Annotated in this window: 106 protein-coding genes, 3 tRNA genes and 1 riboswitch; of the genes, 70 read left to right on the top strand and 39 right to left on the bottom strand. The window is 38.1% G+C overall.

The features are described from left to right. Window positions 1-108: 108 nt before the first annotated feature. Both NU09_RS16740 and NU09_RS16735 read right to left on the bottom strand, forming a co-directional pair. Entirely contained in the window at window positions 109-882 is a 774-nt protein-coding gene (locus tag NU09_RS16740; RefSeq protein WP_129752461.1) for a hypothetical protein, read from the bottom strand. Window positions 883-1,443: 561 nt separating this feature from the next. Beyond that, window positions 1,444-2,067 (bottom strand): hypothetical protein, encoded by a 624-nt coding sequence (locus NU09_RS16735; RefSeq protein ID WP_129752460.1) that lies wholly within the window; start codon window positions 2,065-2,067, stop codon window positions 1,444-1,446. Window positions 2,068-2,279: 212 nt separating this feature from the next. Here NU09_RS16735 and NU09_RS16730 point away from each other — a divergent pair, with 212 nt between their 5' ends. Further along, window positions 2,280-4,259 (top strand): trehalase family glycosidase, encoded by a 1,980-nt coding sequence (locus NU09_RS16730; RefSeq protein WP_129752459.1) that lies wholly within the window; start codon window positions 2,280-2,282, stop codon window positions 4,257-4,259. 11 nt (window positions 4,260-4,270) lie between these two features. On the opposite strand, the gene NU09_RS16725 is transcribed toward NU09_RS16730, so the two are convergent. Further along, window positions 4,271-4,729, bottom strand: coding sequence for a hypothetical protein (locus NU09_RS16725; protein ID WP_129752458.1), 459 nt, complete (start codon window positions 4,727-4,729; stop codon window positions 4,271-4,273). Window positions 4,730-4,841: 112 nt separating this feature from the next. On the opposite strand from NU09_RS16725, the gene NU09_RS16720 reads away from it, so the two are divergent. After that, on the top strand, window positions 4,842-5,348 hold the full coding sequence (locus NU09_RS16720) for a hypothetical protein (RefSeq protein ID WP_129752457.1): 507 nt from the start codon (window positions 4,842-4,844) through the stop codon (window positions 5,346-5,348). Between the two features lie 169 nt (window positions 5,349-5,517). On the opposite strand, the gene NU09_RS16715 is transcribed toward NU09_RS16720, so the two are convergent. From NU09_RS16715 to NU09_RS16705, 3 genes are all read right to left on the bottom strand, one after another. Next, entirely contained in the window at window positions 5,518-5,826 is a 309-nt protein-coding gene (locus NU09_RS16715; protein WP_129752456.1) for a GIY-YIG nuclease family protein, read from the bottom strand. Between the two features lie 157 nt (window positions 5,827-5,983). Continuing rightward, a complete protein-coding gene (locus tag NU09_RS16710; RefSeq protein WP_129752455.1) occupies window positions 5,984-6,436 on the bottom strand; it encodes a hypothetical protein in 453 nt (150 codons plus the stop codon). Window positions 6,437-6,613: 177 nt separating this feature from the next. Next, window positions 6,614-7,072: a hypothetical protein gene (locus NU09_RS16705; protein WP_129752454.1), complete on the bottom strand. Its 459-nt coding sequence runs from the start codon at window positions 7,070-7,072 to the stop codon at window positions 6,614-6,616. A 204-nt stretch (window positions 7,073-7,276) separates the two neighbouring features. Here NU09_RS16705 and thrS point away from each other — a divergent pair, with 204 nt between their 5' ends. The 4 genes from thrS to rplT all read left to right on the top strand — a co-directional run bounded on the left by thrS (window position 7,277) and on the right by rplT (window position 10,581). Beyond that, window positions 7,277-9,223 carry a threonine--tRNA ligase gene (gene thrS, locus NU09_RS16700; RefSeq protein WP_129752453.1) on the top strand — a complete coding sequence of 649 codons (1,947 nt, stop codon included), beginning with the start codon at window positions 7,277-7,279 and terminating at the stop codon, window positions 9,221-9,223. Between the two features lie 29 nt (window positions 9,224-9,252). Beyond that, the gene (gene infC, locus NU09_RS16695; RefSeq protein ID WP_129752452.1) at window positions 9,253-9,801 is read left to right on the top strand and encodes a translation initiation factor IF-3; all 549 of its coding nucleotides are present in this window, start codon (window positions 9,253-9,255) and stop codon (window positions 9,799-9,801) included. A 136-nt stretch (window positions 9,802-9,937) separates the two neighbouring features. Then, window positions 9,938-10,135 carry a 50S ribosomal protein L35 gene (gene rpmI / locus NU09_RS16690; protein ID WP_129752451.1) on the top strand — a complete coding sequence of 66 codons (198 nt, stop codon included), beginning with the start codon at window positions 9,938-9,940 and terminating at the stop codon, window positions 10,133-10,135. Window positions 10,136-10,236: 101 nt separating this feature from the next. Continuing rightward, window positions 10,237-10,581: a 50S ribosomal protein L20 gene (gene rplT / locus NU09_RS16685; protein WP_129752450.1), complete on the top strand. Its 345-nt coding sequence runs from the start codon at window positions 10,237-10,239 to the stop codon at window positions 10,579-10,581. Between the two features lie 81 nt (window positions 10,582-10,662). Here the strand turns inward: rplT and NU09_RS16680 are convergent, their stop codons facing one another. From NU09_RS16680 to tgt, 7 genes are all read right to left on the bottom strand, one after another. Continuing rightward, window positions 10,663-11,928 (bottom strand): asparagine synthetase B, encoded by a 1,266-nt coding sequence (locus NU09_RS16680; RefSeq protein ID WP_129752449.1) that lies wholly within the window; start codon window positions 11,926-11,928, stop codon window positions 10,663-10,665. Between the two features lie 50 nt (window positions 11,929-11,978). Beyond that, complete coding sequence (locus NU09_RS16675) at window positions 11,979-12,338, bottom strand: TfoX/Sxy family protein (protein ID WP_129752448.1); 360 nt, start codon at window positions 12,336-12,338, stop codon at window positions 11,979-11,981. A gap of 256 nt (window positions 12,339-12,594) precedes the next feature. Beyond that, the gene (dnaB, locus tag NU09_RS16670) at window positions 12,595-14,151 is read right to left on the bottom strand and encodes a replicative DNA helicase (RefSeq protein WP_129752447.1); all 1,557 of its coding nucleotides are present in this window, start codon (window positions 14,149-14,151) and stop codon (window positions 12,595-12,597) included. 154 nt (window positions 14,152-14,305) lie between these two features. Next, complete coding sequence (locus NU09_RS16665) at window positions 14,306-15,259, bottom strand: acetyl-CoA carboxylase carboxyltransferase subunit alpha (protein ID WP_129752446.1); 954 nt, start codon at window positions 15,257-15,259, stop codon at window positions 14,306-14,308. Window positions 15,260-15,326: 67 nt separating this feature from the next. Next, complete coding sequence (locus NU09_RS16660) at window positions 15,327-16,220, bottom strand: DMT family transporter (RefSeq protein ID WP_129752445.1); 894 nt, start codon at window positions 16,218-16,220, stop codon at window positions 15,327-15,329. Further along, window positions 16,207-17,283 carry an LptF/LptG family permease gene (locus NU09_RS16655; protein ID WP_129752444.1) on the bottom strand — a complete coding sequence of 359 codons (1,077 nt, stop codon included), beginning with the start codon at window positions 17,281-17,283 and terminating at the stop codon, window positions 16,207-16,209. The genes NU09_RS16660 and NU09_RS16655 overlap by 14 nt, the downstream gene beginning before the upstream one ends. Window positions 17,284-17,307: 24 nt before the next feature. Next, a complete protein-coding gene (gene tgt / locus NU09_RS16650) occupies window positions 17,308-18,438 on the bottom strand; it encodes a tRNA guanosine(34) transglycosylase Tgt (RefSeq protein ID WP_129752443.1) in 1,131 nt (376 codons plus the stop codon). 412 nt (window positions 18,439-18,850) lie between these two features. On the opposite strand from tgt, the gene NU09_RS16645 reads away from it, so the two are divergent. Further along, window positions 18,851-19,699 carry a transketolase gene (locus NU09_RS16645; protein WP_129752442.1) on the top strand — a complete coding sequence of 283 codons (849 nt, stop codon included), beginning with the start codon at window positions 18,851-18,853 and terminating at the stop codon, window positions 19,697-19,699. Between the two features lie 82 nt (window positions 19,700-19,781). Beyond that, entirely contained in the window at window positions 19,782-20,735 is a 954-nt protein-coding gene (locus NU09_RS16640; protein ID WP_129752441.1) for a transketolase family protein, read from the top strand. A 172-nt stretch (window positions 20,736-20,907) separates the two neighbouring features. On the opposite strand, the gene NU09_RS16635 is transcribed toward NU09_RS16640, so the two are convergent. Then, complete coding sequence (locus NU09_RS16635; protein WP_129752440.1) at window positions 20,908-21,810, bottom strand: FKBP-type peptidyl-prolyl cis-trans isomerase; 903 nt, start codon at window positions 21,808-21,810, stop codon at window positions 20,908-20,910. Between the two features lie 82 nt (window positions 21,811-21,892). On the opposite strand from NU09_RS16635, the gene NU09_RS16630 reads away from it, so the two are divergent. Next, a complete protein-coding gene (locus tag NU09_RS16630) occupies window positions 21,893-22,297 on the top strand; it encodes an RNA-binding S4 domain-containing protein (protein WP_129752439.1) in 405 nt (134 codons plus the stop codon). 59 nt (window positions 22,298-22,356) lie between these two features. Continuing rightward, on the top strand, window positions 22,357-22,851 hold the full coding sequence (locus NU09_RS16625; protein WP_129752438.1) for a phosphoribosyltransferase family protein: 495 nt from the start codon (window positions 22,357-22,359) through the stop codon (window positions 22,849-22,851). Here NU09_RS16625 and NU09_RS16620 read toward each other — a convergent pair. After that, on the bottom strand, window positions 22,848-23,363 hold the full coding sequence (locus NU09_RS16620; protein ID WP_129752437.1) for a shikimate kinase: 516 nt from the start codon (window positions 23,361-23,363) through the stop codon (window positions 22,848-22,850). The genes NU09_RS16625 and NU09_RS16620 overlap by 4 nt on opposite strands. Window positions 23,364-23,491: 128 nt before the next feature. On the opposite strand from NU09_RS16620, the gene NU09_RS16615 reads away from it, so the two are divergent. The 14 genes from NU09_RS16615 (at window position 23,492) to NU09_RS16550 (ending at window position 32,777) form a co-directional block, all read left to right on the top strand. After that, a tRNA-Lys gene (locus tag NU09_RS16615) sits at window positions 23,492-23,564 on the top strand. A gap of 37 nt (window positions 23,565-23,601) precedes the next feature. Next, window positions 23,602-23,674, top strand: a tRNA-Lys gene (locus NU09_RS16610). A 54-nt stretch (window positions 23,675-23,728) separates the two neighbouring features. Beyond that, window positions 23,729-23,810: transfer RNA gene (locus NU09_RS16605), tRNA-Leu, on the top strand. A 199-nt stretch (window positions 23,811-24,009) separates the two neighbouring features. Further along, a complete protein-coding gene (locus tag NU09_RS16600; protein ID WP_207209785.1) occupies window positions 24,010-25,008 on the top strand; it encodes an aldo/keto reductase in 999 nt (332 codons plus the stop codon). 69 nt (window positions 25,009-25,077) lie between these two features. Further along, window positions 25,078-25,974, top strand: coding sequence for a helix-turn-helix domain-containing protein (locus NU09_RS16595; protein ID WP_129752435.1), 897 nt, complete (start codon window positions 25,078-25,080; stop codon window positions 25,972-25,974). Between the two features lie 155 nt (window positions 25,975-26,129). Further along, the gene (locus NU09_RS16590) at window positions 26,130-26,978 is read left to right on the top strand and encodes a bifunctional helix-turn-helix domain-containing protein/methylated-DNA--[protein]-cysteine S-methyltransferase (RefSeq protein WP_129752434.1); all 849 of its coding nucleotides are present in this window, start codon (window positions 26,130-26,132) and stop codon (window positions 26,976-26,978) included. Window positions 26,979-26,989: 11 nt separating this feature from the next. Beyond that, window positions 26,990-27,703, top strand: coding sequence for a 2OG-Fe(II) oxygenase (locus tag NU09_RS16585; protein ID WP_129752433.1), 714 nt, complete (start codon window positions 26,990-26,992; stop codon window positions 27,701-27,703). Between the two features lie 2 nt (window positions 27,704-27,705). After that, the gene (locus tag NU09_RS16580; protein ID WP_129752432.1) at window positions 27,706-27,951 is read left to right on the top strand and encodes an Ada metal-binding domain-containing protein; all 246 of its coding nucleotides are present in this window, start codon (window positions 27,706-27,708) and stop codon (window positions 27,949-27,951) included. Next, complete coding sequence (locus NU09_RS16575; RefSeq protein ID WP_129752431.1) at window positions 27,938-28,546, top strand: alpha-ketoglutarate-dependent dioxygenase AlkB family protein; 609 nt, start codon at window positions 27,938-27,940, stop codon at window positions 28,544-28,546. Before NU09_RS16580 ends, NU09_RS16575 begins: the two co-directional genes overlap by 14 nt. A gap of 21 nt (window positions 28,547-28,567) precedes the next feature. Further along, window positions 28,568-28,990: a DUF1801 domain-containing protein gene (locus tag NU09_RS16570; RefSeq protein WP_129752430.1), complete on the top strand. Its 423-nt coding sequence runs from the start codon at window positions 28,568-28,570 to the stop codon at window positions 28,988-28,990. Between the two features lie 113 nt (window positions 28,991-29,103). Further along, window positions 29,104-29,862, top strand: coding sequence for an SDR family NAD(P)-dependent oxidoreductase (locus tag NU09_RS16565; RefSeq protein WP_129752429.1), 759 nt, complete (start codon window positions 29,104-29,106; stop codon window positions 29,860-29,862). Between the two features lie 32 nt (window positions 29,863-29,894). Then, window positions 29,895-30,812, top strand: coding sequence for a helix-turn-helix domain-containing protein (locus tag NU09_RS16560; RefSeq protein ID WP_129752428.1), 918 nt, complete (start codon window positions 29,895-29,897; stop codon window positions 30,810-30,812). 16 nt (window positions 30,813-30,828) lie between these two features. Then, complete coding sequence (locus tag NU09_RS16555; RefSeq protein WP_129752427.1) at window positions 30,829-31,584, top strand: helix-turn-helix domain-containing protein; 756 nt, start codon at window positions 30,829-30,831, stop codon at window positions 31,582-31,584. Window positions 31,585-31,613: 29 nt separating this feature from the next. Then, window positions 31,614-32,777, top strand: a complete 1,164-nt coding sequence (locus NU09_RS16550) for an FAD-dependent oxidoreductase (protein WP_129752426.1) — start codon at window positions 31,614-31,616, stop codon at window positions 32,775-32,777. Window positions 32,778-32,810: 33 nt separating this feature from the next. Here the strand turns inward: NU09_RS16550 and NU09_RS16545 are convergent, their stop codons facing one another. Continuing rightward, window positions 32,811-33,728 carry an SRPBCC family protein gene (locus tag NU09_RS16545; protein WP_129752425.1) on the bottom strand — a complete coding sequence of 306 codons (918 nt, stop codon included), beginning with the start codon at window positions 33,726-33,728 and terminating at the stop codon, window positions 32,811-32,813. A gap of 184 nt (window positions 33,729-33,912) precedes the next feature. On the opposite strand from NU09_RS16545, the gene NU09_RS16540 reads away from it, so the two are divergent. Beyond that, complete coding sequence (locus tag NU09_RS16540) at window positions 33,913-34,908, top strand: GlxA family transcriptional regulator (RefSeq protein WP_129752424.1); 996 nt, start codon at window positions 33,913-33,915, stop codon at window positions 34,906-34,908. 52 nt (window positions 34,909-34,960) lie between these two features. On the opposite strand, the gene katG is transcribed toward NU09_RS16540, so the two are convergent. Beyond that, the gene (katG, locus tag NU09_RS16535) at window positions 34,961-37,237 is read right to left on the bottom strand and encodes a catalase/peroxidase HPI (protein ID WP_129752423.1); all 2,277 of its coding nucleotides are present in this window, start codon (window positions 37,235-37,237) and stop codon (window positions 34,961-34,963) included. A 221-nt stretch (window positions 37,238-37,458) separates the two neighbouring features. Between katG and NU09_RS16530 the strand changes: the two genes are divergently transcribed. The 5 genes from NU09_RS16530 to NU09_RS16510 all read left to right on the top strand — a co-directional run bounded on the left by NU09_RS16530 (window position 37,459) and on the right by NU09_RS16510 (window position 42,825). Next, window positions 37,459-38,673, top strand: a complete 1,215-nt coding sequence (locus tag NU09_RS16530; protein WP_129752422.1) for a hypothetical protein — start codon at window positions 37,459-37,461, stop codon at window positions 38,671-38,673. Between the two features lie 408 nt (window positions 38,674-39,081). Then, the gene (locus NU09_RS16525) at window positions 39,082-39,981 is read left to right on the top strand and encodes a MerR family transcriptional regulator (RefSeq protein WP_129752421.1); all 900 of its coding nucleotides are present in this window, start codon (window positions 39,082-39,084) and stop codon (window positions 39,979-39,981) included. A 54-nt stretch (window positions 39,982-40,035) separates the two neighbouring features. After that, entirely contained in the window at window positions 40,036-41,547 is a 1,512-nt protein-coding gene (locus NU09_RS16520; RefSeq protein WP_129752420.1) for a phytoene desaturase family protein, read from the top strand. Beyond that, on the top strand, window positions 41,531-42,370 hold the full coding sequence (locus NU09_RS16515; protein WP_129752419.1) for a phytoene/squalene synthase family protein: 840 nt from the start codon (window positions 41,531-41,533) through the stop codon (window positions 42,368-42,370). The genes NU09_RS16520 and NU09_RS16515 overlap by 17 nt, the downstream gene beginning before the upstream one ends. Before the next feature lie 11 nt (window positions 42,371-42,381). Next, window positions 42,382-42,825 carry a sterol desaturase family protein gene (locus NU09_RS16510; RefSeq protein WP_129752418.1) on the top strand — a complete coding sequence of 148 codons (444 nt, stop codon included), beginning with the start codon at window positions 42,382-42,384 and terminating at the stop codon, window positions 42,823-42,825. A gap of 48 nt (window positions 42,826-42,873) precedes the next feature. On the opposite strand, the gene NU09_RS16505 is transcribed toward NU09_RS16510, so the two are convergent. The 5 genes from NU09_RS16505 to NU09_RS16485 are packed head-to-tail and all read right to left on the bottom strand — an operon-like array spanning window position 42,874 to window position 45,384. Then, a complete protein-coding gene (locus NU09_RS16505; RefSeq protein ID WP_129752417.1) occupies window positions 42,874-43,434 on the bottom strand; it encodes a DUF4252 domain-containing protein in 561 nt (186 codons plus the stop codon). 6 nt (window positions 43,435-43,440) lie between these two features. Then, window positions 43,441-43,968 carry a DUF4252 domain-containing protein gene (locus NU09_RS16500; RefSeq protein ID WP_129752416.1) on the bottom strand — a complete coding sequence of 176 codons (528 nt, stop codon included), beginning with the start codon at window positions 43,966-43,968 and terminating at the stop codon, window positions 43,441-43,443. 34 nt (window positions 43,969-44,002) lie between these two features. Continuing rightward, entirely contained in the window at window positions 44,003-44,449 is a 447-nt protein-coding gene (locus NU09_RS16495) for a DUF4252 domain-containing protein (protein ID WP_165357712.1), read from the bottom strand. 4 nt (window positions 44,450-44,453) lie between these two features. Further along, window positions 44,454-44,888 carry a hypothetical protein gene (locus NU09_RS16490; RefSeq protein WP_129752414.1) on the bottom strand — a complete coding sequence of 145 codons (435 nt, stop codon included), beginning with the start codon at window positions 44,886-44,888 and terminating at the stop codon, window positions 44,454-44,456. Next, window positions 44,869-45,384, bottom strand: coding sequence for an RNA polymerase sigma factor (locus NU09_RS16485; RefSeq protein WP_129752413.1), 516 nt, complete (start codon window positions 45,382-45,384; stop codon window positions 44,869-44,871). The genes NU09_RS16490 and NU09_RS16485 overlap by 20 nt, the downstream gene beginning before the upstream one ends. A 115-nt stretch (window positions 45,385-45,499) precedes the next feature. On the opposite strand from NU09_RS16485, the gene NU09_RS16480 reads away from it, so the two are divergent. Beyond that, a complete protein-coding gene (locus tag NU09_RS16480; RefSeq protein ID WP_129752412.1) occupies window positions 45,500-46,966 on the top strand; it encodes a S41 family peptidase in 1,467 nt (488 codons plus the stop codon). A 70-nt stretch (window positions 46,967-47,036) separates the two neighbouring features. Here NU09_RS16480 and NU09_RS16475 read toward each other — a convergent pair whose 3' ends face one another. Together NU09_RS16475 and NU09_RS16470 are read right to left on the bottom strand one after the other, a co-directional pair. Beyond that, a complete protein-coding gene (locus NU09_RS16475; RefSeq protein ID WP_129752411.1) occupies window positions 47,037-48,074 on the bottom strand; it encodes a YncE family protein in 1,038 nt (345 codons plus the stop codon). Window positions 48,075-48,088: 14 nt separating this feature from the next. Further along, complete coding sequence (locus tag NU09_RS16470; protein WP_129752410.1) at window positions 48,089-49,921, bottom strand: TonB-dependent receptor plug domain-containing protein; 1,833 nt, start codon at window positions 49,919-49,921, stop codon at window positions 48,089-48,091. 32 nt (window positions 49,922-49,953) lie between these two features. Further along, window positions 49,954-50,156: riboswitch (cobalamin riboswitch) on the bottom strand. A gap of 48 nt (window positions 50,157-50,204) precedes the next feature. On the opposite strand from NU09_RS16470, the gene NU09_RS16465 reads away from it, so the two are divergent. From NU09_RS16465 to NU09_RS16455, 3 genes are read left to right on the top strand one after another with little or no spacing between them, the layout of a single operon-like run. Further along, window positions 50,205-51,344 (top strand): ABC transporter substrate-binding protein, encoded by a 1,140-nt coding sequence (locus NU09_RS16465; RefSeq protein WP_129752409.1) that lies wholly within the window; start codon window positions 50,205-50,207, stop codon window positions 51,342-51,344. Between the two features lie 6 nt (window positions 51,345-51,350). Next, window positions 51,351-52,382, top strand: coding sequence for an iron ABC transporter permease (locus NU09_RS16460; RefSeq protein ID WP_129752408.1), 1,032 nt, complete (start codon window positions 51,351-51,353; stop codon window positions 52,380-52,382). Between the two features lie 11 nt (window positions 52,383-52,393). Then, on the top strand, window positions 52,394-53,173 hold the full coding sequence (locus NU09_RS16455) for an ABC transporter ATP-binding protein (RefSeq protein ID WP_129752407.1): 780 nt from the start codon (window positions 52,394-52,396) through the stop codon (window positions 53,171-53,173). Here the strand turns inward: NU09_RS16455 and NU09_RS16450 are convergent. After that, window positions 53,170-53,550, bottom strand: a complete 381-nt coding sequence (locus tag NU09_RS16450; RefSeq protein WP_129752406.1) for a hypothetical protein — start codon at window positions 53,548-53,550, stop codon at window positions 53,170-53,172. The two genes, NU09_RS16455 and NU09_RS16450, sit on opposite strands and share 4 nt — an antisense overlap. A gap of 156 nt (window positions 53,551-53,706) precedes the next feature. Between NU09_RS16450 and NU09_RS16445 the strand changes: the two genes are divergently transcribed. The 3 genes from NU09_RS16445 to NU09_RS16435 all read left to right on the top strand — a co-directional run bounded on the left by NU09_RS16445 (window position 53,707) and on the right by NU09_RS16435 (window position 54,964). Beyond that, entirely contained in the window at window positions 53,707-53,967 is a 261-nt protein-coding gene (locus NU09_RS16445) for a hypothetical protein (RefSeq protein ID WP_129752405.1), read from the top strand. 1 nt (window position 53,968) lies between these two features. After that, complete coding sequence (locus tag NU09_RS16440) at window positions 53,969-54,475, top strand: hypothetical protein (RefSeq protein WP_129752404.1); 507 nt, start codon at window positions 53,969-53,971, stop codon at window positions 54,473-54,475. Window positions 54,476-54,556: 81 nt separating this feature from the next. Further along, window positions 54,557-54,964: a hypothetical protein gene (locus NU09_RS16435; protein WP_129752403.1), complete on the top strand. Its 408-nt coding sequence runs from the start codon at window positions 54,557-54,559 to the stop codon at window positions 54,962-54,964. A gap of 27 nt (window positions 54,965-54,991) precedes the next feature. On the opposite strand, the gene NU09_RS16430 is transcribed toward NU09_RS16435, so the two are convergent. Then, on the bottom strand, window positions 54,992-55,534 hold the full coding sequence (locus NU09_RS16430; protein ID WP_129752402.1) for a YceI family protein: 543 nt from the start codon (window positions 55,532-55,534) through the stop codon (window positions 54,992-54,994). A gap of 304 nt (window positions 55,535-55,838) precedes the next feature. On the opposite strand from NU09_RS16430, the gene NU09_RS17125 reads away from it, so the two are divergent. After that, window positions 55,839-56,000: a hypothetical protein gene (locus tag NU09_RS17125; RefSeq protein WP_165357711.1), complete on the top strand. Its 162-nt coding sequence runs from the start codon at window positions 55,839-55,841 to the stop codon at window positions 55,998-56,000. A 6-nt stretch (window positions 56,001-56,006) separates the two neighbouring features. Continuing rightward, on the top strand, window positions 56,007-56,375 hold the full coding sequence (locus tag NU09_RS16425; protein ID WP_129752401.1) for a hypothetical protein: 369 nt from the start codon (window positions 56,007-56,009) through the stop codon (window positions 56,373-56,375). A gap of 83 nt (window positions 56,376-56,458) precedes the next feature. Here the strand turns inward: NU09_RS16425 and NU09_RS16420 are convergent, their stop codons facing one another. The 7 genes from NU09_RS16420 to NU09_RS16390 all read right to left on the bottom strand — a co-directional run bounded on the left by NU09_RS16420 (window position 56,459) and on the right by NU09_RS16390 (window position 60,963). Continuing rightward, entirely contained in the window at window positions 56,459-56,896 is a 438-nt protein-coding gene (locus tag NU09_RS16420) for a DUF6526 family protein (RefSeq protein ID WP_242501895.1), read from the bottom strand. Between the two features lie 2 nt (window positions 56,897-56,898). After that, window positions 56,899-57,519 (bottom strand): N-acetylmuramoyl-L-alanine amidase, encoded by a 621-nt coding sequence (locus NU09_RS16415; protein WP_129752400.1) that lies wholly within the window; start codon window positions 57,517-57,519, stop codon window positions 56,899-56,901. Between the two features lie 86 nt (window positions 57,520-57,605). After that, the gene (locus tag NU09_RS16410; protein ID WP_129752399.1) at window positions 57,606-58,166 is read right to left on the bottom strand and encodes a YdeI/OmpD-associated family protein; all 561 of its coding nucleotides are present in this window, start codon (window positions 58,164-58,166) and stop codon (window positions 57,606-57,608) included. 9 nt (window positions 58,167-58,175) lie between these two features. After that, a complete protein-coding gene (locus NU09_RS16405; RefSeq protein ID WP_129752398.1) occupies window positions 58,176-58,868 on the bottom strand; it encodes an HAD family hydrolase in 693 nt (230 codons plus the stop codon). Window positions 58,869-58,907: 39 nt separating this feature from the next. Beyond that, on the bottom strand, window positions 58,908-59,306 hold the full coding sequence (locus NU09_RS16400) for a GNAT family N-acetyltransferase (protein WP_129752397.1): 399 nt from the start codon (window positions 59,304-59,306) through the stop codon (window positions 58,908-58,910). Between the two features lie 16 nt (window positions 59,307-59,322). Next, the gene (locus NU09_RS16395; protein ID WP_165357710.1) at window positions 59,323-59,880 is read right to left on the bottom strand and encodes a putative glycolipid-binding domain-containing protein; all 558 of its coding nucleotides are present in this window, start codon (window positions 59,878-59,880) and stop codon (window positions 59,323-59,325) included. A gap of 90 nt (window positions 59,881-59,970) precedes the next feature. Then, on the bottom strand, window positions 59,971-60,963 hold the full coding sequence (locus tag NU09_RS16390) for a hypothetical protein (protein WP_129752395.1): 993 nt from the start codon (window positions 60,961-60,963) through the stop codon (window positions 59,971-59,973). Between the two features lie 195 nt (window positions 60,964-61,158). On the opposite strand from NU09_RS16390, the gene NU09_RS16385 reads away from it, so the two are divergent. Genes NU09_RS16385 through NU09_RS16370 form a run of 4 tightly spaced genes read left to right on the top strand, consistent with a single transcriptional unit; the run spans window position 61,159 to window position 65,798 of the window. Beyond that, window positions 61,159-61,782: a TetR/AcrR family transcriptional regulator gene (locus NU09_RS16385; protein ID WP_129752394.1), complete on the top strand. Its 624-nt coding sequence runs from the start codon at window positions 61,159-61,161 to the stop codon at window positions 61,780-61,782. Beyond that, a complete protein-coding gene (locus tag NU09_RS16380) occupies window positions 61,772-63,118 on the top strand; it encodes a TolC family protein (RefSeq protein ID WP_129752393.1) in 1,347 nt (448 codons plus the stop codon). Before NU09_RS16385 ends, NU09_RS16380 begins: the two co-directional genes overlap by 11 nt. A 9-nt stretch (window positions 63,119-63,127) precedes the next feature. Continuing rightward, window positions 63,128-64,207: an HlyD family secretion protein gene (locus NU09_RS16375; protein WP_129752392.1), complete on the top strand. Its 1,080-nt coding sequence runs from the start codon at window positions 63,128-63,130 to the stop codon at window positions 64,205-64,207. A gap of 1 nt (window position 64,208) precedes the next feature. Then, window positions 64,209-65,798 carry a DHA2 family efflux MFS transporter permease subunit gene (locus NU09_RS16370; protein ID WP_129752391.1) on the top strand — a complete coding sequence of 530 codons (1,590 nt, stop codon included), beginning with the start codon at window positions 64,209-64,211 and terminating at the stop codon, window positions 65,796-65,798. Between the two features lie 101 nt (window positions 65,799-65,899). On the opposite strand, the gene yaaA is transcribed toward NU09_RS16370, so the two are convergent. After that, window positions 65,900-66,658 carry a peroxide stress protein YaaA gene (gene yaaA, locus NU09_RS16365; RefSeq protein ID WP_129752390.1) on the bottom strand — a complete coding sequence of 253 codons (759 nt, stop codon included), beginning with the start codon at window positions 66,656-66,658 and terminating at the stop codon, window positions 65,900-65,902. Window positions 66,659-66,769: 111 nt separating this feature from the next. On the opposite strand from yaaA, the gene NU09_RS16360 reads away from it, so the two are divergent. The 8 genes from NU09_RS16360 to NU09_RS16325 all read left to right on the top strand — a co-directional run bounded on the left by NU09_RS16360 (window position 66,770) and on the right by NU09_RS16325 (window position 73,763). After that, window positions 66,770-67,675: an ABC transporter ATP-binding protein gene (locus NU09_RS16360; protein WP_129752389.1), complete on the top strand. Its 906-nt coding sequence runs from the start codon at window positions 66,770-66,772 to the stop codon at window positions 67,673-67,675. Window positions 67,676-67,702: 27 nt separating this feature from the next. Continuing rightward, window positions 67,703-69,913, top strand: coding sequence for a thioredoxin-like domain-containing protein (locus tag NU09_RS16355; RefSeq protein WP_129752388.1), 2,211 nt, complete (start codon window positions 67,703-67,705; stop codon window positions 69,911-69,913). 29 nt (window positions 69,914-69,942) lie between these two features. Next, a complete protein-coding gene (locus tag NU09_RS16350; protein WP_129752387.1) occupies window positions 69,943-70,413 on the top strand; it encodes a response regulator transcription factor in 471 nt (156 codons plus the stop codon). 123 nt (window positions 70,414-70,536) lie between these two features. Beyond that, window positions 70,537-71,082, top strand: a complete 546-nt coding sequence (locus tag NU09_RS16345) for a DUF4199 domain-containing protein (protein ID WP_129752386.1) — start codon at window positions 70,537-70,539, stop codon at window positions 71,080-71,082. Then, window positions 71,070-71,432, top strand: a complete 363-nt coding sequence (locus NU09_RS16340) for a VOC family protein (RefSeq protein ID WP_129752385.1) — start codon at window positions 71,070-71,072, stop codon at window positions 71,430-71,432. The genes NU09_RS16345 and NU09_RS16340 overlap by 13 nt, the downstream gene beginning before the upstream one ends. Window positions 71,433-71,610: 178 nt before the next feature. Further along, window positions 71,611-72,198, top strand: coding sequence for a Crp/Fnr family transcriptional regulator (locus NU09_RS16335; RefSeq protein ID WP_129752384.1), 588 nt, complete (start codon window positions 71,611-71,613; stop codon window positions 72,196-72,198). A gap of 103 nt (window positions 72,199-72,301) precedes the next feature. After that, window positions 72,302-73,177: a pirin family protein gene (locus NU09_RS16330; protein WP_129752383.1), complete on the top strand. Its 876-nt coding sequence runs from the start codon at window positions 72,302-72,304 to the stop codon at window positions 73,175-73,177. 55 nt (window positions 73,178-73,232) lie between these two features. Then, complete coding sequence (locus NU09_RS16325; RefSeq protein ID WP_129752382.1) at window positions 73,233-73,763, top strand: YceI family protein; 531 nt, start codon at window positions 73,233-73,235, stop codon at window positions 73,761-73,763. Between the two features lie 207 nt (window positions 73,764-73,970). Here the strand turns inward: NU09_RS16325 and NU09_RS16320 are convergent, their stop codons facing one another. Further along, on the bottom strand, window positions 73,971-75,011 hold the full coding sequence (locus tag NU09_RS16320) for an RluA family pseudouridine synthase (protein ID WP_129752381.1): 1,041 nt from the start codon (window positions 75,009-75,011) through the stop codon (window positions 73,971-73,973). 39 nt (window positions 75,012-75,050) lie between these two features. Next, window positions 75,051-75,641, bottom strand: a complete 591-nt coding sequence (locus NU09_RS16315) for a PASTA domain-containing protein (protein WP_129752380.1) — start codon at window positions 75,639-75,641, stop codon at window positions 75,051-75,053. A 104-nt stretch (window positions 75,642-75,745) separates the two neighbouring features. Between NU09_RS16315 and NU09_RS16310 the strand changes: the two genes are divergently transcribed. The 4 genes from NU09_RS16310 to NU09_RS16295 all read left to right on the top strand — a co-directional run bounded on the left by NU09_RS16310 (window position 75,746) and on the right by NU09_RS16295 (window position 79,701). Then, a complete protein-coding gene (locus tag NU09_RS16310; protein WP_129752379.1) occupies window positions 75,746-76,723 on the top strand; it encodes a D-alanine--D-alanine ligase in 978 nt (325 codons plus the stop codon). A gap of 5 nt (window positions 76,724-76,728) precedes the next feature. Beyond that, complete coding sequence (gene coaD / locus NU09_RS16305) at window positions 76,729-77,184, top strand: pantetheine-phosphate adenylyltransferase (protein ID WP_129752378.1); 456 nt, start codon at window positions 76,729-76,731, stop codon at window positions 77,182-77,184. A gap of 5 nt (window positions 77,185-77,189) precedes the next feature. Beyond that, entirely contained in the window at window positions 77,190-78,917 is a 1,728-nt protein-coding gene (locus NU09_RS16300; RefSeq protein WP_129752377.1) for a M14 family metallopeptidase, read from the top strand. A 79-nt stretch (window positions 78,918-78,996) separates the two neighbouring features. After that, window positions 78,997-79,701 (top strand): hypothetical protein, encoded by a 705-nt coding sequence (locus tag NU09_RS16295; RefSeq protein ID WP_129752376.1) that lies wholly within the window; start codon window positions 78,997-78,999, stop codon window positions 79,699-79,701. On the opposite strand, the gene NU09_RS16290 is transcribed toward NU09_RS16295, so the two are convergent. Next, window positions 79,688-80,296 carry an NUDIX hydrolase gene (locus NU09_RS16290; RefSeq protein WP_129752375.1) on the bottom strand — a complete coding sequence of 203 codons (609 nt, stop codon included), beginning with the start codon at window positions 80,294-80,296 and terminating at the stop codon, window positions 79,688-79,690. The two genes, NU09_RS16295 and NU09_RS16290, sit on opposite strands and share 14 nt — an antisense overlap. 7 nt (window positions 80,297-80,303) lie before the next feature. Between NU09_RS16290 and pyrE the strand changes: the two genes are divergently transcribed. The 5 genes from pyrE (at window position 80,304) to NU09_RS16265 (ending at window position 83,495) form a co-directional block, all read left to right on the top strand. Further along, window positions 80,304-80,945, top strand: a complete 642-nt coding sequence (gene pyrE, locus NU09_RS16285) for an orotate phosphoribosyltransferase (RefSeq protein WP_129752374.1) — start codon at window positions 80,304-80,306, stop codon at window positions 80,943-80,945. 22 nt (window positions 80,946-80,967) lie between these two features. Beyond that, window positions 80,968-81,360: an SRPBCC family protein gene (locus NU09_RS16280; RefSeq protein WP_129752373.1), complete on the top strand. Its 393-nt coding sequence runs from the start codon at window positions 80,968-80,970 to the stop codon at window positions 81,358-81,360. A gap of 91 nt (window positions 81,361-81,451) precedes the next feature. Further along, window positions 81,452-81,982 carry a hypothetical protein gene (locus NU09_RS16275; RefSeq protein WP_129752372.1) on the top strand — a complete coding sequence of 177 codons (531 nt, stop codon included), beginning with the start codon at window positions 81,452-81,454 and terminating at the stop codon, window positions 81,980-81,982. Continuing rightward, window positions 81,982-82,728: a metallophosphoesterase family protein gene (locus NU09_RS16270; RefSeq protein ID WP_129752371.1), complete on the top strand. Its 747-nt coding sequence runs from the start codon at window positions 81,982-81,984 to the stop codon at window positions 82,726-82,728. Before NU09_RS16275 ends, NU09_RS16270 begins: the two co-directional genes overlap by 1 nt. 65 nt (window positions 82,729-82,793) lie before the next feature. Continuing rightward, complete coding sequence (locus tag NU09_RS16265) at window positions 82,794-83,495, top strand: DUF4241 domain-containing protein (protein ID WP_129752370.1); 702 nt, start codon at window positions 82,794-82,796, stop codon at window positions 83,493-83,495. Here NU09_RS16265 and NU09_RS16260 read toward each other — a convergent pair. Further along, complete coding sequence (locus NU09_RS16260) at window positions 83,492-84,220, bottom strand: biotin--[acetyl-CoA-carboxylase] ligase (RefSeq protein ID WP_129752369.1); 729 nt, start codon at window positions 84,218-84,220, stop codon at window positions 83,492-83,494. The two genes, NU09_RS16265 and NU09_RS16260, sit on opposite strands and share 4 nt — an antisense overlap. Window positions 84,221-84,309: 89 nt before the next feature. Here NU09_RS16260 and rsfS point away from each other — a divergent pair, with 89 nt between their 5' ends. The 8 genes from rsfS to NU09_RS16220 all read left to right on the top strand — a co-directional run bounded on the left by rsfS (window position 84,310) and on the right by NU09_RS16220 (window position 91,032). Then, a complete protein-coding gene (gene rsfS, locus NU09_RS16255) occupies window positions 84,310-84,681 on the top strand; it encodes a ribosome silencing factor (RefSeq protein ID WP_129752368.1) in 372 nt (123 codons plus the stop codon). Window positions 84,682-84,694: 13 nt separating this feature from the next. After that, window positions 84,695-86,623 (top strand): ATP-dependent zinc metalloprotease FtsH, encoded by a 1,929-nt coding sequence (ftsH, locus tag NU09_RS16250; RefSeq protein ID WP_129752367.1) that lies wholly within the window; start codon window positions 84,695-84,697, stop codon window positions 86,621-86,623. Between the two features lie 107 nt (window positions 86,624-86,730). Continuing rightward, window positions 86,731-87,333: a lactate utilization protein B/C gene (locus NU09_RS16245; protein WP_129752366.1), complete on the top strand. Its 603-nt coding sequence runs from the start codon at window positions 86,731-86,733 to the stop codon at window positions 87,331-87,333. 2 nt (window positions 87,334-87,335) lie between these two features. Continuing rightward, a complete protein-coding gene (locus NU09_RS16240) occupies window positions 87,336-88,142 on the top strand; it encodes a phosphatidate cytidylyltransferase (protein ID WP_129752365.1) in 807 nt (268 codons plus the stop codon). Beyond that, entirely contained in the window at window positions 88,132-88,785 is a 654-nt protein-coding gene (locus NU09_RS16235; RefSeq protein WP_129752364.1) for a phosphatidylserine decarboxylase family protein, read from the top strand. Before NU09_RS16240 ends, NU09_RS16235 begins: the two co-directional genes overlap by 11 nt. After that, on the top strand, window positions 88,786-89,049 hold the full coding sequence (locus tag NU09_RS16230; protein ID WP_129752363.1) for an acyl-CoA-binding protein: 264 nt from the start codon (window positions 88,786-88,788) through the stop codon (window positions 89,047-89,049). It begins immediately after the preceding gene. A 10-nt stretch (window positions 89,050-89,059) separates the two neighbouring features. Further along, window positions 89,060-89,830, top strand: a complete 771-nt coding sequence (locus NU09_RS16225) for a superoxide dismutase (protein WP_129752362.1) — start codon at window positions 89,060-89,062, stop codon at window positions 89,828-89,830. A gap of 122 nt (window positions 89,831-89,952) precedes the next feature. After that, window positions 89,953-91,032 carry an RHS repeat domain-containing protein gene (locus tag NU09_RS16220; RefSeq protein WP_129752361.1) on the top strand — a complete coding sequence of 360 codons (1,080 nt, stop codon included), beginning with the start codon at window positions 89,953-89,955 and terminating at the stop codon, window positions 91,030-91,032. Between the two features lie 62 nt (window positions 91,033-91,094). On the opposite strand, the gene NU09_RS16215 is transcribed toward NU09_RS16220, so the two are convergent. Next, a complete protein-coding gene (locus NU09_RS16215) occupies window positions 91,095-93,725 on the bottom strand; it encodes a valine--tRNA ligase (RefSeq protein ID WP_129752360.1) in 2,631 nt (876 codons plus the stop codon). A 165-nt stretch (window positions 93,726-93,890) separates the two neighbouring features. On the opposite strand from NU09_RS16215, the gene NU09_RS16210 reads away from it, so the two are divergent. Continuing rightward, entirely contained in the window at window positions 93,891-94,319 is a 429-nt protein-coding gene (locus NU09_RS16210) for a DUF1573 domain-containing protein (protein WP_129752359.1), read from the top strand. Between the two features lie 161 nt (window positions 94,320-94,480). Beyond that, a complete protein-coding gene (locus tag NU09_RS16205) occupies window positions 94,481-95,671 on the top strand; it encodes a pyridoxal phosphate-dependent aminotransferase (RefSeq protein WP_129752358.1) in 1,191 nt (396 codons plus the stop codon). The last annotated feature ends 140 nt before the right edge of the window (window positions 95,672-95,811 follow it).

Below are 95,811 nucleotides of genomic sequence, written 5' to 3'. Positions count from 1 at the left end.
AGAGGGGAACCGCTTACTCACATCCTTAGATCCTTCCTTTGTAAGGATGACCACACCCAGGCGTGGCAGGCTTAATACACTACTCTATTATATATAGGGTAGTATTACTTAATTAGAATGTTCATCATAATAGCGTACTGCCAGGTATATATTTTCGAAACCAAGAAAACCTGATTTAAAATATTTCAGAACATCAGGTTTATCAGCAAATAATTTATTGAGTAGATCAAGCCAGTTTTCGTCCATTCGTAAAAGATGCATCTCTCTATCTTTTTCTATAAAATAACATGTTCCCTGATGACCTGTTGCATATCCGTAAAGTTTTACCTCCTTACCTTTATATAGTAACAGCAGCCAATCTTCTTTTGAATCCAATGTTTCCACTTTAGGCTTGTCCCTATACTCATATATATAGTGACCTGTTTTATACACCAAACCAGCTTCTCCCCTAAACTTTATTTTCTTCCCTTGTTTAGGGATAATATACCGGGAACCCAATATAGGTTCATATACATCTCCATATATAGTGTCGCTATTTTTTACAAAATAATCTCCCTGCACACTATCTAAGGAATCTTTTTTATACTTCAGTCCTGTATAAATACCATCTTTAGGTTCTTTATTAGTATTGACATAACCATTATATCGATAACCTTTTAATTTATCGGCCTCATATCTGATAAGTGATCCGTTGTCATCCATCTTTAAAAGATAGGTCTTAAACAACTCTTCTTTTACAGCTCCATATATAGTATCCCCGTCTTTTGTAATTATATAGTCTAAGAAGAAGCCATCTATATATCCGTTTGACTGCTGAGCGCGGGCTGCATTAAAAAAGAAAGAGAAAAAGATATATAAGAAGAATGCTTTACAGAAGGACATACAATTTATTTAATTGTTATTGATTTCTAAATATAGAATAAAGGTTTTGAATTACTCATATATATAATAGGACTAATCCAAAAAATGGAGATCAATGAAATAATCACGTGTATGCATATCATAATAAACCTCTATTTCCTTTTGCATATACAGTTTAATAAGCAGGGTTTCCTTATCAATAGCCAGATTACAACTTTTCAAAGTTTTTGTTGAGCCGTTAATTTTAACCTTTATCTCAATGACATTTGATGTCTTTTGGGTTGTTACTACACTATTAGGTGAATCCAAGAACGAATTGAGCACCTGTACACTACCTGAATTTGAAGCCGGTTTTGTGCTGTATCTTTTTTGGTGTTTACTTTACAATCATCAAAAGACACTGTTATTTTAACACCTTGCGCCATCAATCGATTTTCATATTCTGATTTCTGTAATTTTTCTAAACCCTGACTTTTGCGACGGTTTCTTTTCTCCCTAATAAAAAACATCAGGAAAGCGATTATTATAAACCATAGAATATAATCTCCTCCTGTACTACTTAAAGATAAAACAAACATATACTTATTTTTTTTCTCTAGCCTTTAATCTTTTTTCCTCATCATCATAATATGTTGAAGAATGCAATAAATCCTTTTTTACAAATATCTCATCACCTTCTATTACATAATCAGCTTTTAATTCTTCAAGAAAAAACTCAAATGCCTCCCAACATCCATTAGGAGGATTGCAAATAATAATTTCATCACATCTTGACCTTGTCCATCTATATATCAATTTATCACGATCTTCAATTTTTAAAGCTTCAAGAACCCTATCAAAATCATCCGTAATTAAATACCCTCTCCTATCCAGGTAATTAACAATATCCTGATAGGTATACTTAGTTTCCAATGTTTTATCACCTGTTGCCAAGTATTCTTCATGTTCTGCATATTCCATTAAAAAAGACACGGCATTACTCATAGAGAACTCATCTTTTATTACATCATATACTGCCGGCCCCGGAACGCCTACATAATAAAGCCCCAAAGTTTTCATCAATTCAAAATCCGAAGGCCTTATAAAGAAAAATATCTTAAGCTCACTTTTTATCTCTATAAAATCATTAATATAAAAATCAGCCCTGCTGCCTCCGCATTCTGAGATAAAAAACTCTTCAGCCCTTTTTATTAAAGTATCGTCCATTATTTTAAAATAAACTCAAATATAAAAAATAAACCCAAGTACATTTCCTCGGGTAAATCATCACACATGCTTTTCAGATTTAATAATTAACGGTATGTAAAATTTTTAATCCTGTAAATACATACTAATATTATGTTAAGCAATGTCTTACAATTTTATAAGCTGTAAGAATTTACTAATTTTAGGAATTCTCACTTTTAAATCATTTAAAAATGAGGCAAAACAATATAAAGACCTCCCGCAACTACTCCTTATATATAGGAGCTGCCCTTGCGGTTAGCACATTTGGTATATTTATGAGTTGCAACGATAAATTTGTTGAAAGCCAAACCGTATTTGACCTTCCTGTAGAGAAGACGATGCAGGAACTTTTAGCTGGTTATGATACCGATGGTGATAAGAAAATAACAAAAGACGACGCGCCTAACAAAGACTACTTTATGGTAAGTACTAAAGGCGACACCGTTATTATAAGGAACACCTATTATTTATCTAACCTTTTACAGGAGCTTGCCATTGCACACGAAAATGCGCAGGAAAGCGCCCTTATAACACTAAGGCAGATACAGGAACCTCCTGCCGAGCGCATTTCGCGCCGCATACGTACCCAGTTTTGGGACGACCTTACCCGAACAATAGACGAAAATGGCATTAACCGTATAACGGACGACGATAAAATGCATGACGAACGCAGGCGCATTTATGTTCCATATGATGATCATGTGGGGATTGCTTACTTTAAGAACCTACAGAAAAAAATGCCCAACCTTGATGTGGTGGTACTGCCAAAAGATATTACGGCAGAATATGTACAGTCCATTAATAACAATCCGGGGATATTAGCCTTAAAGATTGAGAATAATAAAGGAGTGCCCTTTGTTGTTCCCGGCGGAAGGTTTAACGAAATGTATGGCTGGGATAGCTATTTTGAAGGCATAGGCCTTATTATAGACCACAGGCTTGACCTGGCAAAAGGCATGGTAGATAACTTTTGCTACCAGATAGAGCATTACGGAAAGATTCTTAATGCCAATAGATCCTATTACTTAACGCGTACGCAACCGCCTTTTCTTTCCTCTTATATAAGAGAGGTGTATAGTGCCATGCACCCTAAAGACAAAAGATGGCTGGAAGAAAGCCTGCGTACAGCCATAAAAGAGTATGAAAATGTATGGATGCACAGTAAACGCTATACTCCCGAAACCGGACTTAACCGTTTTTATGCCGGAGGAATAGGCATACCTCCCGAAACAGAACCCGGACATTTTAAGGCGGTATTACAGGAATATGCCGATAAGTATAATATGTCGGTTTCAGAATTTGAAGAACAGTACAAGGCAGGCACTATAAAAGACAGCCTTTTGGACCGCTATTTTGTACATGACCGTACGCTGCGTGAAAGCGGCCACGACACCAGCTGGCGACTGGACAATATAGCCGCCGATTTGAATTGTGTTGATATTAATGCACTCCTATATAAATATGAGAAGGATTTTGAGTTTTTAATAGGCACCTATTTTAAGGATAGCTTTACCGTAAACGGAAAAACCTATACTTCGTCTTACTGGAGTGAAAAGGCAGAACACCGCAGGGAACTGATGCAAAAATACCTGTGGGATGAAGCTGCAGGCTGCTATTTTGATTACAACTTTAAAAAGAATGAAATTACCGATTATATGTCGGCGACAAATTTCTTCCCTTTATGGTCGGGGTTGTGCACTCCGGAACAGGCACGTAAAATGGTTCCGGTACTTATGAGCGAACTAAAAGCCAAAGGCGGTATTCTTGCTTCCTCTAAAGCTTCTCTGGAAAAATACAAAACCAACGATGTACAGCGACAGTGGGACTACCCTAACGGATGGGCTCCGCATCAAATGCTGCTTTGGAAAGGACTTATAAATTATGGTTATGAAAACGAGGCGCGTGAACTGATATACCGCTGGCTATGGACCATTACCCAAAACGCTGTGGACTACAACGGAACTATCCCTGAAAAATATGACGTGGTAAACACCACTCACAAAGTATATGCGGAGTATGGTAATGTAGGTACCGAATTTGCTTATATAACCAAGTCGGGGTTTGGGTGGATGAATGCGTCCTATCAGTATGGACTATCGCTGTTGCCACAGGAGTACATTCAAAAACTGGATAATCTTGAAAATCCGGATGTGGTTTTTAGGGAGGAATAAATAATTAAGACTTATTGATCCAACAAATCCATCACATCTGTCCTTATTAGTTTTTCCCCGTCAAAATAAAAGTAACTGTACAGGGAAAAAGTAGTATCCTTAACTATAGTAATAGTATCGGTATCCTTATTAATGTATACCACATCCTTTTCGGTATTTACTACAGGTATATTAAGCGACTGCATTTTGGTGCGCATCATAGCGTCATAATACATAAGGTCGTCTGCTCCTGTGTAAAAATCTTCTTCGCCTACATCACTTTTATAGGCTTCTATCTCCAGTGAATCAAACTCTACCACAACTACTGTAGGCTGTTGTAGCTCCAGACTTACGGAGTTCTTTTCCCAAACCGATTTTTTGATAGAATCAGCCTGAGCCATTGCCTCCTCTTTTGCTTCCCTTTCTGTGGTTGCAGCATCTTTGCACGAGCAGGCTAAAAGTACTGCTACTATAAATAAAAGTTGTTTCATGGCGTGGTTAGTTTATAGCACTAAGATAATAATTCCATTAACTTTTCTTACACCTGTTTTGTAATTTAAAAATTAGATTAACTTTGAAAGTATAATCAAAAACCTAATTACCATGAATGATGCGCATTTTCACCTTATTGTAAACCACATGCCTATTATTGTTCCTATTATAGGATTGCTTGTTATGATTGGCGGATTTATTTCTAAGTCAGAAGCAGTTAAGCGTGCTGCTTACTTTATTTTTATACTTGCAGCAGTTTGTGCACTGCCGGCAATGGCTTCGGGCGAAGGTGCCGAAGAAATTGTAGAACACATGCCGGGTGCCGACCATCATTTAATTCACGAACACGAAGAAATGGCCGAAACCCTAGCCATGCTTTGTTATATACTGGGCGGACTTAGCCTTGTAGGCCTTTGGGCAAGCTTTAAAAAGAAATCGTTTGGCAACATCGTTTCTTTAATCGTATTAATATTTAGCGTTGTTGTTATTTACTTTGGTTACCAGACAGGTACAAGCGGTGGCGAAATTACCCACGAAGAAATTAGAGCCGACTTTAAGGTTGAAGAACACGAACACCATGACCATGACGGACACGACCACGAAGGTCACGATCATTAAGATATATAGTTTATAAAACAAACCCCCCGCTCAATTGAGCGGGGGGTTTGTTTTCATTTAAATAATACCTTATAGATATAGATTTCTCCATTACACTGCGTTTCGGTCGAAATGGAAAACATATGTTCTCTAAATGAAATTTGTTCCATTTCGACCTTGTGGAGAAATCTCAAATTTCATTATTCAAAAATCTCCAATCTGGGTTAACCTCATTAATCAGATTTTCTTTTTTACTTCTACTCCATTTTTTAAGTTGAGTCTCTCTGTCAATCGCTGCCTGAACTTCCGTATAATGTTCCCAATAAATAAGGTTAAAACATTTATATCTTGCCGTAAAAGATTTTGAATGTGCTTCAGGATTTTGATGAAAATGCAACCTGTCTTTTAAATCGGTTGTAAAACCTATATACAATACAGTCTTACTTTTATTAGTAAGAATATAAATATAATAATTATGTTGCCCTACAGTTTGAAACATATCCAAATGTAAGGATTTCACCTAGATTTCTCCACTACACTGCGTTTCGGTCGAAATGGAACAAATTTCATTATTTAAAAAATCCGTGCTCAGTTGAGTAGGGATTTCTGTTTTATATTATTTAGTTATTCCTTTTAAGCTCATCATAGTTATAAAGCTAATACAAACCCCAACCTTTTTTGTAATAATTATAATTACTGTTAACACAATCTATATTCTCCTGTTCAGTTAAGTTGTTTTTCATATTTTCAAGCACCTGAATATTATAATTTTCATCATTCTTATCAAAAAAATAAAATTCATTATTGATTACAGAAACATATTTATACAAATCTCCATTAATAAATCTAGGTATCAAACCTCCCTTGAGCATTATTTTGTAACGCACGAAATGAACTTTATCTTCTTTAATTACATAATGTTTTACAACGTAATATTTCTTTTTGCTGCGCCTATTTTCCTTTAATATTTTTTTTGTTATAACATCATCATTCACAGTGGTGTTCTTTGTGCTATTACATGAAAAAAGTATTGACAAAAACAGTATTAAAAAAACATTAGAAATTAGCTTTAAAAATGTCGCTTTTAATTGTTGTATATTATTTATCATAATTCCAATTATTGATTTTTGAATAACCTCAATATTGTTTATTCATCAAAATGAAATTTGTTCCATTTCGACCTTGTGGAGAAATCTCAAATTTCATTATTCAAAAATATCCAATCAGCAGATTGGAATTTTTGTAGCTATACTTTACACTTTATTTATTTCTTTTAAACTCTTCATTTATAAAGCCAGCACAAGGCCTTTTTTGTAATATTTATAATTCTTGTTAACATGATCTATATTCTGCTGCTCTGTTAAGTTTTCTTTCATATTTTCAAGCACCTGAATATTATAATTCTCATCATTTTCATCAAAAAAATAAAACTTATTATTGATTACAGAAACATAGTAATAATAAAAACGTCCATCAAGATAATGAGGCCGTATACCGCCCCTTAGTAATGTTCTGTAACGCAGGAAATAAACATTATCCTCTTTAATTATATCGTCCTTTACAACAAAATACTTCCTGCTGTTAAGTCTATTCTCTTTTAATATTCTTTTTATTACAACATCCTCATTTATAGCAATGTTCTTTGTGCTATTACATGAAAAAAGTACTAACAAAAACAGTATCAAAAAAGCACTAGGAATTAACTTTAAAAATGTCCCTTTTAATTGTTGTTTCTTATTTATCATAATTCCAATTATTGACTTTTGACTAAGCCCAATATTGTTTGTTCTTCAAAATGAAATTTGTTCCATTTCGACCTTGTGGAGAAATCTCAAATTTCAACTTTTTAAATATTTAAATTTAGCATTAAATTCCACAAAATCTAATTACTTACTATATTGCCTTTGTATAGTTAATACGCTATATTTGCATTCTATAAATTTTTAATAATGATAAATATTACATTACCGGACGGTTCAGTCAAGAAGTTCGACGCTGGGGTAACTCCCCTGGATGTTGCCATGAGCATTAGTGAAGGATTAGCAAGAAACGTGATTTCTGCATCTTTTAATGGTACAACAGTTGAAACCAAGACCCCGCTGACGACCGACGGTTCATTAATATTATATACCTGGAACGACAAAGAGGGTAAAAAGGCTTTTTGGCACTCTACTTCTCACGTTTTAGCACAGGCACTACAGGAAATGTATCCTGGCATCAAGCTTACTATTGGCCCTGCTATAGACAATGGTTTTTATTATGACGTAGACTTTGGTGACCATACCATTACCGATAAGGACTTTAAAGCTATTGAAGACCGCGTACTTGCCATTTCCAGAGAAAAACACGAGTTTAAAATGCGTTCTGCCACTAAAGCAGAAGCGCTTGAATTTTATAAAAACGAGAACAACCCGTATAAGGTTGAGCTTATAGAAAACCTTGAAGACGGTACCATCACTTTTTGTGACCATGCTACTTTTACCGATTTATGTCGTGGAGGACACATTCCTAACACCGGTATAATTAAGGCTATGAAGATTATGAGCGTTGCTGGTGCCTACTGGAGAGGTGATGAAAAGAACAAACAGCTTACACGTGTATACGGTATATCTTTCCCTAAACAGAAAGATCTTACTGAGTACCTTGAGCTGCTTGAAGAAGCTAAAAGACGCGACCACAGGAAACTGGGTAAAGAGCTTGAGCTATTTGCATTCTCATCTAAGGTTGGACAGGGATTACCTTTATGGTTACCTAAGGGTGCTGCCCTTCGTGACCGTTTAGAGCAGTTCCTTAAAAAGGCGCAGAAGAAAGCAGGATATGAGCAGGTGGTTACTCCGCACATAGGGCAAAAAGAGCTTTATGTAACATCGGGCCACTATGCAAAATATGGTGCAGACAGCTTCCAGCCTATCCACACTCCAAACGAGGGTGAAGAGTTCTTACTAAAACCGATGAACTGTCCGCATCACTGCGAGATATACAATACAAAACCATGGTCTTACAAAGACCTTCCTAAGCGTTATGCAGAGTTTGGTACTGTATACCGTTATGAGCAGAGTGGTGAGCTTCACGGCTTAACACGCGTTCGCGGATTTACTCAGGATGACGCACACATTTTCTGTACTCCGGATCAGCTTGACGAAGAGTTTAAAAAAGTAATCGACCTGGTACTTTATGTATTCAGCTCGCTTGGTTTTGAAAACTTTAGCGCACAAATTTCATTAAGAGATCAGGAAAACAGGGAGAAATACATAGGTAGCGACGAAAACTGGGAAAAAGCAGAAAACGCTATTATCAATGCAGCAAAAGACAAAGGCCTTAACACTGTGGTTGAGTATGGCGAGGCTGCCTTTTATGGCCCTAAACTGGACTTCATGGTAAAAGATGCGTTAGGCAGGCAGTGGCAGCTTGGTACTATCCAGGTAGACTACAACCTTCCTGAGCGTTTTGACCTGACTTACAAAGGTGCCGATAACGAGCTTCACCGCCCGGTTATGATTCACCGTGCGCCGTTTGGATCTATGGAAAGATTCATCGCGATTTTACTTGAAAATACAGCCGGAAACTTCCCGCTTTGGTTAATGCCGGAGCAGGCTATCATACTGTCTCTTAGCGAGAAATATGAAAATTATGCTAAAAAAGTTTTAGATTTGCTGGAAAATCACGAAATTCGCGCCCTAATTGATAACCGAAACGAGACAATTGGTAAGAAAATTCGCGAAGCCGAAGTTAAAAAGCTTCCGTTTATGCTGATTGTTGGTGAGGAAGAAGAGAAGAATGGTACGATTTCTGTACGTAAACATGGCGATGCAGGTAAATCAAACCAAACAATGACAATTGAAGAGTTTGCTTCTTTAGTAAAAGAAGAAATAAATAAGACACTAAAAGCATTCTAAGTTTAACTTAAAATTTTATAGCCATAGCAATAAGAAACAACAGAGGTTATCAACCTCGAGTAGAAAAAAAAGATCCTCACAGGACTAACAGCGATATCCGTGTACCGGAAGTAAGACTTGTAGGTGAAAATGTGGAAACGGGAGTATACAGAACATCTCAGGCCCTTCAAATGGCTGAGCAACAGGAACTGGATTTGGTAGAAATATCGCCAAACGCAGCGCCGCCTGTATGCAAGATAATGGATTATAAGAAGTTTCTTTACGAGCAAAAGAAACGCGATAAAATGCTTAAGGCAAAATCTTCACAAATTACCGTGAAGGAAATTCGTTTCGGACCTCAGACTGATGAGCACGATTACGAGTTTAAAAGGAAAAATGCCGAGAAATTCCTGAAAGAGGGCTCAAAACTAAAAGCTTTTGTATTCTTTAAAGGACGTTCTATTATATACAAAGAACAGGGACAGATTCTTTTATTAAGGCTGGCTCAGGATCTTGAAGAGTATGGTAAAGTAGAATCTATGCCGGTACTTGAAGGAAAAAGGATGATAATGTTTATCGCTCCTAAGAAAAAGAAATAAGACTGTAAAGTCTAAAAGTCATAAGGTCGAAAGTCTAAAGCAGGGCTTGTTATTAACAACAGGCTAACTACTTTATGACTTTCGGCTTTAAGGCTAAAAAAAAGTAGTAAGTAAGATAATTAAATACAGGAAGAAAATGCCTAAAATGAAAACTAAATCCAGTGCCAAAAAGCGCTTTAAAGTGACAGGTTCTGGTAAAATCAAAAGAAAGCACGCTTTCAAAAGTCACATCCTGACTAAAAAATCTAAAAAGCGTAAGCTAGCTCTAACTCACTCTACTCTTGTTCACAAGACAGATGAGAGAAGCGTAAAAGAGCAATTAAGACTTATCTAATATTTATTTAAGTCCGGTTAAAACAATTTAATAACCCTGGAGTATGGCTTTAAGTTTTCTTATATAAAAGGAACGCCTACTACAAAAAAACATTTAAAATTATGCCAAGAGCAGTAAATTCAGTTGCTTCAAGAGCTAGAAGAAAAAGAGTATTGAAGCAAGCCAAAGGATTCTTTGGAAGACGTAAAAACGTTTGGACAGTAGCTAAAAACGCGGTTGAGAAAGCAATGGCTTACTCTTACCGTGACAGAAAACAAAAGAAGAGAAACTTCCGTGCATTATGGATCATGCGTATTAACGCTGGTGCAAGACTACACGGCATGAGCTACTCTCAATTCATGGGTAAAGTTAAAGCTAACGGTATTGAACTTAATCGTAAAGTTCTTGCTGACCTAGCTATGAACCACCCTGAAGCTTTTGCAGCTATCGTTAATAAAGTTAAATAATTTACGTAAAACAATATATATCTTACTTACACAAAAAACCCGCTCAATGAGCGGGTTTTTTATTGATATTATATTACAACTTTACGTTTTAAGCTTCTTTTTCCTTGCTGCAGGGAACAACACATTATTAAGAATTAGCCTGTAACCCGGTGAATTAGGATGCAGGTCTAAAACAGTAGGTGCATCACCTACCCTGTGCTGATAATCCTCTGGGTCATGACCTCCGTAAAAAGTAAACATCCCCTTCCCTTTTGTACCGTGAATGTATCGGGCTTCTCCGTTTTGCAGGTTCTGCCCCATAATCAATACATTTGATTTTATTAGGTTCTCGTCAAACGATGTGGTTTGTCCCATAAAACCTTTTACAAGCTGCGTATGGTTTTGGCAAAGCATGGTAGGAATCGGATCCCATTTTGCTGAATACTCCATCAAGGTAAAGTAGTCGTTATCCATAAGTACCTTACGCTTGGTTGTCATATCTATATCCGAGAATTCATAGACTATAGGATTACGCTCTAAGGTATAATCCTTAAAGGCAAATGTTTTGCTGTAATCTATTCGCGACTGGTAATTAGGATCGCTCGGATCATTATCAAACATAGGTTCGCAAATATCCACTCCTTCTGCCGAAAGCGCAATATCAAAACTATCGGTTGCAGAGCACATGGCAAACATAAAGCCACCACCTATTACATAATCCCTTATCTTATCGGCAACTGCCATCTTTTCTTCCGACACCTTGCTGTATCCTAATCTGGCAGCCAGCTCTTCGGCCTCCTTCTTCTGTTCTATATACCAAGGCGCATTACGGTATGCTCCAAAAAACCTTCCGTATTGCCCTGTAAAGTCTTCGTGGTGCAAATGCAGCCAGTCGTATAATAAAAGGGCATCGTTAAGTACTTCTTCATCATAAATGGTCTCAAACGGAATCTCGGCGTAAGTAAGCACCAAGGTTACGGCATCATCCCACGGTTGTTTTCCCGCCGGGGTATACACCGCAATCTTAGGTGCTTTTTCAAGAATAACGGTCTCCATATTTTGAGACGGACTGCTAATTTCATCCTGAATGGTATTAGCCTGCGCATCTGACAGTATTTCAAAACTAACCCCTCTTATCTGGCATTCACGCCTGATCTCCTCGGCATCCGGAAGCAAAAAAGAGCCTCCCCTGTAATTAAGCAGCCAGCTTGCCTTATAATTCTTCTCTAAAACCCAATAGGTTATCCCGTAAGCCTTTAAATGGTTTTGTTGGGAGGTCTCATCCATCGGGACTAAAATCATAGAAGCACGCCCTAAAAACGACGTTAAAAGAAATAATAAGAGTATGTAGTGTTTTTTAAGAAGCATTTTATAGCAGATTTTATTCAAATATAAGGCAAAAACAAGGTTTTGCACAGCTATTTCTTTTTCTTTTTGGCAGAAGCTTTTGCCAACGGATTGTACTCCAAACACAGGTTAACCCAAAAGTTAAGGTTGTCTCTGCCCGTTATGGCATTGTTTTCAACATATACAAAACCTTTATATGGCTTACCCTTCATTTCCATAGCCCTGCAACCGGGTTTCTCCACCATTTCCTCATGAATTAACGGGTTTATACGGCACATTATTTCGTTGTTGCTTACACAAATGCACATTTTACCGTTTACCATAAAGGCAACCCCGTTGAACATTTTCTTTTCTTCCACATCCGGATTGGGCGGCAAAGCCTGTAGTAAAAGCTCCCTTACCCTATCCATTAAAATTGCATCGGCCGGCATACTTAATACTTATTTTTATTACCAATTTACAATATTAATATGATCATCAGAAAATTACACCTATAAAAAAAGTGCATCGACTGATGCACTCTATATCTTTTTTATTGTTAACTAATATTCCCCTGTCCCCGGCTCTTCAACCGTAACGTGCTCAGCACCGTTTACTTCAATTTCCAATAGGGACAACTCTTCATCTGTTTGGGATTTAAATAAATCGTTCTGCATATCTGTATGGGGTTAATTGGTTACTTATTATTTAGAACGGGACATCGTCATCGTCATGCGCTCCTCCTCCGCTGTTCATGTTACTGCCAAAAGCATCGTTTGCCGAAGGCAGGTTTTTAATAAACGATGAACTATCGTTATCATTCATACTTGACGGAAGCTCATCAAACGGTGAACCGAAATCGTCAAGGTTATCAAACTTACCTAAGCTACCCACGAATTTAAGCCTGATGTTATCCAGTCCACCGTTACGGTGCTTAGCCACGATAAACTCAGCCTGTCCCTGTGTTGGCGATCTTTCCTCATCATCCCATTCATCAATCTTATAGTATTCAGGTCGGTAAATAAACGATACGATATCCGCATCCTGCTCAATCGCACCCGATTCCCTAAGGTCAGAAAGTAAAGGTCTTTTACTCGATCCCCTGGTCTCTACCGCACGTGATAGCTGCGACAGTGCAATAACAGGAACGTTAAGCTCTTTAGCCAGTGCCTTAAGGTTTCGTGAAATGGTTGATATTTCCTGCTCACGATTACCTCCGTTCTTTCCGGCAGCACCTCCGGCAGTCATCAGCTGAAGATAATCGATAATAATCATCCTGATACCATACTGCGACGCCAGCCTTCTTGCTTTTGCCCTAAGGTCAAAAATGGAAAGCGATGGTGTATCATCTATATATAATGGTGCCTTTTCAAGGTTCTTAACCTTAATACTTAACTGTTCCCATTCGTGCTTTTCAAGCTTACCGGTACGCAACTTTTCTGAAGAAAGGCCTGTTTCACTCGAAATCAAACGTGTAATAAGCTGTACCGAGGACATCTCCAGCGAGAATACCGCAACACCGTGGTTAAAGTCGATTGCAATATTACGCGCCATAGAAAGTACAAATGCGGTTTTACCCATACCGGGCCTTGCCGCAATAATGATAAGGTCACTGGGCTGCCATCCCGATGTAAGCTTATCAAGATCGCGAAAGCCGGTAGCAACACCACTTAAACCTTCTTTACCAGCAATTTCCTCAATACGTTTCTTTGCCTGTATAACTAAGCTTTGTGCCGTTTCAGAACTTCTTTTAATGTTACCCTGGGTAACTTCATACAGTTTAGATTCTGCCTGGTCTAACAGGTCAAAAATATCTGTTGTCTCGTCATAAGCCTCTTCAATAATCTCGCTTGATATTTTAATAAGGCTTCGCTGAATGAATTTTTGTAAAATGATTCTTGAGTGAAACTCAATGTGAGCCGAAGATGATATCTTTTGCGTAAGCTGAATAAGATAAAAATCTCCGCCGGACAAATCCAGTTTTCCGTTCTTTTTTAACTGAGCGGACACTGTTAATAAGTCAATTGGCTGTGTGTCGTTAAATAACTGTACGATGGCCTCAAAAATGTTCTTGTGGGCCTCCTTATAAAAGGCATCGGGCTGTAATATATCTATTACCTCGTCTACACCTTTTTTATCTATCATCATGGCACCTAAAACAGCCTCCTCAAGGTCCAGCGCCTGCGGTGGGAGCTTGCCTTTCTCTAAGTTGATAATAGCAGTTTTATCAACTTTTACCGGGTTTACGTTCCTGATGTTTTCCATAGTGCTAATGTAATTAAATTTAAAATGGATGAGTTAAGCAATTGTTAAGAAGCCTATGTTAACAAACTGTTGATAAACAGTTAACTAATTGTTTATAACCTAAAAAAAATCCGAAGCGGCAAGGCTTCGGAATCATTATGCCGTTAAAACAAGGTTATTCTTTAAACTCCCCCATTTTACTATACTTATCCATCCTTTTCGCAACAAGTTCCTCTGTTGATAAGTCTTTCAATTCATTATATCCTTTTAAGATGTACTCCTTAACGCTCTCAAAAGTAGTGGCTCTGTCATAGTGCGCACCACCCAGCGGTTCAGGAATAATATCATCTATAAGTTTTTGTTTCTTCATGTCGTAAGAAGTAAGCTTAAGCGCCTCGGCAGCCTGCTCTTTGTACTCCCAGCTTCTCCATAAGATTGAAGAACAAGACTCAGGAGAGATTACAGAGTACCATGTGTTTTCAAGCATGTATACTTTATCTCCCACACCTATACCAAGTGCCCCACCTGAAGCACCCTCTCCTACTATAACGGTAATAATAGGTGTTTTAAGGCGTACCATCTCAAAAATATTTCTTGCAATAGCCTCACCCTGTCCTCTTTCTTCAGCTTCTAGCCCTGGGTATGCACCCGGAGTATCTACTAAAGTAACTACAGGAATACCAAACTTTTCAGCCATCTTCATAAGACGTAATGCCTTACGGTATCCTTCAGGGTTAGCCATACCAAAGTTTCTGTATTGCCTTGTTTTAGTATTGTAACCTTTTTGCTGACCAATGATCATGAATGACTGACCGCCTATTTTAGCAAGTCCTCCCACCATTGCTTTATCATCTTTAAAGCCACGGTCTCCAAAAAGTTCTAAGAAAGTACCTTCAGCAAGCGCATTGATATGATCCATAGTATACGGACGGCTTGGGTGCCTTGAAAGCTGAACCCTTTGCCACGCTGTAAGGTTTTTGTATATATTCTTTTTTGTTTCTTCTAGTTTTTTCTCGATTTGCTTACATGTATTAGATACATCCACATCCGATTCCTGACCAATAATAGTACACTTATCTAACTGGTCTTCAAGCTCTTTAATCGGAAGCTCAAAATCTAAATATTCCATAGTACAGGCAGATTTTTAAAGTTTGTTCGAACTACAAAGATAGAACTTTAGCTTAAGAATGAAAGAATTAAATCTCTTTAAGTTTCTTTTTAGGGTAATTCTTTATTACACCATTGAGTATCACTGTAGTAAGTATAATAGCAGCACCAAAATAAAAAGCAGGACTCATGTGCTCATTATCTTTAAATACTATTAATGCAAGAATTATCCCATATATAGGTTCCATGTTAATAGTAAGCATTACTGTATACGGACTTAAAAACTTCATCACCTGTACCGATGCAATAAAAGCATAGGCCGTACAGAAGGTAGCCAGTACAATTAGCCATGTCCAGTCTTGTCCCGTAAGTACAAAAAACTCTGTAGTAAAACTTCCTGCAAACAGCAAATAAACTGACAGGAAAAACACACCACCCAGCAACTCCCAAAAAGAAACCTGTGTGGCATTATATTTTACAGCATACTTACCATTTATAACCGAGAAGGTTGCCGAAAGGAAAGCCGAAGACAATGCCAGTAATATTCCGTAGAGGTAATCACCCTCAAAACTGAATATTATATAAAGCCCCCCTATAACAAGAAGGCCGAACAGTACCTCATACCATATAACCTTTCGCCCGTACAATAAGGGTTCTAAAAGAGAGGTAAAGAATGCCCCTGTAGAAAGGCACGCCAGTGTTACCGACACATTAGATACTTTTATCGCCTTAAAAAATGTAAACCAGTGCATAGCGATAATTAGCCCCGCAAACAAAAACCCTGCTAGGGTTTTCCATTCTACTCTTAAAGGTACTTTTGTAAAACGCGCATACAGATATACAAGAATTACTGCAATACCCATTCTATACCAAACCAACGGTAAGGCATCGAGTGTAATAAGCTTACCTATAACAGCGGTAAAACCCCAAATAAAAACTATGAAATGGAGATGTAAATAACTCCTTAATTTATCGCCTAGCATTACGTAAGAGGAATATAGCTAAAATACCAAAAGTCACATTAGGGAACCACACAGCCAATAATGGCGGGATGCTCGATTTCTCAGCCATGGTTCCAAATACCTTATCAAAAAACACAAAGGTAAAGGCCAGTGCAATACCCAGTGCCAGGTTAACCCCCATACCTCCCCTGCGTTTCATGGAAGATACTGCCACGGCAATAATGGTAAGAATAAATGCTGATACCGGAATACTGTATTTTTTATACTTTACAACCAGGTAACTGTTTATATTACCTGATCCTCTTTTCTTTTCCTTATCAATAAACTTATTAAGCTCACCAAGTGTCATTGTTTCTGCCACATAAATAACCGGGGTAAGCTCATCAGGCTCAAAAGAAAGCTTCATAACCTTTTGTGGCTCACTCTCCAGCCTATCGTTCATTTCACCCACAGTCCTTTTATTATAACCATAAAGAAGATATGTACTGTCTTTAGGATTCCAGGCAATCGTGTTGGCATTAATTTTTGACACCAGCTTTTCACCTTTAAAAGTTTCAAGGTTAAAGTTAGAACCCGAGTTTTGTATGTAGTTAAATGTACCTACATATATATACTGTGTATCGTTAATCTGTTTATAAACCTGTTCGTTTTCCCTAATTTTAGGATTGTTCTTAAGATAAGTATACCTAAAGTCGTTAAAACCTTTACTTGCCTTGGGTACAAAAAATACACCCATAACAAGCGCCAGCAATGATATGATGGATGCTCCTATAATATAAGGTCTTAAAAATCGCATGAAAGAGATTCCCGATCCCAGTACAGCAATAATCTCTGTATTGTTAGCCAGCTTTGAAGTAAACCAGATAACCGACAGGAACAGGAATATAGGAAAAAGCATATTGGCAAAGTATAGCGTAAAATCGCCATAATAGGCAGCTACATCTGCAAAAGGTACTTTTTTAGCCAGTATTTTATTAATTTTCTCCGATACGTCTATAACAATCCCTATGGGAATAAACATGAGCAGCATTACAAAAAATGTTGCCAGGTATCTTTTTAAAATGTACCAGTCTATTATCTTCACTCCGGTGATTTTCTTTAATTATGGTTAAAGCCTTTGGCTCATTTGTTTTACCATTTTGTCTTTCCACTCACGGAAATCTCCTGCTAAGATATGCTTTCTTGCCTCACGAACCAACCACATATAGAAACCTAAATTATGTATGGTTGCAATTTGTTTACCAAGAAACTCGTTTGCAGCAAAAAGGTGTCTTAAATAAGCTTTAGTATATTCGGTGTCTACAAAAGTGATGCCCATTTCGTCAATAGGAGAAAAATCATCTTCCCATTTTTTGTTTTTAATGTTAATGGTACCGTTTGCCGTAAACAACATACCATTACGGGCATTACGTGTAGGCATAACACAGTCAAACATATCTATACCAAGGGCAATATTTTCTAATATATTAATAGGAGTACCTACCCCCATAAGGTAACGCGGCTTGTCTTCAGGAAGTATATTACAAACCACCTCGCTCATTGCATACATTTCCTCTGCAGGTTCCCCTACTGATAATCCTCCAATGGCATTACCTACAGCCCCGGCGTTAGCAATATACTCTGCCGATTGCGCTCTCAGGTCGGTATATGTACTACCCTGAACAATTGGAAAAAATGCCTGATCGTAACCGTATTTTACAGGGACTTTTTCAAGATGCGCAATACAACGGTCCAGCCAACGGTGTGTCATGTGCATTGAACGTTTTGCATAACGATAATCGCAAGGGTATGGTGTACATTCGTCAAAAGCCATGATAATATCAGCACCAATGGTACGCTGAATTTCCATTACGCTTTCCGGCGAAAAGAAATGGTAAGAACCGTCAATATGTGATTTGAATTTAACTCCCTCCTCTTTAATCTTCCTGTTACCTGATAATGAATATACCTGATAACCACCGCTATCGGTAAGTATATTCCTGTCCCAGTTCATAAACTTATGAAGTCCGCCAGCCTTTTCAATAATCGGGGTTTGCGGACGAAGGTATAAATGGTATGTGTTACCTAAAATAATATCAGGGTTTATATCATTTTTAAGTTCGCGCTGGTGTACCCCCTTTACGGTTGCCACTGTACCTACCGGCATAAATATAGGTGTTTCTATAGGGCCGTGATCGGTAGTGATAAGTCCTGCTCTGGCTTTAGACTGAGGATCTTTGGTAATTAAATCAAATTTCATATTCCGTTTTTACAAGGCGCAAAGATAGGCAATAGATATGAGATTTTTGTACAGGAAAATAAGATATGAAACAGCATAAACAACTTATAGAAAACAAACAAAAACAAGTGCAAAAATATTACCTTTTTGAACTCGTTTACTGAAACTATATTTTCAGTACAATAACATACATATAAATTATCCCAGGATAAACCCAACTATAAACAAAACCCTAAACCAGACTTTATCCAAAAAAAGCCTTTAGAAAATGAATATGAAAATGATAATAAATATGAAAATGAAAAGAGGGGTATGGGGAGAAAAACAAACCGCTAAAAACGATTTACTGAAGCCGTTTTTTCAGTAAGTGAAATTAATTTGCCAATAGAAAAAATAAGAATTACTTTTGCACCCAGTTTAACTTATTAGAAAAATGAAGCCTAACACACAACAACTAAATGATTTAACGATTCAGGTAAGAAGGGACATCCTTCGTATGGTGCATGCGGTAAACTCGGGACACCCGGGAGGTTCGCTTGGCTGTACTGAATTTATGGTAGCGCTTTACCAGGTTTTAATGGACCGCAAGGAAGGTTTTGACATGGATGGCATTAACGAGGATATCTTTTTCCTTTCAAACGGACACATATCTCCGGTATTCTACAGCGTACTTGCAAGAAGCGGATACTTCCCTGTATCTGAGCTTGCTACATTCCGCCACATTAATTCAAGACTTCAGGGTCACCCTACAACTCACGAAGGTTTACCGGGAGTAAGAATTGCTTCAGGTTCTCTTGGGCAGGGGTTATCAGTAGCTGTTGGTGCGGCTCAAACAAAAAAACTTAACGGAGACAGCCATCTTGTATACAGCCTTCACGGTGACGGTGAGCTTCAGGAAGGTCAAAACTGGGAAGCTATCATGTATGCTGCAGCTTACAAAGTAGACAACATTATCGCTACGGTTGACCTTAACGGAAAACAAATTGACGGGGCTACTGACGAGGTTTTACCAATGGGCAGCATTAAGGCTAAGTTTGAAGCTTTTGGATGGGAAGTATTGGAAATTGAAAAAGGAAATGACATCGAGGCTATAATTGCCGGAATGACAGAAGCTAAAGCTAAAACAGGAAACGGAAAACCGGTTTGTGTATTGCTTCATACCGAAATGGGTAACGGTGTAGACTTTATGATGCACACGCACGCATGGCACGGTAAAGCTCCTAACGACGAACAACTTGAAAAAGCATTCGCTCAAAACCAGGTAACTTTAGGAGACTACTAATAAGACTTTGAGATAATAGATATAGACTTGAGATTTTTTCTCACTATTCACTTCTAAATTCTCACTACTAATTTTAGCAAAAATGAAAAAATACACAAATACAGGAAATAAAGATACTCGTTCAGGTTTTGGAGCAGGACTTACAGAACTTGGAAAAACTAATGAAAATGTTGTTGCCCTTTGCGCTGACCTTATCGGGTCGCTAAAAATGGACGACTTTAAAGCAAACCACCCTGAGCGTTTCTTTCAGGTAGGTATTGCAGAAGCAAACATGATTGGTATGGCTGCAGGTATGACAATAGGTGGTAAAATTCCTTTTACAGGAACTTTTGCCAACTTCTCTACAGGTAGGGTTTATGACCAGATCCGTCAGTCTGTTGCTTATTCAGATAAAAACGTGAAAATATGTGCTTCTCACGCAGGTTTAACACTGGGTGAAGACGGTGCAACTCACCAGATACTTGAAGACATCGGTTTGATGAAAATGCTTCCGGGCATGACAGTAATCAACACTTGTGACTACAACCAGACAAAAGCGGCTACCATTGCTATTGCTGAACACCACGGACCGGTTTACCTACGTTTCGGTCGTCCGTCTGTACCTAACTTCACTCCTGAAAACGGAGAGTTTGTTATTGGTAAAGCGGTTTTACTAAATGAAGGTACCGATGTAACTATTGTTGCTACAGGACATCTTGTATGGGAAGCTCTTGTTGCTGCTGAGGCTCTCGAGGCTAAAGGTATCTCTGCAGAGGTTATCAACATACACACTATTAAGCCACTTGATGAGGAAGCTATCCTTAAATCGGTTGCTAAAACAGGATGTGTAGTTACTGCAGAAGAGCACAATATTCTTGGTGGTCTTGGAGAAAGCGTTGCACGTACACTTGCTGCAAACAACCCTGCTCCACAAGAGTTTGTTGCTGTAAACGACAGTTTTGGTGAGTCTGGAACTCCGGCACAGCTTATGGAGAAATACAAACTAAACAACGAAGCTATCGTTGAAGCTGTAGAAAAAGTAATCAGGAGAAAATAATCTTTTCTCACATCATATTAAAATCCCAACCCTTTCGGTTGGGATTTTTTTATATTTATACAGTAATGAAATCGCAAATACCAAAATACCCTGTTTGGAATCTAAAAAAACATTACTACTAAACAAAAAGCCCCACTTTAAGTGAGGCTTTTTAATATTTTATCTATTATTCCTATTGCTCAGGGAAGCAGGTTGGATCAAGATATATAGATTCTCCTGAATCTTCACAAACAGGAATATTTTCAAAATCATACAACTCATCTTCAGTTCCCGGTATGGTAATTTCTATTCTTGTAGAAATACCGTCGCCATCATCATCTGCATCCTGGAAGTTTGGCGTACCGTCTCCATCGCTGTCATAATCATAAACATCAATACTGTCAGGACCTACTTCAAGATATGTAGGAATACCATCGTTATCAGAGTCATCCTGTTGCATATCATACAGTTTAAAGCTGAAAACAAGCGGACTGTATGAAGGTATACCTACCTGAGAAGAATCGTAGTAACCAAAATCTGATGGAAGGAACATTACCCCCGCCCCAAAATTTGTAAAGCTTGCAGGGTTTGGGTCACCTGGTGTATCATTATAAAAACCGGTTTTAAATAACGGTATAATTTCACGCCATCCTTCAATCATAACAGGAAGGAATAAAAACTGATCAGGGTATGGATTATAATCAAACTGATAATCATCCATTCTCCAACCTCTGTAAGCCACCTTTACACGGTCATAAGGCGTTGGCACTTCATTACCCCCTTCGTTTAAAATAAGGTAGTATAATGTATAGTCAACATCATTAAGAGTTACAAGCTTAGTTTGTAACGGATACTCCGTTTGATCCCAAATAGATGTTTGAGGGTTATCTGCCGTAATAGAGTCAATTTCAATAGTAAAATTTTCGTCTACACTAACAATATAATGAGTATGCAGGTATTCTTCTATTTCAACTTTTTCTGTAACATACTGCTCAGCATAATCCCTTGGCGGGGCAATACTGGTATCATCATCTTTTTTACAAGATGCTAAAAAAGCCAAAGACAAAAGGCACAAAGCCTTGAAACATCTCTTCATTTTAATTTTTTTTTAATGGGCGCAAGATACAATTTTCATTTATTTTTGTATTGCTTTATAACAATGAATTTAAGGATTTAGTATGAGGATAGATAAATATTTATGGTGCATTCGCTACTATAAAACCCGTAATATAGCTACAGAAGCATGCAAAAAGGGACACATTACCATAAACGGGCAGGCGGCAAAGCCGTCGCGCGATGTTTTTGCTACAGATAAAATTACCGTAAGGAAAGACCAGATAAACTATAAGCTAACCGTTTTAGACATTCCGCCCAACCGTGTGGGAGCTAAACTGGTAGATATATACCGTAAAGACGAAACTCCGGCTGAGGCATTTGAGCATCTTGAACTGCTTAAACTATCTAAGGATTATTATCGTGCTAAAGGAACCGGCCGACCTACCAAAAAAGACCGCCGCGACCTTGATGATTATTCCGACGACGTTGATGATGAATTTTTATCGGGCGAAGACAACGAAATATAGCCCGCAAGGCTTCGTTTTACACAAACACTTTTTATCTTTGAAGAACTAAAACAGCACACATGAAAAACATAATCCTTACACAACAGGAAATAGAACATAAAACCAAACGTATAGCTTACCAGATATATGAAACTTTTGTAGACGAGAAAGAGGTTGTTATAGCAGGTATTGCCACAAACGGATACATTTTTGCCGAAAAGCTTGCCAAAACTCTTGATACTATTTCCGATCTTAAGATTACCCTGTGTGAAGTAAAAATAAATAAACAAAACCCTATAGACGCAGTTCAAACGTCTATTCCGGCAGAAGAGTACAGCAACAAGGCTCTTGTACTTGTAGACGATGTATTAAACAGCGGTACTACTCTTATTTATGGCGTGAAGCATTTTCTTGATGTTCCGCTTAAAAAGTTCAAGACTGCAGTACTTGTAGACCGTAACCATAAACAGTATCCTGTAAAAGCCGATTTTAAAGGACTGTCACTTTCCACATCATTACAGGAACACATACAGGTAGTATTTAACGATAATGAAGCCTACGCTTATTTAAGCTAAAAAAGGCTCATTATCTCATTTACAACATCTTCGGCAGATTTCCCGTCTGTCGACACCACGTGCTTTGCCTGATAGTAAAAGTAACTACGGTCAAACAAATGTTTGGCTACATACTCCTCCTGCTCCTCTTCTGGTTGTTTATCAAACAAAGGCCTGGGTTTATCATCTTTCCTTAATCTGTTTACCAAAACAGGTATGCCTGTCTTTAAATACACCGAAACAACATTGTCATTCTTTAAAAACTCATGATTACCGGCATAACACGGCGTTCCACCCCCTAAGGCCAGTATTAACTCCTGTTCGTCGCTTAAAACCACTTTAAGAGCTTCGTGCTCCATTTTGCGGAATTTTATCTCTCCGTCCTCTTCAAATATCTTCGAAATGCTTTTTTGCGCTTTTTCCTCGATAATTTCATCCAGATCTTTGTAGGGAATTCCAGACGCTTTTGACAATAACTGAGCAATTGTTGACTTTCCCGAGGCCATGTAACCTAACAGCAAAATTTTTTTCATATAATAAATCCCTATAAATTAAGGCGTTAAATAAATTAATAAAAAAAAACTCAAATTTATGACATTTTCGCTTTGAATTATAAATAATACATGCGTATATTTGCACCCGCATTCAGGGAATGAATAATGACTCGATAGCTCAGTTGGTAGAGCACAACACTTTTAATGTTGGGGTCCTGGGTTCGAGCCCCAGTCGGGTCACTAATAAAGACCAAAGTTATTTATCCCTGAAAGCAATGACTCGATAGCTCAGTTGGTAGAGCACAACACTTTTAATGTTGGGGTCCTGGGTTCGAGCCCCAGTCGGGTCACAAAAAAGTTAAGCGTTCTTTTATGCTTAACTTTTTTTTTGCTCTATACCTAACGGCCATGTGGAGGAATTGGTAGACTCGCCATCTTGAGGGGGTGGTGCCGCAAGGCGTGCTGGTTCGAATCCAGTCATGGTCACAAAAAACAAAAAGCCTGAGAAATTTAATTCTCAGGCTTTTTTTTATATGCTTTTTATCGAATTGTATCTGAATCTTTAGCCCTTTCACTCGATGCATTTTTAGCCAATCCCTGATTTGCATACAACTATCAGGGCTTTGAATACAAACATTAAAGTATCCTAAGCGAATTTTGCCCTATCAAAATTAATACTATAATTATGAAAAAAATGAATTTAGGAAGCCAGGGGCTAACTGTACCAATTATAGGTTTAGGTTGTATGGGTATGACTGGTTTTGAAGATGGAAATATGTATGGCGAGGCAGATGAAAAGGAAGCTATTGCCACCATTCACAGATCACTGGAACTGGGTGGTAATTTTTTAGATACTGCCGATTTATACGGACCTTTTAAAAACGAACAGTTAATTGCTAAAGCAATAAACGGTAACAGGGATAAATACATTATCGCGTCAAAATTTGGTTGGGAAATAGATGACAATAACAAAGTAACCTGGGCTATTAACGGTAAAAAAGAATATGTAAAAAAAGCGGTGGAGCGTTCACTTAAAAATCTTAACACAGATTACATTGATTTATACTACATGCACCGACTTGACAAAAACACACCTATTGAAGAAACTGTTGAAGCAATGAGCCAACTGGTAAAGGAAGGAAAAGTGGGTTATCTTGGCCTATCAGAAGTATCATCTGAAACTATAAAAAGAGCTCATGCGGTTCACACCATTACGGCTGTACAAAGTGAATACTCTTTATTTGAGCGCACAACAGAAGAACGTGGTATATTGAACACGCTAAATGAACTTGGAATAGGCTTTGTCGCTTACTCACCATTAGGACGTGGTTTTTTATCCGGACAGATAAGAACTATAGACGACTTACCGGAAAATGATTTTCGCAGGGCAATTCCCCGTTTCCAGGAAAAGTATTTTTATAAAAATATTGAGTTGGTTAAAGCCATTGAGAAAATGGCTGAAGAGAAAGAAATAACCTCATCTCAGTTGGCCCTGGCCTGGATTATGAACAAAGGTATCTTACCTATACCTGGTACCAAACGAAGAAAATACTTAGAGCAAAACATAGCGGCTACCGAAATCGAATTGAATGAAGCAGATATAACTAAACTTGAAAGTATTGTGCCTTTAGGGACTGACACTGGTAATCCATACGATGATTTTAGTATGGGGCTAATTGATTAACACACTGATGCGGTTGCATTTTAAATATGCAACCGCTACTATACTCTTTAAAATGTTTAAATTAGTATCATGAATACAATCAAATCAGTTTCAGAATTTCACCGATTACTCTCTTTGCCGGAGCCACGCCATCCGTTGGTAAGTGTAATTAATCTTGACGAAAGCATATTTATGGAAGATGATGTGTGGAAAGGTTTTGTAAACAGCTTTTATTGTGTTGCCCTCAAAAAGGAAGTAAAGGGTAAAATACGATACGGTCAGCAACATTATGATTACAATAAAGGTGTTCTTAGCTTTACTGCTCCTAATCAGGTGCAACAATTGGACTTGAACAATATAGAATGCGGATCAGGCTACCTGCTTATTTTCCATACTGACTTTTTGCTCGCCCATCCTCTGGCAGGTAACATTAACACTTATACATTTTTCTCTTACGCTGTAAACGAAGCGCTGCATCTTTCTGCTGAAGAAGAAGATGATCTCATTACAATATTAAACAAAATAGATAAGGAATGCCAGCATATTGATAAGTATACTCAGGAAATCATCCTATCTCAAATTGAGTTATTGCTCAATTATTCCAATCGATTTTACGAGCGACAGTTTATAACACGCAAAAACCACAATCATCAACTGCTTGCCAAATTTGAACGCCTTGTTGATGAGTATTTTGAGAGCAATACAACAATGCAACCACAACTATTAACGGTACAACGCGTGGCCGAACTCATGAACTTGTCTCCAAACTACCTGAGCGATTTGTTGCGCATGCATACAGGACAGAGCACACAGCAGCATATACATCAAAGGTTAATTGAAAAGGCAAAAGAAAAACTCTCAACAACAAATTTATCGGTAAGTGAAATTGCATATGCATTAGGTTTTGAACACGCACAATCGTTCAGTACACTATTTAAGAAGAAAACCAGTTTGTCACCTCTTGAATTCAGGCAAACATTTAACTAATAATAAAAAACAACTACCAGGAAAACACAATTAACTAAACCCTTTTTGTAACGGGCTTTATTTTTTAATACCTTTCCTTCTCTCCAAAACATAGCAGGTTTCGGATTTTATAACCGCTAAATCATTAAGAAATTTGCATTATAAGATTCAGAGAAATGGAAACACAAGATCAACTTAATTACGACAGAATTGCAAAAGCAATTGAGTATATAAAGGAAAACTTTAAATCGCAGCCCAATTTGGATGAAATTGCGGATAAGGTACACATAAGCCAGTCGCATTTTCAAAGAATGTTTACGGACTGGGCAGGTACAAGTCCTAAGAAATTCCTGCAGTTTATAAGCATAGAACATGCAAAAAAAATCCTGAAAGAAGAACAGGCTACCTTATTTGACACAGCCTACGAAACCGGACTTTCAAGCACCAGCAGACTGCATGACCTGTTTATAAACATTGAGGGAATGACCCCTATGGAGTACAAGAATGGAGGTAAAAATCTGCAAATCAACTACAGTTTTGCTGAGAGTCCGTTTGGGTCATTAATAGTCGCTTCCACATCAAAAGGTATTTGTTATATGGCTTTTGAAAACAATGAAGAAACGGCATTAAAAAACCTGCAGGATAAATTTCCTAACGCTGCATTTCACAGAAAACTGGATTTAATGCAGCAAAATGCATTGTTCATTTTCCAAAACGACTGGAGTAAGTTAAATAAAATAAAACTGCATTTAAAAGGCACTGATTTTCAATTAAAGGTATGGGAAAGCCTTTTAAAAATCCCTATGGGTGGTCTTTCCACTTACGGCAGGCTGGCCGAAAGCATAGGCAATCCCAATGCATCAAGAGCTGTAGGAACAGCTATCGGGAGCAATCCCGTTGCTTATCTTATCCCCTGCCATCGTGTAATACAATCTACAGGGAACTTTGGGGAGTACATGTGGGGAAGTACCCGAAAAACTGCCATTATAGGTTGGGAAGGAGCCAAAACCCATTCAGAAATCTAACAGTCAGACAAATGCAGGACATCATTCAAAAAATAGAAAGCATCGATTGGACAAACATTACCGAATCTATGCATCAAAACGGTTATGCCATTATAGAAAGCTTACTAACTAAAGAGCAATGTGAGTCATTAAAAGCCAATTATAACGATTCAAACCTGTACCGAAAAACAGTAACAATGGCTCGTCATCGCTTTGGTTTAGGCGAGTACAAATATTTCGATTACCCGTTACCGGACATTATCCAAACCCTTAGGACAACTATTTATCCCTATCTTGCGCCTATTGCCAATGCTTGGTTTAAAGCCCTGAAAATTGAAAGGGAATTTCCATCACTACACGAAGAGCTGCTTAAACAGTGTCATGAAAACGGACAGGAGAAAGCTACTGTCCTGATTTTAAAATATGGTAAAGGCGGTTTCAACACTTTGCATCAGGACCTGTATGGAGATATTTATTTCCCTATTCAGATTGTTTTTGTACTGGATGAACCCGATAGTGATTTTACGGGAGGCGAATTTGTACTCACACAGCAAATACCCCGAGCCCAGTCTAAAGCGATTGTTTTAAAGCCGGGAAAAGGTGATGTATTGATTTTTACCACTAATTTTAAACCTGAAAAAGGCAGCAAGGGCTATTACCGGATTAACATGAAACACGGAGTTAGCGAAGTAAAATCTGGCAGTCGCCATAGTTTAGGAATAATTTTTCACGATGCGGTAAGTTAATTATGATTGAGCATTCTGAAATATCAAATACGTTGTTAAGGGCCAAAATTAAGGCCGGAGAAATAAGCTTTGGTGGAAATAAAGAGCTTAAAATTTACGGACAGTTATCCTGCAAATCGGGAAAACGAATGAAACAGGAAAACAGGGTTTTCTTTGGTTCTGAACTGGAGGCCATAGAAAATCAATTCCGCCCCTGTGGACATTGCATGAAAACAGAATACAAAAAGTGGAAAGATGGACTTATTTAACCAAACTCCCGATAAAGAAAGAAACTGGCTTCCGTATGACGGAACAGTAAATTATTACGGAAGGATAGTAAACAAACAACGGGCAGACTTTTACCTGAAAAGCCTTTTAGAAACCATTGAATGGCGAAATGACGAGGCTGTTATTTTCGGTAAGAAGATAATAACCAAGCGAAAAGTAGCCTGGTATGGAGAAAAACCGTTTGAATATACCTATTCAAACACCACAAAACATGCTTTGCCGTGGACGAAAGAATTATTGGAGTTAAAACTTTTAGCCGAACAGGAAACAGGAGAAACATTTAACTCCTGTTTACTTAATTTATATCATAACGGAAGCGAGGGAATGGCCTGGCACAGCGATGGTGAAAAAGATTTGAAGAAAAACGGAGCTATAGGCTCTTTGAGTTTTGGGGCAGAAAGAAAATTTGCCTTTAAGCACAAGGTAAGCAAAGAAAAAATAGACTGTTTTTTGGAACATGGTAGTTTATTGGTAATGAAGGATACTACACAAACACATTGGCTGCATCGGCTACCTCCCACAACAAAGATTAACTCTCCCAGAGTAAACCTGACTTTTAGAACAATTGAAGAGTAAAGAAATGTCTTTATATTTTTTATGAACGTAGAAAAACAAATAGAAGAACTTATTGCCAGTCAGCCCGAGCCAAAACGTGCCGACATGCAGCAACTGCATGAACTGATGCTTAAAATAATGCCTAATGGAAAGCTGTGGTTTGACAGTGGTGTTGACAGTAATAACAAAACGGTTGCCAATCCAACCATAGGGTACGGTTTCTTTGTAATAAAGTATACTAACGGAAGTACCCGCGATTTTTTTCAGATTGGTATTAGTGCAAACAAAACCGGAATATCTGTTTATATACTGGGAATAGAAGATAAAAAGTACTTAGTTCAAGCCTATGGAGAAAGAATAGGTAAAGCCAGCGTAACAGGGTATTGCATTAAATTTAAAACACTAAAAGACATAAATATTGATATACTTGAAGAGGCTATACGCTATAGGATTGAAAATGAATAATCTTTAATCCTAATCTATTAACTTCCTGTATTTAGTTACATAATCCCTCAATTTAGCTACGTCTGTTCATTCTAGTCTATTGACCTTTGTTTTATCAAATTAAAACAGATAAAATGAAAAAAGTATTGATTACAGGGGCCAATAAAGGAATTGGTTTAGAGCTTTCAAGACAACTGGCACAAAAAGGCTTTTATATCTATTTAGGAAGCCGAAGTTTAAAAAACGGATTAGAAGCCGTTAAAACCCTTAACGACGAAGGTCTTAAAAACGTAGAAGCGGTACAGTTAGATGTTACCCAACAGGAATCTGTTGACGAAGCACGTGCTGTAATAGGAAAAAAAACAGAAGTCCTGGATATCCTTATTAATAATGCAGGCATTAACGGAATAGAGTTTCAGGCAGATACGCCTATAATGCATAAAGCTGCAACAACAAGTGTGGATATCTATAAAGAAGTATATGAGGTTAATGTATTTGGTGTGGTAAGAGTTACCAAGGCCTTTTTGGATTTATTAGAAAAATCATCAGAACCCCGCATAACAAATGTAAGTTCAAGCCAAGGGTCTCTTACTTTACATAGCGACCCTAACTATAAGTATTACCAATACAAAGGAGTGGTTTACCAGTCATCAAAATCGGCTTTAAATATGTATACCATCAATCTGGCTTTTGAGCTGCGTGATACTAACTTCAAGGTAAATGCCGTTAGCCCGCCTTCAACTGCTACCGACTTTAATCATCATCTTGGTAAAGCTACCGTACAAACAGCTGCACAACATATACTTAAATACACCCTGATTGACAACAACGGTCCAACAGGTAAGTTCTTTTGTGAAGACAACAATCCGGAAACAGGAGAGATTCCGTGGTAATAATCAACAGAATATTTTAGTAAATTTACTACATGGAACAGGATAAGAACACTCCTTACTGCTATAATTCACTATTCGACTTACACAGGATGCTTGGGCTGCCTAAACCCTTGCATCCTCTTATAAGTTTAATAAACATTAGTAATAATATATTAGACAATGCTAGTCTCCCTAATTCTCATACTTCTGTTTTCTATAAAATATCATACAAAGAGAATCTTAGCGGGAAATTAAAATACGGCCAGAGTTATTATGACTTTGACGAAGGCGGATTATTATTTGTTTCTCCTAATCAGGTAACGGCAAATGGTGAAAATAATGGCGACCATACGGGATACACTTTAATAGTCCATCCTGATTTTTTGCTGTCATATCCCATAGCAAAGAGCATAAAACAATATGGATTCTTTTCTTACTCGGCTAACGAAGCGTTGCACCTTTCTTCCAAAGAAAAGAAAGTTATTATTTCTATTTTCAAAAACATCGATGACGAATTACAAGAGAGAATAGATAATTTTAGTCAGGATATAGTTATTTCACTTATCGAGCTATTGTTAAGCTACAGCAACCGTTTTTACAAACGACAGTTTATTACCCGAAAAGCGATAAACAATAATGTACTTCAAAAGCTTGAAGAGCTATTGGACACCCATTTTCAGGATAAAAACTTATCTGCTCAGGGATTGCCAACTGTACAGTACCTTTCCCAACAACTCAACCTGTCCCCTAGCTATCTAAGCGATATGTTACGCTCTTTAACCGGACAAAGCACACAACAATATATACACAACAGACTTATAGAAACAGCTAAGGAAAAATTATCCACTACAGCCTTATCTGTGTCCGAAATAGCTTATGAATTAGGTTTTGAGCATTCTCAGTCTTTCAGCAGGCTTTTTAAAATAAAGACCAATCTATCACCAATAGCGTTTAGAAGAACTTTTAATTGATAATCAAACACCCTAAATGAACGACACCTTCTATTGTAAATTTATTGAACCTGAAGAATCGTTGGCCGACTTTGTAGAAAGTATAGGCGTGTTTCATAATCCGGCAAATGAACCAAGAGAAGTTGTTGTATTGCCAGACGGGCGTATAGACCTGTTCTTTTCCCGATCGGCTACCGAGCCTTTTCATGTAACGTTGATGGGACTGGAAACCGAACCGGAACAACGAAGCGTACCACCACAAACCCTCAACTTTGCCATTAGCTTTAAGCCGCTGGCAGTTGAATATATTTTGCAGACTTTCATTGCCGATTTTCTAAACGGTGCAAAAGACTATCCTAACGACTTTTGGGGTTTTAACGATAACGACCTCAACGACTTTGATACTTTTTATAAAAAGATTTCCGATAAGGTAAAAAGCCTTGTGCCTAAAGAAGTTGACGAAAGGAAACGTAAACTGTTTAACCTTATTTATGCCTCTAAGGGAGAGATGACCGTAAAAGAACTATCGGAAAACGTATCCTGGAGCAGCAGGCAAATTAACCGTTACTTTACACAATACTTTGGCCTTTCCCTAAAATCTTATTGCAGTATTTTACGTTTCAGGAAATCGCTGGAACATGTTGCCAAAGGAAAACTGTTCCCAGAACTTAACTTTACCGATCAGAACCACTTCATCAAGGAAATAAAGAAATTCTCGGGCGTGGTACCAAAAGAATTATCCAAAAACAAAGACGACCGATTTGTACTATTATCCCTCCTGAAGCGAAAATAACTTTGTACCGTTAATTAAAAATTAATGGTATGAAATTAAACAGTAAAAAAATAACAATTATAGGCGGCGGTCCCGGCGGCCTTACTCTGGCAAGACTTTTACAACTTAAAGGAGCCCATGTAAAAGTATACGAAAGGGATTTTGACAAACATGCCCGTGTGCAGGGTTCTCCGCTCGATTTACACAAAGATTCTGGGTTAGCGGCACTTCGTGCAGCAAACCTGTTAGAAGAGTTTAAAAAGGCTTACCGCCCCGGAGCTGATAAACTAACCATAGCCAACCATGATGGTGAAGTATTATTCAGCGATCATGAAACAGAGATAAAAGATGATTTTGAGAGCGAATACTTTCGCCCCGAAATAGACCGTGGCCCACTACGAATGTTATTACTGGATTCCTTACAACCTGAAACTGTTGTGTGGGATAGTCATTTCATTTCGATGGAAAAGCAAAATAAGGGATGGCTGCTGCATTTTAAAAATGGTTTATCTGATTATGCAGATATTGTTATCGCTGCCGATGGTGCGAACTCTAAAATACGCCCTTATATTACCGATGTTAAGGCTTTCTATTCAGGCATTACTATGATAGAGGTAAGTGTACCCAATGCTGCAAAAGGATCTCCAAATATTTATAAAATAACCAACGGTGGTAAAATAATGGCTTTCGGCAATGGTAAGTGTGTGCTTACAGGATTAAAAGGTAACGGAGACCTTGGATTTTACCTTAGTCTTAAGACAGACGAGAACTGGGCTCAAACAAATAATATAGATTGTAATGATAAAGTACAGTTATTGGAATGGTTTAAAAAAACATATCCTGAATGGGATAACAGTTGGTATGAGCTTTTTGAAAATATAGCCACACCATTTATTCCCCGCCCTATTTACTGTATGCCTTTAGACCAAAACTGGGAAAGCCTGCCTAACCTTACCATGCTTGGTGATGCTGCCCATGTAATGCCTCCGTTTGCAGGCGAAGGTGTTAATATGGCAATGCTCGATGCTTTAGAGCTTAGCGAGTGCCTTACTTCAGATAAATACAGTACCCTGCAGGAAGCCATAACACAGTATGAAACCAACATGCGCAAAAGAGCTTCTGTTATTGCACAGGAATCGCTGGAAAATGGCGAACGCATGCATTCTGAAAACGCACTGACCGATATGCTAAATATGTTTAGCTCTTTTGAATAAAAAAAGCAGCCTATCCGGCTGCTTTTTTTATGACTAATATTTATCAAAATCAGGAAAAGGCAACCCTTTACCTGTTTCACACAGCATTTTAAGGCTCCTTAGGAAAAGTGCCCAGGCATAACTGCAGGCAGCAAATTCCTGCGTATAGTTTTTCCAGTTATCATGATGGAAAACAAGTATTGCTCCTTTTTTATGCGGCTCAAGATCAAAAGTAATGGTTGTACCTATCCATTCTTCCTGTGCTTTAAGGCAAAGCCATTTTACTTTGCTGTAGGCCTTAAGTTCTTCCACTTTCATTTCTTTAAAATAATCGGGCCCAAAGGCAAACCTGGATACGGTTCCTGTTACAGGTTTTGCAATGGTATCGGGTGTCCACCATCCGGCAAGACCTTCCTGTTTGGTAAGGTTAGCGTAAACCGTTTCTACAGGGGTTTCTATAAGCAGCCTGTGATAGATGGTTTTTGAACCTGTTTCCGAAACCGGATACTTTTCTTCTCCCGTAGCAGTATCCATAGGTGTTGGGCTACCCTTTCCTTTTTCTATCAAATCCTTAAGGCTTCCCTGTATGTAATGTGTCCATGCATCATTGCAAATCTGGTAACATTCATAATCAGGAACCAGTCCCTGATGAGTAAATTTCACTTGGGTCTTTCCATCCTTTTCAGTTATCTCAAAAATGATTTTAGTATCTGTCCATTCGGTTTCATCCTCAGTAAATTTAAAGTAGTTGTCCAGCACATGCCAAACCACTTTTTTATCGGGCATCATCTCTATAATCTTCATTCTTGCACGATGAACATCTACATAATGATATAAAAATTCACTATTTAGTTTATCTGTATCACCGTTTATGTTTTCTGACCACCAGCCACGCACATTATTAATAGCCTTGTAGGCTTGTGACGGAGATGCATCGGTAATTATAGTTGTTGTAAAATCCTGATTATTCATAATTTAAAATTTTTAAAAGTTTAATTCTGTTTTTCTATTTAGAAGCTTCATGTCAAAATTACTGACAGATACCCTACATAAAAAGGTGTGAATTAGACATTGTTTCGGGTTGATTTGGACAATTCAATTGTATACCTTTGTTATATCGCACTACTCAGTATATCAACACATTAAAAAGCGAGCAATGAAACATCTCACCATATTAGTTCCGGATGCACAGGTTTCTTTCAATACCTTTACCTGCATTATAGGAGCCTATGATATCTTTAGGCGTGCCAATGAGTTTTGGAAAGAAAACGGCAAAGAGCAACTGTTTAAAATACAGCTTGCAGGAGTATCCGACAAGGCAGAAATAAATAATGGCCTGTTAACCCTAAAGCCGGAAACAAATGTTTCCTCTATAAAACAGACTGACCTTATAATCATACCCGCGATAAGCCACGACTTTAGCCAGCCTGAAAAAGGAAACATACTGTTAATAGACTGGATTGAAAAGCAATATAAAAATGGTGCCGAAGTAGCCAGTATGTGCAGCGGTGCGCTTATTTTAGCCTCTACGGGACTACTGGACGGCAGGAGCTGCTCCATACACTGGAATACAGCCGACAGGCTAAAACAATTGTTCCCCAAGGTGATGGTAAAAACCGACAGGTTAATAACCGACGAACACGGTATTTATACCAATGGCGGAGGGTATTCCTTTTTAAATCTTATCCTTTATCTTATAGAAAAGTATTATGACAGGGAGACCGCCATTTACTGTTCTAAAATCTACCAGATTGAAATAGACAGGCAAAGGCAGTCGGAATTTACCATATTTAAAGGGCAAAAATCTCATGGTGATGATATAATTGAAAAAGCACAGATTTACATTGAAGAAAACTTTCAGGAAAAAATATCTATGGAAGAGCTTTCGCAAAAGCTTGCCGTAGGAAGAAGGAATTTTGACAGGCGTTTTATAAAAGCCACAGGAAACACACCTGTAGAATACCTGCAAAGAGTAAAAATTGAATCTGCTAAAAAGGCCTTTGAAACTACCCGTAAAAACATTAACGAAGTAATGTTTGAAGTAGGCTATGCAGATGAAAAAGCTTTTAGGGAGATATTTAAAAAAATAACAGGTATGTCTCCTTTAGAATATAAAAGAAAGTACAATAAGGAAGCAATAAGCGAATATTAAAAAAGAAATCCCGGTAATTACCGGGATTCTTTCAATATATAAATTTTAAGGATTATGCCAAATCAAACCTGTCGGCATTCATTACTTTGGTCCATGCTGCCACAAAGTCTTTTACAAATTTCTCTTTAGCATCCGATTGTCCGTAAACCTCAGCAATAGCCCTTAGTTCTGAATTTGAACCGAATATCAGGTCGGCACGGGTAGCAGCCCATTTTGCCTGTCCTGTAACACGATCCCTTCCTTGAAAAAGTTCCATATCATCTGATGTGGCTTTCCATTCAGTAGTCATGTCCAGGAGGTTTACAAAGAAATCGTTTGTTAACTGCCCCGGACGCGCTGTAAACACCCCGTAGTTGGAACCATCGTAGTTTGTATTAAGTACACGCATACCACCTACAAGCACAGTTAGTTCCGGTGCTGTAAGTGTTAATAGTTGAGCTTTATCTATCATTAGCTCTTCGGTAGTTACTTTTGAATTATGCTTACGATAGTTACGGAACGGATCGGCAAACGGCTCAAGGAATGCTACAGACTCTACGTCTGTCTGTTCCTGCGAGGCATCCATACGTCCTGCTGTAAACGGAACTGAAGTATTATATCCGGCATCTTTAGCTGCTTTCTCAACGCCTGCATTACCGGCAAGTACAATTAAGTCGGCTAGTGATATCTTTTTATCTCCGCTTTGAGAGCTGTTAAAATTGTACTGTATTTTTTCAAGTACTCCAAGTACTTTTTGCAATTGAGAAGGATTATTAACCTTCCAGTCTTTTTGTGGTTCAAGGCGAACACGTGCACCGTTTGCCCCTCCCCTTTTATCAGAACCTCGGAAAGTTGAAGCCGAAGCCCATGCTGTTGAAACAAGTTCGGAAACGCTTAGCCCTGAGTTCAGCACTTTTTCTTTCAAATCGGCCACATCACTGTCGTTAACAAGTGTATGATTTACCTCAGGAATAGGGTCCTGCCAAAGCAGTTCTTCTGCCGGAACTTCCGGTCCAAGATAACGCGCTTTTGGGCCCATATCACGATGGGTTAGTTTATACCATGCACGTGCAAAGGCATCGGCAAATTCATCAGGGTTCTCAAAAAAGCGTCTTGATATTTTTTCATACGCCGGATCAAATCGAAGTGAAAGGTCGGTAGTAAGCATGGTTGGCCTGTGCTTTTTAGAACTGTCGTAAGCATCAGGTATAAAGCTATCTGCATTTTTAGCTACCCATTGGTGAGCACCACCCGGACTTTTAGAGAGCTCCCATTCAAACCCAAAAAGGTTTTCAAAGAAGTTGTTACTCCATTGGGTAGGTGTTTTTGTCCATGTTACTTCAAGTCCGCTGGTAATGGTATCCGGACCTTTACCTGACTTATAACTGTTACTCCACCCGAATCCCTGCAGTTCTATACCTGCTGCTTCCGGCTCACTGCCCACATGATCGGCAGGGGCAGCACCGTGAGTTTTACCAAAACTGTGCCCTCCGGCAATTAGCGCCACGGTTTCCTCATCGTTCATTGCCATACGGCCAAATGTATCGCGTATGTCTTTTGCCGCAGCAATTGGGTCGGGGTTACCATCAGGACCTTCAGGGTTTACATAGATAAGTCCCATTTGTACTGCTGCCAGCGGATTTTCAAGGTTACGGCTATGTTTATCACCATCGGCATCATCATCGGAAACCAGTACACCATGATCTTCCGCCACACCTTCCGAACCGTGTGCATAACGAACGTCGCCGCCTAACCATGTAGTCTCAGCACCCCAGTACACATCTTCTTCCGGCTCCCAGGTATCTTCGCGTCCTCCGGCAAAACCAAAGGTTTTAAAGCCCATAGACTCCAGGGCCACATTACCGGTTAGGATCATTAAGTCGGCCCACGATATTTTGTTTCCGTATTTTTGTTTTATTGGCCATAACAGTCTGCGTGCCTTGTCAAGACTCACGTTATCAGGCCAGCTGTTAAGCGGAGCAAAACGCTGCTGTCCTGCCCCCCCTCCGCCACGTCCGTCTCCTACACGGTATGTTCCGGCACTGTGCCATGCCATACGTATAAATAAAGGCCCGTAATGACCAAAATCGGCAGGCCACCAGTCCTGTGAATCTGTCATTAACGCGTGCAGGTCATTTTTAATCGCATCAAGGTCAAGGGTTTTAAAAGCTTCCGCATAATTGAAATCTTCTCCCATAGGGTTTGATTTCTCAGAGTTTTGTCGAAGTACACTTACTTTAAGCTGGTTAGGCCACCAGTCCTGATTTCTTGTTCCGCCTCCGGCTACATTGCTTTTCATGCTGCCATTATGAAACGGACATTTACTGATGTCGTTTGAATCGTTTCCCATATTCTTAAATAATTTTTATGATTGGTAATACTTTGCTAATTCGCACATTATGTAACATCCTAAAGTTAGGATTTTATAAAACATCATCAAAGATTATGAGAATCAATTTATTCTATATCAGAATAATAAAAACTTATTCAGGCAAAATCTGAAATCAAAACATATAATTTTTAATTTCTTTATGCGTTAGCTTTTTATTACAAACAACAAACCGCCTTACAATGAAACTACTTTTTAAAGCTTTATTGATTGCACTTATACTTCAGGGCTGTCAAAAAAGTAAAGACGACCACAAACAACTTTCACAAAGCAAACCTAACCACTTTACTGCAGAAAACGATACACTGGTTATAAGAACCAAAAAAAACAAAGGAGGACGATTTTTTGGTGCAGGAGCTACTTCAATGGATTTTAAAGATACAATAGATACATTTCCTTACCCTGTTGTTTATCCTAAACAAATTCAGAATATAAAACGGGGGTTACTCCCAACAGATTTACATTCAAAAACACCCCATTATATTAACCTTATGACAGGTACAGCCGGAAAAGAAAGGGTTTTTATTGTTGATCAGATTAACAATCGGGACTTTACTGATGACTCTATTCGTCTTTACAGGGATTTTGAATGGGGTTCAAACAAAGATTTGGTACAATGCAGGTATGAAATCTCTAACGGAAAGCAAATTGTAAAAGATTCCTCATGGATAAAGATAGGCAATTCGAATAACGATTTGGGACTGGGTAAAAGCGAGTACTTAACAGCCGACATAAACATTAATAATAAAAACTATAAAATAGGTGCCAGTAATTTACGAAACATGGTTTTTAACTACAATAACAGCGCTGATGTATTTGGAACGAAAATAGCCTTATTATCAGATGATGAAAAAGTAAAAGACACTATATTTGAAAGAGACCAGATAGGAGTGGGACAATATATCAAACTTAACAACAATCATTACCGTTTTGAAAATATTACCAATAACGGCGAATATATTACACTTATAAAAGACAACAGCTTTACAGAAAAAACAGGGACTGAAGTTGGCATGATTGCACCTGCTTTTTCTGCTACCACTACTACAGGAAGTATTATTAACAGTACAGACCTTCACGATAAGATAATAATTATTGTCAACTCCTGCGGATGCGGTGGTGATGTGGCTTCCACACAGGCTTTTTTTGATATAAGCAATAAATATGGCAGTAAGGTTCATGTAATTAGAATGGACTCTGCCATAAAAGAGAGAAAAACCGGCACAATACAAATAGATACTGAACTTGAAGCCAATAAAGACATATATACAAAATACAGAGAGACTTACTGTTCTCATATATGTTATGTAATTGGGAAAGACAATCGTATATTCGATAAGTTTATAGTAACCAATTGGGAAACCGATTTACCTAAAATACTGGAGAACTCTATTTAATGTTTTAGATATTTTTTATAAAAAAAGCTCCGCAGACAGTGGAGCTTTTTTATTGACCAAACATTGCGTTAACGATTGATGGGTTGATTTGTTGAATACAAAGATGCAACCAAAGCACTGTTTTTACAATACAGGAAAACACTGAATTTATCATGTAAAAACACGTAAACCTTTACAACAGGCCACAAAAAAACCCGCCTTGTCCCCAAAGCAGGCTTATAATAGAACAAACATTGCATAACCGTCTAGTCGGCTTTACAATACAAAGGTGATATAATATTATTTAAAACACAATACAGGAAAACACTAAATCTATTATAATAAATTACGTAACGCAAAAAAAGAAAGTCATGAAAAGCCTATTTAAACATTTTTTAATTAACTTTGTTTAAAGTTTTTAAAAAAACAATGAACAGTGTAAAAAACATATTCAATATAAAAGATCTTGAAAACCTATCCGGCATCAAGGCTCATACTATACGCATTTGGGAAAAACGATACAATATCCTGGAACCCATGCGTACAGATACCAACATACGGGTTTATGACATAAAAAACCTTCAGAAACTGCTTAATATCACCACCCTTCACAATTTTGGATATAAGATATCAGCCATTTCTAAAATGCCTCCCGAAAAGATTCCGGTACTAGTTAAGGAAATACTTTCCAAAAGCAGTCTTGCAGATCATGTGCTTAACAATTTTAAACTGGCCATGATGAATTTTGACCAGTCACTATTTCTAAACACCTACAACTCACTATTACAGGATAAATCATTTAAAGAGATATTCTACGATTTTTTCCTTCCGCTGCTTAATGAGATAGGCCACTTATGGCAAACCAACACCATAACCCCTGCTCATGAGCACTTTATAAGCTTTTTGATAAAACAGAAGTTAGCATCCAACACCGAAAAAATACAAACTACACCGCCTACAAAAACTGACAGAACATTTGTTTTATATCTGCCATTAAACGAAATACACGAATTAGGATTAATGTTCCTTAACTACGAACTCAGTCTTAATGGATATAAAACCGTATATTTAGGAGAAAGTGTACCTCTTGAAAACCTAAGGGATGTTAAAACCTACTTCAGCAATATTACGTTTATAACCTATACAACCGTCGAGCCAAACAACAACGAAATAAGCGAGTATGTAGAGGAACTTAAAAAGCATGTGATAAATGACGACGAGACCAGGCTTTACCTTTTTGGAAGGAATGCTCAATATTTAGACACAGAAATATTAAACCCCAACATAAGAGTCTTTAATTCTATATCCGACTTTACCAACAAACTTTAATTTAACAAAAGCTTTATTGTTTTTGTTTAATATTTTTTTAATTTTATTAAACAAATGAATGCTACTATTAAAATAATCGGTTCAGGATTTTCCTCACTTGCTGCCGCTGCCTATTTAGCCGGCGAAGGTAACGACGTGACTGTTTACGAAAAGAACGATACGCTTGGAGGCAGGGCAAGACAGCTGAAAAAAGACGGTTTCACTTTTGACATGGGGCCTACATGGTACTGGATGCCCGATGTTTTTGAGCGTTTTTTTGAGGATTTCGGCAAGAAGCCACGCGATTACTACCAACTTGAAAAACTATCTCCTGCCTATAGTGTTTATTTTGGTAAAGAAGATTATATAACCATAGCAGATAACCTGGAAGATATATACAGGGTATTTGAAGAAAACGAACCCGGCAGCAGTACAGAGCTTAAGAACTTTATAAGTGAAGCAAAAAGCAATTATGATATTGCTATAAAAGATTTGGTTTACCGCCCGGGTTTGTCCCCACTGGAACTGGTTACCCCACAAACCATAGCAAAACTCGGGCAATTTTTTGGAAACATTTCAAAAGACATCCGTAAAAAATTCAAGAACAAACGTTTGGTGCAAATACTCGAATTTCCTGTTTTGTTTTTAGGTGCAAAACCCAGTGACACCCCTTCTTTTTACAGCTTTATGAATTATGCCGATTTTGGCCTTGGTACCTGGTATCCAAAAAACGGAATGTACAGCGTAGTTGAAGGAATGGTTAAACTTGCTAAGGAACAGGGCGTGAAGTTTGTAACCAATGCATCCGTTTCAAAAATAGGAGTATCAGAAACAGGTTGTGCCGAATATATAACCGTTAATGGAGAAAAGCTATATGCCGATATTATTTTAAGCGGTGCCGACTATCATCATACAGAAACACTTTTAGATAAAAAGTTCAGGCAATATGATGAGGGCTACTGGCAAAAAAAGGTGTTCGCCCCTTCTTCCCTATTATTTTATGTAGGGTTTGATAAGCCAGTAGAAAATGTAGAGCATCATACCCTGTTTTTTGATTCGGATTTTGATACTCATGCCATTGACATTTACGATAATCCCAAATGGCCTGACGAACCTTTATTTTATGCCAGCTTCTCCGGTAAAACAGATACTGATGCAATGCCTGTTGGTAAAGAAGCTGGTACCTTTCTAATACCGCTTGCACCAGGAATTGAAGATACACCTGAGCTAAGGGAAAAATATTTTGAAAAGATAATTACAAGACTGGAAAACCTAACACAGCAAAAACTTAGAGACAGCATATTATTTAAAGAATCGTTTTGTGTAAACGATTTTGTAAAGGACTATAATTCATACAAAGGAAATGCTTACGGACTGGCCAATACACTTATGCAGACTGCATTTTTAAGGCCTGGGCTAAAAAGCAAGAAAGTAAAGAACCTGTTTTTTACGGGTCAGTTAACTGTTCCCGGACCGGGAGTACCGCCTGCACTTATATCAGGCAAACTCGTTGCGGGACTTATAGAAAAACAACTGGACAAAGAACCAAAGAAATCCTTAACGAAGCACTATGAAATCAATATTTGACAAAATCTCTTATGAGTGCAGTAAAAATGTAACGCGTGCTTACAGCACGTCGTTCTCCTCTGCAGTAAAAATGCTGTCGCCACGCATAAGGCAGGACATTTACAATATTTATGGTTTTGTAAGGTTTGCCGATGAGATCGTGGATACTTTTCATGAGTATGACAAAGAACAGCTTTTCTGCCTTTTTGAAGAAGATCTTACTAATGCCCTTAGGGATAAAATAAGCCTAAACCCTGTTTTAAACTCGTTTCAGCATACCGCTATAAAATACAATATACCACAGCAGCTTATAGATGCCTTTATGAACAGTATGAGGCAGGATTTGGTAAAAAAGGATTACACTACCCTTTCTGAATACAACGAATACATATATGGATCGGCAGATGTGGTGGGACTAATGTGCCTAAAGGTTTTTGTAAATAATGATGATAAGCGCTATGAGGAACTAAAAGGCCCTGCCATGCGTTTAGGTTCAGCCTTTCAAAAGGTAAACTTCCTTAGGGATTTAAAAGCCGACACCGAGGAACTGGAACGCAACTACTTCCCTTCGCTTAACCTCAACGAAATGACCGACGAGGTAAAAAGACAGATTATTGAAGAGATAGAGGCTGACCTTGCAGAAGGTTATAAAGGGATACTAAAACTACCTGTTGAAGCTAAATTTGGTGTTTACACAGCCTATGCCTATTACAGGAAATTGCTTAAAAAACTAAAAAACACTCCGCCTCTTGAAATTAAGAACAGGCGTATAAGAGTACCTAATTATCAAAAATTAGGGCTTTTGGCACAGTGCTATTTAAATTATCGCCTTAACTTTATTTAAAATTATAAGCCATGTGGATTTATATACTTGTTTTTGTACTAACTTTTTGCTTTATGGAATTTATGGCTTGGTTTACCCATAAATTTATAATGCATGGCTTTTTATGGAGCCTGCACAAAGACCATCACCGAAAAGACCATGACTCGTGGTTTGAGCGCAACGATGCTTTCTTTATTTTTTATGCGCTGGTTAGTATAGGCTTCTTTTTACTTTGGAAATACAATATACTCGATATAGGGCTTGCCATTGGCTTAGGCATTCTAGCCTATGGTATTGCTTACTTTTTTGTACATGATATTTTTATTCACCAGCGGTTTAAGTTTCTAAGAAATGCTAATAACCGATATGCAAAAGCTGTAAGGAGGGCACATAAAATGCACCATAAGCATTTAGGAAAAGATCAGGGAGAATGTTTCGGTATGCTAATCGTACCGTTTAAATACTTTAAGAAATAAAAAAATCCGCTGCAATGCAACGGATTTTCTTTTATAATAATCTTTAGATTAACCTTTACTTCCATTTATTTCATTCAGTGCAGGCTGTAGCTGTGCCATATCTACCCCTGATTTTTCGACCAGTTGCATTATTGTAAGCACATCGGTTGGTGTCATTTCGTCTCCTAAAACCCTTATTAGCCCAAAAACACCATCCTTGCGAAGGAAAACCACAAACTCATCAATATCGTCATTCTCCCCCAGCATGTTTATACTGGCACCGTCTTTACCGGAACCCACTCTCATAAGTTCCTCATACTCGCCGTTTTTAAGAATGTTCTTTACCTTTGTAGTCTCTTCTTTATAGTGGGCTACATTTGTATCTGTAGAGTCTGACTTGAATATAAGTATATTAAGTTTTCTTACTGCTTTAAGTGCCTTCTCCTGATCTGCCGTAAGGTTATCAGAACCAGCTGCCTTAATGATATCAGTACCCAAATCAAAAGCCATAAATTCATTTGACTGCGATTTCTCTACAAAATACTTTTGCAGCGATGGCTTAGACTCGCACGATACCAGTGTAAGCACCGCTATAATTACAAGTCCGAAAAGATAATAAATGGTTTTCATCGTGGGTTATTTAGATTTTTTAGATGATGCTTTTTTTATCTCATCACCACCCGGTATTTTCATATAATCCGTAAGGAAAGATATCTCCTTAATATCAAAGTTACCGGTAAGCGACATTAATACTGTTTCTTCGTCTCCTCCATCCATAAACATAAGGAGTTCTTTAACCTGAGATGATGTAGCACCTGATTTTACATAAATCTTGATACTTCTTCCACCTTCATTAATACGCATCAGTTCTTCAAGCGGATACTTTTTAAGATAAGCATCCACTGTTTTTTTCATTTCCGCTTTGTGCTTAGTGCTTTCCGTGGTAAAAACCTTAAGGTTATCCAGCCTTTTTATAAGGTCAAAAAATTGCTGTGAGTTCTTATTGTTAGGGTCAGACTTTACGTTCCCCATAAGTTCAAACATCTTTTTATTAACCAGTACCGTCATTATCTCATCCTCATCCTCGAACTTATCAAACATGGACTGAGCAAAAAACAGCGTTGGCATCAGCACTAATACAAAAGTTACAATCAGCTTTTTCATTACGTGGTATTTAAATTAAGTTTATGGCAATTTATTATAGTTTCACTTTTCCGGTAAAGGTAACAAGAACTGTCTCGTCTTTCTTACCACTGTCTACGAACACTAACACTTCTTCAATAGTTTCATCACTCCTGTTGTGTCTTGCGTAAATTTTCACGGTTTCGCCGTCATCCTTTACACTAACAAGAGATTCCAGTTTATTGTCCTTTACATAATTCTTTACAGCATCGGCAATTTGGTTCTTGTATTTTTTAACCTCAGTACTGTAAATCTTAAGCTGTTGCAGGTCTTTAGTAAACTTGGTTACCATATCCTGCTCATCATTACCTAGTTTAAGGTCGTCACCGGCAAGATCAAGCATAGTTTTATCCAGCGAAACCACATCTATACCGTCTTTGTCATCAAATTTGTCGAATGCGCTCTGTGCATAAAACAGCACCGGAGAAAGCATTATTACTAAAATGGCTATAAATTTTTTCATTGTTTTATTTTTTAAAAATTGTTTTTCTTGAGTTCTCATACTCTTCCAGGTAGTTAATGCTGTTTACTCCCTTATTTACATTGTTAGAAAGCAGGTTAAGTGCTTTTTGAGTTTCCCTTAAGGCAATTTCGGGATCATCAAAAGTACCAAGGTCTTCCTGGGGTTCCTTGTTAATAAAGGTAAACACGCCAAATGCTATAACAACACTTGCTGCAACCGATAGCCATCCTACATAGCGTTTCTTAGTTTTTAATGGTATCGTCTTTTCAAAGCGCTGCCTGCCTGCCTGGGCAAAATATCCAAACATAGACCTGTACTGCTCCAAATGAGGCGCCACATTGGATGAAGAAAAGTACATCTTAAGCTGATTTTCTTCGGCAACACTGGTTTCTGCGTCAAAATATTTATCTAGTAGTATTTCAATTTCTCTTAATTCCATAACTGTGCATTTTTGTTAGTTCTTCCCTCATCATCTTTCTGGCGCGGGACAGGGCTACCCTCACTGCCGATTCATTCATATCCATAATTTTTGCAATCTCTTCAAAGTCATACTGTTCCACATCCCTCATCTGCAAAATAAGGCGCTGCTGTTCCGGGAGCTTATTCATAAGCTTTTCTGCCCATTCCCAACTGTCTCGGTCTTCTGCCTGTTGCTGCAGTCCGGGCTCCCGGTCACTGTAATTAGAATGTACTAATCTCATTTCTGTTGCCCTTTTAGACTTTAACTGATCCAGACAGTAATTTTTTGTTATTGTCATGGCCAGTGCTTCTACACTTGAATAGCTTTCCAGCTTATTCTTGTTTTTCCAAAGCCGTACCATAACCTCCTGCGTGGCATCCTCGGCTTCCTCATTGCTTATAAGGAGCCTTTTTGCCAACCGGTATACCCGGTCTTTAAAAGGAGTGATAATATTTACAAACTCCGACTGGTTCATTACATTAATGCTGGTTGTTATTGGTTTTATAATAGGAAGACGAATACCTTTATTTTTTGTTACAAATAATATTAAAAATATTAAATTTACGTTTTATATACTTAAAACTGCTTACATGAAAAAGATAAGTACCATCCTTACCTTATTGCTTCTTTCGGCTTTTACCCTGCAAAGCTGTGATGATATGGACGACAAAGCCGTTCCTGTTAACGACTTTATATGGAAAGGGCTTAACCTGTATTATTACTGGCAACCGGATGTACCGGACCTGGCTGATAACCGATTTGGTAATCAGGGAGAGCTTAACTCTTACTTACAGGGCTTTTCAAGTCCTGAGGCGCTTTTTAATAATCTTAAGTATGTAGACCCTACGAGTACTGCCAAAAGCGACAGGTTTAGTGTTTTAGTATCAGACTATAATGTATTGGAAGCCGCACTACAGGGGGTTTCAAAAAGCAATGGTGTAGAATATGGCCTTGTATATACTGACGAAACCCAGACATCAATTTTTGGATATGTTCGTTATATACTGCCCGATACGGATGCTTCTGCTAAAGATATTCAGAGAGGGGATATTTTTTATGCTGTAGACGGAGTTAGCCTGACTGTTAATAATTACCGTAACCTTTTAGGAAGCGATACTTATACACTTAACCTAGCCGATTATAATGACGGTACGGTAACTCCTAACGGAGAATCGGTAACTCTTACTAAAGCACAATATGCCGAAGACCCTGTTTATTTTAGTGATGTGGTTTATAATGAAGGTGGCAAAACTATAGGTTATTTAATGTACAATGGCTTTTATAGTCCTTATGATGCCGAACTTAACAATGCTTTTGGCGATTTTGTCGCACAGGGGGTTAACGAACTTGTACTTGACCTTCGCTATAACGGAGGCGGATCTGTAAGGACTGCAACTTACCTTGCCAGTATGATTACAGGGCAGCAGCTTGAAGGGCAGCTTTTTGCTAAGGAACAATGGAATCCTAAACTGCAAAGTTATTTTGAAGATAACAATCCCGAAGCGATTACCAATAACTTTACCTCATCGTTGTCTGACAACACAAGCATTAACCATCTTAATCTAACCAGGGTTTATATACTGGCTACAGGAAGTACTGCTTCTGCCAGCGAGCTGATAATAAACTGCCTTAAGCCTTATGTGGATGTGGTTGTAATAGGAACCACCACCATAGGTAAAAATGTGGGTTCGGTAACATTATATGACTCCCCTGATTTTTCTAAAAATGATGTAGACCCAAGCCACCGTTATGCCATGCAGCCTATAGTGCTTAAAATTGTAAACAAGAACGGCTTTGGTGAATATGAGGAAGGTATAGAACCTACAATAGAAATGCCCGAAGATTATGACAACCTTGGCGTAATAGGCAGTCCTGATGAACCTTTATTGGCTACCGCCATAAATCAGATAACAGCAGCAGGCAGAATGCCGCAACAGCCACACAAATCACACAGGTTATTTAAGGGTTCTAAAAACCTGCAGCCATTTAGCGAAGAAATGTTTATAGAAGAAGCTCCTAAAGGGCTTGACCATCTTATAAAAAACTTACCGCAATAAAATAAAAAGGCTTCCCTCGGGAAGCCTTTTCAACTTAAACAAAATTACCAATATAATCTGGAGTAATTTACTAATTATTAAAGTAGAAGCTGTTAGGCCCTACTCCTACCTCATAGGTAGATATAAGTGTTCCGTTTGATCCGTAAACATAAACTTCGCTGTCCGAAGAAAAATCACCACCATCAGCAATATAAATTCTTCCTCCATAAACATTAAATCCGTACATAGCTCCCCAAGCAGAGTTTGACTCATAGCTAAATGCAGCTTCTGTAGGTAAGGTATTGCTGTTTACAGAAAAGCTGTATACTGCAGTATCAACAGTAAAATATATATTTCCTTCTTCAATAGTAAGGTTTTTAGCACCTGCTAAAGCCTCAGTAAGCTCAATAGTACCGCTTACAGTGTTGTTAGAAAGGTTGATTCTGCTTATTTTAGAGTCACCCATTACATAAAGTGCACCATCCTGCTCATCAAAAGAGTTTGGCGAATCTCCAAGTTCAATTACAGTATCAACAGTATTGTTAGCCGGGTTAAATACAGTTACCGATGTACCGCTGCCGTAATATCCGTTTGCGATATAAAGTTTACCGTTCTCAACAAGTACTCTTTCTGCATAATTATTAAGATCTACAGTAGTAGTACTAAAGTCTTCAAGATTAATTACAGTAAGGAAATCGTCTGCAAGCCCGTAATCGTTAGTGTTTGTTACATAAGCCTTGCCGTTTATAACTGCACCATAACGCGGATTAGTAAAATCTGTATCTATACTGGCTACAAACTCAAAAGTATAACGGTCTACAACAGTAATTTTATTTGCCTGTCCCGAGATGATAAATGCATAATCATCACTAAAGAACATAGACTGAAGGTAAGTACCTATAGCAGGAGCACCCGGATTTACAGCAGTATAAATATCCTGCTCTAAAGCACCGTTATTACCAATAAAAGATACTGTACCTGAAGACGGGTTACTGTTACCTTCGTTAAGTACAAAAGTTCCGTTTGCATAAGCGCCCGAAGCTACAGGAGTAGTATCGTCGTCACTGCTACAAGACACGAAAAACAGAGAACCTGCCAATAAAGCGAATAGAGAATTCCTAAGTTTCATAGAATTAGTTTTAGTTAAAGTTTAAGGGTTAGATATATATTATAATTTCTGCCGGGCATTTGCCTGCTGTCTACATTTACATAGTCTGCGTTCCAAACATTAAGCACCTGTGCTCCCAGCCTGTATATTTTTGATTTTCCAAAATTGTACTCCACGCCCACATTACCTGTATTGTAAGCGTCTATATTATATCTTGAGTTATTGTCTGACCTTGTAAACACTTCCCCTACATAAAGAAACTGGTAGTAGGCAGATAGTTTTTTATAGTTGTAAGACAGTGCTCCCGAAGCTTTGTTATAAGGAACATAAATAAGCTGGTAGCCTGTAGTTTCATCTTCCGATTTTGTATAACCATACACGGCATTAAATGCAAACTGATGGTTATTGAAGTTTTTAGTGTATTTAAAGGCAGCTTCAAGGCCATAGGTACGAACCCTGTCGGTGTTTTGTGGTCGCCATACACTGCCGGTAGGCAACCATCTAAGCATATCTTTAAGCTTAATATAATATCCGGTAAGGGTTAATGATACATTTTTTATGGTAAACTCATTACCTATCTCTCCCTGCACTGAGCTTTCCGGTTTTAAATCGGTATTCCCGCTACCCTGCCAGTATAGATCCTGAAAGGTTGGTATCCTGAAGTTTTTGGAACCGTTTACCCTAACCAGGTAAAAATCGGAAACCCTGTATCGTACACCTGCCGAATACAATAGCGGACTGTCGTAATTATTGGTAGCTTCTTTTCTTAAGCCTGCTTCATACAAAAGCTTTTGGGTAACCGCATGGCTAAATAATAAACCGGCAGAACCAATGCTTCTTTCTGCTCCTTCAAGGTTAGAACCATACCCTTTGGTTTGTGTAAAATTGAAAACCGAATTAAGCTTTATCTTATCGTTTATCCGGAACAGAAGGTCGTAGTTACCAATTACCGATTCAGATTTTCCGTAATCGTAACCTTTGTCATCAATATTGTCGTAGTACTTGTACTTCTCACTCAGGAAAGCCCCTTTAAGCTTAGAGGTGAACCTGCCGTAATTACCTGTCCATTCCAGCATATTACGGGTATTGAGATTGTAGTATTTTGTTCTGGTTTCAGAGGGAAAAATAAGCGAGAAATGTCTTTCGCCGTCAAACAGGTAGCTATAGAGGGTAAGGACATTGCTTTGATTGATTTTATAACCCAAAGTTGCCGAAGCACTGTTGTTATAGTACTGACCGTTAAGATTATGTCCATCCTTACCCACATAGTCATAATCGTTATCAGAACTGTTTCGGGTAATGCTTAATGCGGCACTAAACTTATCATCGGCAACAGTACCGGTATAGTTAGCCCCAAACGTATTAAAGCTGCCGTAGTTTGCCCTTACCGAATTGGTGAATTTCTTTTTATACTCCAACTGATTGTTAAGGTGAATACTCCCACCTATGGCACTGCTGCCGTAAATAACGCTTCCGCCACCTGCCCTTACATCGATAGCATCAAAATCGCGGGTATTAATTACATTAAAATCGGTTTGTCCGTTAAGCTGTGAGTTGATATTAATACCGTTCCAGACCACCGCAGTCTGCTGGGCAGTAGTACCCCTGAAAGATGGTGAGGACACCATACCCAGCCCGTTTTCCTTGAAATAAACTGTGGTGTTATAATTCAGTAATGAAGTAAGCGACGACTGGTTGATATTGATAACCGAATCGTTAAGGGTTAGTATCGATTGTGTATTCGTAAAGTTTTTTAGTTGGGTGTCCGATATAACCACTTCCTTCAACTGAACAATAGTATCCTGTTGCGCCCATATATACTGGCACAGTAATACTGTAAAAACTAGGATGATCTTTTTAAGCGTCATAATTTCCTGAACCTTTTTTCCCGAAGGTTCGAATAATTGTTAACTCCTAAGGCAGGTCTCCTGGCTTGCGTACTGTTGTTCACCTTCCCGCCTATACAGGCAGTGGCATGCAGTTAACAACAGCCTCCCAAAAGGGATAAGCTTACAGTTGCGGGAACAGCTCAGGTATTACACCTGATTCCCTTTTAATGCAGTGTGCTGCCGGCACACTACAACCTTAAGTTGGGTGCAAATATAGGATTTATATTGAAATTTATACATTTGCAGCAGTTTAATATTTGTTATGAAAATCCTACACTACCTAATTATTGCTTTTTTACTGTTGCTTGCAACAGGCTGTAAAAGAGAGCAAAAAACGACTGATAAAACCGCTCCAACTGTTGAAAATTCAGTTACTTATGCAAACGGACTGGAGATATATAAATACAACGGATTTTCTATAGTTAAGGTTACAAATCCGTGGCCGGATGCCGAGGAAAGCTATACTTATGTAATGCAGCAAAAAGGTGAAATTGTACCCGATAGCCTAAAAAAATACACGGTACTTGAAGTACCTTTACAATCGGTTGTGGTAACTTCAACCACACATATTCCGTCACTGGAAATGCTTGGGGTAGAAAATACACTGGTAGGTTTTGCCCATACTGATTATGTTTCGAGCGAAAAGACGCGAAAACGTATTGACGAGGGCTTTGTTAAGGATGTAGGTGTGAACGAAAGTATAAACACCGAAATAATGATAGACCTTGCTCCAGAAGCTATTATAGGCTTTAGTATCAGTAGCAATAACAAGTCGATGAACACGCTTGAAAAAAGCGGGCTGAAAGTATTATACAACGGCGACTGGACAGAGCAGAATCCGTTAGGAAAAGCAGAATGGATTAAGTTTTTTGGGGCTTTGTACGGTATGGATGATAAAGCAGACGAACTGTTTAAACAAATAGAAAAAGATTACCTTGAGGCTAAGGAAATTGCCAAACAGGCAACAGATAGACCAACTGTTCTTGGCGGGGCTATTTATCAGGACCACTGGTACCTGCCACAGGGCGACAGCTGGGCAGCATTATTTTTAAAAGATGCTAACGCTGATTACCTTTGGAAAGATTCTAAAGGAACCGGAAGCCTTAGCCTGTCGTTAGAAACGGTACTGGATAAAGCTCAGGATGCAGAATACTGGATTGGCCCAAGCCATTTCACGTCATTACAGGAAATGACAGACAGTAATCCGCATTATGGGCAATTCAGGGCATTTAAGGAGCAAAAGGTATACTCCTTTAGCAGTAAAAAAGGATCTACCGGCGGCGTGATTTATTATGAGCTTTCGGCAAACAGGCCAGACCTTGTACTTAAAGACCTTATAAAAATATTACACCCAGGATTACTTATAGACCACAAACTTGAGTTTTTTGAACAACTTAAATAATTTGCCTTGCTGTACACCAAACGATATACATTACTTTTTACCTTACTGGGCATAGCCCTCGTAGCGGTATTTTTGGTAAACATCAGCCTGGGGTCGGTAAACATACCCGTAAAGGATGTGGTGCAAAGCCTGTTAGGGAACGGTGCTTCTAAATCTACCTGGGAATATATTATCGTTAACTATAGGCTGCCTAAGGCCATTACCGCGGTTATTGTTGGGATGGGGCTTTCTGTAGGCGGACTGCTAATGCAAACGCTGTTTCGTAACCCGCTTGCCGGCCCCAATGTATTGGGGTTAAGTTCAGGAGCCAGCCTTATGGTGGCAATGGTTATTTTAGGTGGTGGTATTGTTCCTGTAGTGGGTAGTTTTTTCTCTTCCGCTTACGGACTTGTATTGGCCTCTACGCTTGGTAGTTTTATGGTATTGCTGGCAGTGCTTTTAGTTGCCCAAAAACTAAAGGACACCATGGCGATACTTATTGTAGGGCTTATGTTTGGCAGTTTTGCCAGTGCTATAGTCGGGGTATTAAGTTACTTTAGCAACGCCGAACAATTACAAAAATTCACCTTTTGGGCATTAGGCAGTTTGGGTAACCTTTCGTGGGAAAATATTGCCATACTTTCGGCGACCTGTATTATTGGTTTACTTATGGCTGTAGCCTGTATAAAACCACTAAACGCTATGCTACTGGGCGAACGCTATGCACGTAGCATTGGTATAAATTTTACCAGAACTCGCTTTATCATCATACTTTCCACCAGTATTATAACCGGTTGTGTTACTGCTTTTGCAGGGCCTATTGCCTTTATAGGGCTTGCGGTACCGCACATAGCAAAACTGTTATTTAAAACCAGCAGCCACATGGTATTGTTTTGGGCAACGCTGCTTGCAGGAGCTATTATTATGCTTATTTGCGACACAGTTACACAATGGCCGGGCAGCAGCTTTGTATTGCCTATAAACGCCATAACCTCTATTATTGGTGCGCCTATAGTTATATGGCTGCTATTCAGGAAAAAGAAAGGAGCTTTCAGTTAAAAATGAGCAGTATGGAAACAGTTTTAACCGCAAACGGATTGAGCATTGGCTACCCTGAAAAAAAATCGGGAGCGGTAATAGCCCATGATATAAACCTTAACCTTACAAAAGGAAGCCTTACTGCGCTTATAGGTGCAAACGGAATAGGTAAGTCTACCCTTTTACGTACACTTACTGCCATACAAAAACCCTTAGCAGGAAGCATACATTTAAACGGAAGGGAACTGGCTTCTTACCATGCAAAGGAACTGGCCCAAAACCTTAGTATAGTGCTAACAGAAAGCCTGCCGCCAAGTAACCTTACCGTTTTTGAACTCATCGCTTTAGGAAGGCAACCTTACACCAACTGGTTAGGAACACTTTCTCAAGAGGATATAATTCAGGTAAACAAAGCCATACAGCTTACACAAATTGAACATCTTGCCGATAAAAAGCATCATGAAATAAGCGATGGGCAATTACAAAAAGTGCTTATAGCACGTGCGTTGGCTCAGGATACGCCCATAATAATTCTCGACGAACCCACTACCCACCTTGACCTGCTGCATAAAGTAAGCCTGCTTCGCCTATTAAAACGGTTAACGGCAGAAACGGGTAAGTGTATACTTTACTCTACCCATGATTTGGATTTGGCTTTACAGTTAAGCAGTGATATTGTTGTTATGACCCCTCAGGAAGTAATTCAGGATACACCTGCTAATTTAATTAGCAAAAAAGTATTTGACCGTTTATTTAACGACGACAGTATTACTTTTGATGAAGAAAAGGGTCGTTTTATTGTAAAGGATTAATCTTCATCAATACTCTCTTCTGTTTCCTCTTCATATTCATCACCTGAATCTTCATAAAAAGGATCGGGTTCAAAATCAGTTCTGTTACTGTAAATAAACTGAAATTCACCTAAAGGGTTACCATAGTAAAACTCATTATCACTAATTACCTTAACGTAGTTTTCTTTATCATACACGTCATAAAACAATCCGTCTTCCCCTTTTTTATAGACATTAGTACTTTCGGTAATATATTCAAATATCACTTCGGAATCAGTCTGACTTACTTTTATCTGGTCTATACCATCTATTGTGGTATAAATACCCGATACCAGCGTTTGTGCAGCGCCAACAACAGCATTCAGCAAAAACAACACTACTAAAACAGCCTTTGCCATACTAAAAAATTTATGGGTTATCCTATCAAAGATAACGCTAAAACCAGCCTTTAAAATACCCATTACTAAGTATTTTTCTTACGCCTTTTAACAAAAGGTAAACATAGCCCCGCTTATAATTTCTGTAACTTTACTATAAATCAAAATCAAAATATTATGGCTAATCAATTTACAGTAAAATATCCGGGTGATAAAACCGAACTGCTCAACAAGATAAAGAGTACCGTAGGCGATAAAGGCAATTTAGCCGGAAACGACCAAACAGGTAATTTTGAAGGTAATACCCCACTTGGGAAATTTGCAGGAACCTACTCTATAGAAGGTGACGACATTACCATAAGCATAGACAAAAAACCTTTACTGATATCTAACAGCAGGATACAGGAAGAATTTGAAAAGGCTCTTAAAAATTCCTGATATGAGGATAACCTTACTATTACTCTTTTTTTATTGTGTTGCATGGGCGCAGCCTCCGGTAATGGAGTTGCAGTCTTATGGATTTGATCCAATAGAAGTAAGTATACCCAGCATCCCTAATGACAAACTTATAAAGCTTACACAAAGCTGGGCCATGGAGTATAACTTTGGCAAAAACACTGTTGATATTACCGAAGTGACAGACAACTCATTGACCATAAGCTCTTTTAAAAAGAACGCCTTTTACTACCGTAACTATGGTGAGGTTTTTTATTTCAGGATTCGCTACACCATGAAAATTGAGTTTAGCCAAAACAGTTATAAGCTAAGTTTTAATGTTGGGGATATTTATACCGATGGCAACGTACTTATAGAATATAAGCTGCCCGACTATTTTGATTCGTCAGGAAAGCTAAAGGACGGGTACAGCGCACTAGATGATTCGCTTGAAAAAACAGTCAATAATATAGTGCAGTCACACTACGATTTTATTGTCAACTACAGGTAGCGCTAAGGCTTTGTTAAATGGCTTTTGTTTTTGTGATGTAAGTGGTAATATTATGACAGAATAACCTAAAAATCAATTGCTATGACACAGGGAGGAACAGATGACCCAAAAGATTTAGGGTCTAAAAAAATGGACAACAGGGAAAAAATGAGTCCTAAAAATGAAGGCTTTAGCGGCGAGAACCTGCCCAATAATTATGACCCTTCTAAAAGGAAGTTAAAACCCGAAGTTGAGAAAGATGAAGAAGGCAACATGGAGATACAAAAACGTGCCCGAGATGTAGATGAGGAAAATGCAGTACCCGTAAGCCAGAGTGACAAAACTACTCGCGACAATGGTAAAGTAATAGACAAAAGCCGCGGTACTGCCAATGAGGCCGAAGACATGGAAACAGCCGAGAACCGCGATTTCAATTCGGATACGGAAGAGGACAGATATCCACCTTCGCATCCTGAGAACAAACGGAATCGAGGAAATATGGATACATAAAAAAAGCAGGATAAAATCCTGCTTTTTTTAATTATAATCGGTTTCCTTTACAAATTGTATGTTAGCATGCATTTTAATTTCTTCTCCCAATACCAGTCCGCCTGCTTCTGTAGTATCGTTAGAATGTATATCAAAATCATTACGGTTTACTTCTCCGCTTATATCAAAACCGGCCCTCATATTACCAAAGCCGTCTTTAGCTTCTCCGCCAAATAGTACCTTAAAGGTTATTGGTCTTGTGATCCCTTTTATAGTTATGTTTCCGGTAAGGTCATACCTGTCTCCGTCAATATGTTTAAAAGACTGCGATACAAACTCCATTTCAGGATAGTAATCAGCATTAAAGAAGTCGGCTGACTTTAAGTGTTCATCCCTTTCTACATTATTGGTGTCAACACTGTAAACATCAACGGCAAGTTTAAACTCGGCATCGGTAAAATCATCCTTACCGGCATACATGGTACCCGAAAATGCCCTGAAATACCCTGAAATATTTGCTATAACCAAATGCCTTATTTTAAACTGTATATCAGAATGGGATAGATCCACTGTCCATTTTGCTCTTTCCATAATAGTATGTTTATTTTAAATTGGTTAAATCTGACTTTTGGATTTCCTTTTTATAAGGATAACCTTATAATCTAACTACTAATTTACTCACTATTATTCCCTCTTTTACAACTCTTTAAGTGAATTGTTTGTTAAACTTTCCTTTATAAATGCTAAGGCCTTAAATGTTAATATGCGTTGAATACGGCCCTGCCGCTTACTGTTAAAACTTTTTCTAACATTTTACCTAAAAAGTACTGTTAATTGGCTTCTGTAGGCAGTATATAGTAGCGAACTTTGTATATAACCAAAAAATAAAAGAGTTATGGGACATAATGAAGAAGATCAAAGACAAACCCCTGCTCCTAAAGTTTCAAGTGGGGAAGATTTAAGCGAAAAAGACCTTAAAGGAACGAAGGAATATGTTGCTGAAGCTGAAAAGGTAGCAGAAAGAAAAGAAAGAGAAAACAATAATAATTCAAACTAAGATATTATGACTGATATAAATGAAAATACCGGTCATTTAGGCAACACATCCGGCGAGCCTGTAAGGGCAAGGGGGCGTAATGCCGACCGTAGGGAATATTGGGAAAGGGACAACAGGTCCTCTACAGAAGGTAACCTTGACGATGCAAGGCAAATGCACTCCAGAACTTTTAATGAAGATGAGAATACCTGGCGTGAAGAACGCAGGGCAAACGGAGATACAGACCGTAACTGGAATGAAAGTGATCAGATGCAGCGCAGCCCCGGCAGAGACATTGATGAGGAAAGAAGAACGCACGGACGTTATAATGATGACGAACAACATTATAATGATGACGAACAACATTATGACCACGACGACCGAAGAAACATCTAGGAGTTAGAGTAAGAATTTTTTTTGTGTGGGTTCCAACCCTAATTCTATGTAAGAAGCCTGCTTTAGAGCAGGCTTCTTTTATTTTATACCCTGTTATTATCGGGTTTCCAGTTTCTAACCGATTTCTTTATAGAATTTGGCGATAGGTTCTCGTCTATTGACCTTTGCAGTAAGGCGGGAAGCTCATCATCGGGAGCAAAACGAAGCGCAAAAAGCTGTCCTTTGCTAAGATTCTCTTCATAAGACTCCAGCCTGTTGCCCGTAATTGCATAATAACGGTAACGCAGTTCCAGTAAAACTATCCTGTCCTGCAGCGTTAAGGCATAATGTTGCCTTAGCATAAAGCTTACCAATGTAACCGATAAAAAAAGAAGGAACATAGATAGCCATATAAGCCAGTCTTCGTTATTAAAAGCATATCCTACACACATACCCATTAATAAAATCATTACAGGGTAAAACACAAAATGGTGCGGTGTGTAAAAACGTATGTGGTTTGTATAGTTCTGTTCTTTCATCATAATTATTTTATGTCGGTAATAAAGTTTGCTATTAGGGTAGCAAGCTTATCCTGACCTTCTTCTGATGTAAGGTAACCTCTGTCTTTTTCTGAAGTAATAAAGCCCATTTCAAAAACAAGCGCCGGAGCTTCTGCTTTTTTAAGCATATAGAAACCCGCTTCTTTAGTTACCACAGTATAATCTTTTCCTATTTTTTCGGTAAGCTGTTTTGCATACTGTGCTGACTGTTCTTTCTGGTCAGACTCCTTAGCTATAAAAATCTCCATTCCTGAAACGGTGTTTTCAGGATTTCTTGCAGCATTAAGGTGTAAAGATAAAACAAGATCGGGCTTAATTTTATTAATTTTCTCTACCCTTTCGTTTAAGTTCACGAATTCATCTCCTGTTCTTGTGAAATGTATTTTTACATCCTTGTTGTCTTTATTAAGTGCTTCAATCTTCTTAGCAATAATTGCAGCAATATCTTTCTCCATGTAATCATTATATACAGCTCCATAGTCTTTACCGCCGTGTGCGGCATCAATAACTACGTTAAATTCTTTTTTGCTGAAATTTGGTAATGCAAAAGCAAAACATATTAGTACTCCGATAGCGAAAAGATTTCTGATAAGGTGTTTTTTCATAATTAGCTGGTTTTGAGTTTATGTTTATACTAACACCACCAAAAATATATAAAAAAATGTGCGCTTTAACGTACAAAAATGACCTTTCATCGGATTCTTTGGCTTTTTTTTGACGTATCTATCAGTTTTTCCAGTCGGGATATCTGTGTTTTTTCCTGCTTGGCAGAAGTAACCCAGTGCTTCATAAGATTTTTATAATAAGGTGCCTGAGCATTAAAAAATTCCCAGGCAGCTTTGTGGGTTTTAAACAGTTTTTCCTGCTCTTTGGTAAACTCTGCAGGTGCTTTCCTTTCATGGGAATATATTTTAGTTTTACCCTCTTTCAGCTTTTCATAAGCTGCTATCCCCATAGGCTTGACCAAACCGGCTCCAAGGAGTTCTTCCATCTTTTTTACGTTTACCGCACTCCATATACTGGTTGGCCTTCGCGGAGTAAACCGTATGGAATAAGTTTCTTCATCAATAGTACGCCTAATGCCGTCTATCCAGCCAAAACATAATGCCTCATCTACCGATTGCGGCCATGTAATACTTGGCTTTCCGGTTCCTACTTTGTAAAAACCCACAAGCAGCTCGGGGGCTGTTTCATGATTCTCTTCTAACCATTCTCTAAAGTCGGCAGGAGTTTTAAAAAAGCGTGGTTTCATAGACAGTAATTAAGGAAGCAGTAAGGGGATAATTTCGTTCAGTTTTTTTATCTCATAAAAGTTATCGTGTTCAATTTCATGATCTATAAGCTCGTGTGCCCACGTAGTATGAAACGGAACATGGCAGGCATATCCGCCAATATTAAGCACCGGCAACACATCTGACCTTAACGAATTCCCTATCATAAAGAACTCGTGCGGCTCTATATCCAGCCTTTTTAAAAGCTTATTATAGTTAAGCTCTTTTTTATCAGCCATTACCTCTATGTGGTGAAAGTATTCCCCAAGGCCTGAATCGTGCAACTTACGCTGTTGGTCTTTAAGGTCGCCTTTTGTTGCCACGACCAGTTTATAATTACTATGAAGTGCCTTCAGGGTTTGTTCTACCCCCTCTAATAACACTATGGGCTTTTGCAGGAGCTCCTTACCCAGTTCCAGTATTTTATCGATATGTTTTATGCTTACTGTACCATCTGAAACCTCTATGGCTGTTTGTATCATGCTTAAGATATAGCTTTTTATGCCATAACCATACAGCGGAAGGTTTTCTATTTGGTGTTTAAAAAGTGCCTGAGACAGGCTTTGATGAGAAAGATAGTTTTCCATGAGTCCGCAAAATTTCTTTTCGGTCTCTTCAAAATAGGGTTCGTTTATAAAAAGGGTATCGTCGGCATCAAAGGCAATTACTTTTAAAGATTTCATGGCTTTACAAATGGTTTTCTACAAATTTAAAGATTTAGCTTAAACCTTACGGTGAATAATAAAGCCATTCTCAATTTTTTCGAAACCAACTTTTGGGTAATACTCCATAGCACCCGGTGCCGAAAGCAATAACAGGGCAACCTTATCCCCAAGCCTTTCCTGTGTAAGTTCTATAAGACGTTTGCCAATACCCAGGTTTTTATATTCTTCCCTTATGGCAAGATCTGAGAGATAACAGCAATAACAAAAATCTGTGACCGAACGTGCTACCCCTACCAGTCTATCTTCGTGGTAAACCGATACTATCAGGTTGGAATTGGCATACATGGTACCGATTCTTTCGGCATCCTCAACCGGACGTTTCAATCCGGCACTGGTATAAAGGTCTATAATATCAAGCGTATGTGGTACGGAGTTAATCCTGTAGTTAAGTTCCATTATATAGCTAAATAGTTTATCTAATCTGTACTAGCTCAAACAACCCCGGGTAATCCACTACAAAACCATCCTTATCTACCTCAATATCTGCCGTAAAGCCTTTCAGGTTATCAAAGCGGTAAAGCTGCTCATCCAACCTGGTATATTTTTGCCTTTCCCTCCTTGCTTCATTAGCCAGTATATCTACATAAATAAGGCTAATCTCTTTGCTCTCGCCTTTCAGTAAATGTAAATTATTTACCGGAAGCGTGTTTGTTAACGGAGTTAGCGATATATCAATATAGTTACAGCCTTCAAAGTAAAAGTGAGGCAGGTTCTTTTTGCATTTCCAGTGTTCGTTATCATCTAAACCTAAAGAATATTTATAAGTCTTATCAGCCACATTAGCCGATATTTCAAACGACCTTACTTCCCAGTTATTATTAAGTGTTAACCAGTATTCTGCATAAACAGGTTTTCTTTTAACCCAACCTTCAATTTCAGAATGTACCGAGATAGTGGTATCACGGTAATTTACGGCACAATGTTCGTCTGTGTCGTTTTTTATCCCCTTCCATAAAATACTCAACTGCATATCCTTGAAAATTAAAAGCGGTCTCAGCCACAGCCAAAACCGCATCTAATTTACTATTTTATCGGCAAATAATTATTAATAATCAGACATTTAACGCCTTGCCTTTAGTACACCCACCGTGCTGCCCGATTCGTTAACCAAAGCACCTCCGTTATCTATATATAAGTTGGTTTTATCATTATCGGTAAGCATCATTTTATACCCCGATCTGTTTGACCTCACGAGTCTGGCTACTAAATATACTTTATCCTTCTCCACCTGAACCAGGTTACCTTTTACCGTCAGGTAATATTTGCCCTTAGGGTCATGGCGAAAGTAAGCATCGCTGGCTATGTTCTTATCATACTGTGCACTTTGCTGTATTCTTTCTTCACGAGTTAGGTTTTTTTGTACTAACACCTGTTTAGGCTGGGCTACCTCTTTTGGCTTTTCGACAACCGCTACAGGTTTTGGCTTTTCGGGTTGGATTTGCACTACAGGCTGTGCAGCAACAACATTCCCGCCTGCCCTGTTCCATCCAGCCGCAATAGCAATAAGCCTGTCGCTTTTAGGAGGATGAGAATGCGACCCCTTAATGCTAGCTATGGTACCCATTACAGCCTGAGCATCGGCAAGAGTGGCTCCCAACCTGCCCAATACAAAACCGGAAAACTCATCGGCATCAAGTTCTGTTTGTGGTCTGCTGCCCACATTGTCCAGCGTATGCCCGTTAAGGTGATGCCCTATTTCGTGTGCCAGTATACTTATGGCTGCCCAGTCACTACCTGTTACCGAGTTGATGTTAGCCATAAACTTTGGGTTATATAATATGTAGCGTTTACCTTTTAAAATAACGGCAGCAGCATTAGGTACATTTGCAGCACGCAATTCAAAATTAGCCTTAAGGCCAATTACCGACATAATATTTTTTACTGCCGACTCTGCCGAGGCTTCAGGTTTATAGGCATGGATATCACCCGTAACAGCTTCTCCGTAATAACTGCACATTTGGGTATATTTTGCAGAAGCAAATACCTTTTGTGCATTAACTCCGGCCGTACTGCATAGGGCTAAACTTAATAGAAAGGCTTTTAAAATCTTCATTTGGCTTACGAGAATAAATTTGATATTTGGTTTTTTGTAACATAATACTAACGGAATAACGTAAAGGGTTAGTATACTTTTTAACACCCTTACTAACTATAACGTTATTTGTTAAATAACTGTTAACAGTAAATTTAAACAAACGTTTAATTTAAACAAACGTTTAACTTTGCAGAGAATTTTGAATTCTATATCATGACAGAATATAATGATAAGCAGTTAGAGATACTCAAAGCAGCAGAGATACTGTTTGCCAGCGAAGGCTTTGACGGCACTTCTATAAGAAGTATAGCTAAAGCTGCTAAGGTTAATATTGCAATGATCTCTTATTATTTCGGTTCAAAAGAAAAAATGCTGGAAGCTCTTATAATATACCGTACATCGGATATGAAAATGCAGCTTGACATTATTTCTAAGGAAAACCTTACTCCTTCCGAAAAAGTAGACCGCCTGATAGACCTTTACATTTCCCGCATCAATAAAAACAAGTGTATGTACCAGATACTGCACTTTGAACTTTCAACCAAAAAAAGGATAATGGATATGAAGGCTTTTACTGATGTAAAACGCCAGAATATGGAGGCTTTTACCAAGATTATTAATGAGGGACAGGAACAGGGAATATTTAGAAAAGATGTAAACATTAATCTTATACCCCCTACTATTATGGGTACACTGGTACACTTCCAGATGAACAGGCCTTTCTTCGAAGCTCATTTAGGAATTGCTACTGATGAAGCTTATGAAGATTATATAAAAAACGAATTAACAATTCACATTAAACAAACCATTAAAGCACTTTTAGTTTATGAAAACTAGATATTTACTGCTGGCCGGGGCGTTAATTTTTTCCGGCATTATCACAATGCAGGCTCAGGAAAAAAAGCCGCTTAACCTTGATGAGGCCATAGGCCTGGCAGTTACAAAAAGTAATGAGGCAACACTTGCCGACACTAAGGTTTCCACTTCAAAGTATGAAATGGAAAGCGTAAAGAATAATATTTATCCTGAAGTTAAACTTTCAGGGCAATACCAAAGGCTTACAAACCCAAACATAACACTTAAACTACCTACAGGTGATAGCGAAGATGGTCAAACCGCTTCGGGAACTCCAAAGGTAGACCAGCTTATGGTAGGTATGGCAACCGTAGGTATGCCTTTGTTTTCTGGCTTTAAGCTTAAAAACAGCATAGAGGCTTCTACCGATGCTTATAATGCAGAAAGCTTTAATGCAGCGCATACTAAAGAGCAGATAGCCATGCAAACCATAGTATTGTATGTTAACCTTTATAAAGCTCAGGAGTCTATAAGCCTGATTCAGGAGAACCTGAAAAGCGCTAACCAACGTGTTACCGACTTTACAGCTATGGAGCAAAATGGTATCATTGCCCGTAACGACCTGCTTAAATCACAGTTACAGGCATCTAACATTGAGCTTTCTCTTGAAGATGCTAAAAAAAGAGCTTCTACAATTAACTACCAGTTGGTAACATTACTAAAACTTCCTGAAGGAACTCAGATAGAACCAAACGGAGCTTATTTTGAAGAAGCTTCTGAATTAAACACTGCTGTTACAGAACAGGATGCCATAAGCCAGAGAAATGACCTTGAAGCTTTAAGATGGCAGCAAAAAGCCAGCGAAGCCAACATGAAAGTTGCTAAAGCTGACTACTACCCTACCGTAACACTTTTAGGTGGTTATGCTGCTATTGATATTAAAAACGTATTTCAGGTAACCAATGCTATGAACTTTGGTGTAGGTATTTCTTATGACCTTTCTAACCTGTTTAAAAACAACAAACATGTTAAAACAGCTGCCAGCCGTGCAGAAGCTACAAGACAGGAAGTGGAAATACTTACCGACAGGATTAAGGTTCAGGTACAGGATGCCCTTGAAAATTATAACCTTGCCATTAAACAAAACAGGGTTTATACAGAAGCCGTTGCTCAGGCAGACGAAAATTACCGTATTGTAAAAGATAAATATGATAACGGCCTTAGCGATACAAACGACCTTTTAGAGGCCGATGTACAACAGCTTCAGGCAAAACTTAATGAAACATTCTCTAAAGCAGATATTACACAGCGTTATTATGAACTGCTAAATGTTTCAGGAAAATTAACTAACTCATTCAATCTTACTCAAACAAAATAATCATCCATCATGGAAAAAAAGAAAACAAATAAAAAGTTCCTTTTTATACTTATAGCACTTGTAGCTGTTGGCGGAACTTATGGTACTTACAAATACCTTCACTCGTTAGCTCATGAAACTACTGATGATGCGCAGATAGAAAAAAACATGAGCCCTATTATACCTCGTGTTACAGGGTACATCACTAAAGTATATGTAAAAGACAACGATTTTGTAAAAAAAGGCGATACGCTTTTTGTTATAGATGATAAAGATTATGTAGTAAGGGTTGAAGAAGCTAAAGCTGCCCTTGCTGCTGCAGAAGGTAGTTATGCTGCCGCTAAAGCCGATGTAGGAAGTGCTGCTGCTAACGTATCGGTTTCTGAGGCTAATGTACAGTCTTCTAAGGGAAACATAGAGGCCGCTAAAGTTAGGCTTTGGAGAGCCACTAACGACTTTGAACGCTACGAAAACCTATATAAAAATCACTCCATAACTAAACAACAATTTGAGCAGGCGCAAGCCGCTAAGCAAGAGGCTGAAGCACAGTTAAACGTGTTACAGCAACAACAGGCAGCCAGCAACTACCAAAAAAATGCGATTATCTCAAAGTCGAATGTGTCCAACAAACAAACGGAAGTTGCTGCTGCTAATATTGAGAAGGCTAAAGCTGCTCTTGATGCTGCAAAACTTAATTTGGATTACACTGTAGTTACGGCTTCTGTAGACGGACAGGTTTCTACTATCGATTTACAGCCGGGACAGCTAGTAGCACCGGGACAGGCATTATTCTATGTAATAAACAATAATGAGACTTGGGTAGTAGCTAACTTTAAGGAAACCCAACTTAACAAAATGACGGAAGGCCAAAAAGTAGTTGTAAAAGTAGATGCATATCCTGATACCGAGTTTGAAGGTGTATTAACATCGTTCTCTCCTGCTACAGGATCCCGTTTCTCTTTACTTCCTCCGGATAATGCTACAGGTAACTTCGTTAAGACAGTACAAAGGCTTCCGGTAAAAATCAGCTTAACTGAAAATAACGATAAAGAAAAAGTAAAACTACTTCGTCCGGGTATGAACGTAGAAGTAGATGTACACATAAAATAATATGGCAGCAACAGTAACACAGGATGACAGCCTGGTAGAATATGGCTTTAGGCGGGTAATTATTACCATTACCGCGGTACTCTGTGCCCTGCTTGAAATTGTAGATACTACCATTGTAAACGTTGCATTAAACGAAATGCGCGGTACACTGGGTGCAACCCTTACCGACATTGCCTGGGTAATTACTGCCTATGCTATTGCTAACGTTATTATTATACCAATGACAAGCTGGCTGTCTCAGCAGTTTGGACGACGAAATTATTTTGCCGTGTCTATTATAGTATTTACCGTAGCTTCTTTTTTATGTGGTAATGCCACTAATATATGGGAGCTTGTATTCTTTAGGTTCATACAGGGTATGGGTGGTGGTGCCCTTTTGGTAACAGCACAAACCATTATTACCGAGAGTTACCCCGCCGAAAAAAGAGGTATGGCACAGGCCATATATGGTATGGGTGTAATTGTAGGTCCTACATTGGGTCCGCCATTGGGTGGCTATATTGTAGACCACGTTCACTGGGGATGGATATTTTACATTAACGTTCCGTTGGGTATTATCGCCACGTTACTTACACTTATGTATGTAAAAAGCCCTAAATATGGCGAAAAACTTAAACCCAGTCAGGTTGACTGGTGGGGTATTGTTTTTCTGGCCTCGTTTATCGGTTCTTTACAGTATGTATTGGAACACGGGCAGCAGGATGACTGGTTTGCCGACCCTACCATTATAATGCTGAGCATTATAACCGTTTTTGGTCTACTCGCATTTATTTGGCGGGAAATGACCTATCAATACCCTATTGTAAACCTCAGCGTCCTCAAGGACAGTAACCTGCGAATAGGTACTATTATGTGTTTTATACTCGGTTTTGGTTTGTATGGTTCAACATTTATCGTCCCTATATATACACAGTCTGTTTTAGGATGGACGGCTTTTGAAACGGGATTACTGCTAATTCCAAGTTCATTAACAACAGCCTTTATGATGCCTATAATAGGTAGATTAATACAAAAAGGAGTACCGCAAACCTATATGGTTGCCGTTGGTTTCCTTGTATTCTTCTTCTTTACCTTCTGGATGCATAACATCATAACCAATGATACGGGATCAGAACATATGTTCTGGCCACTTATTATGCGAGGTATGGGACTTGGACTACTGTTTGTACCTATTACCACTCTGTCACTTTCTACCCTTAAAGGTAAAGGAATTGGTGAAGGGGCAGCATTTACAGGTATGATGCGTCAGTTAGGTGGTTCTTTTGGTATTGCCATCATTACCACTTTTATTTCAAGGTTTAGCCAACAGCACAGGGTAGATTTAATATCTCACCTTGATAAAGCAAGTTTTGCGGTACAGCAACGTGTAGAGCAGCTAAAACATGGCTTTATGGCAAAAGGCTTTTCTGCAAGCGAATCGTTAGCTAAAGCACATCAGGTACTTGACATTAATGTAAACAGACAGGCAACTATACTATCGTATATGGATGTATTTATGTACCTGGGTATACTATTCTTATTATGTATACCGTTTATACTGCTTGTTAAACGCGGAAAAGGTAAAGTAGATATGAGTGAGGCAATGCACTAAATTGTTTTGGTTATTTAATATCGCAACATTAGGCTTTTGCCAAAGTGTTCAAACAAAAAACTCCGAAGGCAACTTCGGAGTTTTTTATGTTTTATAAGTTTCTATCTTGTAAAAACCAGCTTATTGCCTTTAGATAATTTGGCGTCAAATTTATAACCTTCATAATCAAAACCCTTTAATCCGTTAAGGGAGCGTATATTATGGTCTATTATATAACGTACCATCATACCCCTCGCTTTCTTGGCAAAAAAGCTTATCATTTTAAGTTTACCGTCTTTATAGTCCTTAAACTCAGGAGTAATTACAGGCACCTTTAAAGCCTTTGTATCTACAGCGTCAAAGTATTCCTTACTGGCAAGGTTTACAAACAGTTCGCCGTCCTTAAGCTCATCATTTAAGGCTTGGGTAACCGTTTTTTTCCAAAACTCATATAGATTCTTATTTCCATCCACTGATAGCTGAGTACCCATTTCAAGTCGGTAAGGTTGTATTAGGTCTAACGGTTTTAATACGCCATAAAGTCCCGAAAGTATCCTTAGGCTATCCTGCAGCTTATTAAGTTTTGTTGTTGGTATGGTATAGGCATCAAGCCCCACATATACATCCCCGTTAAAGGCATACATTGCGGGACGCGCATTTTTAGTGGTAAACGGTGTTTTCCATTCCTGGTTGCGCTGCCAGTTAAGTTCGGCAAGTTTATCGCTTATGTCCATAAGCTTGCTTAGTTGCGACGGCGATTTTTCTTTAAGTGTTTTATGAATAACCTCACTTTGCTCTAAAAAGGCAGGTTGTGAATTTTTTCTTGTAGGTAATTTTGTTTCAAAATCAAGCGACTTTGCAGGAGATATAACGATCTTCATATACTAATTTGTTATGTTTCAAAGTTAATGATTGTAACATTATCGGCAAAACATATACGAATACTATAAATAAGGAGTTTTCTTATTTAACCATTAACCAACTAAAATAAAATGACAGACTACATTATCAGGACGGAGCACCTTACTTTTCACTATTCCAAAAACCGAAAAGCCCTGGACAATGTTTCCTTAAATGTTCCTAAAGGTTCTATCTATGGTTTTTTGGGTCCTAACGGAGCCGGAAAATCGACAACCATGCGATTATTAACAGGTATACTACCGCAACAGAATAATTCCATTTACTTATTTGGGGAACCGTTGCATAAAGAGCTTCCCGCTTCCTTTAAAAAAATAGGTGCGCTGGTAGAAAGCCCGGCACTGTATCTTCACCTTAGCGGATATGACAACCTTAAATACATTGCAAAACTGCGCGATGTACCCGAAGGCAGGATTAATGAGGTACTGGAACTTGTAGACCTGCAAAGGGATGGTAAAAGAAAAGCAAAAACTTATTCCCTTGGAATGAAACAGCGCCTTGCCATTGCCATTGCCCTACTGGACGAGCCGGAGCTGCTTTTACTGGATGAGCCTGTTAACGGCCTTGATCCTAACGGTATTCAAGACATAAGAAGACTGCTGGTAAAACTTAACAGGGAAAAAGGGATTACCATTTTTGTATCGAGCCACCTTCTTGCCGAAATCGAGAAAATGTGTACCCATGTTGGTATTGTGAGTAAAGGTAAAATACAGTTTGAAGGTACTATGGAAGAACTTTCCAAAAAATCCGGTCTGTGCAAAATACGTATAACCATAAATGATGCACCGCGTTGGCATGAACAGTTGGTAAAAGACAATCCTACTGTTTTACTGGAAAACAATTCTCAGCTTTCACTGGAACTGGCAAACCGCGAAGAAATTCCGGGCTTTACAAAAAACCTTGTAAACAATGGTGCCGAAGTCTATGAGATAAAAATCCTGGACGGTCTTGAAGAATGGTTCATGGCACTTGTAAACTAATATTAACCTTACCAACAACTATATATAATGCAAACTTTTTTAACTGCCTTAAAGGCAGAACATCTTAAAAGAAAAGGGACGGGTGTATATTTAACCTCTATAATAATTGCCGCGATTATCCCAATAATTTATGCTATTATAACTATTATTGAAAATAGAAATATAAAACCGGGACTACCTTATAATTATTTTACCCATACACTTGATGCAATTGTTGAAGCTTTTGCCGGATTCTTTTTTCCGCTTATCATCATAATTTCTGCCAGTAGGCTTACGCAACTGGATCATAAAAATGGTGGATGGCAGCTTATGGAAACACAACCAATTAAAAAGCTGTCAATATACTTCTCAAAGTTTTCCATATTACTTATAACCAATCTAATTGCAATAGCCACTTATATAGTAGTAACTTTTATAAGTAGTTACATAATGTATTCGTTCCTTGATACACCGGATACAGTTTCATTCTCTTTTGAGTTTTCTCACGTATTCTGGCTGGTAATAAGGCTCTTCCTTGCATCACTTGCAATTAGTGCACTGCAATATGTTATTTGTGTATTACTGCCCAGTTTTATATGGCCTATTTTAATAGGTGTTGCCATTATTTTAGGATATCTTATTGCTGTAAACTTTATGGTATTCCCGGCATGGTACCCTATGGAAATGTTATATCAGGTAAGCCGTAATCCTGAAGGAAGCCAGTTAGGTTACTGGATTACATATTCTGAATGTGTTTCTGTTATTTGCAGTCTGTTATTACTTTACATTGGTTTTGAATGGTACAAACACAAAAACTTTGTAAGGGCTTTTGCAGGCAGCGGAGGGCGCACGGGCAAACTTGCAGGCGTGGTTATTATTTTAGGAGGGCTTTTATGGTATACTCTAATCCCAAATGTTATGGAGCCATACGGTAAGACAGTTATTGCAGGAGAATTTGAAAGTGAAAATAATTTTGACACCTTGTATCTGACAGATAATTTTGTAAATGATACCATAGCTGCAATACCAGTAAAAGACAACAAATTCAGCTATCATATAGATAAAAACCTGCCACTGGATATTTATGCTCTTAAACTATCTAGTGAATTAAAAGCAGATTTAGTAATAGGCAATAAGGATAGTGTATATATTAAAATTAAAGCAAATAAAGTTGCTGCAGTTGCTGAATACAGAGGTACAAGACTGGCAGAAAATCAATATAAAAAAGAAAAATATACCTTATGGAGTAATGTAGCATACATGCTTCAAAATAACAGTGATCTTGACAAACCAGACTATTTTATTCGTGAACTGGTTAAGGAGTGGAAAGGTGAAATTGAAGGATCTGACAACTTTAAAACTGCAGATAATTATATCACACGTGAAGATTACCGCCTGCAGGAAGAAAGGCTTATTACTATAAAATACCTGACTTACTGGAACTCTTATTTAAAAAAACGTATAGCTTTATATCCTGATCAGCAAACTGTAGGTAATGAAGATATTAAAGCAATGATGGCAAAAGTTCCGCTGAATGATGAAGGACTATTAAGCGATCAGGATTACTTCAGTTACCTGAAAAACCAGATAATAGCCGAAAATAAGGAGGAACTTGATGAAAACACTAAGACCTTACAGGGTATTGAAAAACTTGACAAAGGTACTTTTAGGGATAAAATGCTTTACTGGCAAATGGGAGAAAGCCTGCAACAGGCATCTACCACTACCGAAAGGGACAGCCTTATGGCTAAATATTCCCCTCTGTTTACAGATGGCAGGTATGCTAAATTATTGACTTCTAAAGTAAACCTTTATAAAACCCTTGAAAAAGGAAATAAAGCACCTTTGTTTGATGGTGTAAGCAACGATAAGAAAAATTACACTCTGGATGATTTTAAAGGTAAATATGTGGCTATAGATGTGTGGGCAACATGGTGCAGACCATGCAGGGAACAAAGTCCTAAATTTGAACGATTTGCTTTTAAATATAAAAATGAGCAAATTCAGTTTATTGCCCTAAGCGTAGACAGGCGTATAGATGATTGGTATGTGGATGTAAACCAAAAATCTAAAAGTGTATTACAGCTACATGCAAATGATGTTAACAAGTTTATGAAGGAATATAACGTACAGGGTATACCACGTTTTATTCTTATTGATCCTGACGGAAACTTTGTAAACTCTGAATTACCTTATCCTTCGGAGGCAAACTTTGAAAAAATGCTTAGGGACGCCCTTAACTTAGGAGAAGAAAAATAATTTTATCTTTGCCCTAAACAGTCCCCAACATGTTTAAGGCTTTTAAGAAACATAAAGATTTAATACTATACAGTTCCAGCCTTGCGTTGCTGCTTTTATTGCTACGCTGGCTGGAATTTCGTTTTTTAGTGCTTAGTACTTCCCTGGATATTTACATTGGTATCATCGCTGCCGTTTTTATGGGGCTTGGTATTTGGCTTGCCTTAAAGCTATTTAAGCCTAAACCAAAAACTATTGTTGTGGAAAAAGAGGTATACGTTACCCCTACTCCGGAATTTGTTCTTAACCAAAAAGAGCTGGATAACCTTAACCTTACCATACGCGAACTTGAAGTTTTAGAACTTATGGCAAAAGGAATGAGCAATAAGGAAATTGCCGACCAGCTTTTTGTATCGCTCAACACAATTAAGACACACTCAGGCAAACTTTTTGAAAAAATGGAGGTTAAACGACGTACTCAAGCCGTTGAAAAAGCTAAAAGACTGAGCATCATACCTTAACACCTATCACCCAAAAGTTGTAATTTTATAAAAAACAGCAAAATCACCCGAAAGGATGAGGCTGTTTTATGTGATATTACTCATTTTTGCACCATAAACAAACAATAAAAACAAATAACAGGTATGACAAAAACTATCTTAACTTACGGTTTAATCGGAGGGGTAATAAGTATCATCGGGTACGTCATTACTTTCCTTACCGGGCACGAGAATATGACAAATGCCATGATTATCGGCTTTGCATCCATGATTGTGGGCTTCTCTTTAATTTTTGTGGGTATTAAAAATTACAGGGATAAACAGGCCGGGGGTTCTATTACATTTCTAAAAGCATTAAAGATGGGACTGCTTATGTCGCTTATTACCTCAACTATATATGTTTTTGTATGGCTTATAATATTTTACAACTATTACCCAAATTTTGCTCAACAGTACGGGGATAAGATCGTTGAACAGATGAGGGAAACAGGAAGTACTGCAGAACAAATAAATGCCCAAATAGCCGAGAATGCAAAATTTGTTGAGAACTACAAAAATCCTTTGATGGTAATACTTTATACGTATGTTGAAATTTTATGGGTAGGAATAATATTTACGTTACTAGCTGCCCTAATACTTAAAAAGAGACCTAAACAAAATAAAGAAGAATTTAAGGCATGGGCAGAATAACAGGAATAGGCGGATTATTTTTCCGTTCACAGGACAGTACGGCATTAAGCCAGTGGTATGAAAAGTATTTCGGGATACACTCGATAGGCAGTGGCAAAATATGGGAACAGGAACAGGGCCCTACGGTATTTGCTCCATTTAAGGCAGACACCAAATATTTTAGCAAAAACCAGCAGTTTATGGTAAACTTCAGGGTTGAAGGACTGGAAGAGTTCCTTGAAATGCTAAAAGCCGATGGAGTACGAATAGATGAAAAACGCGACGAAGCGTCATTTGGTAAATTCGCTTGGGTTTATGATCCGGAAGGAAATAAAATAGAATTATGGGAACCTATTCCCGAAAATGAATAAATAAAGAGCTGTCTCAAGAGTGTCATTTCGAGCGTAACGCAGTGAAGTCGAGAAATCTCAAACCCATATTTAAAGATTTCTCCACAAGGTCGAAATGGAAAAACAGTGCATTTTGCTTTTGAGACAGCACTTTTTTTGTACCCTTAAATAATTTATATTTGTTGTAAACTCTTACAGCATGGACAAGTATTCACAAATAAATGAAAGCATTAGCCGGTATGTTTCTTTTTCCAAAGAAGAACTGGATATTTTAAATTCACTGCTTGAATATAGGGAAGTACCAAAAAAAACCATCATGCTGCATGAAGGGGAAATGTGCAACTTTGAGGCTTTTGTAATTAAGGGCTGTATAAGAAAGTATTATATAGATGCAGGCGGGCAGGAAGTTATACTTCAGTTTGCTATAGAAAACTCCTGGGTTAGCGATATCTCCTTTAGTATTTATGAAAACAGGCCCAGCCATACATTTATTGAAACATTAGAGGATTGTGAACTCCTTATCTTTACTCCAGAAAGCAAAGAAGAGCTTTTTAAAAAAGCCCCAAGATTTGAAAGGGCTTTCAGAATACTGTTATACCGTAATCTTGCCGTTACACAGGACAGGCTTTTTAATACCATAGCTAAAACGGCTGTGGACAAATACCTTGAGTTTTTAGACCACTATCCTACCCTGCCACAGCGTGTAGCTCAGCACTATATAGCCTCATACCTTGGTATTTCTGCAGAATTCCTTAGTAAAGTAAGAGCTAAGATTGCAAAACATTAATATCTACAAATTTTCTATCTAAAATGTATTTCTTGTCCTAGTTCAATGTTTTGGGTTTTAGTATTACGCAACTTTGTACTGTAATATTAAAACAACCGCTACTATGAACCGAAAAGATTTTATAAAGAAAGGACTGATGGGCACAGGAATGTTTGTTGCCTCATCTGCTGTAGGCGATGCGCTTAAAAACGATATAGACGAAATACAACCACTGGAACCTATAGGTTACAACCATCTCCCTAACGAAGATTCTAAAATAACCGAAAGCACAGTTCTTCATAAAGCAAACACACGAGGCCACGCTAATCATGGCTGGTTAGATTCTCACCACACTTTTAGCTTTGCCAACTATTATAATCCCGACAGGATGCACTTTGGTGTACTAAGGGTACTTAATGACGACCGTGTAGATCCGGGAATGGGTTTTGGTACTCACCCGCACGATAATATGGAAATCATTTCCATTCCGCTGGAAGGAGACCTTGAACACAAAGACAGTATGGGCAATACCACGGTTATAAAAAATGGCGATATTCAGGTTATGAGTGCCGGTACAGGTATTTATCACAGCGAATACAACAAGAATAAAGACAAGCTTACCAAGTTTCTTCAAATATGGGTATATCCTAACAAAAGGAATGTTACCCCACGTTATGACCAGATAACACTAAAGGCAGCCGACAGGCAAAACAAAATGCAACAGATACTTTCGCCAAACCCTAATGATGCCGGTGTATGGATCCATCAGGACGCATGGTTCCACTTAGGAAAGTTTGATAAAGATAAAAGCACTAAATATGACTTTAAGAAAAAGGGTAACGGTGTATATGTGTTTGTTTTGGAAGGCGACTTCAGCATTAACGGTATAACCCTTAACCGCAGAGACGGACTTGGCGTATGGGACAGTAACAGTATTACTATAAAGGCTTTAAGTAAAGGTGCCGAAATATTAATAATGGATGTACCAATGACAGTTTAAAAATCAGTAACTTAATACAGAAATTAAATCAATAACAATTAAAAATTAATAAATTATGTCTGCAACTAAATGGGTAATAGACCCTTCACACTCAGAAATAGGATTTAAAGTAAAACACATGATGTTTACTAACGTTTCAGGAAGCTTCCAAAAGTTTGACGCTTACATTGAAACTAACGGAGACGATTTTGAAAATGCTAAAATAGAATTTACCGGAGAGGTTGATTCTATAACAACTGGTAATGCCGACAGGGATGCGCACCTTTTAAGCGCCGACTTTTTTGACGCTGCAAAATTTCCTAAATTAACTTTCTCTGCTACTTCTTTTACTAAAGAAGACGAAGGAGAGTATACTCTTAAAGGAGACCTTACTTTACACGGGGTTACAAAACCGGTAAAACTTGACGTAGAATTTGGCGGACTTGCAAAAGACCCTTGGGGTAATACCAAAACAGGTTTCTCCATTACAGGTAAAATAAACCGTAAGGACTGGGGACTAAACTGGAACTCTGCTCTAGAAGCCGGTGGTGTTCTTGTTGGTGAGGAAGTTAAACTTGCTATAGAATTACAGTTTATTAAACAGTAACTGGTTTACCTTTATATATGTTTCCCGAAACCTGCGGTTCCTTTTAACGGACCGCAGGTTTTTTTATGGACACTAAAAAACTCCCAGTCATAATGGCTGAGAGTTTTATTTATTTCTGTTAATTCTGTTTGAGATTTCTACTTCGTCGAAATGACAACCTGTGTTCGCTTTCGCATTAACAAATAACCAAATTAACGAATCATAATGCTATTCGTCATCCTCAATGGTATGCGATTTAGAATAGGTTCTCCATTTTTCAATACACTCAACCATATCCTGAGGTACTTCGCTGTCAAAACGCATAAACTCTTTTGTCGTAGGGTGCTCAAAACCTAAAGTCTTAGCATGTAGCGCCTGTCTTGGCAGTATTTTAAAACAGTTGTCTATAAACTGCTTGTACTTGGTAAAAGTAGTGCCTTTAAGTATTTTATCTCCGCCATAGCGCGCATCGTTAAATAAGGTATGCCCTATGTGCTTCATGTGTACACGAATCTGGTGAGTACGACCTGTTTCCAGCTGGCACGAAACCACAGTCACATAACCTAGACGCTCTAATACCTTGTAGTGAGTTACGGCATGTTTACCCTGGCTTCCATCGGCAAATACAGCCATTTGCATACGGTCTTTAACGTGGCGGTCTATATTACCTTCAATAGTGCCTTCTTCTTCCTCAATATCTCCCCAAACAATAGCGATATACTCCCTTTCAGATGTTTTATCGGCAAACTGTTTGGTAAGGTGTGCCATAGCCTGCTCGGTCTTGGCAATAACCAAAAGCCCTGATGTATCTTTATCAATCCTGTGTACCAGTCCCCGCCTTTCGCTGCTGTTCATAGGCAGGTTCTCAAAATGATAAGCCAGTGCATTTACCAGCGTACCACTATAGTTACCATGCCCCGGATGCACAACCATACCCGGCTCTTTGTTTATAACAAGAAGCTGGTCGTCTTCATACACTATATCTAACGGAATGTTTTCCGGTGTTAAAAGAAGCTCATACGGCGGGTGCTCCAGTAATACACGCACCACATCGTTAGCCTTAACCTTATAATTGGATTTTACTGCAACATCGTTTACAAATATATTACCATCGGCAGCTGCCTGCTGTATTTTGTTCCTGGTGGCATTTTCCATCAGGTTCATTAAAAACTTATCTACTCTTAGCGGGGCCTGTCCTTTACCTGCTACAAATCGGTGATGCTCATAAAGCTCGTCATCCGGCTCCTGCTCTGTTATAACCTGACTCATTTATATCTTTCTGCTTATTTATTTTTCTTCTTCTGAGCTTCAAGGCATATTATCCCTATCATCGTCAGAGATGTTGTAACCTGTTTTGCCGTCGCCAAGTACAAGGTCAATCTTAGATGCCTTTTTAACCTTATCGCCAGCCTTAACCTTTTTACCGTTTTGTCTCATTTCAAGTACAACATCTTTAGCAAGGTACGGTTTATAAGTAACCTCACCTATTTCAAGGCCTACACTTTTAAGCATAGATTCTGATGCCCTTTTGGTTTTTTGGATAAGATCCGGTAGGTTAATATCATCATAACCGCCTGCGTTAAGCTTAATGTATATCTTACGGTTTTCTTTTACAAAAGCTTTAGGTAGCGGATCCTGTTGTACAATGGCATAAGCAGGATAATCCGGTTTGTAGTCAACCGTATCTACAATAACATAAGTTAATGTTAGAGCTTCAAGCTCTGCTTCGGCCTTATTAACCAATTTCTTTGTCAGGTCGGGCACCTGTATTTTCTGATCGTGGTTAGTGGTGCTGTTAAGCCATTTCATAACGGCAAATACCACAATTACAGTAACTATAAGCGCTATAATTATCTGCTTCAAGAATGCTTTACTTGTCAAAAAGTTTTTAAGGCTCATTTACTATGATTTTTGGCAAAGATATAAATAATACTAAACTTTATAAGTTTAGACAAATAATGATATTTTTGTGTAAGCAAAACCTAATACTTAACGCATTTAGAATGAAAAATGTTGCCATTATCATGGGCGGATATTCCAGTGAATATCAAATTTCCCTTAAAAGCGGGAATGTTGTGTACCAATTTCTGGACAAAACAAAATACAATCCCTACCGCCTGCACATCCTTAAGGACAAATGGGTAATGGTAGACGACGAAAGTAACGAATACCTTGTGAACAAACATGATTTCTCTGTTGATTACAACGGAAAAAAGGTAACTTTTGATGCGGTTTTCAATGCCATTCACGGTACACCCGGCGAAGACGGACTAATGCAGGCTTACCTTCAGTTGCTTAATATTCCGCAAACCTCATGCGATCCCTACCAGGCAGCATTAACCTTTAACAAGAGGGATTTGCTTTCGGTTTTAAAACCATACGGAATCAAAACTGCGGTATCGCATTACCTAAATCTGGGCGACGAAATAAACGAACAGGCCATTATTGATAAGGTAGGATTACCATGTTTTGTTAAACCAAACAGATCAGGGTCAAGCTTTGGTATCTCTAAAGTTAAGACGAAAGAAGAGCTTAGTCCTGCTATAGAAAAAGCATATAAAGAAGATAACGAGATTATCATTGAAAGCTTTCTTGACGGTACAGAGGTATCGGTAGGTGTAATTAATTATGGTGGTGTGGTTACTGTACTTCCTATTACGGAAATAGTATCTGAAAACGACTTTTTTGATTATGAAGCCAAATATCTGGGGCAGTCGCAGGAAATAACTCCGGCAAGAATATCTGATGAACTTACACAAAAAGTAAACAGCGTGGCAAAACGCGTTTATGAAATATTAAAAATGGACGGCTTTTCTCGCAGTGAGTACATCATTGTGAATGATGAGCCTTACCTGCTTGAAATGAATACCGTACCGGGACTTACTACCGAGAGTATCCTGCCGCAACAGGCACGCGAAGCTGGTATTTCGTTACCACAGCTATTTGATAATGCCATAGAACAGGCTTTGGCAAAAAAATAAAATATATGAAAACAGCAGTATTTCCGGGATCGTTCGACCCTATTACCCTTGGGCATTATGACATTATTAAAAGAGGCGTAAAGCTTTTTGATAAGGTTATTATAGCCATTGGGATTAATGCCGAAAAAAAATATATGTTCCCGTTGGAAGAACGCAAACGCTTTATAGAAGAAGCCTTTAAGGATCAGCCCAAAGTAGAGGTTATTACTTATGAAGGCCTAACCATAGACCTTTGCCAAAAAGTAGGTGCCCAGTTTATACTGAGAGGGCTTAGAAACCCGGCCGACTTTGAATTTGAAAAGGCTATTGCACACACTAACCGCGAACTGTCTAAAATAGAAACCGTATTCCTGCTTACGGCAGCAAGAACATCTTACATAAGCTCAAGCATTGTAAGGGATGTGCTGCGCAACGGTGGTGATTATACTATTTTAGTTCCCGATTCGGTTAGGGTAAAATAATGATTATGAAAAAATCGCTTGTATTAATCCTGTTCTCCCTGCAGCTTATGGCACAAAATAACGACAAGTACCTTACTCCGTATGAAAAAGGCAACGGCAACCAAACGGCAACTTATGCCGAGACCATTGCTTATTTTAAAATGCTTGACAATAGCTTTGAAACCATACAGATGGTGCCCATGGGGCTTACCGATAGTGGTGAGCCGTTACATATCGTGATTTTTGATCCACAAAAGAACTTTGATTTTAAAGCGATACACAAAAACAGGGCTGTTTTATTATTAAACAATGGTATACATCCGGGTGAACCCGACGGCATAGATGCTACGATGATGCTTTATCGTGACCTTGCCACAGGTAAACTAAAAACACCCGAGAATACGGTTATTGTAAACATTCCAATATATAACATAGGCGGTGCACTAAACCGCAACTCCCACACCCGTGCCAACCAAAACGGACCGGAGAGCTATGGTTTTAGGGGCAATGCCCGCAATTATGACCTTAACAGGGACTTCCTGAAATCGGACACCAAAAACAGCAGGAGCTTTGCTGAGATTTTCCAAAAGGTAAACCCCGATGTGTTTATAGACAATCATGTTAGCAATGGTGCCGACTATCAGTATACATTTACCTATATTGCTACCCATCACCAAAAACTGGGTGGGGAGCTGGGCACTTATTTTAAAAATGATATGCTCCCTGCAATTCTTGCCGACATGAAAAAACAGGGTACTGAAGCGACTCCTTATGTAAACATACACGACCAAAAGCCCGATGGCGGTTTTGAACAGTTTATGGATTACCCAAGATATTCTACAGGGTATGCCTCTATGTTCAACACCATTGGCTCTATGCCCGAAACACACATGCTTAAGGATTATGCACCGCGTGTTAAGGTGACTTACGATTATATGGTGGCTTCTATAGATTATATAGAAAAGAACTATAAAAATATAAAACAGCTTCGTGCCGAGAACCTTAAAAACTACCAACCGGGTATGAAATATACCCTGCTATGGGAACTGGACAAAACCCAGGTAACCCAACTGGAGTTTTTAGGTTATGAAGGTGATTACAAAACTAGTGAGGTCTCGGGAAAACCAAGGTTGTATTATGACAGATCCAAGCCGTTTAAAAAGAATTTACCTTATTATCAGGAATACAGTCCGGTAAAAGAGGTTACTATTCCTGAGGCTTATATTGTACCTAAATCATGGTGGAATGCCATAGAACTTTTAAAGCTTAACGGTATAGACATGCAGCCTCTGGACAGGGATATGGAAATTGAGGTGGAAAGCTATAGTATAATTGATTATAAAACGAGCTCTAACGCTTATGAAGGTCACCACCCTCATAACAGCACTAAGGTATCCGTAAAAACAGAAAAAGTTCAGTTTCATAAAGGCGATTTTATAATCAGTACTAAACAGCCTAATGTAAAATATCTGCTGGAAACCTTAGAGCCTGAAGCGCCTGATTCCTACTTTAACTGGAACTTTTTTGATGCCATACTGCAACAAAAAGAATATTTCTCTGCTTATGTATTTGAAGATACCGCTGCAAAACTGCTTAAGGATGATCCCAAACTAAAAGCGGCGTTCGAGAAAAAGAAACAGGAAGACAAAGCCTTTGCAGAGAGCGGCGAAGCACAACTGGACTGGATTTACAGGCAATCGGTTTACTACGAGAAATCTTATTTACAATATCCTGTTTACAGGAAAATGAAATAATAAAAAAAGCAGGCTTTTATACCTGCTTTTTTTATTTGTAAGAAATATTTTTCTTTATTTTTATGGAAATTACTTTTCCATGACTTTCACCTTACACTTCCGTTTGTTTATTTATGTTGTTTTAGGCTTTATAGTTTTTACTATAATAGGCGCAGTCACCCACGAAGCCGGACACTACATAGTTGCCAAAAAACTGGGTTATGAAGCAAAAATAAGATATGCTTCAATGCATTATGAAAATACAGATTATGAAACATTTCGTAATTTTCATTTTAAAAACGAAGAAGTTTTAAAAAGTAGAACGGATAAGGCTGTTATGAAAAAATATTCTATTCTTATGCATAAAGCTCGTAAAAGTGCTAACCTTGTAACACTTGGCGGACCTGTTCAAACTATCATAACGGGAACTTTAGGTTTTTTACTGCTTTGGTTTAACCGAAAAAAAATAGGAAACAAACTAACATTATTGCAATGGTCATTTGTTTTTATGGCTTTCTTCTGGACAAGACAAGTTGCCAATTTTTTTATCGGGCTATACTTTTTGGTTATCAGAGGAGAATGGACTTCTCAGGGAGACGAGACCAATATATCAGAATACTTTAGGTTACCGATATGGTCTCTTAATGCTATTACTGCTACAATAGCAATAGTACTGCTTTTAATTGTGGTATTTAAATTAATACCCAAACAGCAACGGTTCACTTTTATACTAGGTGGACTTACAGGAAGCATTATTGGTTTCCCGTTATGGATGAAGCTCCTTGGACCTGCTATCCTTCCGTAGGTACTTTCATGTTCTCAAATAACAGTTTGATGTTTTCATAAGAATTGGTCAAAGCCTCTTTAATCTGCTCAGGGTTAAGCCAGGCTACTTTTTCTATTCCTTCGTTCTCCTGTGCCTGTAGTTTACCCTTGTAATCGCTTTTCATTTCATACCAATGGGTAACCTTTAGCTTATAGTTTCCGTTTCTTTTAAAAACGTGATAGGTTTTTTGCAGCTTTTGGGTAATCTTAAGGTTTTTTACGCCGGTTTCTTCCTCAACTTCACGTAGTGCGGCATCTTCTATGCCCTCCCCTTTTTCAATTCCACCTTTAGGCAGGTCCCATTTTCCGTTACGAAAAATAAAAAGCACCTCCCCTTTTTTGTTGTATACGAGTCCGCCTCCGGCCTTTGCCACCGGAATTTTCTCTTTAAGCTTCTTTAAGGTTTCTTTCTCATCGGGATGATAAAGAAAAGCTTTTTTAACCTTATTATTAAACATGCTTATAATAAGCTGCTCAATATCAACACTCTCTAACAGAAACATTTTAAAATCTGTTTCCTTCTCCACCTGGTTAGTTAAAAAAAGTGGCTTATCGTTAACAAAAACTTTATACATTTGTACTATGATTTTTAATACAGATACCGCTAAAAAAACAGCCGAATTGCTTTTACAAATAAACGCAATTAAATTAAATCCTAAAAATCCTTTTACATGGGCTTCAGGATGGAAGTCTCCAATATATTGTGATAACAGGATTACGCTGTCGTTCCCCCCGATAAGAAACTTTATCAGAGAGGAGTTTGCAAAACATATAGAGAAAGAATATGGTAAGCCCGATGTAATTGCCGGAGTAGCTACCGGAGCCATTGGTATAGGTATGCTTGTGGCAGAACTTATGGGACTTCCGTTTGTTTATGTTCGTCCTGAACCTAAAAAACACGGACGCCAGAATCAAGTAGAAGGCTTTTTACAAAAAGGCCAGAACGTGGTTGTGGTAGAAGACCTTATAAGTACAGGAAAAAGCAGCCTTATGGCAGTAGAAGCTTTAAAAGAGGCCGGTGCTAACGTAAAAGGTATGGTTGCCATTTTTACTTATGGTTTTGACGTATCGGTACAAAATTTTAAAAATGCAGGGGTAAGACTAAATACTCTAGGTAATTATGATACCCTTTTAGACTTAGCGGTTGCTAAAAAATACATTACCGAAGACGAGCATGATACCCTTAAGGAGTGGAGAAAAACCCCTGATACCTGGGGACAGTAATTAATTTAGCTCAAAACATAATATGAATTTAGAAAGCCCTAAAGTAACGGTTGAAAAACCTGCACAATATATTTTTGATGCGCTTAGCGACGTAAAGAATTTTGAAAAACTTATGCCGGACAACATTGCAAAGTTTGAGGTTACCGGAGATGAGTCTTTTATTTTTGCATTAAAAGGCATGCCTGAAATTAAACTTAAAATGAAGGAAAAAGCTGCCCCAAACAAACTGGTTCTTGGTGCTGCAAGCGATAAGCTTCCTTTTACCTTAACAGGTAACATTGATTCTGTATCAGATTCTTCAAGCGAAGTTCAGCTAAAATTTGAAGGTGAGTTTAATGCCATGATGGCCATGATGGTAAAAGGCCCTATAACCAAATTCATCGAGACACTTGCAAACAACATGCATAAGCTGTAACCAGCAATAAATACAAAACAAAAAAGCCTTTTAGTTAGCCTAAAAGGCTTTTTTTATTACTTTTATCAAAATGAAATTTTTTAATTATCAGATGAAAAGAATTATTACTGTTTTAGTTTTCACTTTAGGATTAATAAGTGCTAGTGCTCAGGATGCCAATACCCAAAAAACAATGCTTACTCAGGTAAACAAGATGGGAAATGCATTTATTACAAAAGACTACAGCAAGTTTGCAGACTTCACATACCCAAAAGTCCTGAAAAATATGGGCGGAAGGGCTAAAATGATTGAAAATATTAAAAAGGAAGTTGAAGGACTGGAAAAAGACGGCATGACATTCTTATCTATGGATTACGGATCACCTTCAAAAATATACAAAGTAGATAATACGCTGCAGTGCACACTGGTACAAATGATAAAACTGAAAGTTGAGGGTGGTACCCTGACAAGTAATTCTGTACTTCTTGCAATTTCAGAAAATGAAGGCAAAAACTGGTATTTCTTAGACACGGCAGGTTTTAACCTTCCTACTATGAAAACACTTATACCAAACCTAAGTGACGAACTGGAAATTCCCGGCAGAATGGATCCCGTTTTTGAACCGGATGAAAAAAAGGAGTAATGTCTAAAATTATTGCTCATATAACCGATACGCATCTTGGCGACCCTACTGCCATAGACAGGGGGGCTAACCCAAAGAAGAACCTTAAAGCCGTATTAGAACATATTGCTTTAGACAAGTTTGATGATATTGTTGTTACCGGCGATCTTGCCGATAAAGAAAACCTTGAGTGGTTTTTTGAAAAGCTGGAAAACTATAAGTCCGGATTTAAAATAACATTAGGCAATCACGACATTTTTTCTCAGCTAATTCCTTTTTACAAAAGCACTAAAACCGAGGGTGAAGATGAGTTGTATTATTCTCATGAGGATGAATTCTATAAATACATTTACATGGATTCCTCTTCGGGTGAAATAAGCGAACCCCAGTTAGCATGGCTTTCGCAGGAAATAAATACCCTAAAACATATAGTCCTTTTTGTACACCACCCTATTTTAGGTTTCCCTACGGGAATGGATACAACCTATCCGCTTAAAAACAGGGATACAGTGAACAATATATTACAGGAAAGCAGGCATAACATAACCGTTTTTTGCGGCCACTACCATATGCCTGACAAACGAACCGACAGAAAAATAACCCAATACATTACTCCCTCTACTGCGTTTCAGGTAAAAAAGAATTCACCAACCATAGAAATCAATACCAACTCTTTTGCATACCGAATAATAACACTGGAAGAGAACCGTATAAAAACAAGCCTTGTCACTAATTTCTATGACAGGTTTACACAAAAATCCGGTTAAAAATTTTATAAAGTAATACCATACTACCACTGTTTTAAGTAACTTACCATAAAACTCACCTAATTATGAAAAACTCAGACGACTTTGAATTTGAATACAACCTGGATGACGATATGGGAATGCAGGAACTGGTAGAAATTCACGTGGGCGATTTGAATCTGCCAACAGGAAAAATTATTGCGTCCGACCCTTTCTTTACCTACGATCAGCGTCCGTTTAAGCGAAGTGTACTACCAGACAAGTATCCGGTATATATTTATATGGCACAAATAGACGAAGAGCATTACAGGGTAGCCTATGCTAAAATTAAGTTCAGGACCGAGGAAGCCTCAAAATGGGTGCTTGCAGTTACTGATGATATTACCAAAGACGAACTTAACGAACTGGGAGAAGATGAATTTTTCGGTTTTCCGGTAGACTCAGGACTTGCGTGTTTTCTTGACGAAGAAACCAACGCTCAGCTTAATGCAAAAATGGATGCCCTTTTAGAAAAAGACCCTGAATCTAATTATTATGATGAAGTACTTTCGGAAGAGTTTAAAGCCTATTCATCAAAAAATAAGTTCTCGAGAAGTTTAGGCGACTGGAACGACCATCGCCCAGATAAGGATTCTGACAATAATGTAATAATGTTCTCATCCGGCTGGGGAGACGGCTACTACCCTTCTTATTGGGGATTAAACGAAAACGGCGACAATGTAGAGCTTGTAATTGACTTTCTAATCAATGAGTTTGAAGAAGATGACAATGATGAGGATTATGATTAATAAAGCATTTGCAGCTCTTTAATCTTAAACTCTGCCATAGTGTCGTCTTCAAGTAGTAACTCAAGGTTTCCGCTTCTTGTAACACCCTGTATAATACCCATAAATTTTTTATCATCCTTTTCAAAAGGCATTGGCACCCCTATTTTATAAAGGTTTTTATGGTAAGCTACCCATAGCGGGTCTACATTTTTATGAAGCAAAGAAGCAACATTGCGCTTAAGGTTTGTTACAATATTTTCAAGAACATCAGTTTTGTCAAACTCATGCCCGCAAGCTACTGCTAATGATGACGCTTTAGGCAACCCCTCAAAGTCAGTTTGATTAACATTAAGCCCTATGCCCACAACCGAAAAAATCTCACCGCTGTTCTTAATGCTGTTCTCTATAAGTATGCCTCCAATCTTTTTGTTGCCTGCCAAAATGTCGTTAGGCCATTTAACCGAAAGTTTATCAACATTGTGCTTTTCAAGTGCCTGCAAAATACTTACGGCAACAGCAACATTAAGATTAAATATCTCGTTGATACCAAGAAGCAAATCTTTAATTAACACACTAAACGTAAGGTTTTTACCCGGTGCGGTGTTCCATTTGGCTCCCATTTGCCCTTTACCTTTAGTTTGGCTCTCGGCAACAACAACAGTAAAGTTTTCCAGATACTGTGTCCCCGACAGCGTTTTTAAATAGTCGTTAGTGGAGTTAATGGCATTGAGTTTGATAATATTCATTAAAAAACAAAATAACTTTTTTTAATACCTTATTAGGGTCAAAAGTAAATACAAAAAATGATAACTTTGTAGAATATATAAAATTTTAAATGGCAAAAAAGAATATAAGCACCGATGTATTGTTAGCAAACATCATTAAAGGAATCGAAGAAGTTAAGGGTAGTGATATAGATATTCTGGATTTAAGAGCAATCGATAATACCGTGTGCGATTACTTTGTTATTTGCAACGGTACCTCAAATACACAGGTGAACGCTATTGTTCACTCAGTTCAAAAAACAGTTTCCAAAGAGTTAAAGGACAAACCATGGCATGTTGAAGGAACAGAAAACGGCGAATGGGTACTAATGGACTATGTAAACATCGTAGTTCATGTATTTCAAAAGCATATTCGTGAGTACTACAACATAGAAAGCCTTTGGGGTGATGCCAAAATTACTTCAATAGGAAACAACTACTAATAAAAAAAAATTCATGTCAAAAGATAATAAACCAAATAAGTTGAAGGTAAGCCCATGGCTTATATACGGCGGTATTTTCTTAATGTTTCTGGCTATCAATTTTTCATTGAACGGTTCAATGTTAAACAGGTCAAAAACAATTTCGCTTTCAAAGTTTTATGAATATCTTGACAGCGGACAGATAGATAAAGTTGTTTCAAACAATAGCCAGGTAGAAGTCTACCTTAAAGAAGAGGCTTTAAAAAGCAAAGAACACGAAGGTGTAAGTGAAAATTTCCTTGGAGAGCTTAATAAAGGTCCTCAATATAGTGTAAACAAAGGTCCTAAAAATGAAATTTTCGACCAAAAACTTGATGAGGCCAAACAAGCCGGGAAGATCAACGATTATTCTGTTGAACCGGAAAGCATGATGGGCGACCTGTTGCTTACATTACTACCAATTGTTGTACTTATAGCATTATGGGTTTTCATGATGCGAAGAATGGCAGGTGGCGGCACCGGAGGTGGCGGAGGCCAGATATTTAATATCGGTAAATCTAAAGCCAAGCTTTTTGACGAGAAAAACGACATTAAGGTAACTTTTAAAGATGTTGCCGGTCTTGAAGGAGCTAAGGAAGAAATACAGGAAATTGTAGAGTTCCTTAAAAACCCTGAAAAATATACCAGCATAGGTGGTAAAATACCTAAAGGAGCATTACTTGTAGGTCCTCCGGGAACAGGTAAAACTCTACTTGCCAAGGCAGTTGCCGGCGAAGCTAAAGTACCTTTCTTCTCCCTTTCAGGTTCTGATTTTGTTGAGATGTTTGTAGGTGTAGGAGCTTCAAGGGTAAGAGACCTTTTCAAACAGGCTAAAGAAAAATCTCCTGCTATCATCTTTATCGATGAGATTGATGCAGTAGGACGTGCACGTGGTAAAAACAACTTCTCCGGTTCTAACGATGAACGTGAGAATACACTTAACCAGTTACTAACAGAAATGGATGGTTTTGGTACTAATACAAACGTAATTGTATTGGCAGCTACTAACCGTGCCGATGTATTGGATAAAGCATTAATGCGTGCAGGACGTTTTGACAGACAGATTTATGTAGATCTTCCGGATATCAGGGAGCGTAAAGAGATTTTTGAAGTACACTTAAAGCCGCTTAAAAAATCGGAAAATCTGGATACAGAGTTCCTTGCAAAACAAACACCTGGATTCTCTGGTGCCGATATTGCAAACGTTTGTAACGAAGCTGCACTAATCGCTGCAAGAAAAGATAAAAAATCAGTAGACAAACAGGATTTCCTTGATGCTGTAGACAGGATTGTAGGTGGTCTTGAAAAGAAAAATAAAATTATAACTGCTGAGGAGAAAAGAGCTATTGCCGTACACGAAGCAGGTCACGCAACTGTAAGCTGGATGCTAGAGCACGCTGCGCCGCTTGTTAAGGTTACTATTGTACCGCGCGGACAAAGCCTTGGTGCTGCATGGTACCTGCCGGAAGAGCGCTCTATTGTAAGGCCGGATCAAATGCTTGACGAAATGTGTGCCACAATGGGCGGACGTGCTGCCGAAAAAGTTATCTTCAATAAGATATCTACAGGAGCACTTAGCGACCTTGAAAAGGTTACTAAACAGGCAAGAGCAATGGTTACTATATATGGTCTTAACGATAAGTTAGGGAATATTACCTACTACGATTCATCAGGACAAAGCGAGTACAATTTCTCTAAACCATACTCTGAAGAGACAGCAAAGGTTATTGACGGAGAAATATCAGTACTTATAGAAGATCAATATAAAAGAGCTATAAATATACTTGAAGAGAACAGGGACAAGCTTTTAAAACTGGCTGACATCCTTATCGAAAAAGAAGTTATATTTAAAGACGACCTTGAAGATATTTTTGGCAAAAGGCCTTATGAAAGACCAGATGCAGAAGTAGTTACAGAGGCATAAGCTCTAATTATCATAAATTATAGTAAAAATCTTAATTCAGTACCCGTATTGAATTAAGATTTTTTTATCTTTGGTTGAAATCTACAGAAAAACGCGAATAATTAGGTATGAGTCTTTTCAGAAAAATTTTTGGTACCCCCAATGATGCTTCAAACGAGGATAAAAACATGGAAACCAGTCCGTTTTTACCCGAGAAAGAAATACCTGCTGATGAATTATTCACCCACAACTTCAGAAAAAACGGCGGAAAATTTTTATACTGCGACAACCTTACTGAGGTTCACGACCAGTTTTTGAACATTTTAGAGGAAAATGACTGGTTTGAATGTGAAGTCTTATGTTTTGAACCTAAGCTTTACAGTTTACTGGACGAAAATAAACTTGAATACAATAAACCTTCTAAGCCACGCTTTTTATTAGCAAGCTGCGAGAACCTTATTGCCGACGAAGGCTCTATACTGTTTTCATCAAACCAGATAAAACAGAACAAGCCTAACGAGCTCCCTGCAAATATTGTAATATTTGCCACAACCAGCCAGATTTTAAATTCTAAAAGCGACGGCCTTAGGGAAATCAAGAAGAAATACGACAGGGAATACCCTACCAACATCACCACTATTAAATACTTTGAAAAAGCCAAAGAAGAAGACTTCCTTCATTATGGAAGTGCGGCAAAAAACCTGTACCTTCTTCTGTTGGAAGACATGTAATAATGAACGAAAGCGTAACAAGGACACTATCAGGAATTGTATACATAATCCTGCTTATAGCCTCTACCCTATATTCCGAAATAAGTTTCTTAGTCCTTTTTGGGCTTTTTATGCTTCTGTCGGTTTTAGAGTTTTGCAATCTTGTTGGCTTCAATAAGCTTCATGCCGTGCTTTTGGCAGCCTTATTCATTATCTATACTCTTTTTGCAAAAAATAGTCTGGGAAACAACATTACCATAAACCTGGCCACATTAATAATTTCGGTCATCTTAATACTGGACCTGTTTAAAAATGGGGCATCAGGCCAAAGAAACGATATAGCGAAAGCAGTATTACTTATTGGTTATGTAATACTTCCGTTTGTATTACTTGCTAAATATCCTTTTAAAGGAGCAGAATACAATCCTTATTTAATAATAGGCGCGTTTATAATAATATGGACTAACGATACTTTTGCTTATATAATAGGCAAAACAATGGGTAGGACTAAACTGTTTGAACGCATTTCACCTAAAAAAACCATAGAAGGCTTTTTAGGAGGATTAATATTTGCGCTTATAGGAAGTTACATACTTAGTATCTTTTATAATTTTCAGTCGGCAGCCGTATGGATGGGCGCCGGAACTATCCTTGTAATCTTCGGTACACTGGGCGATTTGGTGGAGTCTAAATTCAAGCGTGTTGCCGGTGTGAAGGACAGCGGTAATATTATGCCGGGTCACGGAGGTATACTTGACAGGCTGGATAGTATTATTTTTGCAATACCTTTTCTATTTTTGTATTATCAAATAATAAATTATGTTTCATAAAGAAGGAGCCAAAATCATTTTAGGGTCGCTGGCAATAACAGTAGTAATTGTTTTACTGGCAGAAAAGTTTATAGACAATTACTGGCTATTAAAATTTATAGAAGTATTTGCACTTGTATTCATGGTGCTTATACTACAGTTTTTTAGAAACCCTAAACGCCCTGTTGATGCAGCAGACCACATTATTATTGCACCGGTAGACGGTAAGATTGTAGTTATAGAAGAGGTATATGAGCCTGAGTATTTTAAAGACAAACGTTTACAGGTTTCAATCTTTATGTCTCCCATCAACGTACACGTAACGCGGTATGCGGTAAACGGACTGGTTAAATTCAGTAAATACCACGCGGGTAAATACCTTGTGGCATGGCACCCAAAAGCCAGCGAAGAAAACGAGCGTACAACTGTAGTTATTGAGAACAGGATATTTGGCGATATACTGTACAGGCAAATTGCAGGTGCACTGGCCAGAAGGATTGTTAACTATGCTAAAGAAGGTATGCATGTGGTACAGGGTACCGATGCCGGTTTTATAAAATTTGGGTCAAGAGTGGATTTATTCTTACCTTTAGGTACAGAAATAAACGTTGAGCTTAACCAAAAAGCTATAGGCGGTAAAACCATAATAGCAAAAAAGGCCTAAATGCAGGAGAAAGATTTAGACACCCTGTTTCATGAAGCTTATGAAAAGGCTTCAAACATGACAGAGGCTTTACCTCAGGATGTCATGCTGAAGATTTATGCTTATTACAAACAGGCAACACTGGGCGATGCTAACAAAAGCTATTATCAGTCTTACGACCTTAGAAATGCTTTTAAAATGAATGCATGGATGCAGATAAGGCATTTAAGTGCAGACGAAGCCAAACAGTATTATATCGATCTTATAAATTCTCTAATTAAATAAAATTACTATCATGAAAAACGTAAAGATGATCTTTTCGGCTTTAGTATTGGTTGCATCAATGCAATCGTGCAAAGAAAAAAGTGATCTGCAGGAAGTAGTTGAAGTTCCCGAAGCAGAAAAAACCGAAGCACCGGCTATGGGTAATCCTGATGATGTAAAGGCAGAAGGAAAATTCCAAATGGTTAAGCTTGGGTATGCTTATAATGCTCTGGAGCCTTATATAGATGCTAAAACTATGGAAACCCACTACTCTAAACACCATGTGGGCTATACCAACAAATTAAATAAAGCCGTTGCAGGAACTCCCCTTGAAAGCAAAACTATCGAGGAAATCCTTAAAGGTATGGATATGGAAAACAAAAACCTTAGAAACAATGCCGGGGGTTACTACAACCATAACCTATACTGGGAAGTTATGGCTCCAAATGCAGGAGGAGAACCTAAAGGTCCCCTTGCAGAAGCTATAAACAGAGACTTTGGTTCTTTTGACAGCTTTAAGGAAAAATTCAGCGATGCTGCTGCTACACAATTTGGTTCAGGATGGGCTTGGTTATATGTAGATGCTAACGGTAAACTGGCTGTAGGGCAAACTCCTAATCAGGACAACCCTTTAATGCCTAATGTTGGTATTTCAGGAACTCCTATATTAGCGATAGATGTTTGGGAACATGCTTACTACCTGCACTACCAAAACAAAAGACCTGATTACATCTCTAATTTTTACAATGTTATAAACTGGGATGCAGTAGCTAAAAAATTTGATGCCGCTACAGCAAAATAATATTTTGCCGTTAAAAATATAAATCCGCCCATGTGGCGGATTTTTTTATTCAAAAAATGAATGCTTCAATTGACTTTTTGAAAAAAAAAGCGGACTTTTGAAACTCTTAACATAATCTTAAAATGAAACGTATAATTCCTTTTGCATTACTGCTAATAATGGCTTCATGCCAAAAAGAAGAAAAAAAAGTTGTAGACCATGAAAAAAGTGACTGGGCAAAGTATGAACTTAAAGGCAATGTAGAAAGCCTTAGTGAAAAATCATACGAGCTTGTAGACGGCACTATGGAAAGAGGAAAACCAATGCGTGAGGTAAAGTACAGCCATGATTTTGATCTTTTCTTTAATGACGAGGGCAAACTAGTGTTGGAGAAAAAATGGCTGAAAGGTGACACTCCGTATGAAGAAACGACTTTTGACGGAAAGGATAAAACACTTTCTATTGTTCAGTACATGTCGGGCAAGCCATTTATGAATACTGAATACGTGTGGGACAAGGCAAACAACAATACTTCAATCATTAAAAAGAATTCAGGGACTGAAACTCAGTTAACCAGAACCGACATGACTTTTGAAAACGGTAATATGGTTGAAGAACTAAAGTACAACGGACAGGACATCCTTATGGATAAAACCGTTTATCTGTATGACGAAAACGGCAACGTAAAGGAAGAACACTCCTATCTTAAAACTGAAACTGTACAATTTAAAAATATAAATGAGTATGATGAGAATGGCAGAATCATTTCTATCGTTCGCTATAATAAAGACAATAAAATTGAGTATACCACTACTTATGCTTATGATGGCGACAACCTGATTGCTAAAGAAACAATTGATGGTGATGGCAAAGTGAGCAGTGTTAACAAATATACTTATGACAAAGGTAATCTGATAAAAGAGTATATGTATGACGGCTACGACAAGTCTGAAAATACTACAGAGCACCACTACGATGCCAATAACCATAAAATAGGCACTATAATGCGCCAGAATGACAAGATCACTTATAAGGCCGGATATGCTTATGACGACAAAGGAAATATGTCACTAATTACCGTTACAGACGATAAGGAAACTGTTATAGAATCTAAGAGCTACAAATATGAATATGATGCTAAAGGAAACTGGACATCAAAAATCATATCTATAAACGATAAACCTTCTATTATAGTAGAAAGGACTTTTAAATACTTTGAATAAGATATTATTAAAATAAAAAAGAGCAGCTTAATAGCTGCTCTTTTTGTTATATAGAAATTCTTTTATTTAAGACTTTCAAGACTTTGCTGTATTGTAGCAATTTTAGCCAATGCATCAGCCTCTTTCTGGCGCTCTATGGCTACAACTTTCTCAGGTGCACCACTAACAAACTTCTCGTTAGAAAGTTTAGCCTGAACCGATTTTAAGAAGCCCTGGTTGTATTTAAGTTCTTCTTCCAGCTTAGCTATCTCCTCCTCAATATTTACATTACCCGAAACAGGAACAAAATACTCGTTAGACTTAACCCTAAAGGTAAGTGCCCCGTTTACTTTATCTGTAACATATTCTAATCCGGAAACATTTCCAAGCTTTTCGATAATAGTATCAAAAAAGTCAGAAGACTTATCGTTATTAATAACTTTAAGTTCAATAGTATCCTTAAATGGTATATTCTTGTCTTTTCTTATAGTCCTTAAACCGGCAATAACCTCTGCTGCTTGGTCAAAATCAGCAATAAGCTTTTCGTCATACTGTTTTGCTTCCGGCCATTTTGCAACAATAAGGGCTTCTTCAGCTGTTCTCTCTGCAATATGCTGCCATATCTCTTCCGTAAGGAAAGGCATAAACGGGTGAAGCAGTTTAAGGTTGTTTTCAAGCATCTCTATTGCCTTATCAAACGTAACCCTGTCAATCGGCTGCTGATAACCGGGTTTAATCATTTCAAGGAACCATGAGCAGAAATCATCCCACACCAGCTTATAGATAGCCATAAGAGCATCAGATATTCTGTATTTCTCAAAATGATCTTCAATTTCAGCTAAAGTTCTCTGTAGCTTGGCCTCATACCATTCTATCGCTTTTTTAGCATATTCCGGTTGCTCAATATCACTTACCTCCCAGCCTTTTATAAGCCTGAAAGCATTCCAAATCTTAGTGGTAAATCCTTTACCCTGATTACACAACTCCTCATCAAAAAGAATATCGTTTCCTGCAGAAGCACTTAAAAGTAGCCCCACACGAACACCATCGGCACCAAACTTATCAATAAGGTCAAGCGGATCTGGTGAGTTACCTAACGATTTAGACATTTTTCTCCTTTGCTTATCCCTAACAAGACCAGTAAGGTAAACATTGGTAAATGGCTTCTCCCCTGCATATTCATAACCTGCAATAATCATCCTTGCTACCCAGAAGAAAAGAATATCAGGACCCGTAACAAGATCGTTAGTAGGATAATAATATTTGTACTGCTCATTTTCCGGATCCATAATCCCTCCAAATACAGCCATAGGCCATAACCATGAAGAGAACCATGTATCAAGAGCATCAGGATCCTGGTTAAGGTCTCCAGCAGTAAGGGATGCATTACCTGTTCTCTGCTTAGCAAGCTCAAGAGCTGCTTCCGGAGTCTCGGCAACTACAAAATCTTCTTTTCCGTCTCCAAAGTAGTAAGCAGGTATTTGCTGTCCCCACCATAGCTGACGCGATATATTCCAGTCACGGATATTTTCCATCCAGTGACGGTAAGTATTATCAAAACGTTTCGGGTAAAGTTTAACCTCTTCCGTTTCTAAAACTGCTTTTATAGCAGGCTTAACCAAATCTTCCATCTTAAGGAACCATTGGTCAGAAAGCCTTGGCTCAATAACAGCCTTAGTCCTTTCAGAAGTACCAACTTTATTAATATGATTTTCTATTTTCTCAAGATTTCCTATTGTCTCAAGTTCTTTGGCAATCTCATCCCTTACAACAAAACGGTCTTTACCGGCATAATGAAGTCCGTAGCTGTTAAGCGTAGCATCTTCATTAAATATATCTATAATCTCAAGGTTGTGTCTTTCGCCGAGTTCTTTATCGTTAAAATCGTGAGCCGGGGTTACCTTTAGGCATCCAGTACCAAACTCCATATCAACATACTCATCAAATATGATAGGAATTACACGGTTTGCTATAGGAACAACAGCTTTTTTACCTTTAAGATGCGTATAGCGCTCATCATTAGGGTTAATACAAATAGCAGTATCCCCTAAAATTGTTTCAGGACGTGTAGTTGCAATAATTACAAAATCTTCCGAACCTTCAATCTGGTATTTAAGATGATAAAGCTTACCCTGTCTTTCTTCATAGATAACCTCTTCGTCAGAAAGTGTCGTTTTAGCCTCCGGATCCCAGTTAACCATCCTGTATCCTCTGTAAATAAGCCCTTTGTTGTATAAGTCAACAAACGAACGGATTACTGAAGCTGACATATCAGGATCCATAGTAAACTTAGTACGTTCCCAGTCACAAGAAGCTCCCAGTTTTTTAAGCTGATCAAGAATTACACCTCCGTATTTGTCGGTCCATTCCCATGCGTGCTTTAGGAACTCTTCACGTGTAAGATCGCTTTTGTTTATACCTTCCGCTTTAAGCTTAGCAACAACTTTAGCCTCGGTAGCAATAGAAGCGTGATCGGTACCCGGCACCCAGCAGGCATTAAAGCCTTTAAGCCTTGCCCTTCTTATTAATACATCCTGAATGGTATTGTTAAGCATGTGCCCCATGTGAAGCACGCCTGTTACGTTTGGCGGAGGTATTACTATGGTGTACGGTGTTCTTTGGTCCGGCTCAGAATGAAAGTAATTGTTCTTCATCCAGTAGTCGTACCATTTCTTCTCAACTGCTTTAGCATCAAATTGTGCAGGTATCGTCATAACTATCTGTAAAATAATATCTTAAAAGATTTATGGTCTGATTTTTGTAAAATGTATGCAAAAGTAACCATATAAGTACAAATTAAAAAAAAGAGTACTGAATATTTGCTCTTTATTTAAAACTATTTACTTTTACTAAAATTACTAAACAAAAAATTAACCAAAATGAAAAAGTTTTTAGGATTAATAGCTATACTTTTTATCAGTTTAGCTGCAAATGCTCAAACAGGTGCCCGGATGGAATTGAAAACCGATACCATTGACTATGGCACTGTTAGCAAAGAAACAGATAACGGGTTAAGAGTTTTTGAATTTACAAATACAGGTGACGAACCTCTTATCATTAAAGATGTAAAATCTACCTGCGGATGTACGGTTCCAACAAAACCTAAAGACCCTATTCAACCTGGGGAGACAGGAAAAATTGAAGTAAAATACAATATGAATCCGGGACCAATAAGAAAAACCATCACTGTATATTCTAATGCAACAAATTATCCTGACGGAGTTGTGGCACTTAAAATAAAAGGCGAAGTGGTAAAACAGGAACCGGCTAATATACTGGAGAAGAAAAAATCACTTCCTAACCAGTAATTTAGGTATAACAAATAAAAAGCCCCTGCAGTAGCAGGGGCTTTTTATTTTCAGTCAATTCATTAAATTTTGCTATAAGTCTGAATAAGATGAATTTAATATTATTAAGTTTCTAAAAAAAGTCGCAAATTTGCGCATCAAAAAAATTAAAATTCAATACAATGCCTAAAGTTTCAAATAAAGGCCAGCAAATGCCTGAGTCTCCAATAAGAAAATTGGTTCCTTATGCAGAGGCTGCAAAGAAAAAAGGCCACAAGGTATATCACCTTAATATAGGCCAACCGGATATCAAAACTCCGGAAGTTGCTTTGGAAGCTATAAAAAACAATTCGGTTAAGATATTAGAGTATAGCCACTCTGCCGGATTTGAAAGTTACAGAAACAAACTTGCTGATTACTACCAAAATCATGGAGTATCGGTTAATGCTGCCGATATTATCATTACAACAGGCGGTTCTGAAGCTTTACTTTTCGCTATGGGTAGCACTATGGATCAGGGAGACGAAATTATTATTCCTGAACCGTTCTATGCTAACTATAATGGTTTTTCAACAGCTTCGGGCGTTAAAGTTGTTCCTGTAATTTCTACAATAGATGAAGGTTTTGCACTTCCTCCAATTGCCGATTTTGAGAAACTTATCACTCCTAAAACCAAGGCTATCCTAATATGTAACCCTGGTAACCCAACAGGATACCTATACACCCAGGAAGAAATACAACAGCTTGCAGAGCTTGTTAAGAAACATGACCTTTTCCTAATTGCCGATGAAGTTTATCGTGAATTTACTTATGACGGAGACAAACATTACTCTGTAATGAATGTACCGGGTATTGAGGAAAATGCAATCATGATTGATTCTGTTTCTAAAAGATACAGTATGTGCGGAGCAAGAATAGGATGCATTGTTTCTAAAAATAAAGAAGTAATGACTACTGCAATGAAATTTGCTCAGGCAAGGCTAAGCCCTCCTACTTTTGCTCAGATAGCAAGTGAGGCAGCACTTGAAACACCTCAAAGCTATTTTGATGAAGTTATCAGCGAGTACAAAGAGCGCAGAGATACTTTAATCAGTGAGCTAAATAAAATTGAAGGTGTTAAGGTTGCTACACCTAAAGGTGCTTTTTATTGCATCGCTAAGCTTCCTGTTAAAAATGCAGATAACTTTGCACAATGGTTACTTGAGAAATTTGACTTTAACGGAGAGACTGTAATGGTTGCTCCTGCTGCAGGTTTCTATTCTTCACCTAATGTTGGTTTAGATGAAATAAGAATTGCTTATGTTCTTAAGAAAGAAGATCTGATCCGTTCTGTAGAGATTCTTAAAGAAGCTCTTAAACAATACAACAACTAAGAAGAGCTTTTTATATTATAAAACGAAAAGGAATGCACGTGCATCCCTTTTTTTATTCTATTTAATTAAAACAAAACAGGCAGCCCGTGGGCTGCCTGTTTTTTATCATTTGTTTATCGTCTTATCTCTTCAGTGAGAAG

This window comes from Flavobacterium beibuense (assembly GCF_004151245.1).
GTDB lineage: Bacteria > Bacteroidota > Bacteroidia > Flavobacteriales > Flavobacteriaceae > Flavobacterium > Flavobacterium beibuense_A.
This window is presented reverse-complemented; position numbering and strand designations above follow the sequence as displayed.

What these genes read in the sequence shown, in the direction of transcription:
- NU09_RS16645 (WP_129752442.1), top strand. Translation starts at nt 18,851, where the DNA reads ATGAAGCCTAACACACAACAACTAAATGATTTAACGATTCAGGTAAGA.
- NU09_RS16585 (WP_129752433.1), top strand. Translation starts at nt 26,990, where the DNA reads ATGCAGGACATCATTCAAAAAATAGAAAGCATCGATTGGACAAACATT.
- NU09_RS16495 (WP_165357712.1), bottom strand. Translation starts at nt 44,449, where the DNA reads ATGAAAAAATTTATAGCCATTTTAGTAATAATGCTTTCTCCGGTGCTG.
- NU09_RS16330 (WP_129752383.1), top strand. Translation starts at nt 72,302, where the DNA reads ATGAACCGAAAAGATTTTATAAAGAAAGGACTGATGGGCACAGGAATG.
- NU09_RS16325 (WP_129752382.1), top strand. Translation starts at nt 73,233, where the DNA reads ATGTCTGCAACTAAATGGGTAATAGACCCTTCACACTCAGAAATAGGA.
- coaD (WP_129752378.1), top strand. Translation starts at nt 76,729, where the DNA reads ATGAAAACAGCAGTATTTCCGGGATCGTTCGACCCTATTACCCTTGGG.
- NU09_RS16665 (WP_129752446.1), bottom strand. Translation starts at nt 15,259, where the DNA reads ATGGAATATTTAGATTTTGAGCTTCCGATTAAAGAGCTTGAAGACCAG.
- NU09_RS16275 (WP_129752372.1), top strand. Translation starts at nt 81,452, where the DNA reads ATGAAAAGAATTATTACTGTTTTAGTTTTCACTTTAGGATTAATAAGT.
- NU09_RS16725 (WP_129752458.1), bottom strand. Translation starts at nt 4,729, where the DNA reads ATGAAACAACTTTTATTTATAGTAGCAGTACTTTTAGCCTGCTCGTGC.
- NU09_RS16480 (WP_129752412.1), top strand. Translation starts at nt 45,500, where the DNA reads ATGAAAAAGATAAGTACCATCCTTACCTTATTGCTTCTTTCGGCTTTT.
- NU09_RS16385 (WP_129752394.1), top strand. Translation starts at nt 61,159, where the DNA reads ATGACAGAATATAATGATAAGCAGTTAGAGATACTCAAAGCAGCAGAG.
- NU09_RS16240 (WP_129752365.1), top strand. Translation starts at nt 87,336, where the DNA reads ATGAACGAAAGCGTAACAAGGACACTATCAGGAATTGTATACATAATC.
- NU09_RS16545 (WP_129752425.1), bottom strand. Translation starts at nt 33,728, where the DNA reads ATGAATAATCAGGATTTTACAACAACTATAATTACCGATGCATCTCCG.
- NU09_RS16530 (WP_129752422.1), top strand. Translation starts at nt 37,459, where the DNA reads ATGAAACTACTTTTTAAAGCTTTATTGATTGCACTTATACTTCAGGGC.
- NU09_RS16730 (WP_129752459.1), top strand. Translation starts at nt 2,280, where the DNA reads ATGAGGCAAAACAATATAAAGACCTCCCGCAACTACTCCTTATATATA.
- NU09_RS16490 (WP_129752414.1), bottom strand. Translation starts at nt 44,888, where the DNA reads ATGGAATTAAGAGAAATTGAAATACTACTAGATAAATATTTTGACGCA.
- NU09_RS16570 (WP_129752430.1), top strand. Translation starts at nt 28,568, where the DNA reads ATGAACGTAGAAAAACAAATAGAAGAACTTATTGCCAGTCAGCCCGAG.
- NU09_RS16540 (WP_129752424.1), top strand. Translation starts at nt 33,913, where the DNA reads ATGAAACATCTCACCATATTAGTTCCGGATGCACAGGTTTCTTTCAAT.
- thrS (WP_129752453.1), top strand. Translation starts at nt 7,277, where the DNA reads ATGATAAATATTACATTACCGGACGGTTCAGTCAAGAAGTTCGACGCT.
- NU09_RS16265 (WP_129752370.1), top strand. Translation starts at nt 82,794, where the DNA reads ATGAAAAACTCAGACGACTTTGAATTTGAATACAACCTGGATGACGAT.
- NU09_RS16205 (WP_129752358.1), top strand. Translation starts at nt 94,481, where the DNA reads ATGCCTAAAGTTTCAAATAAAGGCCAGCAAATGCCTGAGTCTCCAATA.
- NU09_RS16320 (WP_129752381.1), bottom strand. Translation starts at nt 75,011, where the DNA reads ATGAGTCAGGTTATAACAGAGCAGGAGCCGGATGACGAGCTTTATGAG.
- NU09_RS16465 (WP_129752409.1), top strand. Translation starts at nt 50,205, where the DNA reads ATGAAAATCCTACACTACCTAATTATTGCTTTTTTACTGTTGCTTGCA.
- NU09_RS16525 (WP_129752421.1), top strand. Translation starts at nt 39,082, where the DNA reads ATGAACAGTGTAAAAAACATATTCAATATAAAAGATCTTGAAAACCTA.
- NU09_RS16260 (WP_129752369.1), bottom strand. Translation starts at nt 84,220, where the DNA reads ATGAATATTATCAAACTCAATGCCATTAACTCCACTAACGACTATTTA.
- NU09_RS16620 (WP_129752437.1), bottom strand. Translation starts at nt 23,363, where the DNA reads ATGAAAAAAATTTTGCTGTTAGGTTACATGGCCTCGGGAAAGTCAACA.
- NU09_RS16410 (WP_129752399.1), bottom strand. Translation starts at nt 58,166, where the DNA reads ATGAAACCACGCTTTTTTAAAACTCCTGCCGACTTTAGAGAATGGTTA.
- NU09_RS16680 (WP_129752449.1), bottom strand. Translation starts at nt 11,928, where the DNA reads ATGCTTCTTAAAAAACACTACATACTCTTATTATTTCTTTTAACGTCG.
- NU09_RS16630 (WP_129752439.1), top strand. Translation starts at nt 21,893, where the DNA reads ATGAGGATAGATAAATATTTATGGTGCATTCGCTACTATAAAACCCGT.
- NU09_RS16560 (WP_129752428.1), top strand. Translation starts at nt 29,895, where the DNA reads ATGGAACAGGATAAGAACACTCCTTACTGCTATAATTCACTATTCGAC.
- NU09_RS17125 (WP_165357711.1), top strand. Translation starts at nt 55,839, where the DNA reads ATGGGACATAATGAAGAAGATCAAAGACAAACCCCTGCTCCTAAAGTT.
- NU09_RS16575 (WP_129752431.1), top strand. Translation starts at nt 27,938, where the DNA reads ATGGACTTATTTAACCAAACTCCCGATAAAGAAAGAAACTGGCTTCCG.
- NU09_RS16510 (WP_129752418.1), top strand. Translation starts at nt 42,382, where the DNA reads ATGTGGATTTATATACTTGTTTTTGTACTAACTTTTTGCTTTATGGAA.
- NU09_RS16625 (WP_129752438.1), top strand. Translation starts at nt 22,357, where the DNA reads ATGAAAAACATAATCCTTACACAACAGGAAATAGAACATAAAACCAAA.
- NU09_RS16740 (WP_129752461.1), bottom strand. Translation starts at nt 882, where the DNA reads ATGTCCTTCTGTAAAGCATTCTTCTTATATATCTTTTTCTCTTTCTTT.
- NU09_RS16315 (WP_129752380.1), bottom strand. Translation starts at nt 75,641, where the DNA reads ATGAGCCTTAAAAACTTTTTGACAAGTAAAGCATTCTTGAAGCAGATA.
- NU09_RS16405 (WP_129752398.1), bottom strand. Translation starts at nt 58,868, where the DNA reads ATGAAATCTTTAAAAGTAATTGCCTTTGATGCCGACGATACCCTTTTT.
- NU09_RS16715 (WP_129752456.1), bottom strand. Translation starts at nt 5,826, where the DNA reads ATGTTTCAAACTGTAGGGCAACATAATTATTATATTTATATTCTTACT.
- NU09_RS16300 (WP_129752377.1), top strand. Translation starts at nt 77,190, where the DNA reads ATGAAAAAATCGCTTGTATTAATCCTGTTCTCCCTGCAGCTTATGGCA.
- NU09_RS16600 (WP_207209785.1), top strand. Translation starts at nt 24,010, where the DNA reads ATGAAAAAAATGAATTTAGGAAGCCAGGGGCTAACTGTACCAATTATA.
- NU09_RS16345 (WP_129752386.1), top strand. Translation starts at nt 70,537, where the DNA reads ATGACAAAAACTATCTTAACTTACGGTTTAATCGGAGGGGTAATAAGT.
- NU09_RS16295 (WP_129752376.1), top strand. Translation starts at nt 78,997, where the DNA reads ATGACTTTCACCTTACACTTCCGTTTGTTTATTTATGTTGTTTTAGGC.
- NU09_RS16455 (WP_129752407.1), top strand. Translation starts at nt 52,394, where the DNA reads ATGGAAACAGTTTTAACCGCAAACGGATTGAGCATTGGCTACCCTGAA.
- NU09_RS16360 (WP_129752389.1), top strand. Translation starts at nt 66,770, where the DNA reads ATGACAGACTACATTATCAGGACGGAGCACCTTACTTTTCACTATTCC.
- NU09_RS16270 (WP_129752371.1), top strand. Translation starts at nt 81,982, where the DNA reads ATGTCTAAAATTATTGCTCATATAACCGATACGCATCTTGGCGACCCT.
- NU09_RS16500 (WP_129752416.1), bottom strand. Translation starts at nt 43,968, where the DNA reads ATGAAAAAGCTGATTGTAACTTTTGTATTAGTGCTGATGCCAACGCTG.
- NU09_RS16555 (WP_129752427.1), top strand. Translation starts at nt 30,829, where the DNA reads ATGAACGACACCTTCTATTGTAAATTTATTGAACCTGAAGAATCGTTG.
- NU09_RS16280 (WP_129752373.1), top strand. Translation starts at nt 80,968, where the DNA reads ATGAATTTAGAAAGCCCTAAAGTAACGGTTGAAAAACCTGCACAATAT.
- NU09_RS16225 (WP_129752362.1), top strand. Translation starts at nt 89,060, where the DNA reads ATGAAAAACGTAAAGATGATCTTTTCGGCTTTAGTATTGGTTGCATCA.
- NU09_RS16375 (WP_129752392.1), top strand. Translation starts at nt 63,128, where the DNA reads ATGGAAAAAAAGAAAACAAATAAAAAGTTCCTTTTTATACTTATAGCA.
- NU09_RS16380 (WP_129752393.1), top strand. Translation starts at nt 61,772, where the DNA reads ATGAAAACTAGATATTTACTGCTGGCCGGGGCGTTAATTTTTTCCGGC.
- NU09_RS16420 (WP_242501895.1), bottom strand. Translation starts at nt 56,896, where the DNA reads ATGATGAAAGAACAGAACTATACAAACCACATACGTTTTTACACACCG.
- NU09_RS16710 (WP_129752455.1), bottom strand. Translation starts at nt 6,436, where the DNA reads ATGATAAATAATATACAACAATTAAAAGCGACATTTTTAAAGCTAATT.
- NU09_RS16735 (WP_129752460.1), bottom strand. Translation starts at nt 2,067, where the DNA reads ATGGACGATACTTTAATAAAAAGGGCTGAAGAGTTTTTTATCTCAGAA.
- NU09_RS16310 (WP_129752379.1), top strand. Translation starts at nt 75,746, where the DNA reads ATGAAAAATGTTGCCATTATCATGGGCGGATATTCCAGTGAATATCAA.
- dnaB (WP_129752447.1), bottom strand. Translation starts at nt 14,151, where the DNA reads ATGGAAAACATCAGGAACGTAAACCCGGTAAAAGTTGATAAAACTGCT.
- NU09_RS16565 (WP_129752429.1), top strand. Translation starts at nt 29,104, where the DNA reads ATGAAAAAAGTATTGATTACAGGGGCCAATAAAGGAATTGGTTTAGAG.
- NU09_RS16470 (WP_129752410.1), bottom strand. Translation starts at nt 49,921, where the DNA reads ATGACGCTTAAAAAGATCATCCTAGTTTTTACAGTATTACTGTGCCAG.
- NU09_RS16210 (WP_129752359.1), top strand. Translation starts at nt 93,891, where the DNA reads ATGAAAAAGTTTTTAGGATTAATAGCTATACTTTTTATCAGTTTAGCT.
- rplT (WP_129752450.1), top strand. Translation starts at nt 10,237, where the DNA reads ATGCCAAGAGCAGTAAATTCAGTTGCTTCAAGAGCTAGAAGAAAAAGA.
- NU09_RS16550 (WP_129752426.1), top strand. Translation starts at nt 31,614, where the DNA reads ATGAAATTAAACAGTAAAAAAATAACAATTATAGGCGGCGGTCCCGGC.
- NU09_RS16595 (WP_129752435.1), top strand. Translation starts at nt 25,078, where the DNA reads ATGAATACAATCAAATCAGTTTCAGAATTTCACCGATTACTCTCTTTG.
- NU09_RS16590 (WP_129752434.1), top strand. Translation starts at nt 26,130, where the DNA reads ATGGAAACACAAGATCAACTTAATTACGACAGAATTGCAAAAGCAATT.
- katG (WP_129752423.1), bottom strand. Translation starts at nt 37,237, where the DNA reads ATGGGAAACGATTCAAACGACATCAGTAAATGTCCGTTTCATAATGGC.
- NU09_RS16400 (WP_129752397.1), bottom strand. Translation starts at nt 59,306, where the DNA reads ATGGAACTTAACTACAGGATTAACTCCGTACCACATACGCTTGATATT.
- NU09_RS16580 (WP_129752432.1), top strand. Translation starts at nt 27,706, where the DNA reads ATGATTGAGCATTCTGAAATATCAAATACGTTGTTAAGGGCCAAAATT.
- rpmI (WP_129752451.1), top strand. Translation starts at nt 9,938, where the DNA reads ATGCCTAAAATGAAAACTAAATCCAGTGCCAAAAAGCGCTTTAAAGTG.
- NU09_RS16415 (WP_129752400.1), bottom strand. Translation starts at nt 57,519, where the DNA reads ATGAAAAAACACCTTATCAGAAATCTTTTCGCTATCGGAGTACTAATA.
- NU09_RS16215 (WP_129752360.1), bottom strand. Translation starts at nt 93,725, where the DNA reads ATGACGATACCTGCACAATTTGATGCTAAAGCAGTTGAGAAGAAATGG.
- NU09_RS16390 (WP_129752395.1), bottom strand. Translation starts at nt 60,963, where the DNA reads ATGAAGATTTTAAAAGCCTTTCTATTAAGTTTAGCCCTATGCAGTACG.
- NU09_RS16435 (WP_129752403.1), top strand. Translation starts at nt 54,557, where the DNA reads ATGACACAGGGAGGAACAGATGACCCAAAAGATTTAGGGTCTAAAAAA.
- NU09_RS16230 (WP_129752363.1), top strand. Translation starts at nt 88,786, where the DNA reads ATGCAGGAGAAAGATTTAGACACCCTGTTTCATGAAGCTTATGAAAAG.
- NU09_RS16705 (WP_129752454.1), bottom strand. Translation starts at nt 7,072, where the DNA reads ATGATAAATAAGAAACAACAATTAAAAGGGACATTTTTAAAGTTAATT.
- rsfS (WP_129752368.1), top strand. Translation starts at nt 84,310, where the DNA reads ATGGCAAAAAAGAATATAAGCACCGATGTATTGTTAGCAAACATCATT.
- NU09_RS16485 (WP_129752413.1), bottom strand. Translation starts at nt 45,384, where the DNA reads ATGAACCAGTCGGAGTTTGTAAATATTATCACTCCTTTTAAAGACCGG.
- NU09_RS16245 (WP_129752366.1), top strand. Translation starts at nt 86,731, where the DNA reads ATGAGTCTTTTCAGAAAAATTTTTGGTACCCCCAATGATGCTTCAAAC.
- NU09_RS16430 (WP_129752402.1), bottom strand. Translation starts at nt 55,534, where the DNA reads ATGGAAAGAGCAAAATGGACAGTGGATCTATCCCATTCTGATATACAG.
- NU09_RS16335 (WP_129752384.1), top strand. Translation starts at nt 71,611, where the DNA reads ATGGACAAGTATTCACAAATAAATGAAAGCATTAGCCGGTATGTTTCT.
- NU09_RS16445 (WP_129752405.1), top strand. Translation starts at nt 53,707, where the DNA reads ATGGCTAATCAATTTACAGTAAAATATCCGGGTGATAAAACCGAACTG.
- NU09_RS16290 (WP_129752375.1), bottom strand. Translation starts at nt 80,296, where the DNA reads ATGTATAAAGTTTTTGTTAACGATAAGCCACTTTTTTTAACTAACCAG.
- NU09_RS16370 (WP_129752391.1), top strand. Translation starts at nt 64,209, where the DNA reads ATGGCAGCAACAGTAACACAGGATGACAGCCTGGTAGAATATGGCTTT.
- NU09_RS16675 (WP_129752448.1), bottom strand. Translation starts at nt 12,338, where the DNA reads ATGCCGGCCGATGCAATTTTAATGGATAGGGTAAGGGAGCTTTTACTA.
- NU09_RS16440 (WP_129752404.1), top strand. Translation starts at nt 53,969, where the DNA reads ATGAGGATAACCTTACTATTACTCTTTTTTTATTGTGTTGCATGGGCG.
- ftsH (WP_129752367.1), top strand. Translation starts at nt 84,695, where the DNA reads ATGTCAAAAGATAATAAACCAAATAAGTTGAAGGTAAGCCCATGGCTT.
- NU09_RS16450 (WP_129752406.1), bottom strand. Translation starts at nt 53,550, where the DNA reads ATGGCAAAGGCTGTTTTAGTAGTGTTGTTTTTGCTGAATGCTGTTGTT.
- NU09_RS16425 (WP_129752401.1), top strand. Translation starts at nt 56,007, where the DNA reads ATGACTGATATAAATGAAAATACCGGTCATTTAGGCAACACATCCGGC.
- NU09_RS16355 (WP_129752388.1), top strand. Translation starts at nt 67,703, where the DNA reads ATGCAAACTTTTTTAACTGCCTTAAAGGCAGAACATCTTAAAAGAAAA.
- NU09_RS16220 (WP_129752361.1), top strand. Translation starts at nt 89,953, where the DNA reads ATGAAACGTATAATTCCTTTTGCATTACTGCTAATAATGGCTTCATGC.
- NU09_RS16235 (WP_129752364.1), top strand. Translation starts at nt 88,132, where the DNA reads ATGTTTCATAAAGAAGGAGCCAAAATCATTTTAGGGTCGCTGGCAATA.
- NU09_RS16515 (WP_129752419.1), top strand. Translation starts at nt 41,531, where the DNA reads ATGAAATCAATATTTGACAAAATCTCTTATGAGTGCAGTAAAAATGTA.
- NU09_RS16640 (WP_129752441.1), top strand. Translation starts at nt 19,782, where the DNA reads ATGAAAAAATACACAAATACAGGAAATAAAGATACTCGTTCAGGTTTT.
- NU09_RS16505 (WP_129752417.1), bottom strand. Translation starts at nt 43,434, where the DNA reads ATGAAAACCATTTATTATCTTTTCGGACTTGTAATTATAGCGGTGCTT.
- yaaA (WP_129752390.1), bottom strand. Translation starts at nt 66,658, where the DNA reads ATGAAGATCGTTATATCTCCTGCAAAGTCGCTTGATTTTGAAACAAAA.
- NU09_RS16395 (WP_165357710.1), bottom strand. Translation starts at nt 59,880, where the DNA reads ATGCAGTTGAGTATTTTATGGAAGGGGATAAAAAACGACACAGACGAA.
- NU09_RS16340 (WP_129752385.1), top strand. Translation starts at nt 71,070, where the DNA reads ATGGGCAGAATAACAGGAATAGGCGGATTATTTTTCCGTTCACAGGAC.
- NU09_RS16660 (WP_129752445.1), bottom strand. Translation starts at nt 16,220, where the DNA reads ATGCTAGGCGATAAATTAAGGAGTTATTTACATCTCCATTTCATAGTT.
- NU09_RS16635 (WP_129752440.1), bottom strand. Translation starts at nt 21,810, where the DNA reads ATGAAGAGATGTTTCAAGGCTTTGTGCCTTTTGTCTTTGGCTTTTTTA.
- NU09_RS16475 (WP_129752411.1), bottom strand. Translation starts at nt 48,074, where the DNA reads ATGAAACTTAGGAATTCTCTATTCGCTTTATTGGCAGGTTCTCTGTTT.
- NU09_RS16720 (WP_129752457.1), top strand. Translation starts at nt 4,842, where the DNA reads ATGAATGATGCGCATTTTCACCTTATTGTAAACCACATGCCTATTATT.
- tgt (WP_129752443.1), bottom strand. Translation starts at nt 18,438, where the DNA reads ATGAAATTTGATTTAATTACCAAAGATCCTCAGTCTAAAGCCAGAGCA.
- NU09_RS16350 (WP_129752387.1), top strand. Translation starts at nt 69,943, where the DNA reads ATGTTTAAGGCTTTTAAGAAACATAAAGATTTAATACTATACAGTTCC.
- NU09_RS16520 (WP_129752420.1), top strand. Translation starts at nt 40,036, where the DNA reads ATGAATGCTACTATTAAAATAATCGGTTCAGGATTTTCCTCACTTGCT.
- pyrE (WP_129752374.1), top strand. Translation starts at nt 80,304, where the DNA reads ATGATTTTTAATACAGATACCGCTAAAAAAACAGCCGAATTGCTTTTA.